This is a genomic window from Agrobacterium sp. GW821-FHT02D03 (assembly GCF_059421725.1).
Window position 1 is genome coordinate 685,001 of the sequence record NZ_JBWKVN010000002.1, and the last position, 115,343, is coordinate 800,343.

A 115,343-nucleotide genomic window follows, 5' to 3' on the forward strand; every position below is an offset into this window, starting at 1 on the left:
CCGGTTCGCAGTCTTTCGCCATAGGCATGTGCGAGAACGAAACCACTCAGGGCGAAGAACAGATCGACGGCCAGATAGCTGGATGCTTCCGGCCTGCCGAAAAAGAATTCCGCGTGGCGGTGGACAATTGCGACGGCTGCAACGCCCCGAATTCCATCCAGTAAAACGAAGCGTTCGGGCTGAGGCGTCGCAATCATCAAAATTCTCAGAGGTCAATAAAACTCACAAACGCGACAGCCTCTCTGCGGTTCATCCTTTCGAGCAAAAAACTCAGACGATCAGGCCGCGCGCCGCGACAGGCCAGACTTCCGGCTCGGACATGTCTTCGCCAATCACCGTCAAGCTATCGACTAGGTTGGTGACGACGCAGGCGTGATTTGGGACGATGCGAAGCTTGTCGCCTACCTTCAGCCCGATCGGTCCTTCGGTCACAAGACGTCCGTGCTCCTCCGACAGCTGATCGATCGTGATGTCCTCACGGCCGAGAACATGGCCATAGCCCGTGAGACCGAGAAGGTCCGACGTCAGCGCTTTCGAGCCGGCATCGATGATGGCGCGGTTTTCCGCCGGAACCGAAACGACCGTGGCAATCACGTTCAAGGCGCATTCGTCCCAGCCACAGACGCCACGGGTCACAAGCGATCTGTCGTTATAAACGTATGTTCCTGGGCGATATTCCGTCACGACCGGTGCCTTCGCCGCATGCATCATCGACGGCGTGCCGCCGGAGGTGATGACGGTAACAGCAATCCCCTTCTCCTCGATCAGTCGCTTGGCCTGCGTCATGAAGCTCTGAACCGCGGCCTCACCTGAAGGTGCCGGGTAGGTCATCAATCCGCCGAACACCAGTCCCGGCGCCTGATCGATGATGACGGCCAGTCCGGCTGCGGCTTCCGGCGTTGGAACGCCGCAGCGGTTCGCACCCGTATTGCACTCGACCAGAACGTTGAGCGGTTCGGCAGCATCGGCGAAGGCCTGCGAGAGACCCTGCACGACGTCGGCACTATCGGCAACGACCGATAGCCGAACCTTGCCGGCCAGGGCTCGCAGCTGCTTCAACTTCGCAGCACCGAGAATGTTGTAGGTGATCAGTACGTCCTTGATCGCATCGCTTCCGGCGATCATAGCCTCGGCTTCCGATACTTTCTGGCAGGTAATGCCCACTGCCCCTGCAGCGAGCTGTATTTCCGCAACAGCCGGGAGCTTATGCGTCTTGATATGCGGCCTGACCTTCAGCCCGTGGATGTCGGCATAATCCTGAAAGCGGGAGATATTTTTCTTGGCGATATCGAGGTCCACGACAACGGCGGGCGTGTTGAGCTCGGCAATCTGCTGGTCGGATAGGGGCATAACATCCTCAGGGGCAACGCTGGTTTGGCGGCGGGACGCTATATCCCTTTCTCTCCCATTGCTACAGGGAGATGGAGAAATAGCGCCCGCGGTGAGTTCGCGCGGGTTTAGCCCTTGGAGTTGCCCCTCACGCGGCCGCGGCTTCCCGCTCGTCCATCGCAGCGAAGACATCCTTGGCGGCAAACAGGCCGTTCAGCGCTGCTGGAAATCCGGCATAGACGGCCATCTGCGTGATGATTTCGGTAATCTCGTCACGCGAGAGCCCGACATTCAGACCCGCTTCGATGTGCACCTTCAACTGTGGCGCGGCATTGCCCATGGCTGTCAGTGCGGCGATGGTTGCGATTTCCCTTGCTTTGGTATCGAGTCCGGGCCGGCTGTAAATGTCGCCGAAGGGAAACTCGAAGAGATAAGTCGCGAAGTCCGGTGCGATATCGGCGAGCGCCGCAATTACCTTTTCTCCGGCCTCACCATCAATCTCAGCGAGTACGCGCTTGCCGCGCTCCAGCCGGCTTTCGTTTGGATTTTCCTGTGGCTGCGTCATCATCTGTCATCCTCTGATCTTCGCCGGCATATCCGGCGATCTTCTGGTCGAGGACGAGGAGGCACTGCTGAAGTTCGGCAACCCGATCGCGAACTTGGTCGCGATGCGTTTCCAGCATCGCCTGCCGTTCGGGCACGGTCGTGTCGCCCTGCTTTCGCAAGGCGGCATAGCGCAGCATGTCCCGGATCGGCATTCCTGTCGTTTTCAGCCTTCCGAGAAACTCGATCCAGATCAATATCTCGGGATCGTAATCGCGCCTGCTCGAGCGGTCGCGATCGGCATAGGGCAGCAAGCCGATCCGCTCGTAATAGCGGATCGTAAAGGCCGAAAGGCCGGAGCGTTTTGCCAGTTCACCGATCTTCATCAGCACCTCATCGTCATGACGCAGAGGAAGCTACAAGTTAGAGCACACTCTAGGTCAACAGCCATTCAGGCCTTTGAAGAGAAATATTTCAGCGGGTGCCAAAGCTTGGCACCCGGCACCGCGCCGGTCATTGCGGCATGGTGATCTGCAACTTCACATCGGTTTCGCGCGCCTCCACCGCACGATCGAAACCGGCGATGCTGTCTTCGAAGGGGATGGTGGCCGAGATCAGCGGCTTTAAATCGACCTTGCCAGAACCGATAAGCGCGAGCGCGCGGTCATAGACATTGGCGTAACGGAAGACGGTCTCGACTCGCAGTTCCTTGGCCTGCAATCCGACGATATCGACCGGCACCGGATCGACCGGCATGCCGACAAGCACAATTGCCCCGCCTGGACGAGCAAGCTTTGCCATGCCGAGAATAGCAGGAGCCGCCCCTGAGCATTCGAACACGATATCGCAGCCCCAGCCATCGGTTGCTTTGGCGACAGCATCCGGAAGGGATGTTTCTCGGATATTGACCGTCTCGATACCGTCATAGGCACCTATGATATCAAGTTTGGGCTGAGCAAGATCGGCAACAATCACCTTGGCGCAACCGCCCGCAAGGGCTGCAAGCGCCACCATCATACCGATCGGTCCGGCACCCGTGACCACAGCCACATCGCCCGGCTGGATCCGTGCTCTCAGTGCTGCCTGCATACCTATGGCGAAGGGCTCGACCATGGCGCCCTCGCCGAAGGAGACGTTGTCGGGCAGCTTGTAGGTGAAGGCGGCGGGGTGAATGACCTCCGGCGTCAAGCAGCCATGAACCGGCGGCGTCGCCCAGAAGGTCACGGCGGGATCAACATTGTAGATGCCGAGTTTGGCGGCACGCGAGGTCGGGTCGGGAATGCCAGGCTCCATGCACACGCGGTCTCCGACCTTAAGATGCGTGACCTCGGCGCCAACTTCGTCAATCGTTCCCGCTGCCTCGTGGCCGAGCACCATCGGCGCCTTCACGACGAAATGGCCAATCTTGCCGTGCGTGTAATAATGCACATCCGAGCCGCAGATGCCGACGGTATGGGTGCGGATCTTCACATCTTTCGGGCCGAGCGTGCCGGGAATATCGAAGTCGCGAAGCGACAGCTTTCCCTTTTCCTCCAGAACCAGAGCCTTCATCGTTTCCTCCTTCAATCTTGATGCGACACGCGTCTACAGCATCGTGCTTTCCGAAAATCGGAATCGATTTTCGGAAAGCACGATGCGTAGATCCAAAAAGTTAGAGCGTCCTTTGTGCGTCCTAAAGGACGCACGGCGCTCTATAAGAAGGTGATGAAACGTCAGGCGGCGGAAAGCAACCCCTTCCTTTGTGCCATTTCTGTTTCTTGGAAGGGGTGATGTTGCTGTGCCTGAACAAGTAACGAAAAAGTATCAGAAGGCTTGCAAAAAGCGCAGTATAGCAGCGTTGAACGTATCCGGAGCCGTGACGTTGACAGCGTGAGCACCAAAGTCGACGAGCTGCAACTGGCTGTTTGACAAGCCCTCCGCCAGACGGATCGACCGCGTGTAAGGCACGAGAAGATCATCGCGGGTGGCGATGACCAGCGTTTCCGTTTTGATATCCCGTAACCGGTTATCGACATCGAAGGCACGCAGGGCAGCGATGCGGCGAAGGATATTGGTGCGCCCCTGAAAATGATCGATGGCGTGACGCTCCTCCGCCTCCAGCCTTTCCGCATTCTCCGACATCCAGACTGCCGGATAGAGGAACAAAGGCTGCGCCTTGACGAAAGCCGGAACGCCTGACTTTTCCAGAAGCTCGATGCGCACATCAAAACACCGTCCGGAATGCGGATCGGCCTTGCTCCAGGCATTGATGAGGACGAGCTTTCCGATCATTCCGGGCTTGCGAAGGGCAAGATCAAGACCGATCAGGCCGCCCAAGGCATGCCCCATGAAGTCGAAGCGTGTGAGACCCAGTTGCTCGGCAATTTCCAGCACATCATCCGCCATGGCCGCGATGCCGCCATCGGCTGGCACCTCGCCACCGGTGCTTCCACAACCGCGATGATCATAGGTGACGATCCGATAGTCATCCGACAGCGCCGCAAGCTGCGGCGCCCAGTAGCTTGCCGATCCGCCGAGGCCCGATGACAGGATAATTGTCGGCGCATCGGCGTCTTGTCTTCCGTGCAGATCGAAATGCATAGCGCTTACGGCTTGCCGATATGAGCGACGGTTGCGATTTCCACCAGGGCATCCGGCTTCACCAGACCGCATTGAATGCAGTAGCGCGCCGGCTTGTCGCCTGGAAAGTACTCGGCATAAACGGCATTGACGGCCTGATAATTGGCCCAGTCGGTGATGAAGATATGGTTCATCGTCACGTCTTCCATCGTGCCACCGGCAGTTTCGATCACCGACTTGATGGTCTCCAGCACGTGGCGGGTCTGGGCGCTGGCGTCACCCACATGAACGACGTCGTTGTTCTTGTCGAATGGCAGCGTTCCGGAGACATAGACGATCCCATCTGCCAGCGTGCCGGGCGAAAATGGTGCAATCGGCTTCGATGTGCCTTCTGGAACGATGATCTTCTTCGGCATAAGTTTGTCCTTCTACAATCAGGAATTGGCAGGCGCAGCCTGGCTGATGACACCACAGAAATCATTGACGGTCGCTACCCATCCGAAAAACTTTTCGACGTTGTAGACAGTCGCCTGCTGAATGAAATCGGGGCCGAGATGATGGGTCGCGTCTTCCAACATGATACCGAAATATTCCAGATGGAAGGCATCGCGAAGCGAGCTTTCGACACAGACATTGGTGGCAATGCCAACGAAGACGAGGTTTCGGATGCCGCGGGCGCGCAGGATGCTGTCCATCTGCGTATTGAAGAAGCCACTGTAGCGGGTCTTCGGCACAAGGATGTCGCCGGGTTTCGGCTGAAGCTCATCAACGATGGCGTAATCCCAGGTCCCTTTGGCAAGCAGCTTGCCCTGAGCATCCGGATTGGCGCGCATATATTTCAGCGCATTGGATTTGTGCCAGTTGGGAGAGCCCGGACCGCCAGCCTCGACATAATCCTTGTCCCAGCCATTCTGGAAATAGACCACCTGAACGCCGGCAGCGCGCGCCGCATCCAGGGTTTTACGGATATTATCGATCGTACCCTTGGCACCGGAAATGTCGAAGCCGGCGAGATCGACATAGCCGCCTTCCGTCGAATAGGCATTCTGCATGTCGACGACGACGACGGCGGTTTCTTCCGGCTTTAGCATGATCGGCTCCGGACGGGCCGGCAATGTGACGCTCTTGCTGTGAACGGCGGGTGCCTGGTATCCTGTTGTCATGGTGCTCATTCCGCCGCCTCGAGAAGGGGCTTTACATGTTTGCGGCATGCCATCAGCGGCTGGATCTTGGTTCCGAAATCTTCGACGCCCTTGACGAAATCATCGAACGTCAGAAGCACGCCGCCCGTCCCAGGCACGGTCGGCACCTCATCAAGCAGTCGCGCTACGGTTTCGTAAGAGCCGACAAGCGTTCCCATGTTGATGTTGACGGCGGACACCGGGTCGGCCATCTGCCGGACATTGGTGTCCGAACCGGATTTGGTATCGGCAGCACCCTGGACGCCAAGCCACTTGATTGCTTCTTGGTCGGCACCGGCCTTGTAATGCTCCCATTTCGCCCTGGCGGCCTCGTCCGTCTCGTCGGCGATGATCATGAAGAGCACGAAGGACGATACATCGCGGCCCGTCTTGGCTGTTGCTTCCCTCAACCTCTCGGCGGCGGGCGCAAACGCGGTGGGGGTGTTGACGCCGACACCGAAACAGAAATTGTAGTCTGCATATTTGGCGGAAAACTCCATGCCGGCATTGGAGGAGCCCGCGCAAATCACCTTCATATCGGCCTGAGGCTGCGGCGACAGCCGGCAGTCGTCCATCTGGAAGAACTCGCCCTTGAAGTCGCTCTGCCCCTTTTCCCACAATTCGCGCAGGATCGTGGCGTACTCGGCAAGGTATGCGTAGCGCTTGCCGAAATACTCGTCGCCCGGCCACATGCCCATCTGCGAATATTCCGGCCGCTGCCAGCCAGTCACGAGATTGATGCCGAAGCGGCCGTTGGAAATGCTGTCGATGGTGGAGGCCATTCTTGCGACGATGGCCGGCGGCATGACGAGTGAGGCGGCTGTGGCAAACAGCTTGATGCGGGTGGTGACGGCGGCAAGACCTGCCATCAGCGTGAAGGATTCGAGATTATGATCCCAGAACTCGGTCTTCCCCCCAAAGCCGCGAAGCTTGATCATCGACAAGGCGAAATCGAAACCGTATTTCTCTGCCTTGAGAGTGATCTCTTTGTTCAGCTCGAAGCTTGGCTTGTATTGCGGCGCATTCTCCGACAACAGCCAGCCATTGTTTCCAATCGGGATAAAGACTCCAATTTCCATAAATATGTCCTTCTTCGAACTCTACCGATAATGCTCTGTGACTTGCAGCACCGGGGACGGCATAGATGTGGCATCAGCCTCAAGCCCCGGCGGATCGACTATTTCGACGACAGATTGTTTAAGTCTTCTCGTTCCCCTCGGCTGAAATAGATCAATGAATCGTGGGCCAATGGGCCTATCGCGCAATCGGCAAATCGGCCCGAAAGAGGGATGCTCACCCGACTGGACGCAAAGATCAACCGAAAATATTGCATGCTTGACTATCGGTATTGTCGATTGCAAGCCAAGCAGGTTCGAGGCAGCGGAGGCTGCTGCTTCACGGCCTTTGTAAAGTGGAGAATTGTCAGGCGTTAAAACCGCCTGACCTTCCTATCAAGCTGGCTGTAAGGTCCAGTGGACAGCCCATGGCGATATGGCCTTCGCGCTGATGGTTCCAAGGCTGAAAAGCTCGCCGCCTGTTGTCGCGTCGGTCTCGGTCTCACCGTTCTTTCCGGAAAGATTGGCGATCAGTCGAAGCGTTGCTCCGTCCTCCATTCCCCAGTCGACCGTAACAATGCCATCCCTGACATCGTAGTGCGTTGTATCGGGGACGATCTTCGTCAGCAGCGGCACGATGTGCCGTTTCCGCAGGTCGAGCAGCGTCTTGTAGAAGCTGAGCAGCTCGGTCGCTTTTTCATCTCCAACCTTCGACCAGTCGAGCTTGCTGGCTATAAAGGTTTCCCTTGCGGTCGGATCGGGCACATTCTCGCCGTCGAAGCCCGGCAGGCGAGACAATTCCTCGCGGCGCCCATCCCTCACCTTCTGGTTCAAGTCTTCGTTGAAGTCACAGAAATAGCGGAAGGGATCGCGCGAGCCCCACTCCTCCCCCATGAACAGCATGGGGATTTGCGGCGCGAGCAGATAGATCGCGGTGATCGCCTTGAGTGCCGCTTCAGGAGCATAGGTCTGCATCCTGTCGCCGAGCGCCCGGTTGCCGATCTGATCGTGATTTTGAATGAAGGAGATAAAGGCTGTTGGCGGCAGGTGAGCGCTCGGCTTGCCGCGCTCCTCGTCGCGGTAGGGCATATGCTCGCCTTGAAAGGCGAAGCCTTCGGCTAGGGCGCGACCGATCTTGTCGTCATCGCCCGAATAGGCCTTGTAGTAACCGAAGGTCTCACCCGTCGCTGCGATATGGAGCACATGGTGGATATCGTCATTCCATTGCGCGGTAAAACGCTCCGGCTTTCCCTCCTCATCACGGCTCAAGAGATCGCTGTCATTCTCTTCGTTCTCGACGATCAGATGAATGTGGCGGTCAGTTACGGCGGCACGAACACGGCGGGCAAGTTCGCTCAAAAGGTGTTCGTCGCTGTCGTCAACGATCGCATGAACGGCATCAAGCCTTAAGCCATCGAACCGGAATTGCGTTACCCAATAGACGGCATTCTGAATGATGAATTCGCGCACATGCTCGGATTGCTCATCATCATAGTTGAGGCCCTGTCCCCACGGGTTCTCGTGATGCGGCGAGAAGAGCGGCGCGTAATTGGGCATGTAATTGCCGTCCGGGCCAAAGTGATTGTAAACGACATCGAGGAAGACACAGAGCCCGCGCTCATGGGCGGCATCGACAAGCCCCATCAAATCTTCCGGACGGCCGTAGCTGCTGTCCGGCGCGTAGGGCATGACGCCGTCATAGCCCCAATTATAGCCACCTGGAAAATCCGCGACAGGCATTATCTGGATCGCCGTGACGCCGAGATCACGCAGATGATCGAGATGGGCGATCGCGCCTTGGAACGTCCCTTCTTTGGTGAAGGTGCCGATGTGGAGTTCATAGATAATGATCTCCTCCCAAGGTCGTCCGTGCCAGTTGGCGCTCTTCCATGGGAAGCTCGACAGATCGACGACCTCACTTTGACCATGGACGTCGCGCGGTTGAAAGCGTGAGGCGGGATCTGGAACCTCCAGGCCATCCGGCAGAGTAAAGCTGTATCGTAGTGCGGCTTCAGCTCTCGGCTTGCGCAGCCGATGCCAGCCCTCATCGTCCCGCTTCATCACCTCCGGCGTTGCGCCTTCGATGTTGAGCAGCACCTTATCATGCAAAGGTGCCCAAAGGCGAAACTCGATATCCTGATCGGAAATGGCTGGACCAAAATCGAATGCGTGAACCACCGAAGACCCTCATGCTGGTGTGCACTGCATCAAACCGAACTTCGTGAAAAAAGTTCACGGGCATTTCTTGAATTTCTCACTGCCTGTTCGACATCGCGCAAAGCGACTCGTCTGGTGGAACTACTCGCCCACAAGCGCAGTTTGCGCAGCGCTTCATAGATCTTCCGGACCAGAACGTCGAAGCCATCGACTGTTCTCTCGCCAGCTTTCACCGGCCAAAGCAGCGGCCACTTTTGGGATTGTCGCATGAAATTTCCGACCGCCACCTATCGCCTGCAATTCCGCAACGGCATGACCTTCGATCGGGCGAGCGCGCTCGTTCCCTATCTGAAAACGCTCGGGATCAGCCATCTCTATGCGTCACCGATCTTCACGGCGACATCGGCATCGACACATGGCTACGATGTCACCGACGCGAACGAAATCGATCCTGCGATTGGCGGCCGAGCTGGCTTCGACCGCATGGTCGGGACGTTGAAGGATGCGGGGCTCGGTCTCATTCTCGATATCGTTCCCAATCACATGGCGGCATCGCTCGAGACGCCCTGGTGGAAGGATGTGGTCGAGCATGGTGCGGAAAGCCGATATGCGCGCCATTTCGATATCGACTGGTCGCGGCGCTTGACCTTGCCGGTTCTCGGCGACGATTTTGAGGCTGTGCTGGAGGCGGGCGATCTGACCATCAAGCCCGATCCGAAGACGGGCAAGCCAAGTTTGGCTTACTTCGAATCGTTCTTTCCGCTGAACCCGGCGACATATGACGGGCGTGAAGACGAGATTTTGAAGATTTCGGACAAGGCTTCGATTTCGCAACTGCATGAGCAACAGCCCTACCGGCTGATGTCCTGGCGGGATGCGGCGCGTGACCTGTCCTATCGACGCTTTTTCGAGGTCACGGGACTTGCTGGCGTGCGGGTGGAAGACGAGGCGGTCTTCGAGGATAGTCATCGGCTGATCCTCGAACTGGTGCGCAGCGGTGCCGTCCAGGGCCTGCGTCTCGACCACATCGATGGACTTGCGGATCCGAAGGGATATCTCGACCGGCTGCGGCAGGCCGCAGGGCCGGACTGCTATATCGTCGTCGAGAAGATCCTGGGCGAAGGCGAGCAGCTTCCAGCCGACTGGCCGGTTTCTGGTACGACGGGCTACGAGTTCGTCGCCGCCCTCAGCCATGCCCTGGTGGATGGCGCGAAACTTGAGGTGTTGCAATCCGCCTATGCAGGTCTCGGAGAAAAACGAGTCGATGCGAAGGAGCAGTTGCGCGCCGCAAAGCTCTTGATGGCCAGCAGGAACTTCGAGGGTGAGGTCACTGTCCTGATGAAACTGGCAGCCAAGATTGCCGAGCAGGCAGGACGCCCTACGACGGAAGGCGAGCTGAAAGACGCGCTTAGCGAAATGCTGATCGCCTTCCCGGTCTACCGCACCTACGGAACCCCTGAGGGCATGCGCGCGGACGACAAGGCCCTCCTGGACCAGGTCATCGAAGGCATTGGGGACGCTGGCCATCCCGTGTCGATCGAGGCGCTTGCCTTGATCACCGGCATCCTCAAGGGCGATGTGCCAACCTCTGCGGCACAGGATGCACTGACTTTCCGTACCAAGTTCCAGCAATTGACCGGCCCGATCATGGCGAAGTCCATCGAGGATACGCTGTTTTTCCGTCACAACATGCTGCTTGGCCTGAATGAGGTCGGCGCTGAGCCTATCCAGCCTGACTTTTCTCTCGATCATTTTCATGAGGAAATGCGGATCCGCAAGGAACGGCAGCCCATGGGGATTTCAAGCACCTCCACCCACGACACGAAGCGTGGCGAAGATGCGAGAGCGCGCCTCTATGCGCTGTCGGAAGCACCTGAAGTCTGGATTGCAGCCGTTGAGGGGTGGCGTGCGATGAATGCCAAGGCTGTTCAGCAGCTTCCAGATGGCCCTGCTCCTGAGCCTGAAGTCGAGTGGATGATTTACCAGGCGCTCGCCGGCTTTCTCCCTCCGCGCTTCGACGCCGATGACGAAAACGCGGTCGAGGAGTTGAGAGAGCGCTTCCTTACCTATCTGGAGAAAGCGCTGCGTGAGGCAAAACTCAGGACCGACTGGGGTGACTCCAACGAGGAGTATGAAGAAGCTGTTCTGGCCTATGCCTCGCACCTTTTTTCGAAAGACAACAAAGACTTCCTGACGCGCTTTGCCGAGACCATAAAACCCTTCATCGAGGCCGGGCTTGCAAACGGCCTTACCCAGACGATCATCAAGCTCATGGCGCCTGGCATTCCTGACATCTATCAGGGCAGCGAAGGCTTCGATTTCAGCCTTGTCGACCCCGACAATCGCCGCGAACCGGATTACGACAGCCTGTCAAAACGACTGGCAGAAGGACGCAAGCCGGATGCGGCCGAAATCTCCGCCTGGTATGATGGCTCGCTGAAGCAATATGTCACCGCCGCGCTGCTCCGCCTCCGGCAATCGGAGCCTGACCTGTTCAACGACGGAGACTATGTGCCGCTTGAGGCCACAACCAACATGGGTGGGAAGCCGATCGCCTTTGCAAGAGTGAACGGTGAGAAAGCAGTGCTCGTCGTTCTCCCACGCTTTACGCTTGGCCATGGCGAGGATCGGGCTCTTCCGCCAACGCTTGGCGATACTACCGTAGACCTTCCGGCGGCGCTGAAAAACAAGCGGCTCCGAAACGTGTGGGCGGAAGATCAGGTCGAAACGAGCGATATTCTGAAATTGGTCGCGTCCGATGAAGGTCACCCTTTCCTGGTTTTCAGGACAGTTTGATCATCGAATCAATCGCAGCTTCGGCTTTCAAAACCGAAGCTGCGTTCGCGATCAGTCTGGCCGAAGAAAAAGCTGCCCTAGGCAAATCTTATTTTCCTAAAATACACGAAATCCGGAAATTTGACCTTGAACATGAGGGCCCGAACTCTCAGAAGAGGCAAACGCGTGCAAGCGCGTGTTTGGAGATCCCCTCATGGCCAGAGTGACCAATCCCGGCTTCACCCCCGAAGTAACGACCTTTTCCATCATCGCAGCGGCAAGCTTCTGCCACATGCTGAACGACATCATGCAGTCGCTGCTGACATCGCTTTATCCGCTGCTCAAAGCCAATTATGCGCTCGACTTCGGGCAGATCGGGCTTTTGACCTTCGCCTTCCTGGTGACGGCGTCGCTGTTGCAGCCGGCTGTCGGTGTCGCGACGGACAAGTGGCCCATGCCATTCTCGCTTCCAGCCGCGATGCTCTCCACCTGCACGGGCCTGATCACACTTGCCTATGCCCATAGTTTCCCGGTTCTGGTGCTTGGCGCCTGCCTGATCGGCGTCGGCTCGGCGATCTTTCACCCCGAAGCCTCCCGAGTGGCGCGCGTCGCCTCCGGTGGACGCCACGGTCTGGCACAATCCTTCTTCCAGGTGGGCGGCAATACGGGCACCGCAATCGGACCGCTGCTTGCGGCCTTCATCGTCATTCCGAGAGGCCAGGAGGTTCTCAGCTGGTTTTCGATCATTGCGCTGACCGGCTTTGCCATCCTGTCATGGGTCAGTATCTGGTACAGCCGCCATCGGCGCAGTGCGGCAGGAAAACGACCTGTCAGCCGTGAGTTGCCGCTGCCCCGCAACAAGGTGTTGATGACGCTTGCCGTTCTCGTGGTTCTGACCGCGACGAAAAACGCTTATCTTGCCAGCATTTCCAGCTACTTCACTTTCTTCACCATCGAGAAGTTCGGTGTATCGGTGCAGAATGCGCAAATCCTGCTGTTTCTGTTCCTCGGCGCTTCCGCTGCCGGCGTCTTCTTTGGCGGCCCGATCGGCGACCGTTTTGGCTCTCGCGTCGTTATCTGGTTCTCGATCCTCGGCGTCATACCCTTTGCCCTGATCCTGCCCTATGCCAACCTCCTCTGGACAGCGGTTCTGGTGGTCGTCATCGGCTTCATCTTCTCGTCTGCCTTTTCCGCGATCGTCGTTTTCGCTCAGGAACTGGTACCCGGTCGCGTGGGGTTGATTGCCGGCATGTTTTTCGGCTTTGCCTTCGGCTTCGGCGGGATTGGTGCCGCGGTCCTTGGCGTCTTCGCCGATCGGCAGGGCATAGAATTTGTGTATCAAATCTGCTCGTATCTTCCGCTTCTGGGCCTGCTGACCGTTCTTCTGCCGCAACTGCCCGGCCGCCGTATCTGACTTGAAGAAGCCGCCCGCTGTCTCTACTGCATCGGCCCGAAAATCGGACTCGATTTTCGGGCCGATGCGTCAAATCAAAGAGGTACAGTGCTGCGCGTCCAATCGAACGCGCGGCACCTTAAGCCTGCGGCATTTTTCAAGATCAAACCCTCCAGGTCTTGCCCCGGGTCCTCAGAGCCACATCGTCCGAAGTTAGCCAGATGATCAGGGTGTGAAAGCTGGCGACCAGCCTCTTTATGTTGAGGACTTCCTGGCGGTAGATGCTTGAAAATATTCAGATCGTTACTGCGACAAGCAACAGGAGAAGCTGTATTAGCGTCTACGGTTTATCCGTGACGGGCATGTAGACCGACGTAACTTCATGCTTAATATTGTGTTGACGACCGGCCTTTTGTTTCCCAGCCCTTGCGCCGTTCTCTTGTCAGCGTGAGATTTGCCTGTAATGAAGCTGTGAAAGCCGGACCTGCGGGGAAATATATGACGACGATCACGGAAGCGAATATCAGACTCGGTATGATTCTGGCTGAAGCGGAAGCACGACAGTCGTCCATCAGCGCCGAGAAGCTCGAAAGCCGAGACCTTATCCCGCCGACGATCGATAGCGCCATGGCCGTGCAGGCGTTGGCTGTCGGAACGATCGGCAAGGACGTTGCAGGCTGGAAGCTTGGTCTGAACAATGGTCGTCCGGTCGCAGCCCCTCTGCTCGATCTTTATGACGAGGTGCAGGACAGCACGCTGACAGTCCCGAAGCCCGGTGCCGTCGGCATCGAAATCGAAGTCTGCTTCGTGCTTGCCGAGGATCTACCCGCGCTGCCGCTCGGCGAGACCTATACGCGCGAGACGATCCTGGACGCGGTCGAATCCATTAATCTCGGCGCAGAGTTCGTCAGCTATCGGTTGACGGAAGAAAGCCGTGTGCCGTTTCCGCTGTTCCTCGCCGACAGGCTTGCCAACCATTCCTTCGTCCTCGGACCGGCGATCGACACCTCCGTCATGGAAGCGCTTGCCCTTCAGGATCCGAGCCTGCCGCCACTCATGGTCGAGGCGGAGGACGACGTTCTCTTCGGCGCCATCCCGGTGCATCCGCAAATGGACCCGGTCGCACCTCTCCTCACTTACGCCAATGCGCAGAACGATCACTTAGGCGGGTTGAAGCGTGGTCAGGTGATCACCACCGGAAGCCTGTGCGGGATGATCCGCCTTGGCGAAGCGACGCGGATCACCGCTCGCTGGGAAGGGATCGGCGAGATGGACATCCAGCTACCTGGCTGAGACCCCTACAGCATCCGCCGAAAAGCGGAGGCAGCTCTGGGAAAGCAGAATGCACTAGCCAAAAGCAGACAGAGCGCACCCGTTCTCCATGGGCGCGCTCCTAAGCCTTGATCTCAAACGTCGCCGGCTTTCAGGGCGATGCTGCGACGATTACCACAGCTTCACGTGACGGTTGACGTCCTTGTAGAGAAGATAGCGGAAACGGCCTGGGCCACCGGCGTAGCAGGCCTGCGGGCAGTAGGCACGCAGCCACATGAAGTCGCCCGCTTCGACTTCCACCCAATCATCGTTGAGGCGATAGACCGCCTTGCCTTCGAGCACGAAAAGGCCGTGCTCCATGACATGGGTTTCCATGAAAGGAATAGTCGCGCCGGGTTCGAAGGTGACGATGTTGAGATGCATGTCGTAACGACCATCCGCCGGATCGATGAAGCGGGTGGTTGCCCATTTGCCATCGGTGTCCGGCATGGCGGAGAGTTCGTGCTCGTCTTCATGCGTGAAGATGGCTGGCGGTAATTCGAGACCTTCGACCTTGTCGAACACCTTGCGAACCCAGTGGAATTTCGCAGCCGAGCCGCCCTTGGCCCGCAGCGACCATTGGCTTCCCGCCGGGATGTAGGCGAACGAGCCCGAGCGAAGAGCGTGCACTTGGCCTTCGAAGGTGATCGTCATCTCACCATCGACCATGAAGATCGCCGCCTGGGCGCGCGCATCCGGCTCCGGCTTGTCGCTTCCACCGCCCGGCTGCACTTCCATAATGTACTGCGCGAAAGTCTCGGAGAATCCCGTCATCGGCCGGGCGATGATCCAGGCGCGCGTATCGGTCCAGTGCGGCAACACGCTGGTGACGATGTCTGACATGACCCGCTTTGGAATGACCGCATAGGCGGTGGTGAACACCGCTTTGCTGGAAAGCAGCTCCGTCTGCCCTGGCAACCCGCCAAAATCAGAGTAGTAACGCTTCTTTTCCATCATGCACTCCAACGATTCCATATCGAGCCACAAGCATCGTGTGGCCTGTTCGCAGCTAGGATTACCCCGCAATCATTCCACTCGCCAGCGCGATTTCCAGACTTCTTTGATTTTTTGAAGCACCGAGATTGCGCCGTGCGATGCGATAGCGCGCTCGCTCGCTCGAAGTCAGGAATCTCGTTCCCTCAGACCTTGAAAGGCATGAGCTGCCGCACGCGGCTATCGCGAAAATAGAGCCCAGCCCAGGCGGCAACGCCCACCACCAGACACACGATCTGAGAAGGGCTCAAAATTTCTCCGACGCGAAAGTGGGTGCAGATCGCGCCGCCGAGAAAGGCTGTCGTCAGAACCGCGCCGATCACCGAGGTGGCCGGGATAGCGTAGAGGACGCCGCAAATCAGCGCGATGATCCCGATGGCGGGCACAAGATTGGAAGGAAAGCCCGTGGCATCCATCTCCGCCTTCAGCGTCTGTGCCGCAAACAGCCCTGTGTAAGCATCGACAAGCAAAAAAAGAACAACGAGCGCCGAAATGACGCGTCCCGCCCAAACCATCATGATCGTCCCCTCAGGAGATAATGTGCCCCGAGATGAAATCTTACAGATTATGGTGAGCGCGACAATCACCAATACTGGGCTTGGATAACAAACAAGCCCCGGTATTAACGCTAAAAGGCGCGACCATTTGGAATGTCGTTGAATTGGTCAGGGTCGATGGTTCAGATCGACGAACACCATCGCTCGTCGATCTGAACCTTGACGACTAAAATGACCTCAGCCTCTCTTCTCATCGAAACGGTGAGGTCATTTGGATGTTCAGAGCTTTCTGATCACGCCATAGACAATGTTGTGGTTCTCCCCATGGAAGACCTCGCTCTCAGCAAGGGACGGAGCGATGCTGGCATTGATGATCTTCCACATATCCGCCTTGCTGCGCAGAAGCAGCGTCCAGTTCATGAAGGATTCCATGTAGCCATCGACGGCAATGTCTTCGGCGAAATTGGCGAAGAGGAAGGTGCCGCCGGGTTTGAGCATATCGAGGCATCTCTTCGTCAGCTTGATTGCCACCTTATCCGTCAGATAATCATAAAGACCTGCGGCATAGACGAAGTCGAATTGTCCAAGATCGTGGGAGCGGGCAAGAAGATCTTTGACCGAACCGTCGACAGCTTCGACGCACGTGCCGGCAAAGTCGCGCGCAATGGAGCCGATGCTTAAGGGGTCCTGATCGAGAGCAACCCAGCGCTTGATCCCCTTCGAGGCAAGCGCTTGCGAGCGGTTTGCTTCGCGCAAATGACCGGCTGCGATGGTAAGAATCTCTGTCTCAGACCCTTTCTCCTGCGCAATGTCGTCGACGTAACGCGTCAGAATATCGCGCCGCTCGCGAACTGCGACGGAGGATGACGCCTCGCGGGTATAGTCATAGAGGGCGGTACCCAGAGGAGAAGCCGCTGCAAGTGGGTCGGCGACACTGTCGTGGCCGTAGATGAAGTCCAGAAGCTGCGCATCGCCGGAGTAACCGCGCGGCTTTTCGAAGGACCATCGGGTGAAGGGATCTTCGAGAAAATAATCGGCAACGGGATGATGCTGAATGAGCGGCAGAAGCTCAGTCCACACGCTATAGTCGTATTTTCTACGCATTTGATGCAGCCTGCCAGCAACCGCGTGTATTATGGTTGCAGGCGCACCACCGGCAAGAAACTGTTGGTGTGCTAGGTTGAGAATAAGTGCCACTTCTGCTTCCGCAACAGCAAGATCGCGTTGCGAGTTGCTTTCATTTTGCGTCAGCAGTTCCTTTGAAACTGAATCCGGTGTGACCAAGCTTTGCCCGTCCAGCGCGATACGATCGTTTCGAGCCACTAAGAAATCCCCTTATAAGCCATTGTTAATACTAGATTAATCGGCGGCGCGCCAGCGCGGCACCGACGATTGGAGAACCAGGGAAGAGGAATTCTTTTCTAGGACTTAACTATTAAGGTATGACTAATGACTAAAATTACGCGAGTGGGATTCAAACAAACTTAATCGGCATGCGAGTATGAATATTGCGCAAGCTTCCCCGTTTCCGCAAAGGGAGAGGACGGACGGTTGGGGGTGGAGCAGACCGAGCATTGGAATTTATCAGGTGAGCATGATCGCTCGCTAGAAATTCGTACAACTTTAGGAACGTGCATGAAGCACAGTTTGGCACATAGTGTGGAGCTCGATCTGCAGGCGGATGCATCTCGCACCGGCGCCGAGACGCTCGTGCGACAGCACTTCTTCGAAGAGGCCGACGTCAAACGCCGAGTGGCGATCCGTAAGGGTCTCTGGGTTGCCGTTCTGATCTATCTGCTGTTTTCCGTCACGGATGTGCTTCTCGTTCCTGATGTCTCCGTTCACACCACGTTTGCTCGCTTCGTCGTTGGCATTGCCGCCCTGCTGATCCTGGAAACACAGGTGAGAGTGGAAACGAGAACCGACCTCATGGATGTGACCTGCGCTGCGGCGCTGGTCTGCGGTTACCTCGGCTGGCTGTTGCCAGCGTTGATGACGGCCTACACCATCAACATGTCCTACTACATGGTCTTCGGCGCGATCTTCATGATGGGCGCCAACCTGTTTTTCACCTTCAACTTTGCACTCTCGCTGTTTGCGTCCGGCGTCATCCTCGTGATCTTTTTCGTGGCGCTGAGCTTCCTGCACAAGGACGTCTATTATCAGATCGCGTTCGGCACCTTCTATCTCGCCTGCTTCAGCTTCACCTCCTATGTGAACTGGCGCCTCAATCGGGAGCGCACCCGCGTCTTCGTAAGCACTGTCGAGGCGAAGGTTCGCCAGCGCGAGGCCGACGATCGCGGTGAGGCCTTGTTCAGGCTTTCCAATACCGACCCGATGACCGGCGTTGCCAACAGGCGTGCGGTCGACGCCCATTTGCGCCGCCTATGGAGCGACTGGATCACATCGAAGCGGAGTTTCGCGGTCTTTCTCATCGACGTCGATTTCTTCAAGAAATACAACGATTATTACGGCCATCAGGAGGGCGATCGCTGTCTCGTCCAGGTTGCCCATACACTCCAGGCAGCAATGAGCGACTACGATGCCGTGGTGGGGCGCTATGGTGGAGAAGAGTTCATCACGCTGATGCGCTACAAGACGCATCAGGAGATCGAACAGGTTGCCGAGCTTCTCTGTCGCACGGTCGAAAATCTTTGTCTCGCCCATGAACGCCGACGCGATGGCACCTCCGTCATCACCGTCAGCGTTGGGGCATCCTATGCACGCCCGATCCCGATGCCGAAACTGGAGCGCGTAATCCACGAGGCCGACAGGGCGCTCTATCTTGCCAAGGAAAGCGGGCGCAACCGGATCAAGCTCTTCGACCCCGACGATCCACTGACCAGCGACGATACGGAAAATGTCGCCGCCCTGTTGGATATTGCCATTCAGCAGGATCTCGTCTCATTGGTCTATCAGCCGATCCGCAGCCTCGTGACCGATCGTGTCCAGGCAGCCGAAGCCCTGATGCGCCTCAGACTGCTGGACGGCACGCAGGTTCCCCCCAGCATCTTCATCCCCATAGCGGAGCGGATCGGCAAGATTACCGATCTCGGGCTTTGGGCGATCCGAACCGCCTGCCAGCAGATGCTGCAAACCGGCAAGGTGCAGGTCGTCAGCGTCAACGTCTCCCCCATCCAGCTCAAGCGCCCGGGTTTTGCCACCTCAGTCGCTGCCATTTTGGGAGAACTCGGAATTTCAGGCGGACAACTGGCCCTCGAAATCACCGAAGGCCTCGAGATGGACATGGATTCGGACGTCCTGCGCTGCATCAGCGATCTGAGGATGCTCGGGATCAAGATGTGGCTGGACGATTTCGGCACCGGATTTGCCGGTCTCTCCTGGCTGAGACTGATCGATTTCGACACCGTCAAAGTCGACAAGTCCTTCCTCCACGATGGCGCGACGCCTCGGGGCCGGATCATGCTGAAGGACATCATCGGCCTCATCCGCAACCGCGGACCGAAAATCCTGGTCGAAGGCGTGGAGACCGTCGAGCAGTTGGACCTGATGCACCAGTTCCGGATCGACCACGTACAGGGCTACTTCGTCGGCCGCCCGGTACCTGCCGATGCCTTCGAGGTGTCGGGAGCGAATGGCGTGAAGGGTGCGCGATAGTCCGGATCTGTTTGCTTCAAACCCGTCATGCGGCCTTCATTATTGCAACGCCTATCGCCCTTGGTCCTGCACGAGCGCCTGGCTCCACTAAAGCAAAAGGCCGGTTGCCTGTCACGGCAGCCGGCCTTTTTATATTCTATCCGCTATTCTAGCGACCCACTCTCAGTCGCCAGCGCCGGGCACCTCGTGCGCATCCCGCTCCCCGATGATGATGGCGCGCTTGCCGACATGATTGGCAGGACCGACGATGCCCTCCTGCTCCATCCGCTCCACCAGCGATGCCGCGCGGTTGTAGCCGATCGACAGGCGACGCTGGATGTAGGAGGTCGAGCACTTCTTGTCGCGCAGGACCACCTTCACGGCCTTCTCGTAAAGGTCGGCCGTATCGTCTTCGGCCATCGCGGTCTTGTCGAAGACGGCGCTGTCCTCATCCTCGCCGTCATCGGCCTCGTCGGCATCTTCTGTCACCGTGCCCAGATATTCCGGACGACCTTGCGTCTTCAGATGTGCGACGACCTTTTCGACTTCCTCGTCGGAGACGAAGGGTCCGTGAACACGGGCGATGCGTCCACCACCCATCATGTGCAGCATATCGCCCTGGCCGAGAAGATGTTCGGCGCCCTGTTCGCCCAGAATCGTGCGGCTATCGATCTTCGAGGTGACCTGGAAGGAAATACGCGTCGGGAAGTTGGCCTTGATCGTGCCGGTGATGACATCGACCGAGGGACGCTGCGTTGCCATGATCAGGTGGATACCGGCGGCGCGCGCCATCTGTGCCAGGCGCTGGATCGCGCCTTCGATTTCCTTGCCAGCCACCATCATCAGGTCGGCCATCTCGTCGACGATGACGACGATGTACGGCATGGCCGTAAGGTCCATTTCCTCCTGCTCGTAGACTGCCTCGCCCGTTGCGCGGTCGAAACCGGTCTGGACGTTGCACATCACCGTCTCGCCCTTGGCGCGAGCAGCGGCAGCGCGCGCATTGTAGCCGTCGATGTTGCGAACGCCGAGGCGCGACATCTTGCGATAGCGATCCTCCATCTCGCGCACCGCCCATTTGAGCGCCATGACGGCCTTCTTCGGATCGGTGACGACGGGGGTGAGGAGATGCGGAATACCGTCATAGACGGAAAGCTCGAGCATCTTGGGATCGACCATGATCAGTCGGCATTCTTCCGGCTTCAACCGATAGAGCAGCGACAGGATCATGGTGTTGATGGCAACGGATTTGCCCGAGCCCGTCGTACCTGCCACCAGAAGGTGGGGCATCTTGGCAAGCTCGGCCACCACCGGCTCGCCGCCAATGGTCTTGCCAAGGCAGAGCGCTAGGTTCATCCGCGTATCGGCGTAGTCGTGGGATTCGATCAGTTCGCGGAAATAGACAGTCTCGCGCACCGGGTTTGGCAATTCGATGCCAATAACGTTGCGGCCAGGAATAACCGCCACGCGGGCCGATAGCGCCGACATGGAGCGGGCAATATCATCCGACAGGCCGATGACGCGCGACGACTTGACGCCCGGGGCTGGCTCGAATTCATAAAGTGTCACGACGGGGCCAGGGCGCACATCGATGATCTCGCCCTTGATGCCGAAATCCTCAAGCACGCTTTCCAAAAGCCCTGCGCTCTGCTCCAACGCTTCCGGCGTCATTGTCGTGGTCTGCTGCACCTGCGGTGGCTGCAGAAGGTCGATTGGCGGATACTCATATTCGCCTTCCCCGAAGACAGGTGCATCGAGGAACATTGGCTGATTGTTGCGAGCAACCGTGCGGATTTCGCGGCGCGGCGACGGCGCCTCAATCGCAACCGGCTCAACAACATCGACTACAGGGACGGCCTCATCGACCGGCGTCGCCTCAACGATCTCTGCCGGCTCGGATTGGGCCGGCTGATAGCCACGAACACCGACTTCGCGATAAAGCGAGACGGCCGATCCGTTCAACTCGGCCGCTGCCGGCGTGGCAGGCAGGCTTGTCCGGGGCTGCTGGCGAATGACGACAGGCTCGACCGCGCGTGCCTGGCGCAAGAGCGGAACACGGATGGGGGCCGGCTGCTGCTCAACTGCGGTGAGTTTTGTCGCGGCGAGACGCTGCGCCTTCAGCCTTGCCAGTTCAGACAGGCGCATGGGCTGACGGTCCGGTGCAATCGTGCCCTCGACGTCGAGGTTCATGACTTCCCAGAACATGTCGTCGGAAAGGTGGGCAGCGAAGGATGGCACGTCGAGCGTGGGCTTGTGCTGGTGCTCTGCCGGGAAGCAGGCGACATCGATCTGTTCGGCGGCACCGGTCTCGCGCCTCGCTTCGATCGCGACTGGCTGGACCGGGGCTTCCACCGATGTACCGGCTTCGGCCTGCTGCATTAGTTCCTGCTGCTGGCGCAATGCCAGTTCGCGACGCAGACGATAGCTGAGAGCCCTGGCACCCGTGGCACCTGGCGGCTGCGGCAGCACTGCAGGCTTTGCGATGCGGCGCTCCACCGGTGCCGACTGTTTCTCAGTCGAAGTCGCAGACGCCTGGGCGGCATCTTCAACCACGGGAGACTCTCCCTCGCCCTGTTCTGCTGATTGCTCTGCGACGATGTCTTCACCGGCAGCGTTCTTCCTGGAGAAGATGCTCTGCGGCGTGCGGGAAAAGCGGACATTCGGGCCGAGCGTGAACGCGTTCTGCCAGCCGGGCATATCCGGGCGGCCTTCAATCGCATTGGCAGCGATCTGATCGGCGTTACGACCCACGGCGGCGCGCTCAGCCTTCGTCAAGCTTTGCGCCGGCGCGGCCGGGATTTGGGGATGCTGAACCATGTTGTCTGCCGATTCAGCCTCTCCCCCCTCTATCGCATTGCCTGGATTATTAAAATTGGATCGGGGAAAACGCATGACAGCCTGTACACTCATCATAAACGGACAATTGGCACAGCAACTGAGATAAAAAATAAAGGTTAACCACCTATTGCTAAAGCGGCCGAACTCGCGAATTTCAACAGAGTTAAAGCTGGCTGTGGCGACCGTGCCACGCAATTCCAGCACTTTCCCGCTTACCGCTTTATCTTAAAGCTGAAACGGTTTTTTCTGCCATCCTCAGTAAGGGCGCCCTCCGGCCTCCCTCTCCCCAATTCATTGCGCTTCATAACAACAAACTAAACATTGGTGACTTTACAACTGACATGTTAATGTCTTATCACATCTCCATCAGTTTTGGAGGAGCATGGACGTGACTGGTAAATTCGGCCTCTCGGCAGCGTTGACGACACCCTTTATGCAAGATGGAACGATTGCCATCGATGCAATGATCAAGCAGGCCGAGCGTGCCTTGTCGTCGGGTTGTGACAGCATCACCCTTTTCGGCACCACCGGCGAAGGAAGCTCGATCGGCACCCGCGAGCGGGCCGATATCCTCGCCTCATGCCTGAGTGCCGGTATCTCTCCGAAAAATATCGTCGTCGGCGTTCTGGTCGATTCGGTGCAGGATGCTGCCGACCAGGCCTTTGCCGCCCTCGACGCCGGCGTGCGCAACATCCTCCTTGCACCTCCTTCCTACTTCAAGAATGTCAGCGATGACGGTCTGTTCGACTGGTTCGCTTCGGTGTTCTCGCAGATCGGATCAACCGCGCGCGACATCCTCGTCTACAATATTCCGTCGGTGACAATGGTGACGCTGTCGGTCGAGCTTGTCGGCCGCCTGAAGCAGGCTTTTCCCGGTATCGTCGTTGGCGTCAAAGACTCCTCCGGCAACTGGCCGCATACGGAACGGCTTCTGAAGGAAAATGGCGATCTGATCATCCTCATCGGCGACGAGCGTCATTTGGCCCAGGGCGTTCGTATGGGCGGTCAGGGTGCGATCTCCGGCTGCGCCAACTTCTTACCCGCTGAAATCCGCGCCATGGCAGTCGAGGGCAAGGATGACGAGCGTGTCCAGGACCTCGTCGTCGAACTGCTGAAGTTCCCGGTGACGCCTGCGGTGAAGGTGCTTGTGTCCTACGTGACCGGCGAGACGATCTGGCACACTGTGCGTCCGCCGCTGGTTTCCATTTCTGCAGAAGATCGTAAAAAGATCGAAGCGGCATTCGGGTCGCTCTTCAGTAAACAGGCGGCTTGAAAGGGATCATAAATGGACGATGTGGCCGAACAGACGACGTTGAGAGAGAAGGCGTATGAAAGCTTCACGCACCATCTCCTCGCGCGTGACGTCCGGCCCGGTCAGTTCATTTCCCAGCGTCGGCTCGTCGAGATGACAGGGCTGCCTCTCGGCGCAATCCGTGAGGCAATCCCGCGGCTTGAGGCTGAGGGGCTGATCAAGACCGTGCCACAGCGTGGCCTCCAGGTCGCCCATATCGATATCAACCTCATCCGCGAAGCCTTTCAGTTTCGCATCCTGCTGGAAAAGGAAGCGGTGGCGAATTTCACCCGCACCGCCTCCGACGACGCGATTGCGGCGCTGCTGAAAGACCATCGGGAGATTGCCGAACTTGCCAATAGCGGCAACGGCTCGACCGAACTCGATGCACGCGCCCAGGCCGTGGACTGGGGCATGCATGACGCCTTTATCGACGCGCTCGGCAACTCGATCATCTCGAACGCCTATCGCGTCAATTCGATCAAGATGCGCCTGATCAACCAGGAGCGCTTCCGCATCGCCGGCCATGTCAAATCGGTCATGGCTGAGCACCTTGCCATCATCGAGGCCATTCAACGACGCGATGTCGACGAAGCGGTCGAGAGGCTGGTTGCCCATATTCGTAGCGCGAGGGACAGAGCACTCGCGGTTTGAGAGATCACCATAAAGCCGGGATGAGGAGATCCCGGCGTCAAGAGGAGGAACTTCATGACACATTCATTTATCAGCCCAACGCGCCGCGCCTTCCTGGCCGGCACGGCGGCCCTTGGCGGCGCCGCCATGTTCGGTGTGCGCTCCGCGTCAGCCGCAGTGGACTGGAAGAAGCATGCCGGCACAACGCTCGAGGTCAATCTGGTCAAGAGCCCGCGCAGCGAAACGCTTCTGAAATACATCAAGGAATTCGAAGAGCTGACCGGCATCAAGGTCAATGCCGAGGCAACGCCGGAACAGCAGCAGCGCCAGAAAGTCGTCATCGAACTGTCCTCCGGCAAGCCGAGCTTCGACGTCGTGCACCTGAGCTACCACGTTCAGAAGCGCCAGTTCGAGAAGGGCAAGTGGCTCGCCGATATCAGTGGCTTCATGAAGGACCCATCGCTCACCGATCCGTCGCTGGTCGAAAGCGATTTTGCCACAGCCGGCATGCAGTTTGCCAAGGATAGCGACGGCGTCCTGCGCTCGCTGCCATTCTCGGTGGATTACTGGATTCTCTACTGGAACAAGGATCTCTTCGAAGCCAAGGGCCTCAAATATCCTCAGACCTTCGAGGAACTGGTCGCCGCTGCAGAAGCGATCACCGATCCGTCCACCAACACTTATGGTTTCGTTGCCCGCGGCCTGAAAAACGCCAACACCCCGGTCTGGACCACCCTGATGCTCGGTTACGGCGGCGAGCCGATTACCGATGGCAAGATCAACACCGAGTCCAAGGAAGCGGTGGAAGCGGCCAAGCTCTACCAGCGTCTGATGACCAAGGCCGCGCCTCCCGGCGTTTCCGGCTTCAACTGGGCCGAAGCGCAGTCTGCCTTCCTTCAGGGCAAGATCGGCATGTGGCTGGATGGCGTTGGCTTCGCACCGCCGATCGAAAACCCGGAAAAGTCCCGCGTCGTCGGCAAGACCGGCTATGGCGTGATGCCGAAGGGTCCGGCAGCGCAAGCGGCTGGTACGTTCGGTGATGGCCTTGGCGTCGTCGAAGCCAGCACCAAGAAGGAAGCGGCCTATCTCTTCTGCCAGTGGGCAATCTCTCACGACATGGGTGCGCGTCTTCTGCAGGCCGGTGCCGGCGTTCCGTTCCGCCAGTCCATCCTTGAGGACGCGAAGGTGCGTGAAGGCGTGAAGATGCCAGCCGAATGGCTGGATGCGGTGGTCGGTTCCGGCAAGGTGTCAAAGCTTGCGCTGCCGGTCATCATTCCGGTGACCGAGTTCCGCGACATTTACGGCGTCGGTCTCACCAACATGATCGGTGGCGCAGATCCCGCCGCAGAACTCAAGAAGGCGACCGAACAGTTCGCACCTGTTCTGGCACGCAGCGAGGGATAATGGTGTCTGTCAGCATCGAACATAATGCAGCGGTGACGAAGGTCGCGCAGGGGAGCAAGCCGCCGCGGCTTGCTCCAAATTACTGGCCTTTCGTCATTCCCGCTCTCGTCGTCATTGGCGCGGTGATCGTCTTCCCTTGGGTCTTTACCCTGTGGATGAGCGCGCAACGCTGGACGCTTGGGCAAGAGCAGAGTTTCATCGGTTTCGACAATTACATCCGCTTGGCAAGTGATGCGCGGTTCTGGGAATCGCTCTGGCACACGCTGGTCTATACGGTCCTGTCGGTTGTCGCGCCGCTCTTTCTCGGCACCTTGGCTGCCCTTGTGTTCGATGCGCAGTTCCCGCTGCGCGGTTTCCTGCGCGGCGTATTCGTCATGCCGATGATGGCGACCCCGGTCGCCATCGCGCTGGTCTGGACGATGATGTTCCACCCGCAGCTTGGCGTGCTGAACTATCTTCTGTCCTTCATCGGCATCGGACCGCTCGAATGGATCTACAACCAATCCACGGTCATCCCCTCACTTGTCCTGGTGGAAACCTGGCAGTGGACGCCGCTCGTCATGCTCATCGTTCTCGGTGGTCTGGCAGCCGTGCCGCGCGAGCCCTATGAAAGTGCTGAGATCGACGGCGCCAATGCCTGGCAGAAGTTCCGTTATCTCACCATGCCGATGATCGCACCCTTCCTGATGATTGCCGTCATCATACGCTCCATCGATGCGGTGAAGAGCTTCGACATCATCTATGCGATGACGCAAGGCGGCCCTGGCACGGCATCGGAAACGATCAACATTTACCTCTACAATACGGCCTTTGCCTATTACGACATCGGCTATGCCTCGGCCATGGCCGTCGTCTTCTTCATCGTCATCATCGCGCTCTCCTTCGTTCTTCTGATGGTTCGTGCGCGCACCCAATGGAACGAGATGGAGGATCGCTGATGTCCCGCAGAAACCTAGACCGCATCGGCCTGTTCTTCATTGCGCTGGTGATGATCTCCCCCGTCATCCTGTTTTTCCTCTGGATGATTTCGCTGTCGCTGAAATTCGAAATCGATAACGGCGCCTATCCGCCGATCCTGATCCCTGAGCGCTTCGCCTGGTCGAACTATGTGAAGGTGTTCGAGGAAAACAACTTCTTCCTCTATTTCTGGAACTCCGTGCTGGTCACGGGTGCCGCCACCATTCTCGCGCTGGTGATCGGCGTTCCGGCAGGCTACGGCATTGCGCGGCTGAAGGCGGAAAAAGCAGCGATCGTCATCATGATCGCGCGCATGACGCCTGGCCTTTCCTTCCTCATTCCGCTGTTCCTTCTGTTCCAATGGCTGAACCTGCTTGGCACGCTCTGGCCGCAGATCATCATCCATCTGGTGGTGACGGTTCCGATCGTCGTCTGGATCATGATCGGCTATTTCGAGACGACGCCGAAGGAACTGGAAGAGGCGGCGAGCATCGACGGTGCCTCGTCCTGGCAGGTGTTTCGGCTCGTGGCGCTGCCCATCGCCAAGCCCGGCATCGTGGTATCCTTCATCCTCGCCGTCATCTTCTCTTGGAACAACTTCGTCTTCGGCATTGTGCTGGCCAGTCGCGAAACGCGAACGCTGCCGGTCGCGGTCTACAACATGCTGTCCTTCGAGCAGGTCAGCTGGGGTCCGCTCGCAGCAGCAGCGCTGATCGTGACGTTGCCCGTGCTGTTGCTCACCATGTTTGCTCAAAAGCAGATCGTTGCGGGCCTCACCGCAGGCGCCGTCAAGGGCGGCTGATCCGACCGATCGCTGCAATGGCTTTTATTACAGGATAATCATCATGGCACCCGTCAATATCCAGAATGTCCAGAAGCGCTTCGGCGCGGTCAATGTCATCCACGGTATCGATATCGATATTCGTGACGGAGAATTCGTCGTCCTGGTCGGCCCGTCTGGCTGCGGAAAATCCACCCTGCTTCGCATGATCGCCGGTCTCGAGGAGCTGAGCGACGGCGAAATCCATATCGGCGCACGCGAGGTGAGCCACCTGCCGGCACGTGACCGCGATATCGCCATGGTTTTCCAGAACTACGCGCTTTATCCGCATATGACAGTCGCCGAGAATATGGGCTTTGCCCTGAAGCTCAAGAAGGTCGATGCCGCCGTGACAAAGGCGAAGGTAGACAAGGCCGCTGGCATTCTTGGACTGGAGAAGCTGCTGGATCGCTACCCGCGCCAGCTCTCCGGCGGTCAGCGCCAGCGCGTTGCCATGGGCCGCGCTTTGGTACGCGATCCGCAGGTCTTCCTCTTCGACGAGCCGCTCTCCAACCTGGATGCCAAGCTGCGCGTGCAGATGCGGGGCGAGATCAAGTCCATGCATCAGCGCATCGGCACGACCACGATCTATGTGACGCACGACCAGGTGGAAGCCATGACCATGGCCGACAAGATCGTCGTACTTCACGATGGCATCATCGAGCAGATCGGTGCGCCACTTGAACTTTACGACCGCCCGGCCAATCTCTTCGTCGCCGGCTTCATCGGTTCGCCTGCCATGAACTTCATTCGCGGCCGTGTCGAAGAAGGCGTTTTCCGCACCGCCAAGGGCCTGACGCTGCCTCTGCCGCCAACAGCCAATCCCGCGACGCTTGGCGGGCGCGACCTCGTCTACGGCATCCGCCCCGAGCACATTCGCGCTGCCGAAACCGGCATCGAGGGACGGGTGGAGCTGGTGGAAGGCACCGGCTCGGAAATCTATGCGAAACTGAATTGCAATGGCGAGGAAATTGCCTGCCTCTTCCGCGAGCGGCTGGATATCCGTTTTGGCGATACGGTTCGTGTTGCCATCGATCCCGCTTCGGTGCACCTGTTCGACAAGGAAACCGGCAAGCGAATCTGAGCATCGATGCAAAGCGAGAATAAAGAAGAGGGCCACGGCCGCCACGTACTCTGCGTCGGGGCGGCCGTGCTGGACACGCTGTTTCGCGTACATGACATGCCGACGGGCCAAGGTAAGGTTCTACCTTACGAAATGCTGCAAATCGCCGAGGGCATGGCATCGAGCGCCGCCTACACCGTCCATCGCATGGGTGGACGGGCAAGCCTATGGGGCGCCGTTGGCGATGACGAGACGGGCGCGCGCATTCTGCGCGACCTGTCGGAGAGCGGCATCGATACGTCCGGCATGACGGTCGCCAAGGGTGCGCGCTCTGCGCTCTCCACCATCCTGATCGATGACCAGGGCGAGCGACTGATCGTCCCCTTCTACGATCACAGGCTGCACGAGAATAAACGCTCCTGCACGAAAGCCGATCTAGCGGCCTTCGATGCCGTTTTGGTGGACGTGCGCTGGCCCGAACTCGCGCTCGATGTGCTGACCGTTGCGCGACAACTCGGCAAGCCCGCGATCCTGGACGGGGATGTTGCGCCGGTGGAAACGTTGGAGCGGCTTGCACCCGCTGCAAGCCACATCATCTTTTCCGAGCCCGCAGCGGAACGGCTGACCGGTCTATCCGATGTTTCGGCCATGATGCCGGTTTTACATGGGCGCTACCCGGAGACATTCATTGCTGTCACCGCCGGGCCTTCAGGATGCTATTGGACGGAAGCCGGCGACCCGACCATCCATTTTCAATCGACCATGGCCATCGAAGCGGTGGACACGCTCGCGGCTGGCGACGTGTTTCATGGGACCTTTGCCTTGGCTGTAGTGGAAGGGATCGAGAGCCGTGCCGCCATCCAGCTGTCGTCCGTGGCGGCAGCACTGAAGTGTCAGGTTTTCGGTGGCCGGACGGGCACGCCGACGCGGGCCGAAGCGGAAGCGGCGATGACCGCCTGGTTGTCTGAGGCCGCCCCTCAAAGCTGAGGAGCGGCCCGCTTCTTTCATATCAACCCGCCAGGACCGCCAGCAGCAGCAGCGCCACGATATTGGTGATCTTGATAGCCGGATTGACCGCAGGACCGGCGGTGTCCTTGTAGGGGTCACCCACCGTGTCGCCGGTGACGGATGCCTTGTGTGCGTCCGAGCCCTTGACATGGCGCACGCCATCCTTGTCGACGAAGCCGTCTTCGAAGCTCTTCTTGGCATTGTCCCAGGCACCACCGCCCGAGGTCATGGAGATCGCAACGAAGAGGCCGTTGATGATGACGCCGAGCAGCGAGGCGCCGAGGGCTGCGAAGGCAGACGCCTTGGAGCCGGAAATCAGCAGCACGCCGAAATAGACGACGATTGGTGCCAGCACCGGCAGCAGCGATGGGATGACCATTTCACGGATGGCGGCCTTGGTCAGGAGGTCCACGGCCTTACCGTAATCCGGTTTTTCGGTGCCCTGCATGATGCCCGGCTTTTCGCGGAACTGACGACGAACCTCCTCCACGATGGAGCCGGCAGCCTTGCCAACGGCGGTCATGGCAATACCGCCGAAGAGATAGGGGATCAGACCGCCGAAAATCAGACCCGCCACCACGTAAGGGTTGGCGAGGCTGAAGGAAATCTCGCCGACATCCTGGAAGTAGGGATAGGTTGCGCCGTTCGCCGCGAAGTAGGCAAGGTCGTTGGAATACGCCGCAAACAGAACGAGGGCGCCGAGACCGGCTGAGCCGATGGCATAGCCCTTGGTCACGGCCTTGGTGGTGTTCCCAACTGCGTCGAGCGCGTCGGTGGCCTTGCGCACATCCGGGTCGAGACCCGCCATCTCGGCAATGCCTCCGGCATTGTCCGTCACCGGGCCAAAGGCATCGAGCGCAACTATCATGCCGGCAAGACCGAGCATCGCGGTAACCGCAATGCCCGTACCAAAGAGACCCGCCAACTGGTATGTGGAGATGATGCCCCCAACGATGACGATGGCGGGCAGTGCTGTCGATTCAAGCGAGACCGCAAGCCCCTGGATGACGTTGGTGCCGTGGCCGGTGACCGACGCCTGAGCGATGGAGTTGACCGGGCGCTTATTGGTGCCGGTGTAGTATTCGGTGATGACGACGATCAGTGCCGTTACCAGGAGGCCGAGAAGGCCGCAGAAGAACAGGTTGGTGCCGGTAATGTCCATGCCGGCAACGGTTCCGATAGAACCCCAGCCGATGGTGAGCGAGGTTGCGACCGCAAGCCCGGCGATCGAGAAGATACCGGTGGCAATCAGGCCCTTATAGAGCGCGCCCATGATCGAATTGTTGGTGCCGAGCTTGACGAAGAAGGTTCCGGCAATCGACGTCAGTATGCAAACGCCGCAGATGGCGAGCGGATAGAGCATGGCGTTTTCCAGCACCGGCGCTCCGGCAAAGAAGATCGCCGCCAGAACCATCGTCGCCACGACCGAGACCGCGTAGGTTTCGAAGAGGTCGGCGGCCATGCCTGCGCAGTCGCCAACATTATCGCCGACATTGTCGGCAATGGTGGCCGGGTTGCGCGGATCGTCTTCCGGGATACCAGCCTCGACCTTGCCGACGAGGTCACCGCCAACATCCGCACCCTTGGTGAAAATGCCGCCGCCAAGACGGGCGAAGATCGAGATCAGCGATGCGCCGAAGCCGAGCGAGACCAGCGCATCGATCACGTCGCGCGAGCCGGTTGGGTGGCCGAGCACGGAGGTCAGGATGAAATAATAGATGGAGACGCCGAGTAGCGCCAGGCCAGCAACAAGCATGCCGGTGATGGCGCCGGACTTGAAGGCGATATCGAGACCGGCTGCGAGGCTATGGGATACGGCTTGCGCCGTGCGAAGATTAGCCCGTACCGAAACATGCATGCCGATGAAGCCGGCAGCACCGGAAAGAACGGCGCCAATGACGAAACCGACTGCGGCTTCCGGAGAGAGAAGAATCCACGCAGCGATCGTGACGATGATACCGACGATTGCGATGGTCAGATATTGACGTGCGAGATAGGCCTGAGCCCCCTCGCGAATATAGCCTGCTATTTCACGCATGCGCTCGTTGCCTTGATCGGCATCCAGAACGCTCTTCGTTGCCCAAATCGCATAAGCGATCGATAGGACACCGCATAAAATTACCAATGCAATGACGGTCATTCGCACTTACCTCCCATTGTGCCGGTTCGTCACATTTCCCCGGCGGGCGAAACCACATGCGGGGCGTGAGGCGCAGAACGCCTTACACCAGGATGAGCCATTTCATCCCCTCCCCGGGAAGAATGGCTTGCGGTGGCAAGATTGCGTTGCGATGACGCGTCGCGTCAAGCCCGAAGATCACGTGCTGGTGCGTATGGTTCTGATTCAGACCGCTTTTTGCGTCCGGCTGAAAATCAATGTCAGCACGAGGATGAGGCAAAAACCGGTGACTGGCCAGATGACGAGGTTCATCACCGACCAGCCCCAGGCAGTGAAGACCTGCCCTGATGAGAAGGACGAAAGCGCAACCGTGCCGAAGAGGATGATGTCGTGAAATCCCTGCACCTTATCCGCTTCATGCGGCCGGTAGCTGGAGGATACGATCGAGGTTGCGCCGATGAATCCGAAGTTCCACCCTGCCCCGAGCAGGATGAGTGCCAGCCAAAAGTTCCAGAGTTCGACGCCCATATGGGCGACGATGGCGCAGGCCATGAGTATGACGAGGCCCGCGGCCACCACCTTCTCTGCGCCGAAGCGGGTAATCAGGACACCAGTAAAAAAGCTTGGCCCGAACATGGCAAGCACGTGCCATTGTATTCCAAGCGTTGCCAGTTCGCTCGGAAAGCCGCAGCCGATGACCATGGCAAGCGGCGCGCCTGTCATCATGAAGGTCATCAGAGCGTAGGAGCCGATGCCGCAGATCATGCCGGTGATGAAACGGCGGGTGGCGACGATCTCGAAGAGCGGCCGTGCCGGAGCACTGGACACTGTCTGCTTCACCTCCGGCAGCTTCAGAAAACACAAGATCCCAGCCGCCAGAAGTCCAAGCGGCACAAGCGCAATGAATGTGCCTGCAAAGGTAACCGGCGAAAGAACATCCTTACCGAAAATGGCAAGTTGGGGGCCGACAATAGCAGAGACAACCCCGCCCGCAAGAATCCAGGAAATGGCCTTCGGCTTATAGAAGGAGGGCGAGGCATCGGCCGCTGCAAAACGGATTTTCTGAGTGAAGCCGCCAGCAAGACCGATCAGCATCAAGCCGAGCGTGAAGAGCCAGAAATCCATCCGAAAGAGTGCGACGGCAGCCAGCGCGCCGCCGGTCGAGCACAGAAGCGCTCCCAGAATGAAGCCTGCTTTGCGCCCGAGAAAACGAGCGGCAAGCGCAACTGCCACCGCGCCAAGGGCAACACCGATGTTGAAGCCGGTGAGCGGCGCTGTCGCCAGGGATTTGTCAGCTCCGAGGAGTTGGTAACCCGCAAGCGCACCCACCGAAAAACTCAACGGTCCGGCGGAACCGAGAATAGCCTGTGCGACGGTGAGGAGGAGAACGTTGCGCTTGGCCTCAGACAATTGGCCTTCCAGGCCCGCAACCGATACCGCGCTCATCTCGTCCCCACCTTCCCAATCGGAGTATGTCCCGCAAAGACTATAGCGTGACTTGCTGTCCAGCCTTGCGGGAAATCAAAAAGTGAGGGCGTGAAACTTAACGCTTGGTCTCGCCGCGAACCTGCTTTGCAATACGATCGAGAACCGCGTTGACGAGCTTCGGCTCGTCATTTTCGAAGAACGCGCGGGCGATCTCGACATATTCGGTGACGATCACTGCAACCGGAACGTCCTTACGCTCAAGGATTTCGAAGGCGCCGGCACGCAGGATGGCGCGAACGGTGGTATCGAGACGCGACAGCGGCCAGTCTTCCTGAAGTGCGGAACGCACCAGCGGGTCGATCTTCGTCTGGTCGCGCACGACGCCTGACACGATCGAGCGGAACCAGGACGGGTCGGCCTTCAGATAGGTCTCGCCATCCACTTCCTTGCCAAGGCGGTGCGCCTCATATTCGGCAACCACTTCCATGACGCCGGTACCGCCGACATCCATCTGGTAGAGCGCCTGTACTGCCGCAAGGCGCGCAGCGCCGCGCTGGTTGACGGGTTTGATGGAAGGCTGACGCGGCTCTGCGCCGTTTTCGACACTCGTCATCCGATCAACCACCCAGCTTCTTTTTCAACTCGATCATGGTCAGCGCGGCACGTGCGGCAAAACCGCCCTTGTCCTTGTCGGAACGACGAACGCGCGCCCAGGCCTGCTCGTCGTTTTCGACGGTCAGGATGCCATTGCCGATGGCGAGCGACTCGCTGACGGTAAGGTCCATGATAGCGCGGGAGGATTCATTGGCGACGATATCGAAGTGATAGGTTTCACCGCGGATGACCATGCCGAGCGCAACGAAGCCATCATATTCCGTGCCACCATTGTCTGCGCCATCGAGCGCCATGGCAATCGCGGAGGGAATCTCCAGCGCGCCTGGAACAGTGATGATGTCATAGGTGGCGCCAGCCTCTTCGAGCGCGAACTTTGCGCCATCGAGCAGGGCATCGGCCATATCGTCATAAAAGCGTGCTTCCACGATGAGAAGATGGGGCTGGGACATGGGGGTTTCCTGAAAATTTGCGCCGGATCATACCGGCTTTTGGGGCGGTCAAACCATGGCTGGCCCCGCTTGGCAAGCATTTTTAATGCAATGCTGCCGCGTGCGCGATGCCGCGAGCCGGTTTCGTGGCTACGATCAGCTTCTCTGCCACGCCAGATGGAGACCGAGGCCCATCAAAATCGCACCGGCTCCACGCCGGGCAACCGTTTGCGCCAAAGCCGACCGCTTCAACCGTCCAGCGGCAAGCCCCGCCACCAGCACGACGACAAAATCCGCCGAGGTGAAGATGATGTTGACGGCAACGCCGAGGATCAGGAACTGTAGCCAGATCGGAAACGCCGCGGCCGGATCGACGAATTGCGGAAGGAACGCCAGGAAGAACAACGCCGTCTTCGGGTTCAACACCTCAACGACAATGCTATCGATGAAGGCCCGCTTTGCAGACTTCTGAGAGATCGTGACGCTGCCCGTTGCTTCGTCGTTGAGCCGGGCTCTGAGCATGGAGAAGCCAAGCCAGATGAGATAGCAAGCACCGCCGAACTTCACCGCAAGATAGAGCCACGGCACCGCCTGAAACAGCACGGACAATCCTGCGACCGCCGCAATGATATGGACATAACAGCCAAGGTGAATGCCGAGCACGGCCATCAAGCCGGCAGCGCGGCCCCGCGCCATGGTCTGGGCTATTGTGTAAAGCATCGCAGGTCCCGGCACATAGGCAAACAGAGCCGTCGTAACCAGGAATGCCGCAAGTAGTTCATAAGACGCCATTGTGAGCTCCGTCGAATTTGGCGCTCACTCAGCGCCTTCATCACTGTGACGGAGCATCCTACTTCGACGGAAATTCCGCAAGCCGTGCTGCGTAACGGGCCATGGTATCGACTTCGAAATTGACGAAATCGCCAGGCTTGCGATCACCCCAAGTGGTGACGGAGAGCGTGTGGCGGATCAACAGCACATCGAAATCCGGACCGTCCACCGCATTCACTGTCAGCGAGGTACCGTCGAGCGCCACCGAGCCTTTGGGCGCAACGAACTTTGCCAGATGCTCCGGAGCGCGCAAACGGATACGGACGGCCTCCCCTTCCGGCTCGACGGCAAGAATTTCGGCCTTGCCATCAACGTGACCTGAAACGATGTGTCCGCCGAGTTCGTCGCCGATTTTCAGGGCGCGCTCGAGGTTTACGCGCGTTCCCTTCTCCCAAGCGGATATGGTGGTGAGGCGAAGCGCCTCTTCCCAGGCTTCGACCTCATACCAGCGCTCGTTGCTGCCCTCGTCCGGCAGTTTCGTCACTGTCAGGCAAACCCCGCCATGGGAAATGGACGCGCCCATATCGATGGTCTTCGGATCGTAATTGGTGGCGACGCGCAGACGTACGCCTTCGGCCAGCGGGTGAAGCTCGGAAACGGTTCCAACATCGGTGACGATACCCGTAAACATCAAAGCGGCCTTTCATAATCGAAACAGCGGTCGGGACCGTAGACGGTCTCACCGACGAGGGAATAGGTGTCAGGGATATCGGCGCGCTTCATCGGCGTTTCAATACCGCCGGTACCAATGACGGTCGGGCTTTCGAACAACAGGATGCGATCCACCAAGCCCGCCTCGAGGAAGGCCTTGGCGGCAACCGCACCGCCTTCGACGAGAAGCTCCGAAAGCCCGCGTGCGCCGAGTATGAGGAGCAGATCCTCAATGTTCTTGGCGCTCAGCACTTCAGCGCCTGCCGATGCCAGCACAGCGCGTCTCTCCGCAAGATCGCGTGCCTCTGCAGAACTTGGCATTTCCACGACGACAAGCGGAACGTCGCGCGCGGTCTTCACCAGCTTGGAATGGGTCGGCAATTCCAGTCGTCTGTCCAGCACGAAGCGAATGGGCGAATACTGTTCCATTCCCGATATGCGGACGTTGAGCTCGGGATCATCGGCGACAGCGGTCCCGATACCCACGAGAATGCCGTCGCAGCGGGCGCGCAATTCATGCACGGCGCGGCGCGCTTCCGCGCCTGTAATAGCAACCTGGCCAGCGCCCTTTCGGCCAATCATGCCATCGGCGGAGACAGCGAGTTTCAGGATCACGTGGGGGCGCTTCTTGATCTTGCGCGTGAGATAGGCGGAAAGCGCTCGCTCGCCTTCCCTTCGTAGCACACCTGTCTGGACTTCGATCCCCGCGTCGCGCAAGACCTGGTAGCCGCGGCCCGAGACACGTTCGTCCGGATCGTCCACGGCCACGACGACACGGGCGACGCCATGATGCGCTAGTGCGTTGGCGCAGGGCGGCGTCTTTCCCCAATGGGCGCAGGGCTCGAGCGTGACGTAGGCGGTTGCGCCACGCGCCGCTTCACCGGCAAGGTCCAGCGCATTGCGCTCGGCATGCGGCCTGCCGCCGACCGATGTGACGGCTTCGGCGACGATCACGCCATCCTTGACGAGAACGCATCCAACGGAAGGGTTGGTATCGGTAAAGCCAGTATTCTGGCGCGAAACCTCGATGGCCCGCGCCATGAATCTTTCGTCTTCGGCCTGGGAAGCCACAGTCTCAGGTTCCGGAGTCTGTATCGCGGGCGATCTTGGCGTTGATTTCCGCGATGACGTTTTCGAAGTCTTCCGCATGGGAAAAATCGCGATAGACCGAGGCATAGCGAACGAATGCCACGTCATCGAGACTCTTCAGCGCTTCCAGCACCTGCAGGCCGATTTCTTCCGATGCAATTTCCGTTTCGCCCGAGCTTTCCAGCCGGCGCACGATGCCAGACACTGCGCGCTCAATACGATCGCGATCGACAGGGCGCTTGCGTAGCGCGATCTCGAAGGATCGCACCAGCTTCTCCCGATCGAATGCCAGCTTGCGGCCGCTCTTCTTGATCACCATGAGTTCGCGCAGTTGCACACGCTCATAGGTGGTGAAGCGGCCGCCGCAATCCGGGCAGATGCGCCGCCGGCGGATGGAGGTGTTATCCTCCGCCGGACGTGAGTCCTTGACCTGAGTGTCTTCAGAACCGCAGAAAGGGCAGCGCATCCTATCGCCTTCTTACATGTAGGGATACATCGGGAAGCGATCGGTCAGAGCGACGACCTTCTCGCGTACCGCTGCTTCCACGGAGGCATTCCCTTCATCGGAATTGGCAACCTTCAGACCATCGAGAACTTCCACGATCAGCTTGCCGATTTCGCGGAACTCGGCTTCCTTGAAGCCGCGGGTCGTGCCGGCCGGCGTGCCGAGGCGGATACCGGAGGTGACGAAAGGCTTTTCCGGATCGAAAGGAATGCCGTTCTTGTTGCAGGTGATGTAGGCGCGACCGAGTGCTGCTTCCGCGCGCTTGCCGGTGGCGTTCTTCTTGCGAAGATCGACCAGCATCAGGTGGTTGTCCGTGCCGCCGGACACGACGTCGACGCCGCCTTCGATCAGCGTTTCGGACAGAACCTTGGCGTTCTTGACGACCTGGGCTGCGTAATCCTTGAACTCCGGCTTCAGCGCTTCGCCGAAGGCGACAGCCTTGGCAGCGATAACGTGCATCAGCGGACCGCCCTGGAGACCAGGGAAGACGGCGGAGTTGAACTTCTTCGCCAGATCTTCGTCGTTCGTCAGGATCATGCCACCGCGCGGGCCGCGCAGAGACTTGTGGGTGGTGGTGGTTGCCACATGCGCATGCGGGAATGGCGAAGGATGCTGGCCACCGGCAACGAGGCCTGCAATGTGTGCCATGTCGACCATCAGGTAGGCACCGACTTCGTCGGCGATCTCGCGGAAGCGCTTCCAGTCCCAGACGCGGGAATAGGCCGTGCCGCCAGCCAGAATGAGCTTCGGCTTGGTTTCCTTGGCCTTGCGTTCCACCTCGTCCATGTCGAGCAGGTTGTCGCCTTCACGAACGCCATAGGAGACGACGTTGAACCACTTGCCGGACATGTTGACCGGCGAACCGTGGGTCAAGTGACCTCCCGAATTCAGGTCGAGACCCATAAACGTATCGCCCGGCTGCAGCAGCGCGAGGAAAACGGCCTGGTTCATCTGCGAACCGGAGTTTGGCTGAACGTTGGCAAAGTTGACGCCGAACAGCTTCTTGGCGCGGTCGATGGCAAGCTCTTCGGCAATATCGACGAACTGGCAGCCGCCATAATAGCGCTTGCCCGGATAGCCTTCAGCATACTTGTTGGTCATGATCGAGCCCTGGGCTTCGAGCACGGCGCGGGACACGATGTTTTCCGAGGCAATCAGCTCGATCTCGTGACGCTGGCGACCCAGCTCCTTCTCGATCGCGCCAAAGATATCCGGATCGATTTCGGCAAGCGGCTTGGAGAAGAAGGCATCTGTGTTCGACATGATGAAGGCTCCTGAAACAGTAATGCGATGGCGTCTTAGCGCCCCACCCGTATAAGAGCAATAAGCGCAGCGAGATTTGACCGTCAAACTGCGACGTCGCGCGTAAAAAATGCAAAATGCGCGACACGCACAAAGAAAAAAAGCCGCGTCCGGTGGGGCGCGGCTTTTCTTGTCTGTCTGAACAGCGATCAGTTGCGCGGCAACAGATCCTCGCCGATGGAGCCGGATGGCTGCTCCTGCGTGTTCGTCGTATTGAGCGCCAATTCGGCATTGCCGTCATTGCCGTATATATCGTCACGGAACTGCACGACGCCATCCTTTGCCGACCATGCGGTGATGTAGACGAAGTAGACCGGGATTTCGGTTGAGAGTTTGATCGGCGTGTTCACGCGGCTTGCAATGACGCGCTCGATTTCCTGACGCGACCAGCCTGGCGTGTCGCGCAGCATCCAGGTCGTCAGGTCGCGCACGTTCTGCACGCGCACGCAGCCGGAGGATTCAAAGCGCATCAGCTTGTTGAACAGGCCCTGCTGAGGCGTGTCATGCATGTATTCGTTGTTCGGGTTGTGGAAGTTGATCTTGGTCGAAGACATGGCGTTGTTCTTGCCGGGGTCCTGACGGAACATGAGGTTCGGCGCCTTGGGCGCGAACCAGTCCACCGTCTGCGGAGACACTTCCTGGCCACGGCCATCCAGCAGGCGGATGTTGTTGCGCTCCAGATAGGTCGGGTCCTTCTGCATCAGCGGAACGATGTCCTTTTCGACGATCGAGCGCGGAGCCGTCCAGTATGGGTTGAGAATGATTTCGTAGATCTTCGAGTTGATGATGTGCGTCGGGCGGCTGGCGCGGCCGACAACAGCCGTGTTGCGCAGAACCACGCGGTTGTTTTCCACCGCCTCGATGGAGGCTGCCGGAATATTCACCATCACGTGGCGCTGGCCGAGATCTCCCGCCATCGTCTGGATGCGGATGAGGTTGGTCTGCAGCTGTGCCATGCGCAGCTGCGCCGAAACGTTCAGCGCCTTCAGCGTATATTCGCCGATCACACCATCTGCCGGAAGGCCATGGCGTGCCTGGAAGCGCTTCAACGCACCATCGACGTAGGAATCGAAAGCGCTGGAGATACCGGCTTCACGGGGAAGATCGCCCGAAATCATCAGACGCTGACGAAGTGCCTGAACGGACGGATCGCTGACGCCGATCTGCAGACGCTGCTGGCTTGGCGGCACTTCCGGCCATCCACCATTGGAGACGATCTGCTGATACTGCATGATCGCCTGCTGCATGTAGGTGGGGGCTTCAGGACCAAGAACCGGGTTGTTGGAAACGACGCCAACGGCCGAGCGCGAGGAGTTCGCATCGAACTGATCGTCCCAATTGCCGCGGCGCGAGGATCCGATCAGATCGTTGAACGCATCCTGCGCCAGCGCAGGTGCTGCCAGCGCGACAGCACCGAGCGAAACGGCGGAGCGCAGCATGGCGCGGCGAGAGAGCAATTCGGGCACGGATTTCTGAGTCATTCTACCTACCAGCCATTTCGTCAGGGCAACCTTATGGATGCCTAGAACAACATGATTAACAAACGTTTTCGGACGCCTGCCGGCAGGAAATACTTCATGCGAAAACAAAACTGACGCATCATGCGATGATGGAAGAGACCGCCGGCTCCCTCGCTCTGGCGGTCCCATACCAATATGGCCAATTCGTGTCACCTTGACACTGCTCACGAAGCTGTGTCGTCGGGCCTTTTCGGCGTGACCCGCACAAAAATGCAACAAGCCGGACGCGTTTTGGCATCCGGCTTTGCAAAAATGGATGGCGCTGCCCTTAGAGGCGATAAGCGATCGAGTCGTTCCAGAAGCGATCCAGGCGCTGCAGCAGCTTGTTCATTTCGGCGAATTCACCGGTGCCGATGCCGCCGACCTTTTCGATCGAGCCGATGTGACGCTCATAGAGGCGAGCGACCGTTTCGGCGATGTCCTGACCCTTATCGGTCAGAGAAATGCGGACCGAGCGGCGGTCGATGCGCGAGCGCTGGTGGTTGATGAAGCCGAGGTCGACCAGCTTCTTGACATTGTAGGAAACGTTTGAGCCGAGATAGTAACCACGCGAGCGAAGTTCGCCAGCGGTCAGTTCCGAGGTGCCGATGTTGAAGAGCAGGAGTGCCTGGACGGCGTTGACGTCGTCGCGACCCTGACGGTCGAACTCGTCCTTGATGACATCGAGAAGGCGGCGGTGCAGGCGTTCGACGAGATGGAGGGACTCCATGTAGAGCGAACGGATGGCTTCTTCCTGTACGTCGGTTACAACTGCCTGTGGCTTTGCTTTGCTATTGATCATGACTGCCTCACTGTTTTGTTTGGCGGTGTTGATTTTGTTTCCCGCCTTGAGAGCAACCCTAAGCAATGCGCATAAAATTCTACTTAAAATGCATCATTAACGAGTGGTTACCGGATGTTGGCGCCCAGGGGCTGAGGAGCGGCGGGCAGCGGCACGGAATTATCAGCGCCAATTAAATCAATAGTTTAGCCAATAAATTTCCGGAAAAACAGGCCGCAAGAGCTTTATTATTATGGTGAATCAATCCTTGCGCGCTCGTCATTTTGGCGCGCATCCAGCCAGAAAGCGACCTGGAATAGTATATAAACAGTTGCCACGATGCAGTGCATGACCGGGACCAGCGTGTTGCTGCCGAAGATATTGGGCCACACCTTGTACATGGCGATCTGCGCACCCGCGCCGATAACCCAGATGACGGCGCCCCACGACACGCCAAGCCACAGTCCAAGGGCAGCGACTGGAAAGACGACCGCCAGCCCGGTACCCGCAACCCGCCAGGGAAGATTGAGCATATCGAAACGCGCATGGCCGCTCAGCGTATAACCCGTCAGCATGGCCCAGTACTGCAGTCCGAACCAGAAACAGGAAGCCGCCACCAGTCTGAGAAAGACAAAGTAGAGGATTTCCGTCAGAGGCAGCTTCGGGTGCGGTGGAGAATCAGGTTCCATGGCGCGAAGATACGTTTCCGGCGTGGCTCCTGCCAATGGATAATTGCGGGAGGTCACAGCGCTCTTGAGCGGTACTGCCCGCAGTACTCCTTTTACGGCGCCCAAATGTCAGGGCATGGCGGATTGCCCGTATCGAAAAGCGCTCAGGATTTTCGAGCTGGCCGTGGGTCAGACCGTCGCATTCGCATACCACTTCTCTTATGTTATGCCATCATCGCACTCTGGCGTTCTATCGAAGCCACGTTCACGCGCAGCTTCCAATATACAGACGGAAACATCATAAGAGAGCATGGCCGAGGGACCCGATCCACCGGACAGGCTTTTAAGGAAAAGACATGACCGACAAGACCCATCTGGTAGATCACATTACTGGCCACCGCCGCATGCGGCGCATCCGCAAGGCCGACTGGACTCGCCGGCTCGTGCGCGAGAACCAGCTGACGGTTGATGATCTGATCTGGCCGGTCTTCGTCGTTCCCGGTACGAACATCGTTGATCCCATCCCCTCGATGCCCGGCGTCAATCGCATGAGCGTCGACAAGCTGGTCGAAGCAGCCAAAGAAGCGGCCGATCTCGGCATCCCTGCCCTTGCGACATTCCCCAATATTGAAATGGAACTGCGAGACGAGACAGGATCGCAGGTGCTGGAAGCCAACAACCTGATCAACCAGGCCACCGCGGCGATCAAGACGGCGGTTCCCAATATCGGCGTGATCACCGATGTAGCGCTCGATCCCTTCACCAGCCACGGGCATGACGGGATCCTGCGCGGCGACGATATCGTCAATGACGAAACAGTCGATCAGGTGGTGAGAGCCGCTGTCATGCAGGCGGATGCGGGCGCGGACATCATCGCCCCTTCCGAAATGATGGACGGCCGGATCGGCGCGATCCGCCGTGGGCTTGATGCGGCGGGCCATCAGGGCGTCGGCATTATGGCCTATGCGACAAAGTTCTCCTCCGGTTTCTACGGGCCCTATCGCGAGGCAATTTCCACCAGTGGCCTGCTGAAGGGCGACAAGAACAGCTATTACATCAGCCCGGCAAACGGCACGGAAGCGATGCGGGATGCCGCTCTCGACGTGGAAGAAGGCGCCGACATGCTGATGGTGAAGCCCGGCCTTCCCTATCTCGATATCTGTTGGCGGCTGAAGGAGGCTTTCGGTCTTCCGACCTTCGCCTATCAGGTCTCGGGCGAATACGCGCAGATCAAGGCGGCGGCGATGAATGGCTGGATCGATGGCGACCGGGTGATGATGGAAACCCTGCTCTGCTTCAAGCGGGCCGGTTGCGATGGGATCCTCACCTACTTCGCCGTCGACGTGGCGAAAAAGCTCGCAAAGGGCTGAGGAGCGGACTCATTGCATTTGCGGCGGTCCACACCATATCTTTGCTGAAAAGGAGAAACCGCCGATGAGCTACAACCCGAACCCGACCTACGTTCCGACAGAGGACTGGCGCGCCTATGAGGGCGTGCTGAGCCGTCGCGTCGTGGCGTTCATCATCGACTATGTGATGGTGCTTCTGCTGTGCATTCCGGCAGCCGTGATCGTGTTCTTTCTCGGCATCCTGACGCTCGGCTTTGGCTTCATGCTCTTTCCTGCGCTGTTCTTCATCGTCGCCATTCTCTATTTCGGCATGACGCTTGGCAGCGCCGCGCAGGCCACCCCTGGCATGCGTGTTGCCGGCATTCAGATGGCGCGCCTTGACGGCCGTCGAATCGACTTTCTGATCTCGACCGCTCATATCGCGCTCTTCTGGATTATCAACTCGATCCTGACGCCGCTTATCCTGCTGGCAGGCCTGTTTACCGAGCGCTCCAGACTGGTCCACGACTTCCTTCTGGGAACAGTGACGATCAGAACCCGCTAGGAATTCAGAGCGAAACGTATTGAAGCCGCTCCAGCGGCTTCAATTTTATTGACAGGTCTCTTCGAGAGTTGACGTTTTCCACCTTTTTGTCATTCTGACATAGAAGGTTGGCTTGCGAAGGGAGCGATTGGGTTCGATGAACACGCAGACGACGCCTTCCCCGCAATTTTATCTCACCGCACCGGCCACTTGCCCCTACCTTCCGAACCAGTTGGAGCGCAAGGTTTTTACGCATCTGGTAGGCCCTCGCGCGCCGGAGATGAACGACCTGCTGACGCAGGGCGGGTTTCGTCGCTCTCAAAACATCGCCTATCGTCCTGCCTGCGAAAATTGCCGTGCCTGCGTCTCCGTCAGAATTCTGGCCGATGGCTTCACGCCAACGAAATCGATGCGGCGAATAATGGCCACGAATAACGATCTTGTGGCGACGGTTCACCGGGCCGAGCCATCCACCGAACAATTCTCGCTCTTTCGTCGCTATCTCGACCGGCGTCATACATCAGGCGGCATGTCGGATATGTCGGCGCTTGATTACGCGGTGATGGTGGAAGACACCCATGTCAACACGCGCATCATCGAGTATCGAAAGCGAGAACCGGGTGCGAGTATCGATGACAGCAAGCGCGGAGAGCTGATCGCTGTTGCGCTTACAGACATGATGAGCGACGGCCTCTCCATGGTCTATTCCTTTTTCAATCCCGATCTTGAGAAGCGCTCGCTTGGAACATTCATGATCCTTGATCACATTGCCCGCACTCGCACGCTTGGTCTGCCCCATGTCTATTTAGGCTACTGGGTCGATGGCTCAGACAAGATGGGGTACAAGACGCGGTATCATCCCCAAGAGCATCTGACGCCGCGCGGCTGGGAATTATACACGCCAGAAACCGTTTGACCCTGTAATTGCCGCATCTCTCAAATTATGTTATAACAGCGTTATAACGGAGTGTTTGAGATGAATGTGACGGTTCGCAAGATTGGCAATTCGGAAGGGATCATCATTCCCAAAGAGGTTCTGGATCGCCTTGGAGTCAAGGCTGGCGATGTCCTGACATTGAGTGAAGACGGGCAGAAATTGGAGCTCGTCCCAGAGCAATCTGATCTTCAAGAGCAACTGGCAGCCGCTCGTCGCGGCATGGAAAAGTACAAGGTTGCCCTTCGGGAGCTTGCTAAGTGACAATCAAGTGGCTCACCAAAGCAGCCATAACTATCATTCATCAGGAGCAGATCGAAGCACATGGTGGTCTGCCTGGATTGAAGGATGACAACGCACTTGAAGCGGCGCTGGCGCGCCCTGTCAACAAAGCTGTGTATGGCGAAGAGAATTTAATGGCTCTCGCTGCGGCATATCTCTTCGGTATCGCTCGCAACCACCCTTTTTCTGATGGAAATAAGCGCACCGGCTTTCTGGCTGCCTATACGTTCTTACTGATCAATGGCTACGAAATTGTCGCCGATCAAAGCACCGTCATAGAATTCGTTCTGGCCGTTGCGGCGGGTGAAATAGATGAGGACGGTATCACCGCGTTCTTCAACGATCACACCGTAGCATTCCGCTAATCGATGACAGCTTCCGTCCCCGGAAGCTGTCATTTATCAACTTTTAGGCATGTCGCGCAAAAGTGGACACCGGTTTTGCGATAACGACATGCGGCAAAACAAAGAACGAAAGCGTAAGGCGCGAATCTGAAGGATCGCGACACGCTTTAGCCGCCGAATTTCCCACTGCGCGGAAAGCCCTTCGGAACGCTGCGGCCGACACCGGCGCGATCGCCCATCCATTCAAGCAGTTCGTCTCCGACCTTGGAGAAGGAGCGCCCGGCGCTGTCTTCCCACGAAAGACCGGTGGCGATCGCGAAGCACTTCACATCCGACACGCCGCCATCCTTGTAACGCTGCAGGCGGACACCCTTGCCGCGTGACATTTCCGGCACTTGCGACAATGGGAAGGTCAGCATCTTGCGGTTCTCGCCGACGACAGCGACGTGATCGCCGATGACGGGTACCACGAGCTTTGTCTCATCCGGCATGGAGACGTTCATGATCTGCTTGCCCTTGCGGGTGTTGGCGACCATTTCCGTTTCCGGGATGACAAAGCCATTTCCGCCGGTCGAGACGATCAGCAGCTTGCGGGATGCATCGTGGACAAAGGCGGTCAGGATGTCCTGATCATTCTCCATATCCACCATGATGCGTACCGGCTCGCCGTGGCCGCGGCCGCCAGGCAGCTTGTCGGCGCCGAGCGTATAGACCTTACCGCCGGTAGTCACGAGAAGCAGCTTGTCAGTCGTCTGCGCCGGGAAGGCCAGCTTCGGCCCGTCGCCTTCCTTGAAGGTCAGGCTCGACGTATCGGACATATGGCCCTTCAACGCTCTGATCCAGCCCTTCTGCGAGATGACGATCGTGACCGGCTCTTTCTCGATCATCGCCTGCTGGATGGCCTCGACATCGGCATTTGGCGCATCGGCAAACTGCGTGCGGCGCCGGCCAAGCTCGGTTGCCTTCGCGTATTTCTTCTTGACCTCGCCGATCTCCCAGGAGACCGCCTGCCACTGCTTCTCGTCCGATGCCAGGAGGGATTCGATCTCGCCCTTTTCCTTGCTGAGTTCGTCGAACTCCGTGCGGATTTCGAATTCTTCCAGCTTGCGCAACGAGCGAAGGCGCATGTTAAGAATGGCTTCGGCTTGGTTATCCGTCAGGCCAAATCGCGCCATCATCACCGGCTTGGGTTCGTCCTCTTCGCGGATGATGCGGATGATCTCATCGATGTTGAGATAGGCAATCAGCAGGCCGCCGAGGATTTCCAGGCGGCGATCGATTGCCGCCAAGCGGAATTTAGAGCGGCGAACCAGAACTTCCTTGCGGTGCGCCAGCCACTCGGTCAACACCTCGTTCAGCGCCATCACCTTCGGCACGCGGCCAAGCGACAGCACGTTCATGTTCAGCGGAATACGACTTTCCAGATCCGACAGACGGAAAAGCGATTCCATCAGCAGCGTCGCATCTACCGTGCGGTTTTTCGGCACCAGAACGATACGAACGTCTTCAGCAGATTCGTCGCGCACGTCTTCCAGAAGCGGCAGCCTGCGGGCCAGAAGCAGTTCGGCGATCTTTTCGATCAGCCGCGACTTCTGCACCTGGAACGGAATTTCGGTAATGACGATCTGGTAACCGCCCCGGCCGAGATCTTCCGTTTCCCATTTGGCACGGACGCGGAAACCGCCACGACCGGTCTTGTAGGCCTCGAGAATATTCTCGCGGCTTTCGATGATGATGCCGCCTGTCGGCAGATCGGGACCGGGAATGAATTCCAACAGCTTCTCGACGCTCGCATCCGGATGCTTGATCAGATGAAGGGCCGCGTCGCAGATTTCATGGGCATTGTGCGGCGGGATGGATGTGGCCATGCCGACTGCGATGCCAGAGGAGCCATTGGCAAGCAGATTCGGAAACGCGCCGGGCATAACCACCGGCTCTTCGTCTTCTTCGTTATAGGTCGGACGAAAATCGACTGCGTCCTGCTCGATGCCTTCCAGAAGCAGAGCCGCGACATCGGTCATACGCGCTTCGGTGTAACGCATGGCAGCTGCGCCGTCGCCGTCGATGTTGCCAAAGTTACCCTGGCCATCGACCAGCGGGTAGCGAATGGCAAAATCCTGCGAAAGTCGCACGAGCGCATCGTAGATCGACGCATCGCCATGCGGGTGGAATTTACCCATGACATCGCCGACGATGCGGGCGCATTTCTTGAACGCGGAATTAGGGCGAATACCCATCTCGCTCATGGCATGCACGATGCGTCGATGAACGGGCTTCAATCCGTCACGAACATCCGGAAGCGCGCGGTGCATAATGGTCGATAGCGCATAGGCGAGGTAACGCTCTTCGAGCGCCGCCTTCAAATCGACCGGCACAATATGATCGTCGTCTCCGCCCGATGGCGGATTAAGATTTTTTCCCATGGCGACTGCCTATCGGAAATAGGCGGTTACGGCAAGAAATCCAGGCTTTCTGCGCTGTGGATGACAAGCGTTAAGCCTATATTTTTATGCAACCTTGTTTTTGTGCCGCAATTCAGCCATTCGTTGCACAGTACCACTTCGGTCAATCGCGCTCGTGCTGCATATGTGGACGCGTGATGTGCCTATTCTTGTTGCGGATGTTCGCGCCTTAAGGGAAGAGACAGAATGAGACTTGAAACCACACGGAATTTCCTGTTTGCCAGCGCAGCCGTACTGGCATTTGCGTCTCCGGCTTTCGCCCTGGATGGCGCCGATGTGCTGAAGAAAATGAATGCTGCCTACCACGTGCAGGGCGCAGAAATCACAGCCAAGTCCGTCGCCACCAACGGCGACAATGTCACGCTGTCCGGCGTCGTCATTGGCAGCGGCATGGACCCAGCACAGCAGTTTCCGATTGGCAACGTCACGCTCGAAGGCGTTGAAGAAGACAATGGCGGCTATACCATTGAGAAGATGAGCTTCGAGAACGTCAACTACGCCAAGGAAAAGGTGGCGATCACCATCGACGACCTTTACATGACCGGCGTCGTGGTTCCGGCTGATGCAACGGCAAATACAGTCGATGCCATGCTGTTTTACGATGAAGCCCATACCGGTCCGGCCTCGGTCAAGATCGATGGCAAGGAAGCGTTCTCCATCGCCGAGAGCAATGCCACGATGACCAAGAGCGAAGATGGCGGCACGCTTAGCTTCGATCTCACCGCAGAGGGCTTCAAGGGCGATCTGAGCGGCGTTACCGATCCGAAGTCGAAAGAGGCGATCGACGCGCTTCAGCTGAAATCTCTGAGCGGCGACCTCACCGTCAACGGTTCGTGGGAAGTTGCACCCGGCACGATCAATGTCGACGAATACTCGATCGACGTCGAGAATGTCGGCCGCCTGGATATGAGCTTCAGCATCTCCGGCTATACGATGGCTTTCATCAAGTCGATGCAGGATGCCGTCAAGGCGCAGGAAGCCAACCCCAACAAGGAACAGGCAGATCAGGCCTTCGGCCTTGCCATGCTTGGTCTCATGCAGCAGCTGACCTTCAACAATGCCAAGATCAGCTTTGATGATGCCGGCATTACCAAGCGCGGTATCGATTACGCCGCCAAGGAGCAGGGCACGACGAGCGAGCAGCTCTCGCAGATGATCAAGGGCATGGCGCCGATGATGATTGCACAGCTCAACATTCCGGAACTGCAGAACGCCGTATCTGCGGCTGTGAACACCTATGTCGACGATCCGAAAAACTTCACGATCTCGGCAGCGCCGGCGAAACCCGTTCCCTTCCCGATGATCATGGGCGCGGCAATGGGGGCACCGAACACAGTTCCGAGCGTTCTGGGCGTGACCGTCACCGCCAACCAATAGTCTCTTCCACAAGCCCCGGATCAATCGTTCGGGGCTTTTTCCTGCTACGCAGGTTAGCAAGCGGGACCGCGTGAGCTCTAAACCAGCAAAGCTTGGGGTCATCCGTTCCTTCGAAACCATCCCAAACGTCCTGACCTTGCGCCCCTATGTAGCTCCCTCTAAAACCTAAAAAACTTCGATACCTCTGCTTAGGGTGAGAGAGTGTGTGCCTCTCCAATCCTTCAATGAAGGAATGACATTCGTGCAAGACAATATCAGCGGCTCCGTCATCGTCATTTCCAGCCATGTCATGCGCGGCTCGGTGGGCAATCGGGCTGCCGTCTTTGGCCTGGAGACGCTCGGTTTTCCTGTCTGGGCTGTGCCGACGATCGTGATGCCATGGCATCCCGGCCAAGGACCCTCCACGCGTCTTCGTTTCGATGGCGAGGCCTTCGATGCGGCCATGGGCGATCTGGCGGCATCGAAATGGCGTGGAGAAGTCAAAGCGGTCCTCACCGGCTATTTCGGCAGCGCCGACCAGGTGCGTTCGGTCGCGCGTTTGATCCGGGCACTGAGAGAGAACAACCCCGATCTGATCTATGTCTGCGACCCGGTCATGGGAGACAAGGGCGGGCTTTATGTCCCGATCGAAACCGCCGAAGCGATCCGCGACGAGCTTGTACCACTTGCGACGGTTTCCACGCCCAATCGCTATGAACTGGCCTGGATGAGCGGTGCTGAGCTCGACACCAATGCCGAGATCATGGATGCGGCCCTTGCGCTCGGTCCGCCGAAGATGCTCGTTACCTCCGCCGTTCCGATGATGGCAAACGGTATTGGCAATCTGTTCCTCAGCGGCCGTCACGCGCTGCTTGCCGAACACCGCGCCATCGACAACGTGCCGAACGGACTCGGCGACCTTCTTGCCGCAGTCTTTCTCGCGCGCATGCTTCAGGGCGTGGATGACGAAAAGGCGCTGCAACTGGCAACCGCCAGCGTCTTTGAAATTCTGGCCCGCACCATGAAGCGCGGCGCCAACGAGCTGACGCTCGAAACAGATGCGTCGAGCCTTTCCACACCCATGGCGATGGTTCAGATGCGCCATCTCTTGCATCCTTCCCGAAGCAAGGGCAAATAGCGGTCAAGTTTCATGCGCTTCATGACGAGGCGTTCCCGGTAGCGACCAACGGCACTGCGAGATCGAATGAAGGATTTTCCAGATTATCTTCTGAACGGCTACAAGAACTTCATGAGCGGCCGTTACGCCGGTGAACGCGACCGATACCGCACTCTGGCCGATAGCGGCCAGAAACCGCAGACCTTGTTCATTGCCTGTTGCGATTCCCGCTCGGCGCCCGAAACGATTTTCGATTGCGGCCCGGGTGAGTTGTTCGTCATGCGCAATGTGGCAAACATGGTGCCGCCTTTCGAGCCGGACGGCCAGTATCACGCAACCTCGGCTGCCATCGAATATGCTGTCCAGGTTCTGAAGGTGAAGGACATCGTGGTCATGGGCCACGGCCGCTGTGGCGGCATCCAGGCGGCACTCGACCCGAATTTCGAGTCGCTCTCGCCTGGCGATTTCATCGGCAAATGGATGAACCTCGTCAAATCCGCCGCCGAGCAAATCCAGAGCAATGATGTGATGACCTCGGGCGAACGGCAGACAGCGCTTGAGCGCGTCTCGATCCGCAATTCCATCCACAATCTGCGTGGCTTCCCCTTCGTCAAGGCGCAGGAGACCGCAGGCAAAGTGAAACTGCACGGCGCCTGGTTCGATATCTCGACTGGCGAATTGTGGGTGATGGACAGCAAGACTGGCGATTTCCGTCGTCCGGAAGTGTGATCCCCCGGCTACAGTATCGTGCGTCGATTCAAAAAGGCAAAGTGCCGTGCGTCCAATAGGACACACGGCACTTTAACTAGAGGATCATGTCACGTCAGCCGCTAAACGGCCTTGACCGCGACTATTGACCGTCGATCGCCTTGCCGATGTAGGCAATCGCCTGCTGATAGACAGTCGCTGCATTCCAGCCCTGGATCGCGGCAAAGCTTGGCTGACCCGGCTGATAGCCAGCGCCGCGCTGCCAGCCATGTCCAGCAAGGAAGTTTGCAGTCGAAGCCAGCGCATCGGCGCGCGAGCCGACGAGATCGATGCGACCATCGCGATCGAAGTCGACGCCGTAGCGCACGACGTTAAGCGGCAGGAACTGGGTCTGGCCGATTTCGCCATGGGCTGCGCCCTTGGCGTTGATGTTGAGCGAACCATTGCCCACCAGCTTCAAGGCTGCGTAAAGCTGCTCGGTGAAATAGTCGGAACGGCGACAATCATAAGAGAGCGTCGCGACGGCAGACAGTGTGTGCTGGTTGCCCATGAACCCGCCGAAACCGGTTTCCATGCCCCAGATCGCCAGAAGCGGGCCGGCTGGAACTCCGTAGGCGCGCTCGATATTGGCAAACAGTGCTGCATTGTTCTTCTTCATCGCCTTGCCGCGCGAAATGATGGCCTGGCCACCGCGCTTTTGCATGAACTGATCGAAGGAAAGCTTGAAGCTGTGCTGACCGCGGTCCGCGCGGATCGTCGCCTGGTTGTAGGTGACGTTGGAGAAAGCGCGATCAAGCACTGCCGGGCTGACGCCGCGGCCCGCCGCTTCCTGCTTGAAGGATTGCACCCAGTTGCCGAAACCTGCCGAGGTATTGCCGCATTGCGCCGCCTGCAGCGGCGTTGCCGCCAGCATCGCAACTGCCGTCGCACCAAGGGAAAAAGCCTTTATTGCCCGCATCCGTATCTGCCTTTGATAGAGTGAGGGACAGCCCCTCGCCATGTTCGCCTGTCTAATGGTCCGACTTCGACATTTGATCCTCAAGATCACCGCAGATGGGTATCAAACGTCAAATTCATTCCACTAGCGAGAATTGAAAGGCACAAATTGCCGTTCGTCTTCATAACCAGCAAATGAACTGGCTGTGATAGGCACGAAGATTGAAAACCCGCCCATTCTCGAAAGTAACGGACGGGTTATAGTTAATAGTTGTTAAAAAACCGTATCACGCAGCGGCTTTGCGTGGCTTGATGAGACCACGGTTGATCAGAAGTTCGGCGATCTGAACGGCGTTCAGGGCCGCACCCTTGCGCAGGTTGTCGGAAACGACCCAGATGTTGAGGCCGTTTTCAACGGTTGCGTCCTCGCGGATGCGCGAAATATAGGTCGCATCTTCGCCAGCGCACTCGACCGGCGTGATGTAGCCGCCATTTTCGTGCTTGTCGATGACGAGGCAACCGGGGGCTTCGCGCAGAATGTCGCGCGCCTGATCGGCGGTAATTTCGTTCTCGAACTCGATATTGACCGATTCCGAGTGGCCGATGAAGACGGGAACGCGTACGGCCGTGCAAGTGACCTTGATCTTCGGGTCCAGCATCTTCTTGGTTTCTGCGAGAACCTTCCACTCTTCCTTGGTATAACCGTCTTCCATGAAGACATCGATATGCGGAATGACGTTGAAGGCGATGCGCTTGGTGAACTTCTTGGTTTCGACCGGATCGGCCACGAAGACGGCGCGGGTCTGCTGGAACAACTCGTCCATGCCTTCCTTGCCTGCACCGGAGACGGACTGGTAGGTGGAGACGACAACGCGCTTGATCTTGGCGGCATCGTGAAGCGGCTTCAGAGCGACGACGAGCTGCGCCGTGGAGCAATTCGGGTTGGCAATGATGTTCTTCTTTCTGAAGCCTTCCACCGCATCGGCGTTGACTTCCGGCACGATCAGCGGAACGTCCTGATCGTAGCGCCAGGCAGACGAGTTATCGATAACGACGCAACCCTGCGCACCGATCTTCGGAGACCACTTCTTCGATACATCGCCACCGGCCGACATCAGGCAGATATCGGTATCGGAGAAATCGTAATTCTCGAGATTGGAAACCTTCAGCGTGCGGTCGCCATAGGACACTTCCGTGCCCTGGCTGCGTGCGGAAGCCAGAGGAACAACTTCATCCGCCGGGAAACCACGTTCCGCCAGGATGTTCAGCATTTCGCGCCCGACATTGCCGGTGGCGCCTGCGATTGCAACTTTGAAACCCATGATCAAGCTCTCTTTCTGCCTCTCCTCTTTTTGGTGAGGGGGAGCCGCGAAACTGCGGCTTCCTTTCCCCGGCCAAACCGGGGAGAGAGCGGCGGGCCAGAGACGTCAGACGGTTTTAATCGTCGTTTTGGCCGTAATTCGGATGGAATAAGAAAGGCGCGCAGGATCGCCGGCTGAACCCGCCGGGCTTTGCATGACAATCATGTGCTGGACATGCCGCATGAACAGTGCGCTCCTTTTCGTGCGAAAGCTATTAGGAGGTTTGTCTTTTCTGTCAAGCGCAAACATAACGCCTTGCAGACAGGTCTCGCGTCTTTTCGATGCCGGTGCGCCGAGCGCCGCGTGCGCCAGCTGGTTGTCGCACAGGCTGCCGCATTCACGACTTTGACCGCCACTGTTATACCGGCGCACTGAATCTCACCCGCATGTTCTTGTTTTATTCTCATCCCTGTGCCAAGTTGTGGGCGTGATCTGGTAGAGCCGTGCGGACGGCGATTACGGCTGTGGGGGCCATTTCATGGTAGCGCGCGTCAATACAATTGCGTTTCAGGGCATCGAGGGTGTGCCTGTCGAAGTTCAGGTCATGGTGGCACCTGGCAAGGTCGGCATGCAGATCGTCGGCTTGCCGGATAAGGCAGTGGCCGAAAGCCGTGAGCGGGTACAGGCGGCCCTTCACGCATCAGGTCTCGCCATGCCTGCCAAGAAGGTCACGGTCAATCTTGCGCCCGCTGATCTTCCAAAGGAAGGCTCGCACTTCGATCTCCCCATCGCGCTCGGCCTGATGGCGGCACTCGGCGCCATTCCAGCAGAGGCGCTGAACCGCTTCGTTGTGTTGGGCGAACTCAATCTCGATGGCACGATCGGCGCTGTTGCCGGTGCTCTTCCGGCAGCCATTGCCGCAAACGCTCAGGACAAAGGTCTGATCTGCCCAGCCGATAGCGGTCCAGAGGCGGCGTGGGCAGGTGCTGAGATCGATATCCTCGCCCCGCGCAGCCTGATTGCTATCGCCAACCATTTCCGCAGCACGCAACTTCTGTCGAGGCCGGTTCCGGCCATTCGCGCCAATCCTGACAACCTTCCGGATCTCGCCGACATCAAGGGACAGGAGAGCGCGAAGCGGGCGCTGGAAGTCGCCGCGGCTGGTGGGCATAACCTTCTGATGGTCGGCCCGCCTGGCTCCGGCAAGTCCATGCTGGCCTCCCGCCTGCCCTCCATCCTGCCGCCACTGTCTGCCTCGGAACTGCTTGAAGTGTCGATGGTACATTCGATCGCGGGACAGCTTTCCGGCGGCAAGCTCTCCGATCGACGCCCATTTAGAACCCCGCACCACTCCGCAACCATGGTTGCCCTTGTCGGCGGCGGCTTGCGAGCCAAGCCGGGCGAAGCCTCACTTGCTCACCATGGCGTGTTGTTTCTCGACGAGTTCCCCGAATTCTCCCCGCAGGTGCTGGATGCGCTCCGCCAGCCGCTCGAGACCGGCGAATGCATCATCGCGCGCGCCAATCATCGCGTAAGCTATCCCGCCGAAATCCAGCTGGTGGCCGCCATGAACCCCTGCAAATGCGGCATGGCCGGTGAACCGGGCTTCACCTGTGCACGCGGTCCAAGATGCGTTTCCGATTACCAGGCGCGTATTTCCGGCCCGCTGATGGATCGCATCGATATCCGGATCGAAGTCCCCGCCGTTTCGGCCGCAGACCTCATCCGCCCCATGGCAGCCGAAGCCAGCGCCGACGTCGCACGCCGCGTTGCGCGTGCCCGCAAGATGCAGGAAGAACGCTTCGCAGCCGCCGGCTTCCAGGGCATCCGCACCAATGCACGCTGCACCACGGCACTCATCGAAAAATGCGCCGAACCGGACGCCGCCGGCCTCCAGCTTTTGCGCGACGCCGCAGAGAAGCTGAAATTCTCCGCCAGAGGCTATCACCGCATCCTGAAGGTCGCGCGAACACTTGCCGATCTCGACGATAAGCCCGTTGTAGGGCGGCTGCATCTGGCAGAAGCGATCTCGTACCGCATTGCAGGCGAGCGGCTTTCGGCAGCGGCTTAAAGCTTTTCAGATGACGTTTCAAAAGTATTTGCTGATTAATCAGCACAAGGCATGAGAGATTATATAAGTATATATGCATATTGTAGACGAGGTCTTGCATGTATGCAGCAAGTATAAGCACTAGATTTAAGCATCTCGTCTTGTTCCGTCACTTAAGGGATGGAGATATTTCCAATTCAACATAATTTGTGAAGCTTTTGCTCATCCACCATTGCTACGATGTTAGCGATCAAGGTGGGGACCGAAGATGGTTGTTAAGATGATGATTGCGACCGCTATTGCGATGGCGTCGCGGACAGTGCCGCTCATGCCGATTGCTATGGGGCGGAGACGGACCCGGCCGGTGGTTTCGGCTGCTTCCGATCGGATGGAGATGAAGGCGGCACCCATCAATCCGGAGTGGATTATCGAGGGTGATCCGCAGGCGCGCATGGCGGATCATTCCCGCAGCGGCGACCGTGCTGCTTATACCGCGCTGTGGGATTGTACCGCAGGCACATTCCGTTGGTTTTTCATGTGGGATGAGACCGTTCATATCATCGAGGGCGACGTGCATGTGACGGCAGCCGATGGCTCCGTGCATCATCTTTACGCCGGCGATGTCGCATACTTCAAGGCTGGCACCTGGGCAACGTGGCGGGTGGACAATTATGTTCGCAAGGTCGCTTTCCTGCGCAGGCCCTTCCCGACCGCGCTGGCACTTGCCTATAGCGTCAAGAACCGAATTCTTCCGGCAAAAACGCCTTCGCTCTGAAAAACCCCGGGCGAGAATGCGCAAAGCACAATGCTGTAGATTTGAAGAGTGGGAAGCGTCCTTAGTGCGTCCAAAAGGATGCACGGAGGTCTATTGCACGAAGATGCGTACGCTTGACGCCCGTCCATCGGCGTCGATGACGGTAAGCGTGGAGAAGCCCTGGCCCTCCGGCGTCCACTCATTGCTGCGGCGGCGCGTCAGGTCCGGCAGCGGCTTGCCGTTGGCGAGCCAGCGGAAGGGCGCCCGACCGCCCTGAAGTTTGAGAACCAGCGGGGAGAGAGCGCCAAGGCTATCTGAAAGTTCAACGCGTGCGCCTTCCGGCGGGTACACGATCACAGGCGAAGATTCGCGTCGCGACGCTGAGAGAAGTCCGCTCGCGGTCGTGGTGAAGCGTCGCTGGTTGGCTGGCAGATCGCTGTAGCTCAAGCGCGTCACTCCGCTTGGTGTGGCTGCGAAGGGCGTGATCGCCACGCCGGATTTGGCAAAGGCATCGAAGAGAATGGGGGCGGCGGTGGCGTAGCCGGCAATGCCCGGGACCGAACCATTATCGGCCCGGCCGACCCAGACGCCGATCACATAGCGGCCATCGAAACCCACCGACCAGGCATCGCGGTAGCCATAGCTGGTACCGGTCTTATAGGCGATGCCGCGCTGCTTCATGCCAAGTGGTGGCAGAACGCCGGAAAGCGTATCCGTGATGTTCCAGATGGCGCTGCGCGAAAAGATCGGTTCGACATCGAGAATCTCCGGCTTGTTTCTCACGCCATCGCCGAGCTTCACCGGCTGCCCCTGGTTGGCGAGGCTGGCATAGAGCTGCACGAGATCGACAAGCGACACGCCAGCACCACCAAGAGCAATGGCAAGACCGGGTGGCTCAGACTTCGGCAGTGCGAGATTGACCGAAGCGCGTCTGAAACGCACCATCAGAGCGGCAGGACTGACGGCATTCAAAAGCTTCACCGCAGGGACATTGAGAGACAGTTGCAAGGCTTGCCGAATGCTGACGTCACCCTGATACTGCATATCGAAGTTGCGCGGCCGATAGCCGGAGAAATCTGCCGGTCGATCCTCGATGATGGTTTCCTGCGAAACCAGGCCATTCTCGAAAGCCAGCCCGTAGATGAATGGTTTGAGCGTCGAGCCGGGTGAGCGGATCGCGCGGCTCATCTCCACCCAGCCCCTGCGGGAGCTATCAAGAAAATCGGCCGAGCCGACTTCGGCGAGAATGTCGCCGGTCGTACTATCCGCCATGACAATGGCGACTGAAACCTTATCGCCGATCTTGTCTGCGGCATGCCGCGCCAGCGCCTCAAGCTCGCTCTGGATGCCACGCCGCAAGGTCGAGCCGATGACATGCTGGCGCGGAAACTTCGTCCGCGCGGCTTGCGCCAGGTGCGGTGCGAGGGCCGGGAGCGCCAAACGATCCCGGGGAACGGCGGCGGAAGATGCGCGCTCGGCCTCTCCCTCTCCGACGACGCGTGCCACGGCCAGTCTCTGCAACACGCGCTCGCGGGCCTCTTTTGCGGCATCGGGAAAACGATCTGGTCGGCGCTTTTCGGGGAGTTGCGGCAGGGAGACCAGAAGCGCGGCTTCCGCCGTATCCAGCCGCCGTGGCTCCTTGCCGAACCATGCGAGGCTCGCTGCACGCACGCCCTCGATATTGCCGCCATAGGGAGCGATGTTAAGGTAGAGTTCGAGGATTTGGTCCTTGCTGAGCCGGCGTTCGATCTGCACCGCGCGAAGCATCTGGCGAAACTTGGCGCTGAAGGAGCGATCCGCACGAGGCTCGATCAGGCGCGCGACCTGCATCGACAAGGTCGAGGCGCCGGAAACGATGCGACCATTGGTCAGCAACTGCCACGCGGAACGACCGAGAGCTTGAATGTCCACGCCATGATGGTCGTAAAATCGCTGATCTTCATAGGCGATCAGCATCTTGATGAATTGTGGATCGACCTCGGCCGCGGTCGTCTGCAAGCGCCAGCGCCCATCGGGCGTGGCGAAGGCGCGCAGAAGATTGCCATCGGCATCCACCAGTTCCTGAGACACGATACGCGCATTGTCTAGCGGCGGCGGATAGGCGCGATCCAGACGGTCAAGCCCGTAGATGGCGGCACCGGTGACCGACGCCGCCAGAGCAAAGCCGAAGAAGAAGCTGCGCCAACCCCTCATTACTGCGCTGCGCGAACCTCCATCTTACTGGTTGCCGTGCGAGCGGAGAACTGCGGACGGTACATGTCCTCCACGCTCGCCGCCGGGTTGTCATAGGTGCCAGGTGTCACGGCCCGAACCACATAGGCCAGCGTGATTTCAGAGGTGTCGCCCGCGGTTCTGTCGAATGCGGCCACGAAGCGGTCGTAGCGGAATTCCGTATGCGCCGCTTCGGTTTCCGGCAGCCAATCGAAGTTTGTGAGCGCCGCACTGTTGACGAGGCTCGGATTGTCGATTTCGAAACCGGCCGGCAGAAGATCGGTCACCAGAATGCGCGCCTGCCAGTCGTTCTGCGGAATGACCTTCAGCACCACGACATAGCGCTGGTTCTGCTCTACCTCGCTGACATTCACCTCTTCGCCATCCATCGAATAATAGGTCTTCTCGATGGTGAAGCCCTCACCGCCTGCCGGAAGCGGCTTGGACGGTGGCGCAACGGTGGTGACGACCGCCGTGACCGGGTCTGCCGAAGCGTTGGTGACATTCAGCGGCGCTTGAAGTAGCTCATCGCCGCTCATGCGTTGGCTGAAGCCGCCCTGCTGCAGGGTGCCGTTCACATCCAGACGAATATCCTTGTCCTCACCTTTCAAGGCGCGCGCCGCGAGAACCATCCAGGCCTGCTCCTGCGTGCTGGTATAGCTCTTGGACTCGAAGTCCTTGGACACGACACCCGCAAGCTGGGACACAACCGCCGGGACCGGACGGCTTTCCGCCGCCAGTGCCAGGGACGCAGCGCCGTCACGAAGAGCCGAACCGTAATCGGCACGCGCCAGCGTTACGTTCGTGCTCGAGGATGCCATGCTCAAGGATGCCCCGAACGCGGACTTGGCGCGCGCAGCATCGCCATAAAGCGAGAGGGCTGCCGCGACCTGTGCCTTGGCGAGCGGTGTCGGGAACTCGTTCAAGGCCGTATCGGAATAGTAGCGCAGATCGTTGATCGCAGCCTTTCGATTGCGCGCCAGCACATAGAGCGAATAGGCAATCTCGTTGCCTCGGTCCTTGACGTTGCTGTCATAGGCAAGGCCGTTTTGCAGATTGGTGAGTGCCTGGACCATCGCTGCTTCCGGCACATCGTAGGACTGCTCACGTGCCCGCGTCAGGAAATCGGAGATGTAGGCATCAAGCCACAAATCCCCTTCGCCGGGAGACCATAGGCCGAAGCCACCGGCGCTCGACTGGAAGGAGAGCACCCGGTAGATCGCGTCCTGGACCTGCTTGCGCAATTCCGGATCGTCCTTGCCGCCGCTGTCCTTCATCAGTTCGGATGCATAGAGCAGAGGTAGAGCCCGGCTCGTTGTCTGCTCGGCGCAGCCATAGGGATATTTGTCCAGCATCATCATCAAGGCGGGGACGTCGAACGCCGGAGAGCGGGTGACGTTGACAGAGACCGATGAGCCAACCAGCATGCTGTCGGCCAGCAGGTTGCCGTCCACCGTGAGACTGCTGTTGGGCGCAATCTTGATGTTGCGGCGTGTCGTGACCGGAAGCACCGATGGACGCACCGGGATGGTCAGCGCCTGCTCCAGCGAAACGCCGCTGCTATTGCTGACCTTGATCGCAATCTGCCCTTCGCCGGGAAACTCGCCCGTCAAAGGCACGGTCAGGGACGTCTTGCCACCCTTTTCCAGCCTCGTCGTTTGAGAAAACTCGCCCTGATCCACAGTCACAGCCATGTTGCTGGTGACATCGATATTGTAATCGCCAGCCTCACCATCGGTATTGGCGATATCGAGGCGCAGTTGCGACACATCGCTGGGGCTCAGGAACTTCGGCGCGCTTGCCGTCACAACCACCGGATCGCGAATGACGACATCCGAGACCGCGTGGCCAACGCCGGTCTTTGTCCAGGCAACGGCCATAACCCGTGCCGTGCCATTGAACTGCGGGATATCGAAACTGACCGTCGCCTTGCCATCGGCATCGAGTTCTACGGAGCCCGCAAAAAACGCGACGAGTTTCTCCTTCGGCGGGCTGCCCTGAAGCGCAACCTGCCCGCCATCGCCGCCGGTTCTCAGACGCCCTGTGGCGCCAAGCGAACCATCGATGAGGCGGCCATAGAGATCGCGAATTTCGAGGCCGAGCCTGCGCTGGCCGAAATACCATTCGTCCGGCTTCGGCGGCTCGTAGCGGGTGAGGTTCAGAATACCGACATCAACCGCGGCAATCGTCACATAGGCCTTGTCGCCCGCACCCGCACCGGAGACATGCACCGGAATCTGCAGTGCCTGCCTCGGCAATGTCTGCTTGGGAAGATCGAGCGCGATGCCAAGCTTGCGCTCGCCCGGATCGACCGCCAGCCACTTCACGCCGATGGCGCGCATTGGCATACGGCTTTCCTGCGCGTCGCCGGGGCGGAACAGGGTTGCCGTTACATAGGAGCCGGCGCCCCAATCTTCCGTCACTGGGATTTCGACTTCGCCGCCCTTGTCGCCGATCTCGACATTCTGCACCGAGATCAGCTTTTCGGAACCGGAGACAACCATCAACTGGCCGGCATAACGGGATGTGACCTGAAGCTTGGCCGTCTCGCCCACCTTGTAGCTCTGCTTGTCGAGTGCAATTTCGAGCGCATCCGGCGTTTCGGTCGAGCTTGCGGCTACGAACCAGCCGGCATCGAATTCCACGCTGGAGACGGCACCGTCATTCTGCGGCGCTTCCACCTCCAGCCGGTAACGGCCCCAGTTCACCGGCACGGAGATGTCTGCTCCATCCGGCGTGACCGAAAGCGTGCCGGTCTCCACCTGCTTGGTATGGACCACCGGCTCATAGCGCCAGGAATTACCCTGCCTGTACCACTGATAATTACGCTCCACCTTGATGAGCTTCCAGGTAAGCCCATTCATCGCCTGCCTGCTGCCGTCTGGCGCAAGCCCAATCACATGGAAACGCCCGATGGAGTTTTCCGCCAGATCGCCGGAGAATTGCGGCTTGATGCCGATCATGTTGCTGTCGGACTTGACCGGCAATGTCAGCGAGCGCTCCACCGCACGGCCACCTGCCTCACGCATGCGCACGGTGATGCTGGCCGAAAGAAACTGCGTGGTGGAGGGAAGATCGCCGAGTTCCACCGGGAAGCTTGCCTTGCCGTTTTCATCCAGGACGGGAAGATTATCGAGCGTGGTACGGCTCTCTTCTTCGGTCTCCTCATCCGCTAGGCCGAAGAGATATCCTTCGAAGGCCGGGTTGGTGCGCGACGGCTTCAGAGCAACTTCGCCCTCAAGCTCAAGCCCCGCTGCCGGCGCGCCGTAGAGATAGCGACCATCGACATCAATTGTCGTCTCGCCTGCCGGATCGATCTCTTTTGCCGCGCTGGAGAGGTCGAACACCGTGCGATCCGGCACGAAATCATCCACCAGGAAGGATTGTTCGCTGATCGCGCTTGCCTTCGGATCGGTATAGATGCGCATCGTCCAGGTGCCGCGCATGGCGGTTTCCTGCAGCGGCAGATCGACCGCGTGGCCTCCCAGCGCCTTGCCGTCGCTGACGAAGCGGCGGTCCTCGACGCCGTCAGGCCTCGAGAAGATGAAGGTCAGCGGCAGGTTCTCGATCGCATTGCCTTCGATGTCGCGCGAAAGTGCTGCGGCATGTACCGTCTCCCCCGCGCGGTAAATGCCGCGTTCGGTCCAGCTGAACACGTCGATGGCGCCGGGTGCGGCGCGACCGGTCACACCGCGATCGGAAAGATCGAAGCCCGCCCGTGTCATGTCGAGGAAGACGTAATCCTTCTCGCCATTGCGCGCCGTGATGATGGCAGGAGCCTGGCCGGCGGAGCCGCGCATCAGGCCGGCGGAAAACGTCGCACGTCCCTCCGCATCGGTGGTGGCGGAACCTAGCACCTCGTTGTTCTTGGCGAGAAGCTGGAGCGAAACGCCCTTCAGCGGTTCGGCATTGCTCAGCGCCCGTACGAACACATTCAGCCCGTCGGTGCCGGCATAGGTGGTGATGCCGGTATCGGAGACGAGAAACCATTGAGTGGCGCGCGCGTCCCAGTTTTCTGGCGCTGTGCCTGGCGGCACGGCGGTCATGACATAGATGCCAGGCTTGCGGTCCGGCAGTGCTTCGTCCACTGGGAAGCTGGTGACGACGTCCTTGTTCAGTTCCGTCTGAATGTCGATGCCGCCCTGCCAGACGAGTTCGCCCAGCTCGTTCTCGATCTTCTCCGCACCATAACCGTCCATCTGGGTCAGGAACTGAGAATTGGCCAAGAGCGCGGTGATATTGCGATCCCCCACGCGGTAGAGCTTCAGATCGGCATGATCGATATTGACCGACACGAGCGGGATGCCGCGGCGTGCGGTTCCGGGAAGCACAAAGTTGTCGCCGGTAAAGCGGACCGAGCCGGAGCGATCGCGCACGTAAATGTCGAGATCGACCTGCTTTTCCAGCGGCTCTTCCACGGAGGATGGCAGCCCGGCGCGAAGGGCGATCTTGTATTTCTGCCCATGCGTCAGACCTTCGACGCAGATTTCGCTACCCTTGGCTTCGAGCGCTTTCGGAGCAGCGCCGTCCAGCGTCACGAAGGACGAGTAGTCGGCATTCTTCACCAGCGGTTCGGAAAACTGGATGCAGGCGCGCGGTGTCACGCTGTCGGTGTCGACCGTGTTGTTGATGACGCGGAAGCCTTGGCGGGTGCGAAGGTCGTTATAAGCCGCCCGCGTCTTGGCAACATCCGAAAGGGCAAGGCTTGCCTTGTAGGCGTTCAGCGCCGCGCGATAATTCTGGCCCTTCTCGAAGGCTTGAGCCAACCGGTTGAGCGCAGCCAGGCGGGCGCCCTGTGTCCGGCTAAGCTGGTAGGCGTTGAGCGCTGCGGCCGGTGCCTCGCCCAGAATCTGGTAGTTGTTCTCGACCTTCGCCTCGACGGATGAGAGCTCCGCCCACAAGGCGCCATTCTCAGGATTGAGCGATAGTGCCGACTTGTAGATTTCCACCGCCTGGGGGATATCGAGCACCGCCTGTTGGCGTGCTTGCGATAGCAAGGCTTCGAGACCTTGCGTGTCATCCGCCTCAGGCAAATCCGCCTTTAGCTTGCGGGCCTGCTGGTAGAGGCTATCCTCGACGAAGGAGAGACGCTGTGGCGCGCCGAGATCAGGCTCGCTTGCCGCCTCCACAATCTTACCGGCAACGGCGCCGGGAAACGCATTGAGCTGATTATAGTCAGATTTGAGGAAGCACCACTTCACCTTGGGATTGTAGGTGAAGGCCTTGCAGCCCTTGTCATCGATGCAGATGGTCTTGCACTGGTCCAGGGACACATCCTGTTCCGTGCGCAGATCGAAACCGAAATAGTCGCCATTTGCGGTTGTTACCACCTTGCGCGTCGCATCCTCAGCCAGAAGAGGCGAGACGGAAAATGCTGCAAGAACAAGGGCAAAAGCGTGCGAAATGACGCGAAAGGACATCGGTCTCTCCCCGAAAACACAATGATCGGCGCGACTTTGGTCCTATTCAAGCTTCTTTGTCAACGGAGCCTTGCATCTGGTGCTGCCACTCCCGGCGCAAAAGTGCATATTGCATCGTATTCTCGTAAAGCGGGTGCCCGGCCTCATCCTTGGTGAAAGAGATGAACTCGAGAAAAAGCCCTTCGCGGCGCATTCCAAGCTTCTCGCACAGCCGCTGAGAGGCCAGGTTGTTGTCCTCAACATAGGCGTAGAGGCGGCGTATCTGCCTTTCATCGAAGAGCCAGCGGAACAGGGCGCGCGCCGCTTCATAAGCATAGCCACGGCCTGCATACTCACCGTTGAAATTCCAACCGACGGACAGCGTATCGCCCTCTTCATCGGCGGTGGCGAAAAGCTCGCCAATCATTCTGCCGTGCTCGCTTGAGTAAACGGCAATATAGTCATCTGAGCCGCCACGCTTCATCGCCTCTGCCTCGGCTTCGTCCAGATTTTGAAGTCGCTGGGAGAAAAAGCAACTCGGTCGCGGATCGTGCAGATAGGACAAAAGGTCCTGCGCGTCTGCGGCCTGAAAGTTTCTAAGCACCAGGCGCTCGGTTCTGATCTCTTCCATCTGCGTCTCCCAAGGATGTCCTGATTGTTACAGCGCAATCGTCGGAAGGGGCCATCTAATGAAAAAACAACCACATTATGTCGCCCGCAGTTGGTCAATGTCCTTCCCTTACGTCACCTCATCCATTCGTTGCCATGTTGCAACGGGATGACGGTTTCAGCTCGCGATCAAGTGCTAAATCAAAGCTGCGGCGTGGACATTGGAGGAGGTTGCAAGCAGTCTCTGGACAACGGCGGGGGCCGATTCAGAAAGGTTTTCTAATGCGAAACGTCTTCAAGCTTGCTGCACTCATGACAGCGCTTGCTTCCACCACCGCCTACGCGGCTGACCTTGCCGTTCAGACCGAACCGGCAGTTGTTGCCGATCCAGGCGGCTTCTACATCGGTAGCCTGAACAGCCTGACATTTCTTGACGACACGAACTTCTCGACTATCGGCGCTGGCGTCAACACCGATTACGATGTCGGATACTACAGCGGATTCCGCGTCGGTTACAGCTTCGGTTCCTACGACTTCGTTTCCCCACGCCTCGAGCTCGAAGTCGGTTACGGCCGCTCGGATGTCGACACGCATACGGTAAACGGCGTGGACGCTGCTGGTTCCTTCGGCTCGGCTCGCAACTTCCAGGGCTATGTCAACGGTTACATCGACGTTCCGACGGGAACGGCCTTCACGCCATACTTCGGTGGCGGTATCGGCGCGATGAACCTCAAGCTTCGTCGCCAGGGCACGGCTGCAGCCGGCGTGATCATGAACGACAGCGACACCGCATTCGCGTACCATCTGGATGCAGGCGTCGGCATCGAGCTGAACACCATTTCCTTCCTGCGTGACAACGCGCTGTTTGCCAACACCACCTTCGATATCGGCTATCGTTACACAGGTGCCGACAACTTCGACTTCACTGCTACGGACGGCACCGTCTCCAGCACGGATTTCAAGAGCCACGCCATCACCGCAGGCTTCCGTCGCCAGTTCTGATCGACGATTGAATATGACAAAAAAGGGGATCGCGTGCTGCGCGGTCCCCTTTTTGTTTCTACGGACGGCTTTAAAGCTTGGATAAACGGAAGAGCAGAAGCCAACTCCCGGAAGGCCGTATGCTTTACCGCGCCTTGCCTGAGAGTTTTCCGAACGCTTTCAGAAGACCGTTCTCGGAGATCAGCAGATAGTCTTCCATCTTCTCGCTTGCCTCTGCGAACCTGTCCTCTTCACACAAAGAGACAATCTCGTCATTCATATCGACGAAGGGTGAATGAAGCAGACGAGGATCCTCGATGAGGGCAAAACCCAGGCGAAGCTCGGCCGAGACCCTTTCGTAAAGCTCGCTCAACCGCTCGCTATCGGCAAGTGCGACGACAGCCGAGTGGAAGGCCATATTGGCGCTGCCGACATCGACCCAAAGCTCCTGCTCCCGCTTCTTCTTGGCTTCCTCTACGGCCTGACGCATGACCTTGACCGATTCATGCAGGCGCCACGCTTTACGCAACGCTCCGCATTCGAGCATGCGGCGTACCCGGTAAATATCCATGATCGACGCCATGGTCGGGGTCTGGACGAAGACGCCACGATTGGTTTCGTGGCGAAGCAGCCCTTCCTTCGTCATGATGCGGAAGGCCTCGCGCAGAGAGTTGCGGGACACTTCCAGATGCTCGCTGAAGGCTGCTTCGGATATGCGCTGGCCGGGTCTGAGTTCGCCCGAAATTAGCATGAGGCGGATGCGCTTGGCGATCCAGTCGGACAGCGGCATGCTTTCACGTGTGTCTGTCACAGGCTTCCTCGCTTCTTCTTGCGGCGTCTTCAGATAACAAAAGACTGGCGGAATCAAGCAATAGTTTCAACGGCTTTAACCACGCCTCTGCCGGGACGGCAAAGTCCTCTCCGAAGGCTGTTTTCGACGCCAAGAATATAAGCATGAATGAACAAAATAAAAAAATTGTTGAACAATATTGACATCACAAACAAACCATCCATGATGACCTCATAAGCATCCGCGAGGGGCGGGTGACGATAAGAACAGGAAAACTCTCATGCAGCAGACCGAGCAAACGCCCGGCCGCACGAACGCGGCTGCGTTTAACCCGAAGAGCCAGCGCTACGCGCTCCTATCGGCGATGTTCCTGATGTCCATGGCCGCCGTCGGCCCTGGCTTCATCACCCAAACCGCCAATTTCACGGTGAAGCTGGGTGCAGCCTTTGCCTTCGCCATCATCGTCTCCATCATCATCGACTTCGTTGTCCAGGCCAATATCTGGCGTATCGTCACCGTCACACAGATGCGGGCTCCGGCGATTGCGAACGCCGCCATTCCAGGCTCCGGATATCTTCTGGCAGTCCTCGTCATCATCGGCGGCCTGTTCTTCAACATCGGCAATATCGGCGGTGCCGGTCTTGGCTTCAACGCCATGATTGACCTCGACCCCAAGATTGGCGGTGCCATCGGTGCACTCGTCGCCATCGGCATCTTCCTGTCGCGACGCGCTGGTGTTGCCATGGACCGTGTCGTCTACGTCGCAGCCTTCGTCAAGCTCGCCCTCATCCTCTACGCGGCGATCGTATCCGGCCCTCCTGTGGCTGAAGCCTTCCACCAGACCTTCCTCCCCGACACGATCGATTTCGCCACCATCACCACCATTGTTGGCGGCACTGTCGGCGGCTACATCACCTATGCGGGCGCACACCGCCTTCTCGACAAGGGCACGGTAGGCGTTGAGAATATTGGTGCCGTCAATCGTGCGGCACTGAGCGGCATCGCGATCACGGGCGTTCTTCGCTACATTCTCTTCCTCGCCATTCTCGGCGTTGTTGCAAGCGGTGTCGTCATCGACCTCTCTGGCAAGGCGGCAAACCCTGCAGGCCAGGCCTTCCATGCGGCTGCCGGCGATATCGGCTTCAGGCTCTTCGGTGCGGTGTTCCTCGCCTCGGCACTCACTAGCATCATCGGCGCGGCCTACACCTCTGTGTCCTTCCTCACCGCGTTCAAGCCAGAAATGACCGAGCGCCAGCGCAATCTTTCGACCGTCGCTTTCATCTGCGTTTCGCTGGTGTCCTATATCCTGATCACCACGCCCCCGGCCGCCATGCTCGTCTTCGTCGGCGGATTGAATGGTCTGGTCCTGCCCATCGGCCTCTCCATGCTGCTGTTTGCCGCCTGGAAGCGTCCGGACCTGATGCGCGGCTACCACTATCCGCGCTGGCTGCTCATCCTCGGCGCGCTCACCTGCTGCCTGACATGGTACATGGCCTACAAGTCTGTCGGCCCGATCTTCGCTCTGCTTGGACTGTAAGAAGCACAAGCAAGCATTTATCGTGGCCACCTGAGCGTGGCCACGGAGATCAACCGCATTTGGAGAAAGACGACATGGCGCATATAGACCTCAACAGCGATCTCGGCGAAAGTTACGGTGCATGGAGCATGGGCGACGACGAGGCCATGCTTTCCATCGTCTCCAGCGCCAACATTGCCTGTGGTTTTCACGCCGGAGACCCGACAGGCATCTACAAGACGGTGAAGGCAGCCGCCGCAAACGGCGTTACGATCGGCGCTCATGTCTCCTATCCGGACCGCGTCGGCTTCGGACGCCGGGACATGGATGTGACGCCGGAGGATCTGATCGCCGACGTCATCTACCAGATCGGCGCACTAAAGGGCATTGCCGCAGCAGCCGGCACCACGGTGCGCTACGTCAAGCCACATGGCGCGCTCTATAACCGCATCGCCCATGACGCCAAACAAGGTCAGGCAGTCATTGATGGCATAAAAGCCATCGATCCGTCGCTGGTGCTGATGGGACTGGCCAACGCGCCGATCCTCGAACTGGCACGCAAGGCGGGACTTTCGATAGTGGCTGAAGCTTTTGCCGACCGGGCCTATACGCCGGATGGGCAACTCGTGTCCCGCCGAGAAAAGGGCGCCGTTTTGCATGATGCCGGTCAAATTGCCGACCGCATGGTGCAACTGGCCCGCCATGGAACGCTGGAAGCCATCGACGGCAGCATGATCAAGATCGAGGCGCAGTCCATCTGCGTTCATGGCGACAGCCCAGGCGCGGTCGATATTGCACGCGAAATTCGCCGCCGGTTTGAAACGGACGGTATCGCCGTTCGCTCTTTCACCTCTTGAACGATAGGAGCGGCTAATGACCATCCCTACATCGCACACCGCCAAGAATGTCGAGCTTGCCCAAAAAGCACGCGCCAGCTACCGCGCTGGTCTCGTGCAGCCGACCTCCGGTATCGCGCCGGGCTTCACGCAAGCCAACATGATCGTGCTGCCGCGCGACTGGGCCTTCGACTTTCTGCTTTATGCGCAGCGCAATCCAAAGCCTTGCCCTGTACTGGACGTCTCCGATCCCGGCTCACCCACCACGCTTCTTGCGCCGGGTGCCGATCTACGAACCGATCTGCCGCTCTACCGGATCTGGCGTGATGGCAAGCTCGCTGAGGAAACACATGATGCCACGTCGGCCTGGGCCGAGCGCGACGATATGGTCGCTTTCCTCATCGGCTGCAGCTTCACCTTTGAAACGCCGATGGTGGAAGCGGGCATCGAGATCCGTCACATGACGGACAAGAGCAATGTCCCCATGTATCTGACCAACCGTCCCTGCCGCCCGGCGGGGCGCTTGAAGGGCAACATGGTCGTGTCCATGCGTCCGATCCCGGCATCGCGGGTTGCGGATGCGGCGACGATTTCCGGAAGGTTTCCGGCCGTTCACGGCGCACCGGTGCATATCGGCATGCCGGAAGAGCTTGGTATTGCTGATCTCGCAAAACCCGACTTTGGCGATGCCGTGCGCATCGAGCCCGGCGAAGTCCCAGTCTTCTGGGCGTGCGGCGTGACCCCGCAGGCGGCGGTCATGGCGTCTGGCGTGCCATTTGCCATTACCCATGCACCGGGCCATATGTTCATCACCGACATTCCCGATTCTGCCTATCACGCGTGAGGACATGATGCGCTTTCTCCCCGTCAGTCTCACGACGATCCTTGTCGAACTTGCCGATCTGGACCAAACGCTCGCGCTTTTCGCCTCGCTCGAAAACGATCCCGTCGCGGGCATCGAGGAAACCGTACCGGCCGCACGCACCCTGATGATCCGCTTTCGACCAGAAAAGATCGACGGGCAGGCGCTTGCCGCAGAGCTTTCCCGTCGCGACCTGACGGCGAAGATTCCGCCATCCGACAAGCTGGTCGAAATCCCGGTCCATTATAATGGCGAAGACCTTGCCGATGTTGCGACGCTGACAGGGCTTAGCGTCGACGAGGTGATCCGTCGTCATACCGAGAGCGAATTTACCGTTGCGTTTTGCGGCTTTGCGCCTGGCTTCGGATATCTGGTGGGTGGCGATCCCGCACTCCATGTTCCCCGGCGACAGAGCCCCCGCACCCGCATCCCGGCCGGCTCTGTGGCGCTCGCGGGCGCCTTCAGCGGCGTCTATCCGCAAAACAGCCCGGGCGGCTGGCAGATCATTGGGACGACACCCCTGAAGATGTGGGACATCGACCGCGAGCCTGGCGCGCTCTTCCAGCCGGGCTACCGCGTTCGCTTCCTCGACATGGACAAGGCGTCAGGAAAGACCGGCCTGCCAGTCTCGAAGGCAAAGCCGCGTAAGGAGCCGTCGCGCGAAGGGTCGCATTTCGAAGTGCTGGCGGCGCCCATGCCGGCTCTCTTCCAAGATCTCGGTCGCTTCGGACAGACCGGACAGGGCGTTTCTGCGTCCGGCGCGCTTGATCGTGGCGCATTCAATGCGGCAAACCGCATCGTCGGGAATCCGCATAACACGCCCTGCCTGGAGCTGACGCTCGGCGGCTTTTCCTTCCGCGCTGCCAGCCGCACCGTTATCGGTCTCACCGGCGCGCCCTGTCCCGTCACCATCGAAACGGCAGAGGGGCGTTTCACTGCAAAGACTTACGCGCCCATCCCGCTTGAGGCGGGCGATACCGTCACGCTCGGCCAGCCGCCAAAAGGCATGCGCTGTTATCTCGCCGTGCGAGATGGCTTCGATGTCGAGCCCGTACTTGGCAGCTTCGCCACCGATACGTTGGCCGTCGTCGGTCCAGAACCGGTCACGGCAGGTACGATCCTGCCGCTCAAGGCCGAAACGAACGAGTTTTCGAGCGTCGCCATCGATGAGGTCCCCGCCTTCGAGCCACCGGCCATGGATGAGGTCGTCACGCTCGACGTTGTTCTTGGACCGCGCACCGACTGGTTCACCCAAAAGGGCATTGAGACGCTGACGAACCAACTCTGGCAGGTCACGCCGCAGTCCAACCGCGTGGGCATTCGCCTTGCGGGCGAGGTGCCCGTGGAACGGCGCGACAGCGCAGAACTGCCGAGTGAGGGAACTGCAACGGGCGCGATCCAGATCCCCCATAGCGGCCAGCCAGTTCTCTTCCTTGCCGACCATCCGCTGACGGGCGGTTACCCCGTCATCGGGGCAGTGGCGGAATATCATCTCGATCTCGCGGGTCAGATCCCCGTCAATGCCAAAATCCAGTTTCGCCCGATCGGGCCTTTCGCCGACATTACGGCCAAAAACACTTAAATCCGAGGAGAAAAGCGATGAAGAAAGTCCTGATTGCCAATCGCGGCGAAATCGCTGTCCGGATTATCCGCGCCTGCCGGGATTACGGGCTCCAATCAGTCGCCGTCTATGCCGACCCGGATCAGGATGCGGTCTTCGTTCGCATGGCAGACGAAGCCTATGCGCTGGAGGGCGTGCGTCCTGCAGAAACCTATCTCGATATTCCCAAGCTGATTGCCATCGCCAAGCGTTCGGGTGCGGATGCTATTCACCCCGGCTACGGCTTTCTGTCCGAACGCGCCGAATTCGCGCAAGCCGTGCTCGATGCCGGCCTGATCTGGATCGGTCCCGATCCGCAGGTCATCGAAGCGCTGGGCGACAAGGTGGAGGCACGCCGTATTGCGACCGGCGTCGGCGCGCCGCTCGTTGCGGGCAGCGACGGTCCGGTAGAAACCGCGGCCGAAGTCATCGCCTTTGCCGAAGAACACGGCCTGCCTGTTGCCATCAAGGCTGCCCATGGCGGTGGCGGACGCGGCTTGAAGGTTGCCTGGAAAATGGAAGAGATCGCCGATCTCTACGAGTCCGCCGTCAGAGAAGCGACCGCCGCTTTCGGTCGCGGCGAATGTTTCCTCGAACGCTTTCTCGACCGGCCGCGCCATATCGAGGCGCAGGTTCTGGCAGACAAGCATGGCAACGTGCTGGTGCTCGGCACCCGCGACTGCTCGCTGCAGCGCCGAAACCAGAAGCTGATCGAAGAAGCCCCTGCCCCTTTCCTCTCGGACGAGCAACGTCAAAAAATCCACGCTTCCGCCAAGGCAATCTGTGCCGCCGCGGGCTATAGCGGTGCCGGCACGGTGGAGTTTCTGCTGGGCGTCGATGGCACGATTTCGTTCCTGGAGGTCAATACCCGCCTGCAGGTCGAACACCCCGTCACCGAGGAAACGACTGGCATCGATCTGGTGATCGAACAGTTCCGCATTGCCGAAGGCAAGACGCTTCGCGTTTTGGAAACGCCGGAGCCTCGTGGCCATTCGATGGAATTCCGTATCAATGCCGAAGATCCAGGCCGCGGCTTTCTGCCAACGCCAGGAACGATCACAGTTTTCGATCCGCCGTCGGGTCCCGGCGTTCGTCTCGATAGCGGTGTCGTCAGTGGTTCGAGCGTGCCCGGCGTGTTCGACTCTCTCATGGCAAAGCTGATTGTCACGGGCGAGGATCGCCGGCAGGTACTGCAACGGGCCCGCCGCGCGCTGAAGGAATTCCGTATCGAAGGCGTGGCAACCGTCCTGCCCTTCCATCGCGCAGCCCTTGAGGCGGAAGACTTCACCGGCGAAGACGGTTTCAAGGTTCACACCCGCTGGATCGAGACCGATTTCGCCGCAATGCCTGACGCGATGGAGCGCCCTGCCCAGGCAGATGACCCTTCCATCCACCGCACCTATCTGGAAATCGATGGCAAGCGCGTTTCGGTCGGCCTGCCCACGCTTCTGCTCTCTGCCCTCGGCAGCGTCGGTGGCGGAGCACCGGCTTCGGCAAGTGGCACAGCCACCAAAAATGACGGCGAGATTGCCGCACCAGTTTCGGGCACCCTCCAATCCTTCAAGGTCGAAGACGGCCAGATTGTTTCCGAAGGCGATCTGGTTGCCGTCATGGAAGCCATGAAGATGGAAACCCAGATCCTCGCCACCAAGGGCGGTACGATCCGTCTTCTCGTCAAGGAAGGCGACTACCTTCAGGCTGGCCACGCGCTGATGACGATTGACTGATCGCCCTTTGAGAGCAGGCGAGAACTGCGCCTGCTCCGGTCATCCCGTTGGTGTCGCGATCACGTAGAGACGCTATCAGGTGCTCCAGAATGTCTGCTGACGGAACACACCTCCTGCTTCGAGGTTAGCTCATGAACCAATGGAGGTTCCCATGAGCTCTGAGAAAGACATCGACAAGATCCATGCCGACGCAAAGCCGCAATTTGCGCCGGGCAAAAAGACGTCCGACAATAATGGCGTCGCAAGCGCCAAACCCACCGTCATCACCGGTTCCGAAGACGCGACTGTCAACAAACTGCCGCCGGGCAAGAAAAAGCCCGAAAAGGATTGGGACGTGAATTACGACGAGCGCGACACGAATGAAGGCGACTTTAGAGGGTAACCTTCAAGACGCGACAGCGCTGAGGACAGCTGACAACCATTGAGGCGTCGATTAGAGAGTCGTTTAAATTTTCCGCATAGATTATAGCGCTCTATAACCGCTACCCCGTGGCAAGGGCTGATCGATGCGAATAAGAGAACCGGACGACCTTTATAAGGCACTTGTTGCCCAACTGGCCTACACGGTTGCACCGATGACCGTCATGGGTTTTACCATCGTCGCCATTGGCTACTTCGCCGCGACAACCTTGCATGACACCTGGATTTTTGTCGCCATGGTGTGCGGTGGCTTGGCGTCCTTCAGCAAGATCTGCGTGATGCTGCGCCACCGACGCTGGACAAAGACCGGGCACCCCACCTCTTTGACGCCGAAAGACTGGGAGCTTGCGCATGCTCTTCTCACATTTCTCGTCGCCGCCTCGGTCGGCGCGATCTCCGCACTGATCTTCCGGTCCTCCGATTTCTCCCTGCATGTGCTGGCAACAGCGCTGCTGTTCGGTTATGCGGCCGGCGTTGCCAGCCGCATGTCGGTTCGACCTCTCATATCAGTGACCGCACTCACTATCGCGGCCGTGCCAACCACGATTTCGGCCGCCTTCGCGGGCGACGCGGCGCACTGGTTGCTGGCCACGATGTTCGCTGTCTTCCTGCTCGCGGCGATGCAGAGCGTGTCGCATGTGTATCGAACGGCGTCACAGCAGATCCTGCTGCGACTTGAGATGGAGCGCCTTGCGCGCGCCGACCCTTTGACCGGCCTTGCCAATCGCATTGCACTTCGCGAAGGCTTTAGCGGTATTTTGCGCACGACGGGCACGATGATTGCCGTTCATTGCCTTGATTTGGATGGCTTCAAGGCTATCAACGATCGCCTCGGGCATGCCGCGGGCGATGACCTGCTGATCGGCGTCGGCGCCCGGCTTCGGGACCCCCTTGAGCCCCAAGACATCGCCGCACGTGTTGGCGGCGATGAGTTCGTCGTCGTTCAGACGGAGGTCCGCAACGCAGCAGATGTCGAGCGCATGGCCCATGACATCGTGCGGTCGTTGACAACACCATTCAACCTCTCAAATGAACCGGTCCGCGTGGGCGTCAGCCTCGGATATACGGCTGAAGCGGCCAAGGATGCGGAGTTCAGCACCATGATACGCCTGGCGGACGCTGCCTCCTACCGGGCAAAGCGCAATGGCGGTGGCGTGGAGAAAGAACTGCCCTCCTTCGAGGAGGAATTTCCCGTGGCAGCTGCCTGAGGCGAGAGCCCCTTATCTTTGCGACTTCCGGCCATCCAGTGCGACCAGAATCCCATCATGCTGCCCATGCTGGAACTTTCGTGCCTGTCTCGAATTTAAGGACGATGGCACATACTGCAAAAACCACACCTCGACAGGATCAACAGCCCGACATTCGCGACAGGCTAATCGTGGCGCTTTATGCGCAATTGAAAGCGGAACGGGAGACGCGTGAGGCCATGGAGTGGGTCGCGCGGCACGGTGGGCTTTCGCCGGATGTGATGGAGGCCATGGCGTCCGACCCTGTTCCGGTGTTTTCGCAGGAAGATGTCGTGGCCGTCGAGCGGATAATCGACCGCGAGCGTTCCAGTAAAAGTTAGAGCGTAAAAGGAGGCTGGCGATGGCGCCAAGAGCCGTGTGGAGAGGCACTATCAAATTCGCTGATTTTCAGTGCGATGTCGGACTCTACACAGCGATCTCATCGTCGGAAAAAATCTCCTTCAACATCATCAATCGAAAAACCGGCAACCGCGTCGAGAGACAGTATCTCGACAGCGAGACCGGTGACAAGGTCGAGCGCGATCAGCAGGTCAAGGGCTATGAGCTTGAGAATGGCGACCACATCGTCATCGAAGGCGACGAGCTTTCTGAGTTGATGCCGGACGGCAACAAGGTCATCCGGGTGAAAAGCTTTCTCGAATGCGATGAAATCGACAAACTCTATTTCGACAAGCCCTATTATCTATCACCTTCGACCGACGAGGACCGCGAAGCGCTTTCACTCCTGGCGCAGACACTGCGGGAGCGTCAGGTCGCGGCTCTTGCAGAAGCAATCCTCTTTCGCCGCAACCGAATGCTGTTGATCCGTCTCGACGGGGACGCCGTGATCGCCACGACCTTGAACTATGATTACGAGGTGCGCTCGCAGACCGCCGCCTTCAAATCAATTCCCGACATCGAGTTCGATGACGAGATGCTGGAACTCGCAGGCCACATCATCAAGAAGCGAGCCGGCAAATTCGATCCGTCGCATTACAGCGACCGTTATAATGATGCTCTGACAGAACTGGTGCAGGCGAAGATCGAAGGAAAGACGATCAAGAAGCGTGAGCCAGAGAAGCGCGACAACGTCATCGACCTGAAGGAAGCCCTGCGCCAGAGCGCCGGTGCCTCCGACAAGAAGGCGGCCAAGCCCAAGTCGTCCGGCACCGCCAAACGCAAGAAGGCAAGTTGATCCATGGGCCTTCAAACCTATAACCAGAAGCGCAAGTTCGATAAGACGCCGGAGCCGAAGGGCGAAGCGGCGGCGACTGCTGGCAACAGTTTCGTGGTGCAGAAACATGATGCAAGGCGGCTGCACTATGATTTCCGCCTGGAAATGGACGGCGTGATGAAAAGCTGGGCCGTGACCAAAGGCCCGAGCCTCGATCCGAATGAAAAGCGGCTTGCCGTCCACGTCGAGGATCACCCGCTGAGCTATGCCGACTTCGAAGGCATCATTCCCCAGGGCCAATATGGTGGTGGCACGGTTATCGTCTGGGACCGTGGCACATGGTCCCCCATCGGCGACCCGAAGAAGGCCTACCGCAAGGGCCATATGGAATTCGAACTCGACGGCGAAAAGCTGAAAGGCCGCTGGCATCTGGTGCGGATGAAAGGCAAGCCTGAGGAGAAGCGCGAAAACTGGCTGCTGATCAAGGCCCATGACAAGGAAGCCAGCGAAACCATCGACCTGATCGAAGAGGCGACCAACTCCGTCAAGACGGGGCGAAGCATCGAGCAGGTGGCAGAGCACCCGAAGGACACCTGGAACTCGAAAGACGTCTCGTCCAAAGCCAAAAGTGCGAAGACGACCGGCAAGCAGGTGCATGATTTTCCCAAGGGAAGCCATAAGGCGGCAATGCCGTCTTTCATCAAACCCGCTTTGGCGACATTGAAGAACAATGCGCCGGAGGGATCGCGCTGGCTGCATGAAATCAAGTTTGACGGCTATCGCCTCCAGGCGAGGATCGAGAAGGGAGAGGTCGTTCTGCTGACCCGCAGCGGTCTGGACTGGACGGAGAAATTCGGAGAGGCCATCCGCCAATCGCTCGCGGCACTGCCGGTGGAAACCGCCATCATCGACGGCGAACTGGTCGTCGAAAAGGAAAGCGGCGTTTCCGACTTCTCCGCACTTCAGGCCGATCTCAGCGAGGGCCGGCAGGATCGTTTCCACTACTACGTCTTCGACCTGCTCTATCTGGACGGCCGGGACCTGCAAGGCGCTGCACTTGTGGATCGCAAAGCGTTGCTGGAAAAACTGCTGCCCTCGAACGACTCTGTGCTGCGCTACAGCGCGCATTTTCAGGAGGACGGAGAAAAGGTCCTCCAGCATGCCTGCTCGCTTGGACTGGAAGGCGTCATCTCCAAGGTCGCCGAGTCTCCCTACGTCTCCGGGCGTAAGGGGCAGTGGATCAAGTCCAAGTGCAGCAGCGGCCAGGAATTCGTTATCGGTGGCTATACCCTCTCTTCCTCATCGGACCAGGCTATCGGCTCTCTGGCGCTCGGTGTCTACGAGAATGGCAAGCTTCGGCATGTCGGCCGGGTGGGAACAGGCTTCACCGGCGCGACTGCGGAGATGATCTTCGACAGGCTGAAACCGCAGACGCAGACAGAAAGTCCCTTCTCGCAGAAGCTGACAGCACTGGCCCGGCGCGATCTTCACTACGTGAAGCCAGAGCTTGTCGCGGAAGTCGAGTTTCGTGGCTGGTCCGGCGATGGCAACCTTCGCCATGCCTCCTTCAAAGAGTTGCGGGAAGACAAGGCACCCAAGGAGATCAGCCGGGAGGTGGAAGACGTGACAGAGCCCGAGACAGGTGACGCAGTGAAGACGCCGCAAACGAAGATCAAGTTCACCCACCCTGAGCGCGTCTATTGGCCGGATCAGAACATCACCAAGGCGGATCTTGCCGATTATTATGCACAGGTTTGGGAGCATATTGCACCCTACGTCACCAATCGCGCGCTTTCACTGCTCCGCTGCCCGGAAGGGATCGACGGCCAAACCTTCTTCCAGAAGCACCCGTGGCGCGGAATGAACAAAGCCATTGGTGCTATCAAGGATCCGAAGGATCGGTCGGGCGAACCGTTGGTGGTGATCAGCGATTTCGATGGCATGATGGCGCTCGTTCAATCCGCCGTGCTGGAAATTCACCCATGGGGTTCGACCACCAAGTCCTGGGAGAAGCCGGACCTGATCACCATGGACCTTGATCCGGGTGAGGACGTGCAGTGGGGCGCTGTCGTCGAAGCCGCGCTCGACCTCAAATCCCGGCTGGAAGCAGCGGGACTTGCCGCCTTCGTCAAGACGTCGGGCGGCAAGGGCCTGCACGTCGTCACGCCACTGGAGCCGAAAGCCGGCTGGGCGAAGGTGAAAAATTTTGCGAAGAAACTCGCGACCGACATGGGCAAAGATGAGCCGGATAAATATCTCGCTGTGGCAACCAAGGCCAAGCGCAGTGGTCGCATCTTCGTCGACTACCTGCGCAATGGGCGCGGAAGCACGGCGGTGGCCCCCTACTCCACCCGCGCCAGAGCGGGCGCTACGGTTTCCATGCCGCTCGAATGGTCGGAGTTGTCGAAGATTAAAGGCCCGGCGGAGTTCACAGTGAAGAACACACCCGCGCATATAAAGGCGAGGATGTCTGACCCATGGGCGGATTTCCGGGCTTCCGCCAAGCCGCTTCCTGGCTGAGGTGTTGAGAGCATCGCCCTCATCTTAGGGACGCGTTAGGACTGCAGGCTCTTCTTCAGCGCATCCATGATGTTGATGACATTGCCGCCCTGCTTTGCCGCGGCGGGCTGCTTCTTGGCTTTGGACTTCGGCGCGTCCTTGGCCTTCGTCTTCAAGAGCTTCTGAACCTTCTTCTGCACCGTGTCCTGGACGAGCGACGGCTTCCAATTCGTCAACTGCTTGTCGATCTGCTTGTCCAGCGCCGCTTGCAATTCCTTATCGGCCTTTGCCTTTTTATCGATCGTATCGACGGCATCGCGCACTTCGTCGCCATAATGCAGCGTCCAGAGGATGATGCCCTTGCCGGATGGTTCCAGCAACACGGCATGCTCGCGGCGATAAAGGACCAGCCGGGCGATGCCAACGACCTTGCTGGCCCTCATCGCTTCGCGAATGACGCTGAAGGCTTCGGCACCGATCTTGTCCTCGGGTTTGAGAAAATGCGGACGATCGTACCAGATCCAGTCGATGGAGCCCGCGGGAACGAAGGTCTGAATATCGATGGTTCTGGTGCTCTCCAAAGCCACAGCATCAATCTCGTCTTCCTCCAGCAGCACGAAATCGCCGTCTTCCTTGGGAAAGCCCTTCACCTGATTTCTATCCGCAACCGGACGATGGGTGACGCTGTCCACATAGCGGCTTTCGACGCGATTGCCCGTCTCGCGATTGATGACGTGGAAGCGGATCTTGCCGCTCTGGGAAATGGCTGGCGTGAGCGAAACCTTTGCCGTGACAAGCGACAGCCTCAGATGACCTTTCCAGAATGTCTGTCTCGGCATGGAAACTCCTTGAGGTGCGAGGCTGAGTGGCAGCAACCTCTTCTAATCCCCAGAGGAGACAGGAAGTTCCCGAGCGTCAGATCCAGCCATCTCCATTTTTTCGCAGCAAGGGTGTGGAGAAGGCCGCGCGCACGCGCGTCGGCCATTTGGAGTCCAGCCTTGCCAACGCGTCGCGCCAGCGTTCCGATTGCAACATCGCCGCACCGATAACAACCGGCTCGATGCCGGAGGCTTGCAGCAGGGAGAGCCCGGCGAGGATAGATGTTCCGCTGGAAATCACATCATCGATGAGCGCCACGCGCTGCCCTTCCAGAAGCGGCAACATGCGCGGATCGATATAGAGCCGCTTTTCCTGCTTCGTGGTGATGGACGACATCGGCACGGACAGCTCCTCCAGATACCAGAATTTTCGAGACGTCCCGAGCGGCACATAGCGCGAATGACCGAGGCGGCGGGCCACCTCGCTTGCCAGCGTCAGGCCAAGTGTCGGCAGTCCCACCACCACATCCGGCTCGAAGGACTTCAGCTTGGCCGCAAGATCGTCCGCCAGAGCGCCCAGCACCGTGAAGGAAGCCTGATTGATGATCAGCGAGGCGAGCGCATGTTCTCCATCGCTGAGCGGTCGGATCGGCAGCCGAAGCTGGCGGCCATCATCCAGCGTGACCGGGTAGAAGCCGACCTTGGTCCCCTCCTCGGGAAAGCTGCCTGGCTCATGCAGATCTTGCCAGAACTCGTGGGGCTTCATCGCGCGTCCTTCCTCATCACTCTTTTCCGAACCATCGTCCGATTCCTGATAAATGCCCTATTAAATCCAAAGCGCTTTTGCACTAGAAATGAGATCGACAGACGAGCCGTGTCCCTCGGCTTTAATGCACAGATCCCAAGGATTTCCCTTATGACCGCCTCGACCAAGACCGCCGACGAGCTCTCCCTTTTGACGGCGCTGCGTCGCGATCTGCATGCGCATCCGGAGCTCGGGTTCGAGGAAGAACGCACCAGCCAGATCGTCGCCTCTCTTCTCGAGGAGGCGGGCATCGCTGTCCATCGCGGCCTTGGAGTCACAGGCGTTGTCGGCACACTTCAGGTGGGAAACGGCACGCGCCGCATCGGACTGCGCGCCGACATGGATGCGCTTGCCATGCCGGAACTGGCGGAGAGACCTTACAAGTCGACGGTTCCGGGAAAGATGCATGCCTGCGGCCATGACGGCCACACCGTCATGCTGCTCGGTGCTGCCCGCGCGCTTGCTGCCGATCGCAATTTCTCCGGCACGGTGCATTTCATTTTCCAGCCTGCGGAAGAAGGTCGTGGCGGAGCGAAGAAGATGGTCGAAGACGGGCTCTTCGAGCTTTTCCCCTGTGATGCGGTCTACGGTCTCCACAATATGCCGGGTCTCGATGCAGACGAAATGGCGGTGGTCGAAGGACCGCAGCTTGCCTCGTCCGATAGCTGGCGCGTAGTCTTCAAGGGCGTCGGTACCCATGGGGCGAAACCGCATCTTGGCCGCGACCCGATCACTGCCGCGGCAAGCTTTCTCTCCTCGTTACAGAGCATCGTCGGACGTGTCATCGATCCGCTGCAGCCCGCCGTCGTCAGTGCCTGTTCGCTTCAGGCAGGAGACCCGAATGCCCTGAATGTCATTCCCGATCTCGTGCATATTGGCGGCACGGCGCGGGCCTATGCCGCCCATGTGCGCGATCAGCTGGAGGAAGAAATCGGCCGTCTGGCGCAAGGTACGGCGTCCATGTTCGGCATCGAAGCAAGCTACGAGTTCATCCGTCGTATTCCGCCTGTCGTCAACGATGCCCATGCGACAGAGCGGGCGCTAAACGCGGCGCGCAGCGTCTTTGGGGCGAAAGTCCGGACGGCCTTTCCGCCTTCCACCGCTGGCGACGACTTCGCCTTCTTTGCTGGCGAAGCACCCGGCTGCTATGTCTGGCTGGGCAATGGTCCTGCGGTGGACGGCGCGCTGCACCACAACACCTCCTATGACTTCAACGATGACGCGATCGCCTCCGGAGTTGCTTTCTGGAAGACCCTGGTGAAGCAGGAACTGGCAGCGGAATAGCCGGTCTTGCGCGAGAGCCTCGGGGACGAGCGTTGAAGAAAGAAATCCTCAAGCTTCTGCAAACGCAGCAAGACGGCGAGGTGCATTTGGAAGAAGACGTGGCAGCTTCGGCGCCCGCTGACGCCGAACCGATAGCAGCATATTGGTGGCGGAGCCTGAAGGGATGTAAGCTCTACAGGGTCGCACCGCATCTGTCATCGTGCAAAGCGCCGTTGCCGATCACCCTTCTGAGCAGACTATTTTTTGTAACGCGGCAGTTATCGTCTTGAACTCCAGGTCAGGAACGTCTCTGGTCTGACACCATCCGTCCGCGCTTTCTCGATCAGCGGTTTAAGCGTGTCCTTGACGAACTCTTCCATTGTCGTGGGCAGCACCGGGCGATCATCGCGAAACTTGATCCTCCCATCGTTAAGAGCCGCCGCGGTATTCTTGTCATAGACCCACCGATCGAGCGTGCCGAACCTCTCCCGGAAGACCGTTTCGACCTCGTGACTGGTGGGATCGACGAAGCGATAATCCACCTCTCGACCGAGCGCCCGACCGATCATCGCGGCGATCTCGGGCATGGTGTAATCGATGCCCAGTTGCTTTATGGACCGGTGCTGGTCAGTCGGCGTGTCGAACTCCCTGGCCGCAAAATCAGCGAGATCCGGAATGGAAACCCAAGGCGCTTTGACGTGGGGCGCAAGCGTAAAGCCGATCCTATCATGGTGGGCAATCGCCTCCGCCCATCTGGACAGGTCCTCCATGAACCAGCCACCTTGGAGGTGCACCAGCTTAATGTCCCGTAACCGGTTGAGGATCTGGTCGAGAATATGGAAGCCCTGGAAATGGCCGGTGTTTCCGGTGAGTTCGGATCCCATTCCGGTCAGGCTCACGGCAAATCTCACCGGGGAATCCCGAAGTGCGTCGAAGAACCTGAGCGCTACAGCGGGATAGTGCCCATGAAAATCCTCCGCCGTCCAAAGGGTTTTGACCATGAGAAACGCAGCGTCAGCATCTTCGAAGAACTTGGAAAGTTCACCATCACCCGTGTCGAAGCTGCCGATGAACGGTTCTGCGCCCTTTGCGACAAGCGCATCGAGGGTGGGCCCTCCTCTCGACAGGGCTTTGACGGAATGGCCTTTGGCCAAGAGGTTTTCGGTCAGTTTGGCGCCGATCCTGCCGGTCGCACCAACCACGGCAATACTCATGGCTTATCTCCTGAAGTTGTTTGACCACACTAGAGGATTGCGTGACGTGGCAGAATTGGAGATAATGCCATATGATATCGAAATCAGGCCAATCTCTGAATAAGCGACCTTCTTGTAGTACCGCTTGCGATCTCAACCTCGCGCATGGGCCGGCGATGGCAATGAGGATGGACTTCGCTGACTATGAGGCCGAGGCAGACCCGCATCAGCATCCGCAGGGTCAACTGATCCTGGCGCTCCATGGCGCGGTCACGTGCACCGCGGAAAGCGGGGTCTGGATCGTTCCGCCAGACTGCGGACTCTGGGTCCCCGGCGGCGTTCCTCACAGCTATCAGGTCACACCCAATGCTCGTCTGACATATCTATTCGTCGAGCCCGGCGCGGCCACGCTTCCGGACGAGTGCTGCACGCTGTCGGTATCGCCGATGCTTCGGGAGATGATCCATCGCTTAGCGGACCTACCAGAGCAGGATGGGCGCGACGCGCATGTCGAACGCTTGATGCGAGTGATGCTCGACGAGCTCGCGCTGATGCCGCGTCAGAGGCTGGAGCTCCCTGTTTCTAATCATCCAAAGATCGCCCTGATCGCTAGGGCGCTCCTGGCAAATCCGAGCGACCGCCGAACCCTCGGCCAATGGGCTGAGCATGTGGCCGTCAGTGAACGAACGTTAAAACGGCTTATGATCGAAAAGACCGGATTGAGCTTCGGCCGTTGGCGACGCCAGCTGCATCTGGTGATCGCACTACGGGAACTGGCCGGTGGCGCAACCGTCCAGAAGGTGGCGGGCGACTTGGGATACGAGTCCACGACAGCCTTCATCGTCATGTTCAGGAAGGCGCTCGGTACCACGCCATCGCGGTACCTTGGCGGCGCGCAGCAGCTCTGAGAATGTGGGCCGAAAAACTGTCGCCTAACCGACATTAAGTTGACAGTGGCTCCCGCACCGTTCCCATCAGCACATCGGCGATACCCATGTCGGTCTGGTGGGGACCTGTGTTGCAGGCGAGCGTTGCGCCGAAGCAAGCCTTGAAGACGAGGTAGGGCGGCTGCCATTCCACGACCTTGCCGACGGCTTCGCGCAACGCCTCAAAGCCCGCAGCCACTTCCGTAAGAGGTGCATCGGATACGAGGCCGGAAAGCGGCAGAGGCAATAGGGCTGTCACCTTTCCGCCCGAGGAGACGGCCATTCCGCCGCCTGCCTTGATCACGGCATTCGCGGCGAGCGCCATATCCGCTTCATTGTTTCCGAAGACGGTCAGGTTGTGGCTGTCGTGGGAGACGGTCGTGGCGAAGGCGCCATTCCACTTTCCCCAACCGGTCAAAAAACCAGTCCGCGTGACAGGCTCCGCCTTACCGTGCCGGTGTGTGACAGAAATCATCGTCGTACCATCAGGAGGCACGACAAAGCCGTCAGCCACGTCAGCCTCGATCTCGCCCCACTGCGTGAAGCGCGGCCTGTCGATGGTGGCGAGCCGAACGCGTTTGCCATTGCTCTTCACCCGAAAATCCTCAGGCGAGCGAAGTGGCAGCTTCATGGAGCCTTTCAAAGGCGCCGCGTCGATCTCCGGCATATCCACGATCATTCGGCCTTTCTCGGCAACGGGGGTTCCACTGACCAGCACATGGCGGGCGGAGAACTGCGTCAGATCGTCGAAAACCACGATATCGGCCCTTCGACCGGCGGCGATCAGGCCGAGATCATTGCGCTGAAGGCGTGCTGCCGCATTGAGGGTCGCCGCCTGCAATGCCCATTGCGGCCGAAGGCCGTAGCGCACCAGCCGGCGCACCACATCGTCCAGCCCGCCGCCCTTCAACAGATCGTCGGGGAAGACGTCGTCGGTGCAAAGCGTCAGCGTCGGTGGCAGATGGCCGAGCCTGTTCAAGGCCTCGACGAATTCCGGCAGCAGATGGTCGTGGGAGCCGCGCAGTTCGATGGTCAACCCGGCGCGCAGCTTCGCCATCAGGTCGTCCGCTGATGTGAGTTCGTGGTCGGAGGTGACACCGGCTGCCATAAACGCGTTGAGATCGGCACCTTCCAGCCCACGCGCATGGCCGCAGATCAGTTTGTCTGCATGCAGCCCTTCCTGGAGAATGGCGCTCATGCGCGGGTCGCGCTCGATCACGCCGCGCATATTCATGACTTCGGCAACGCCGCCGACTTCCGGCCAGAAGAGAATTTCCGCAAGCACCGTCGCATCGAAATCAGCACCCGCCCGTTCAAGCCCCGGCGCCGACGGCACGCAGGAAGGCGCGAGCAAGATTGTTCGCAGCGGCAGGTTTCGGCTTGCCCGCGATGCCCAGGACATGCCGTCCAGTCCATGGACATTGGCAAATTCATGCGGGTCCCAGACAATCGTTGTGACACCCTTGGCGACGACCGCCGCGGCATAGGACGCCGGCGTGACCATGGAGCTTTCGATATGCATATGCGTATCGATCAATCCCGGGGCGACATAGCCGCCTGTGGCGTCCAGGACCTGCGCGGCGTCCTGTCTTGAGCCGGTGGGGTGGACGCTTGCAATCAGCGGACCCACGAGGCCGATGTCGGCGGGACGCGATTCGCCCGTCACCACATCCACCAAAGTCCCGCCGGAAATCAGAACATCGAAAGGCGCATCGCCACTCGCGGCAGCAACCGCGCGGGTGCGGAGTGCGGCATCATTCATGCCGTCGCGATCGGCAATGATCGGCGTTTCCCTCATCGGCTTGCCTCTGCTTCAAGTGCGCCAAGGATGATCTTGCGCGCATATTCGGCATCGACGCTCTCGGCATAGTGGGCATTGCAGCGCTCAGCATGGGCAAGCCGCGCTTCCACGACCGTTCGTCCACGCGTGAGGCTGCCCTGCAGTTCGATATCGATGCGCGCCGGTCTCCACACGACCCTGTCAGGATCAACGACGGCCACCGCCGCGCAAGGATCGTAAAGCGCCATGGCGTCGCGCCCCCGGCTGACGGCGATGTTGATGAAGCCTTCCAGCATATCGGCCAGCAGCGTCGCGTTCTTTCCACCCGCCTGCCGGATAGGCGCCACATCCGCAAGGGAGGCGGTGACCTTGCGGCAGAAGTCGAGATCGACCATGCGCAGCGGAAGCCCATGGGCAATGACGATGGCCGCGGCTTCAGGATCGGCAAAGGCGTTAAATTCGGCAGAGGCCGTGTGATTTCCAAGCGTCACCCCGCCGCCCATCCAGGTCAGTTCGGTGATGCGGCCGGCAAGATCCGGTCTAGCGAGGCAGACTGCAGCAATGTTGGTCAGAGGACCAAGGGCCAGAATCTTCTTTTCCCCTGCCCCCTCCGCCAACCACTGGCAGAGGGCGTCGAAGGCATGCGATGTCGGCAGATCGTCGGATGCTGGAAGCGCTGCACCCACCGTCGGGATACCGGTTTCACCCAGAATGCGTTGCGCTGTTTCGATCTCTCCAAGCACGGGGTTTGCCCGCCCGGCGTGAATCGGGAAGCACCACGAGAAAGCCAAGGCCGCACCCGCGGCATTCTTTTGCACCTGATCAAGCGGCGCGTTACCGAAGACCAGAGAGAGCCCGTCGATGACGTGACCGGACGCTACCACCACCAGAACGGCAGCGATATCGTCGAAACCCATATCGGTGTCGATCCACAGCCCCATCTCAGTTGAACACCTTGAGAGATGCCGCCTTTTCGACGGGCAGATCGAAGGGCAGCGTCGCGCCGATCTCATAGGACGGCAGGCTCGCATCCACCTCGGCCTTGATGGCGCCAAGCGCGCTGTCGAGCAGATATTCCCGCGTGTTGCCTGCAAAAGACGTGCCGCGCACGGTGCCCTCGAAAGGACCTGAACCGAGGGTTACCATGCGCGGCCTCCATGCCAGTCCCGCCGTACTCGGAACCTGGCCAGAAAGCGTAACTCGTCCTGCATCCGTCTTCAGCTCTGCGCCTTCCAGACGGAAGATGTTTTCAAAGCCGACAAAGTCGGCGACGAAGGAAGAGACAGGTGCATTATAGATCTCTTCCGGCGTGCCGAGCTGCTCAATTGCGCCGTTCTTCATCACAACTATGCGATCAGCCAGCGCCAAGGCCTCGACCTGATCATGGGTGACGAAGATCATCGTCACACCGGTCGCCTTCTGCACCCGCTGCAACTCGGTGCGCATTTCCAGCCGGAGCCGGGCATCGAGGTTGGAGAGAGGCTCATCGAGCAGAAGAACCTTGGGGTCCATGACCATGGAGCGCGCAAGCGCCACGCGCTGCTGCTGGCCACCGGATAGTTCCGCCGGCTTGCGCGAGGCGAAGGTGGAGAGACCGACGGATTTAAGGCCTGACGCCACTTTTGCATCCAGCTCTGCACCCGTCAGGCCCTTAAGCCGCAGACCGAAGGCAACGTTTTCATAGACCGTCAGATGCGGAAAGAGCGCATAGGACTGGAAGACGAGACCAACGGCACGCTTGTTGGCGGAGACGCGGGTGATATCGGCGCCATCCAGATCGATCCGGCCGCCTGCAATCGGCATCAACCCCGCAATCGCACGCATCGTAGTAGTCTTGCCGCAGCCGGACGGTCCGAGCAGCGCCAGAAGCTCGCCCTTGCGGATATCGAGATTGAGCTTGTCGACGGCCATGATGGGGCCATAGGCGAGCGAAAGATTTTGAAGAGAGAGATACTGTGCGTCAGACATAGCGGGAGAACCCCAGGAAACGTTCGGCCATGAAAACAATGCCGATGGAAAGGAAGGCGAGGAGCGAGGAGAGCGCCGCAACGGACGGATCGAAGACGATTTCCATATAGCCCAGCATATCGATCGGCAGCGTGCGAACACCAGGGCCCGACAGGAAGAGCGATACCGGCACCTGGTTGAAGCTGGTGACGAAACCAAGAATGAAGGCCGACAGAATGCCGCCGCGGATGTTCGGCAGAACGACGCGGAAGAAGGCGCCAAGCCGGGATGAACCGAGCAGAACCGCCGCCTCTTCGATATCCGAGCGCAGATTGGTGAGGCTGGCAGAGACCACGCGCACCGCATAGGGCAGGATCAAGGCGGTGTGCGCGAGAAAGAGAGCGAGCGTGATGCCGATACCGAAGGGCACGACGAAGTATCGCAAAAGCGCCAGACCGACGATGATGCCCGGTACGATGATCGGTGCCGAAACGATGGTGCGGATCGTTTCGGAAAACGGCAGCTTGTAGCGCGACATGGCGTAGGCCGCCGGTATGCCGAGGAGGAGGGCCGCAAACGTGCCGCCGATGGCAAGAAACATCGACATGGCAAAGCTGTCGCGGAAGCTTTCCACGGTGAAGACCTTGGCGATCCATTTCAGCGAAAAGCCCTGCGGTGGGAAGGCCAGCGTGTCGCCGGCCGAAAAGGAGGCGGCAACAATGATCAGGAACGGCCCGATCAGAAAGCCGATGACCAGCATCAGCGTCAGGGGAATAAAGAGATGGCGGGTCATTTCCTGTTCCTTGCCGTTGCAATGCGCTTGAGCAGGATATTGGCCGCAAAGCTCATGACGATCAGAATGAAGGCAATGACGCTTGCAGCGACGAAATTGTTGGAGACCGTGACCTGCTGATAGAGCAGCGTTTCCAGCATCAGCACCTTGGAACCGCCGAGAATGGCGGGCGTGATATAGGCGGTGAGCGAACCGGTGAAGACCAGCGTGCCGCCGACGACGAGGCCTTCCTTCGTCAGGGGAATGATGACCTTCCAGAAGACCTGAAACCAGTTTGCACCGAGAACCCGCGAGGCGGCCACCACATCGCGCGGCATGTTTTCCAGCGCGCTGATCAGCGAAATGATCATCAGGGGCAGAAAGAGCTGCAACAGGCCGATGAACACAGCCGTCTCGCTGAAGAGAATGCGGATCGGGCTATCGGTTAGCCCAAGAAACTTCAGCGCTTCGTTGACAATGCCCGTGCGCCCCAGAATGACGATCCAGGCATAGGTGCGCGCCACCGGGGAGATCATCAGCGGCAGGATGACCAGATTGATCATATGCCCCTTCGAACCGGGCGGCAGGCTGACGATGGCGAAGGCGGCAGCATAACCGATGACGGCGGACACAACCGTGACCAGCGCACCGAGTTTCAGCGTCCGCAGGAATACCGCCTGGTTCAGCGGGTCGGAGAAGAAGGTGGTGTAGGCCTGCAGCGTCCACCCATCGGCGGTGCGAAAGCCCTCCGAGAGGAGAATGAAGACCGGCACAAGAAAGACCGCCGCCGCAAAGATTGCGGCGGGCAAGGCCAGCGCCAGGGCCTCGGTCCGATTTTGAAACATGGCGGTCTATCCTTCGACAGGCTGGTCGATCACAGATGAGCTGTCATCCTCGATCTTTGGGTCCGAGGATGACGCGCGACGCAAGATTACTGACCGACCTTGGCGTTCCATTCCGACAGCCACTTGTCGCGGTTGTCGAGCGAGACGGCGGACGGGATGAGCTGCAGGCTTTTCACGGTTTCTTCGCCATAGGTGATGTTGTTCGCCACCTCTTCGGAGACCTTGACCTCCTTGTTGGTGGGGCTATCTACCAACTTGTCGGCCAAGGCCTTCTGAACATCGGTCGAGAGCCAGAAATCCATGAATTGCAGCGCAAGATCCTCGTTCTTCGTCCCCTTCGGCACGACAAGCACGTTCATGCCGCCGGTCTGACCTTCCTTCGGTGTTGCCCATGCAAGTGGAAGATCGAGCTTGGTGAAAGGCGCCCAGGAGAAGCGACCGATGGGTGCGGCCCAGATTTCTTCCTGCTGCATCAACTGCACGAGCTGCGAAGACTTCACGTAGAAGGTGACGATATCGTCCTTCTTGGCACCGACAGCCGCGATCGGCGCCGCGAGATCAGGCGTGTCCTTGTCCATCGCCTTGCCCAGCATATAGAGCGCGGGGGGACCCTGATTGGTGGTGACGTTCGGGAAGGCGATGTGATCGACGATACCGTCCTTCAGGAGATCACCCCAGCTGTCGATCTTCATCTTGTCGGTTCGATAGACGATCGACGTCGCATAGAGATTGACGCCAACGCTCATACCATCGCCATTCGGATCCTTGGCAATGTCGTAAAGCTTCTCGATATTTGGCACCTTGGCGGTATCGATCTTCTGGATCAGGTCCTTGCGGGCGGCGGAAAGCGCATCCGCCATGGAGACGATGGCGAGATCGATGACCGGGTTGGTCTTGTTGGCCTCCATCTTCGCCAGGCGCTCAACGCTGTTGCCGGTTTCCACGACCAGCTTGCAGCCGCATTTCTGCTCGAAGGGGGTGTAGACGAGTTCCTTGAATTCATCCTGCGCGAAGGCATAGACGGAGATCGTCAAGGTCTTGTCCTGCGCCTGCGCGGCCCCGAGCGACAGCATCAGCGCCGTACCGGATGCGAAAAGGATCTTTTTCATGATGTATGTTCTCCAGCTGTGGGTTTTTTATCTTCAGTTTGCTTCTTGTTATTGGCGGCGGAGGAGCGACGAATGATGAGCTCCATCGCCACTTTGGAAATATCCGCGACAACGCCGCCCGCAGCGGGCCGGTTCGCAGGATCCTCGCCGTCGATTGCGCGAACAAGAGCGGTAACGGCGACTTCCGCAATGCGTGCCATATCCATGCGAATGGTGGTGAGGGACGGCGTGACCACGGATGCCCAGATGAGGTCGTCAAAGCCGGTGACACTTGCCTCATCCGGCACGGCAATACCCTCATCCTGAAGTTCGGTGAGAACACGCAAGGCATGCAGATCCGATGCAGCGGCAAAAGCGGTAAACCCCTGGCGCACCTTGTCCGCCACGCCGAGCCGGCAGCCTTCACCCTGACGCTCCTCAAGCGACGCGATCCAGAGCGTGTCTGTCCGGGCGGAAGCGGTCAGTCCGGCGCGAATGCCACCGATGCGATCGTTCTGCACATTGGAATCCGGATTTCTGGCGATCATCACGACATTGCTGTGTCCGAGCCCGGCAAGATGCCGACCGATCTGCACGCCGCCACCCCAATGGTCGGCAGCCACCGTGTTGCCGGGCGTGGAAGGAGAGTCGATCACCGCGACCGGGCAATCCACGTCGGCAATCCGGGTACCACGACGGGGGACGACGACCATGCCTTCGACCCCACGTTCGATCAGCCGGTTGATTGCATCCGTCTGCTTGGCAATCTCCCCATGGGAGTCGGCGATCAGAACGCCGTAGCCGGCATCAGCCGCGGCCTTCTCGATGGCTTGAGCGATTTGGGGAAAGAGCGGATTGCCGATATCGGGAAGCACGAGGCCAAGAACGCCACTGCGCCCCGTGCGAAGCGCGCGGGCGGCAGGACTGGGCACATAACCCATCTCCGCTGCCATCTTGCGAATGCGCTCACCAAGCTCCGCCGAAACACGCCCCTTGCCGGAAAGGGCGTTCGATACCGTCGCACTCGAGACACCGAGTGCCGCGGCAATTCCGTGCAGATTTGCGGCGGGCTTTTGCAAAGCCATGATCTTGCGCCCTTGCTTAATCGTTTAAGCAAGCTAGTGGAAACCGTCTCCAATGTCGAGTCCGGCTTGCGATTTTTCACGGTGTGGCGCGTGTCGACGATCCGCGACGATCCAAGCGCGCTATGACCCTTGCTCAGTAGTCGCGGCACGCAGGCGCTGTTTGAGCAACGACAACGCCAGGATCATTCTACAAAATTGATCAACAATAAAATCTTTTGGCTGTGGCGTGAGCAAAGGCATTGCTACGTTTGAGCTGCTTGGGGAACACGCGCTGAAAGGTGGAAACGATGACAGCGACAGTGACTTACATTCACGAGGAGCGGGAGAAACTCGCCCTGGAAGCTGCGGAATTGAAAACGGCCATGCGCCATGTCGCAGGCAGTGTCAGCATCATCACGGCTGGTCATGGCGTCCATCGCACGGGAGCGACCGTCACGTCAGCCACGGCGCTGTCGATGGAGCCGCCAACGATGATCGTCAACATCAACCGGTCGTCTTCGACATGGCCGGTCATCGCGCGCTTCAACCACTTCTGCGTCAACATCCTGTCCGGTGAACAGGAAGATGTCGCATCCCGCTTTGCAGGCATTGGCGGACTGAAGGGCGCAGAGCGCTATGAAGGCGCCGATTGGTTCGATCTGGAAAGCGGCGCTTCTGGCTTACACGGCGCGCTCGCGGTGCTCGACTGTGCCGTCGAGGATGTCGTGGAGCGTCACACCCACGCCATCGTCATCGGCCGGGTGCTCTCCGTTATCCGTGGAGAAGGACGCCCGCTTCTCTATCACGCCGGACAATATCTTCAGATCTGACAAGAGTGACGCTTACGCAGCGCGATTGCGTCACGCTGTCTTGTTCACCGGCTCTTCACCGGTGTTGGCCGCAAACTGCTCAAGCGTCATCGTGTCGAGAACGGCTGCCATGGCATCCCGGACATCCGTCATCGACCGGCGGACCTGACAGGCCGCCGGATCGGAACAGTCCTCGCAGGCTTCGAAGGCCGTACGGCTGGCGCAGCGAATAGGGGCGAGCGGCCCATCTAGCGCGCGAATGACCTGGCCGATATAGATATCGGATGCCGGCTTTGAGAGCGCGTAGCCGCCGCCCGGTCCCTTCTTGGACCGCAGCATGCCCTCATTGCGAAGCTCCAGCAAAATCGCGTCGAGAAACTTCTTCGGAATATTGTTGCGCGCGGCAATGTCGCTGACGAACGCGGTCTGCCCCTTATCGAGGCTCGCGAGGTCGATCATGGCTTTGAGACCGTATTTACCCTTTTTCGTCAGCATCGGCGTCTTTCACATCCAGCAGGTCGCGTTTCATCAAGCAGTAGCTTGACCCGACATACTGCTCGGCACCTGAACTTTCAATGAATTCCATGAAAATTATCGAATAGATCGGCCCCGGTAACTCGGAAATGGTCTATTCGAGCCAAACGGCTAGCCGCCCTGCGGGCCGCGGCTCGGCCGGGCATTTTGCGCCGTGGCGAGGCCCCGGATCGCATCCGCATTGCCGGTTGCGGCAGAAGCCTCGAAGACCTGTACGGCTTCGCCGTAACGCTTCATGTTGAGATAAGCGTAGCCGCGGATGACCATGAGATCGATACGCTCGGTGGCATATCTCGCCCGCTGATCAAGAAGGATCAGCGCCTCTTCGTAGTGCTTGCTCTCATAGGCCGCCAGCGCGCGGTCGGTGAGGATTGCCACTTGAAGCTCGGTTGCCTTCTGGCGATCCATCGAAGATTTTGTTGCGGAAACGGCCGCATTGTCCGTCAGACCCATGCGAAGATAAGCAAGGCTCTGGCCATAGGCCGCATCGCTGCGAACTGTCGAATCGCCGTTCTTGAGCGCTGCGGAGAAGGCTTTCACCGCCTCGGCAGGCCGGTTAGCCTCCATCAGACACCAGCCTTGCTGGAGTGCACTCTGCGCAGAAAGCGCTTCCGGATTAAGGCTCACAGAGCAACGGCCGGACTGGCGCGCACCCCGAACGGCGCCCGCTTGGCGCGGCGGTGAAGGCTCGTAAGCGACGGCGGTCGCTTGCGGCGAGACCATGCGCGGTGCGGTGGTCATTGCGCGAGATTGAGGCTGTACGGGCGCAGGTGTCGTGACTGCGGGCGCGGCAGCGATCACGCCCGCCTGAGCGGTCGGTCGGCCGATCTCCAAGATACGCTGCGACTGGTTACCCCATTGGCTCTGGAGCCGACGAACCTCCGCCAGATTGTTGAGCTCCTGGTAGGTGAGAGCCAGACCATAGGCGGATGGCTCATCCTCCGGCTTCCACTGCAATGCGGTGGAGAACCATTGCTGCGCCATCTGCGGCTGCTGGAAGGCGCGAGAATACCAGCCAAATTCCTGTGCTGTCGCGGCATCCTTCTGCGCTACGGTCTCTGTTGCAATGCGCTGAAGAATATCGGGCTCCAGCGCGACAGGCGGATCAAGTGCCAGGAGGTTGGCGGCTGCAGCGAGATAAGTTGCGCGCGCACCATCGGAGGAACTACGCCATTTGAACATGATGTCTTCGGCTTCGCGGGGTTCTCCACGCGCAACCAGCGCAAGCGCTAAGCCTTCCGAGGCGGAGGCAGAATCCTCCACATCCCTTGCGCGGCGGAACCACTTTTCCGCGTCGTCCATCTTCTCACGCCCGACATTGTACCACCCAAGCAGGAGCGCATCGCTTGCGAGCTTGTTGGTTTCCGCCAGCCGTTCCATGCGGGAGAGATAGGCAGGCGGTACTGTGACCTTGGGGTCTTCACCCGCCTTTGCAACGAATTGACGCGCGAGATCGTCCTTGACGGGCTCGAACTCTAGTTGGCCATCCGGTCCGGGTTTTTCCCGCGAGAGGAGGTCTTCCATGATCTCGATCGGCAGAAGCGTCGAGGCCTTTTGCACGGTTGCCAGACGTTCCGCCGGATTCTGGCAATTGGTCAGCACGTAGCCATAGGCATCGCGTGCACGCGCCGGCTTCTCCGTCCGCGCGAAGGCTTCCGCCACGCGCCAGAGAACATCGACTTCGCTGCAGGTCAGCAGGCCCGGGTTTTCGGCCGCGACGCCGAGCACAGCATTATACTGTTTCAGATCAGAGGCGTTCACCAGACGCTGGCGCGCTTCGGCAAGATCCAGCATCTCGGTCAGATTCGCGGGCGGCTGCCATCCGGCTTCCGCAGCCTGACGATCGGCAATGGCCTTGCGCGCCTCCGAATAGCGACCGGTGGCATAAAGTTGCCAGATCCCGTCCAACTGTGGATCACCGGTGGGTGCGGCAGCGGTAGGATCAGCAGGCGGTGTCCAATTTGGATAAAGCGCTTTCAGCCGTGCGATCTCAGCCTGAAGACGCACCGTGTCGCCGCGTGTGGCGAAGTAACGAAGAGCGCTTTCATCGACGACCGGTGCGGCATCGCCCGTGCCAGCCGGAGGGGCCGGAGTTGTGTTTTGAGGCGTCTGCTGCGGTGTTCTCGGTGCCTGCGAAAGATTGGTCGAGGGGGCAGCGCGCGATTGCGGCTCTCTGGTGCCGAGAGAAAGCGGGCTGTCACCCTTCTGGACGTCGGCATTGTTCATGCCCGCAGCGAACGCATGCGTTCCGACTGCCTGCATCGGGGCGGAATGAACGGCGCTGACGTGGCCGAGAAGCGCATCGCGCGACTGGAAGATGCCAGCGGCGCACAGTGCCAGGACGGCAGCGGACAGCAACAGTGGCTTCTTGTTCATAGGCACTCCTGATTCGCCTGCGCTACGAAAGACAAAGCCAAGAGATGCAACGTAGATGGATAATAAAGTGTTGACGCGTAGGTTCTCAGTTCCTGTGGAATGGGTTTTTTGCTGGCTTTGCAGGCCAGAAGTGCGGCCATGATGCGATAACCCGCATCCGAAAGCACATCCTTGGCTGCACCGGACTTCAGATCGAAGGTCGCGATATTGCCGTCCTCGAGCGACATGCCAGCTGCCATCCTGGTGTAGAGATCGGGAGAGCCTGCCGCCCCTCTGACCAGATAGAGCGGAATGCGAACGGAGTTGTAGCCGAACTCCTGCGCAAAGCCATCGGCCGGACGCGGCTTGGTGCGCACGGATACCCAGTCCGCCGGTAGCTTTCGCGGGCCGAAGGCAAAGCCGTTGATCGCGACGAGACCATCGGCCACAAGCTTGCCCCATAGAGGTGACGGCGAAAGCTCGTTGAGAAGCGGAAAGGCTTCAAAAATATAGTAGGATGGATTGACGACAGGCCCATCCGGCCGGTCGTTATCGGCAAAGCCGGAGGCGGCTGGGAGAAGCAGGGTTCGACCGCCGCGTTCCACCACCGCCTTGTCGAGCACCGCCTTGGCGATCGCGCGACCGGCGTCTGCAAGGTCCTGGCGTCCCCATTGTCGGGCAGCGAGCGCCAGCGCCTGCGCGATCAGAATATCGCCATCCGTGGCATTGTTGATGTCCGAGACATGGGGCGTCGATTGCGGATCCCATTTCCAGGCAGCAAGACCATCGTCTCGCACCAGAAGTTCGGTCTTGGTGAAGGACCAGATCAGCTCGAAATTCGCCTGGTCGTCGGCAAGAACGGCGAGCCACATGCCGTAACCCTGGCCTTCGCTGTGGCTGATCCCGTTATTGCCTGTATCGATGATACGCCCGGACGCGTCGAGAAAGGCGGCTCGATAGCTCTGCCAGTCCGCCGCGTTGATGGAGGCTGCCTTGACGCTCAGCGGGATCATCAGCACCCCCAGCAACAACACCATTCTTGTCAGTGATCTGGCAAATGTCATCACGGCTTGCGTCCCAACAGCCTCAGCAGGATGAAGGTAACCCATCCGAGCACTGACAAAAAGCCGATGAACACCAGCGCGTAGGAAAGCGTGTTGCTGGACAGCCAGTTGGCTGCAATCAGCCGCCAGTTGGAGAACGTCGCCGGCCCGGTGTCGAAGAAAGTCTGCTGTTGGGCAACGATCGTCTCAACCTTGTCGGCGGCAGGATCAAAGGTGGCGATACGTCCAGAGAGCCCGCTCCATCGCTTCAATTCCGTCATCGATTTGACGCCGGATCTCAAAGTGTCGATGGCCGGTGCCGTGGCAAGCGTCCACACACCCTCGCCACCGGGGCTCAACCCCTGCGCCAGCATGAAGCTGACATTTCCTGGCGGTGTGTAGACTTGTTCCGCGCCTGGAAGAAACCTGAGGGTCTCCCTGCTGATATCGAAGTTGCGCCTGATCCACTCCTCGAAGGAGGATATCTGCCCTTGCCAGACACCGCCATCCACGCGCTCGCGCCAGTTTTCAAACAACTGATCGGTCTGCTCGACGGGTGGCGTTGCGCGTCCTCCCTCACCCCAGCTCGTCTGGCTGGCAAGAGCAATGTTGAATTGGGCAGCCAGTGCTGGCGGTATCTGGGCCAGCGTGCCGATGAAGACGGCGTCTCTGTCTCCCACGGCGGCAATGGAACTGACGAGATCGATTGCAAGTGGCTGACCGGCGGCAAGTGACATACGGCCGAGAAGCGTCGCCGCTGACGACATGACGTCCGGATCGATCCGCTCCATATAGACCGCAACGGGCTGCTGCGAGGCGTGATAGGGCTGTATCACACCACGATTGGCGGCCAAATCCGGGGCGCGACCAATTCTTGCGAAATTGGGCATGTGGAATTCGGACGTGTCGAATAGCGCAAAACGCGGTGCCCCGCTTGCCGTCGTTCCCGGCAAGCAATCCGAATCCGCCTGCGTCTGTATGACGGCCTCAATGGCAACCGTGTTGGCGCCCGGCACGAAATGTCGCAACGTGACCTTGATCGGCAGGTGTCGGAAGATGCCACCGCCGCGGTTCGAAATCGGCACGGTGGAGGCAATATTGCCGTTCACATAGACATCGATATGGCTGCCAGGAAGCACGTCGCTGGCATAGGCCGCGTCCAGAAGCAGCGTCGCTTCACCATAGGCGGCAGCGTAGAAATCAGCCGGAATGCCGATGGTGAAATCGGTGCGGAAGCGCCGTCCTGAAAATTCCGCACTTTTGACGCCAAGCGACGAGAGCACCAGGCGGCGGTTTCCGACAACCAGTGGCGCATCGGGTGTGTGCCAGTTGCGTGTAGACAGAAACGAACGCACCGATCCGGCCGGACGCTCGGCCGAGGCAACGAGACTGTCGATCGCCGTTTGTAGCGCTTGAGGTGTCGGGCCTCCGACGATCAACGCTGAAAGATTGCTGACGATGTTGCTCTCAAAACCGGCATAAGGGCCAGCCAGGACTTCCGGCGGAACCGAACTTGCAACGGCGGCGATCTCGCGCGATGTGCCGGCCAGCACGACCAGCGAGCCCGCCTTACGCTCCTTCGGCACCGTCGTGTGGAAGGCGATTTGCTGATTGGGCATCTGCGTGCGCAGCGCCAGCGCCTGCGACAGCTTCAGCAACGACTCCGCCATCACCGGGTTCGCCAGGCCGGGAGCCACGATATCGATGGAGGTGAGGCCTTCGCTGCCAGCGCCGATCGCCTGGATGTCCTCGATCGTCTCGAAACGGTTGGCAACATCGGCGTTGAGCGTGATGAAGGTGCCGGCAGGATTGATATCGGTCCACAGATCATAGGTGGATTCGACCGTGCAGTCGGTTCTGTGACGCTGCTTGACGCCAAGTGTCACGACATTGGCGCCCGCCTGAAGCGTGCCTGGCGGGATGGGAATCGAGACACTCCCCTCCGCATCGGGAGATGCGATGCTCTTTTTCTCCAGCGGCACATTGTTGATCGCGATCTCCAGGCTCGAGCTTTCCGGCGCAACCACCACGGCGTTTTGATACGCGATCGTGACGGCCTGCGCTGCCTGCGCCTGCTGCTCTGTCAGGTAGATCGTCCATTGCCGCTGATCGATCTCACCCGACAGGCTGAGTTCGCTGAACGGCAATATGTAACGGCGGCGCGGATCGACGGATGTCTGGACGGGTAGCGGCGGTGCCTGCGTCGGCTGAGCCTGGGTCTGCGGTTGTGATGGCGCGCCTTGGGGATAAGATGGTGGAGATGGCGCAGGAGCGACGGGAACGGGCGAAGGCCGTGCCGGTGCCGGCTGCTGTGCAGGAGGCACCATTGCAGGCGGCGATACACTGGGCGGCGCAGCCGGGATTTGCGGCATGGACGGCGCCTGTGGCACTGGCTTTGGCGCGGGCTGCACCGGAACCGGCCTTGCCGCAGGCGGGTTTGCCGGGCGCTCTGGAGACATGTCAAACGGTGCGCTTTGCCCAAATGCGCTTGCCGACAACATGGCGTAAAAGCTTATGAGGAGGAGCGGCTTTTTCATCACTTGGCCACTCCTGCCGCAGCCTTCTGTCGCGCTCTCGTTCGGAAAGAACGCATGAAATAAAACAGGCCGCGTTGTGTCTGAAAAAGCGCGATGCCCATGAAGGTGATCGTGCCCCGGATCAGGCCGGGATTACCCCTGCGTGCGCGCTGAAATTCGGTCCATTGCTCTGAATTGGCGAAGATCAGATCCGCTATCAGGCGGTGTTCGATATTTTCCTTTGGCGCAAAGGTACAGCCGACCGAGGTAAAGCCCTGCTGCTTGACGGTCCGGACGATATCGATCGTCATCGACGAGGGCGCCCCAGGGCTATACGGGTCTACGCGAATAATCGCGGGGCGGCCCTTCTCGACGACATCCAGATCCTTTTCGAAAATGTTGATCAGCATGCCGTGGACGGACACGTTCTGAACCGTTGCCGGCAACCAGGGGCCGTCTTCCTGCAACTGCAATTCGCATCGGCGCTTGACGGTGATGCGCCGCGACGCGGATTTCTCTCCGCGTTCGGACACGACGCCGAGAGCACAGCCGGCAAAGATGATGTTGAGCAGGTTCCAGCCACCAACGACAAGTGTGACGTCCGCTTTATAGGGCTCGGCATAGATGCGATAGATCGCAAAGATCATGGCGATGACCAGCACGAAGAAGATGACGAAGAACGGTCGGCTGATTTCCGACAGGCGGGCTTCGCTGATGGACTCGTCCTTCGCCGTCACCTTGAAGGTCGGCTTGCTGGGGTTGAACAGCACCGAGACCACGGCAGGCAAGAGATGCACCGTCTGCACATATTCATAAAGCTCGGAAATCCACGGCCAGCGGAAACTTCCATAGAGGAAGTTCTGTATCATCAGGTTTACCAGCATGTAGGCGGCCGTATAGGCAAGGAACTCACCGCCGGATGCAACGAAGATCTGCAGGTCGAAGAAGAGATAGAAGAGCGGCGCAAAGAGGAAGATGGTGCGCGGGAACGGGAAGAGCCAGAACAATGTCGAAGACATGTAGCAGAGCCGCTGGGGGAAGGAGAGCCCTCGGCGGAAAAGCGGCTGGCGGAAGATCAGGATCTGCATCATGCCTTGCGCCCAGCGGCTTCGCTGGCCGATGAAGCTGGTGAAGGTCGCCGGCTGCAGACCGGCAATCAGGGGCTTATCGACATAAAGGCTGTTCCAGCCGCGCGAATGAAGCGCAAGTGCCGTCTCGCAATCCTCGGTAATGCTGACGCCGCTGAAGCCATCGGTTTCTTTGAGCGCCTCGCGCCGCAGAACCGCTGCCGATCCGCAGAAGAAGGCACCGTTCCATTTATCCAAGCCGCGCTGGATGATGCCGTAGAACATTTCATTCTCGCTCGGCATGGTTTCGAAGGTGCGCAGATTGCGCTCGATTGGGTCCGGATTGACGAAGAAATGCGGCGTCTGGACGAGAAAGAGCCTTGGATCTTCCTCGAAATAGCCAACCGTTTCGAGAAGAAAATCGCGCGCGGGCGCATGGTCGGCATCGAAAACGGTGACCAGTTCGCCCGTCGAATGATCCAGACCATTGTTCAGATTGCCAGCCTTGGCATGGACGTTTCGCTCACGCGTCAGATAGTTGACGCCGAGATCGGCGCAGAGCTTTTGCAATTCCGCGTGCCGCCGGGTCGCGGCTTGCGCTTCCAGCCCGTTTGGAGCATTGCGTTTCTGCACCGTGCCGCCATCATCCAGCAGCCAGACGGTGAATTTGTCCGCCGGATAATCCATGTTCTTCGCAGCCGCCAGAGTGTTGGCGAGAAGTTCCGCATCCTCATTGTAGGTCGGCACGAACACATCGACAGTCGGGACATAGCCGGGCGAACCAGGACGGCCCTTTCGCGACGGCAACGGCATAGAGACGATGACAAGGCTGAGTGCCAGCATCACCACGCTGTACATTTCGGCGAGATAGAGCAGGAAGCCCGGGATGAAGTTTTCGAGCTGGTTGACGGGCGGCAAGGTGCTGGTCGTGCGCCAATACACGTAGCGCAGAACAATGGCCGTACCGAAGCCAAGACCGATGAGCCGCCAGGCGCCTTTGCCGTTCAGAGACTTGATGGTGGCAAGCAAAGCCAGCGAAATCGCCGTGGCGATGAGATGCGTCTGTAAGCTGACGGGCAATGTGATGATCAGCAAGACACAGGCTGACACGAACAGCCAGAGGGTGAAAGCGATGACCTTGCTCATCAGCAAACCTTTACATCAAGTCGATAAGAAGCTGACCGCTCCCTGGCCTCATGCCACTGGCCCCTGACTGCGACGAAGAGACCAAGTGGATCAGTTACACCTGAAACAGTTAATTGCAGGTTTGTCCGTTCGCCTGACCGGCAACGCAAGTAGGCGAAGGAATGGCGACCTGTTTCGTTTCGATACGCCGCGCTGGCGGGGGCACGTCTGCCGGTCTGCTGCCAGCCGCCCTTGGCGCTGCCGGGGACGGGATGAGGACAGGCGGCCTGGAGGATGCGGTGGGCTGCGGCTGCAAAACGACGGGCGCCGCGGTGGGCGAGGCTGTCACCGCAGGTCGTGGCTGCGAACGAACGGGAGCCGAGATGGGCGTTTGCGTTCCAGGCTGCATCGGCACGGCACCCGTTACGGGATAGATAGGATTGCCGGCACGTCCAAGGCCCTTGTCTGGGTCCTGTGCGGTTCCGTAAGGGTTCCAGTTGGTGGACAGATAGTTGCCGGTAATCGTGTAGTTATACATCACCGCCAGGAGATCGCGCGTCGTGACACCCGACTGGCAGAGCCGCAGCGTCACATTGATGCGACCGAGATTCTTGAAGCTCTGGCGGGCGCTTTCCGGCGACCTGATTTGCTGCCATCCGTAAATGCAGGCGTCGTTGCCATAACCTCTGCCTGAGGCATAGGAAAACGTGCCGTAATTGTTCTGCAAATATTCGGCAGACGTCGCCATCGCCACACCGGGAAATGCGCTCCTGATCTCCCGCGAGATCGAAGAAACACGCAGACTGCTCTCCGACAGCCCACCCCGTCCGGTATCCTCTGCCTTTTGCGGCCCGAAAAGCTGCACCTTCAAATAGTTCTGACCAGGGGTCGCCGCATCCGAGCGCAGGATCACGTCCTGCTGAACGGCATTGGCATAATTGCGGTTGATAACGGTGAGGACTTCCGGGCCGCCGGGCGGCGGAAAGATCAGTGCTTCTTCCGGCGCCAACATCTTCGGCCCACCGGATTGCTGCACGCCGGCCGGCGTATTGCAACCTGAAAGCGTCAGCGCCATGCCACATGCCAATGCTGTCGCAGTGGCGGTGTTCATCACCCCACCACGCCCCTTTGACGGGGATCGAACATCGCGAATCACATGTGGCACACTCATAGTTACGAAATACGTGAGCGCCATGAATTAGCAATCCGAATTGTCGATGGCATAGAGTGATGCCGCAAGTCGCGGCGCGATCCTCGATCCGCTCACGGGAACTTTATCGTCTGACCAAGATTGGGCGGATGGTTCTCTACTTGGGCGACGACCGCTATGACGACTTGACGGACGGCGCGAGGGAATCAAAATACGGAAAGAGAAACAGTATGGAAGAGCAGACCTTGAGCGCCACAACACAACTGACGGACGAAATCACCGCATTGCGTCGATGGCTGGAGGAGGCTGCTTTGCCGCTGTGGTGGGAGGCCGGAGCGGCAAAACCCGACGGCGGCTTTCATGAAAGGGTCGATCAGGACGGAAAGCCGGTTCTTGGGGATAATCGTCGCGCCCGCGTGCAGCCCCGCCAGGCCTATTGCTACGCCGCAGCCGGCGAAAACGGATGGACCGGCGACTGGCAGCGCGCCATCAATCACGGTCTCGACTGGTTCGACAAAGTCTATCTTCTGGAGAGCGGACTCTACGGCAATCTTGCCGATGCATCCGGAAAGCTGATCGATCCGTCCTTCGATCTTTACAATCAGGCTTTCGCCCTCTTTGCTGCGGCCCAGACGGCGATGGCGTTGCCGCAGAGGAAGCACGAGATGCGCGAGCGAGCGCTCGGCATCCTCTCGCTTCTCAAAGAGCGTTATGCCCATTCCGAACAGGGCTTCGAGGAAGACAACCCGTCTCGCTATCCGCTCTGCTCCAACCCGCATATGCATCTTTTCGAGGCCATGCTGGCCTGGGAGACGGTCGATCCAACCGGCCCCTGGACGGCTGTCGCCGATGAGATTGCAAATCTCGCGATGACGCGTTTCATCGATCAGGAGAATGGCGGTCTGCGGGAATTCTTCGACAAGGATTGGACCCCAGCACCCGGCGGAAAAGGCCGCATCATGGAGCCTGGCCATCAATTCGAATGGGCCTGGCTTCTGGTCAGATGGGGACTTTTGCGCAACAGCTTCGACGCCATTCAAAAGGCAAAGCGAATGTTCGACATCGGGGAGAACCATGGCATCTGCCCACGCCGCAAAGTCGCGGTGATGAGCCTTCTCGACGATTTCAGCATGCATGATGGCCTGGCTCGTTTCTGGCCGCAAACCGAATGGCTGAAGGCCGCCGTTCGCCTGGCCAGTGCCACCGAAGGCGAAGAGCGGCATCGCTATATCACCTCCGCCTCGCGGGCCGTGATGGCGATACAGCCCTTCCTCGACACGCCGGTCAAAGGCCTCTGGTTCGACAAGTGGCCCGCCGATGCACCGATGATCGACGAACCGGCACCGGCCAGCACCTTCTATCATATCGTCTGCGCGATTTACGAAGCCGACAGCGTGCTTAAAGCACTGACAACCAAGACAGCGGGACCGCGATAAGGCGTCGGCTCCTTCGGCCATCAACCAACCCATGCCTCTTTGATGCCGCGAACGATTTTCGCGGGCTCTTGGATGGCGTTGAAAAGATTTGCCTCGCGCATTCCAGGCGGCGTGAAAACATTGCTGTCAATGCAATGACTTCCCATGGACACTGAAGCCGTCATGGTCCTAAATGGCACCATGACGCCGCCCACAATCCGAACCCGGAGTCCTTCATGCCGTCCCCCCTTTCGCGCCGCTCTCTTTTAAAAACCGCAGCCTTGCTCGCAGCCTCCACCACGCTGATGCGGACCGATCTGGCCTGGGCGGCGGGCAGCGGCGAACGACTGGTCGTGGCGGCAGATTCGGAGCCTAAGAACCTCAATCCGGCGATCGTTGCCTCCAACGGCGTGTTCTACATCTCCAGCAAGATCGTGGAGCCCTTGGCAGAAGCATCGTTCAGCGGCAGGAACGGTCTGGAACCGCGTCTTGCAACGTCCTGGGAAGGATCGCAGGACGGTTTGAGCGCGACCTTCAGACTGCGCGAGGGCGTGACCTGGCATGACGGCAAGCCCTTCACCTCGGCCGATGTGGCCTTCTCGGCCCTCTCCGTCTGGAAGCCGCTTCAGAACCTCGGGCGTCTGGTCTTTGCCAATCTGGAGAGTGTCGATACACCGGATGAGCACACGGCCATCTTCCACTTCTCCAAGCCGACGCCGTTCCAGTTGATCCGCAACGCGCTTCCGGTGGTGACGAGTGTGCTGCCGAAACACCTGTATGACGGCACCGATATTGCCACCAACCCATTGAACACCAAGCCGGTCGGTACCGGGCCTTTTGTTTTTGCCGAGTACAAACCCGGCGAATATTACCGGCTGACGCGCAACGAAAAATACTGGGGCAAGGGTCAGCCGAAACTGGACGAGATCATCTATCGCGTGCTTCCGGACCGAGCAGGCGCCGCAACCGCGCTGGAAGCCGGCGAGATCCAGCTCGCGGCCTTCTCCGCCGTGCCGCTGACGGATCTTGCCCGCATTTCCAAGGAACCCGGTATCAAGGTCATCGCCGATGGCTATGAGGCGCTGACCTACCAGCTCGTGGTGGAGATCAACCACCGTCGCAAGGAGCTTGCCGATCTCAAGGTTCGGCAGGCCATTGCGCACGCGATCGACAAGAAGCTCGTCGTTGATACAGTCTTCCTGGGCTATGCCACCAATTCCACCGGTCCCGTGCCGAAGAACGCGCCGCAATTCTATACGCCTGACGTAAAACTCTACGACTTCAATGTCGACAAAGCCAATGCCCTTCTCGACGAGGCAGGCTATCCGCGTGGTGCCGATGGCAACCGCTTCTCGCTCAAACTTTTGCCCGCGCCGTATTTCAACGAAACCAAACAGTTCGGCGCCTATCTGCGCCAAGCACTGTCTGCCATCGGCATCGATGCGCAGCTGGTGAACAACGATGCGGCCGCGCATCAGAAGGCGGTCTATACGGATCACGCCTTCGATCTCGCGGTAGCACCCACCGTCTTCCGCGGCGATCCCGCCATCTCCACCACCATCCTGGTGAAATCGGGAACACCCGCCGGCGTGCCCTTCTCCAACCAGGGAGGTTACGAGAACAAGGAACTGGACGCCATCATCGACAAGGCGGCGCAAACGGTGGACGAAAAGCAGCGTACCGAACTCTACAAGACCTTCCAGCAGAAGGTCAAAGAGGACCTGCCGATCATCAGCGTGGCCGAGTGGGGCTTCATCACCGTGGCCCGCGATACGGTGAAGAACGTCGCCAGCAATCCAAGATGGGCGGTTTCAAACTGGGCGGACACCGCCATCGAGGAGTGAGGTGGGAGGCGCAGGCCGCATTCTCCGTCGTAGGCTGATCAGCGCCATTCCGGTGCTGATCATCGTGCTTCTCTTCACCTTCCTGCTGCTGGAAAATGCGTCGGGCGACGCAGTCGACGCCTATCTGGTGTCGATCGGTGGCGGAGATGCCAGCCTGCGAGACAGCCTGCGGGCGCAATATGGGCTGGATCACTCGGCGCTATGGCGGCTGTGGCTTTACGCCACCTCCGTCCTGAAACTCGATCTCGGCTGGTCAGTCGCCTTCGACCGCCCTGTGCTGTCGCTGATTATGGAGCGTTTGCCCAACACGCTGCTTTTAATGGGGAGCGCGACGCTCCTGTCCTTCATTCTCGGCACTGCTCTGGGGATTGTCGCTGGAGCAAAGCCTGGAAGCCTGCTGGACCGGGCGCTGTCGTCACTGTCGCTGGCACTGTATGCCGTTCCGGGGTTCTGGCTCGGCCTCGTCCTCGTGCTCGTCTTCGCGGTAAAGCTTCGCTGGCTCCCCACGTCCGGTCTGGAAACGATAGCTTCCGGTAAGCAAGGTTTCGCACGCGCCCTCGATATTGCGCGCCATCTCGTTCTTCCCGTCGCGAGCCTTGGCCTGATCTATCTCGCTCTTTTCCTGCGCGTGATGCGCAGCGCCATGGGTGAGATCTGGCGGATGGAGTTCGTCACCTTTGCCCAATCGAAAGGACTGTCGCGCGCGCGGGTGGTGCTGCGTCATGTTGCGCGCAATGCCGCCCTTCCCCTTCTCACCGTGCTTGGCCTCCAATCCGCTATGATGCTGGGCGGCTCCGTTGTGATCGAGAGCGTTTTCGCCATTCCGGGCTTCGGGAGGCTGGCGCAAGAAGCAGTTGCCGGGCGGGATACACCCTTGCTGATGGGCATCATCCTCGTCAGCGCCGTCTTCGTCATCCTTGTCAACCTGATCGTCGATTTGCTCTACGCGCTTCTCGATCCGCGTATCGGCGCCGGGGAGGAAACGACGTGACGGTTCTTGGCCAAGTGTTCCGCAGCCGCGAAGGCCTGGTCGGTCTCGCAATCCTTTTCGTCGTGGCAGCCGCTGGCCTTTCGGCACCTTTTGTCTTTCCCAACGATCCGCTTTCCATCGTCGCCGCGCCACTCATTCCGCCATTCACCGAGCGCGCCCTGCCACTCGGAACCGATACGCTTGGACGCGATGTGATGGCCTGCCTGTTCCACGCTGCGCGCAGTTCGCTGCTCGTCGGTCTCTGCGCTGCCGCCGCAGCCCTTCTGATCGGCACCGTCATGGGAACGCTTGCGGGCTTTGCTGGCGGTATCATCGATGAGGCGCTGATGCGGATCACCGATGCCTTTCAGATCGTGCCGAGCTTTCTTCTGGCACTTGCCTTTGTCAGCACCATCGGTCCATCGCTGCCCATCGTGATTCTTGCCATCGCGCTCGGCGCCTGGGCCGACCCGGCGCGATTGACGCGCGCGCAGGTGTTGTCGATCCGTGAGCGCGACTATGTGGCCTCCGCCCGCACCATCGGCATGCACCCGATGGAAATTGCCTTCCGCCAAATTCTCCCCAACGCCTTGCCGCCGGTCATGGCGCTCGCCGCCATCATCGTCGCTGCGGCGATCCTGACCGAAGCCGCCCTCTCCTTTCTCGGACTTGGAGACCCGAACATCGTGACCTGGGGCGGGATGATTGCCGAGGGGAGAAACGTGCTTCGCTCTGCGGCCTACCTCTCCATTATCCCCGGCATGGCTCTGCTCGCTACTGTCCTTGGGGTCTATCTGCTGGGTGAGGGCATCAACAAGGCGTTCGCCGGTCAAGGGGCTGCGCGATGAGCCTTGCCCCGCTTCTGAAGATCGAAGGGCTCAGCGTCACCTACCACGGCGCCGCGCAACCTTCTTTGCGCAACGTATCGCTTCAGCTTCAGGAAAAGCAGCGCCTGGCGATCATCGGCGAAAGCGGATCGGGCAAAAGCACGCTGGCACGCTGCATCGCTGGCTTGTTGCCGTATGGAGCGAAGACCGACGGTCAGCTCATCTGGAATGGACATCCGGACAAGAGCCACCAAACACGATTTTCAACGCCAGGCCGCGATATCGCCTATGTGTTTCAAGACCCGAGCGCCAGCCTCAACCCGGTACTGAGGATTGGCGAACAGGTGGCGGAGGCTGCCATTCGTCATCTTCGCCTCACGCGAAAACAGGCGCGGGCTCACGCCCGGGATTTGCTGACAGAGGTACAACTGCCGAACCCCGATGCCTTGCTCTCGGCCTATCCGCATCAAATCTCCGGCGGGCAGCGGCAACGTGTGGCGATTGCGGCCGCCATCTCCGCAGCGCCCAAAATCCTGATTGCCGATGAGGCCACCAGCGCGCTCGACACAATCACGCAAGCGACGATCGCCCGGCTCCTCGACCGCCTTATCAGCGCCAATGGCATGACGCTGATTTTCATTACCCACGATATCGCGCTGGCCTCCAGCCTTGCGGACGAGATCGCGGTGTTCCAATCGGGCCGACTGGTGGAGTCGGGCAAGGCGCAGGACGTGCTCTTGAATCCGGCAAGCGACGACATCAAACGTCTCCTTTCTTCGCACCTTGATCTCACCACCCCACCGCTGATCCGGAGGGCCAGTTGATGGAGCCCTTCTTCTCCGTCAACCGCCTTTCCAAGCGATACCAATCGCAGGGACGGACAGTGCAGGCGCTCGACGATGTTTCCTTTACGCTGGCGCGCGGCGAAACACTTGGGCTGGCAGGCCCGTCGGGGTGCGGGAAATCGACGCTGGCGCGCATTATCATGCGGCTTTCGCCCGCAGATGGCGGCGAGGTGCGTTTTCAAGGCCAGAACTGGCTGACCCTTTCGGGTCGTGACCTGAGAGCAGCCCGTCGTCATATGCAGATGGTGTTTCAAGATACGCATGGCGCGTTCAATCCGCGTGCCACAGTGGCAGATGCGATCGGTGAACCGTTGCGAATCCACAGGATCGTCGCGCCCCGCGATCGGCAAGCCGAGATCGTCCGCCTGCTGGAGCGCGTAGGGCTTGGCGCGGACCACGCTGCACGTCCTGTTCTCCAACTGTCGGGCGGCCAGCGACAGCGCGTCGCAATCGCCCGGGCCATCGCCTGCCGCCCGTCCCTGTTGGTGATGGATGAGGCCGTTTCCGCGCTCGACCTCTCCGTCCGTGCCCAGATTCTCGAATTGCTGGTATCCCTTCAAAGCGAGACCGGCCTCTCTTGTCTGTTCGTCTCGCATGATCTTGCGGTCATTCGTGCCGTCTGCCATCGCGTTGCCATCATGGAGATGGGGCGCATCGTCGAGTGTGGAGAGACGGACAGCGTAATCTCGAACCCACAGTCGGATACAGCAAGACGGTTGATTGCCGCCGTTCCCACACTTCGTAAGGACCAAAGCCATGCCTGATCGCAACTGGAGCCATCTGCTCGACGTGCCCGCCTTTCCGCCGGAGCGTTACGCAAAGCTTGCAGACCGATTGGCGGCCCTGATGAGGACGCGTAACGATGTGCTTCTCATTCAGGCCGAGGCGGTATTGGCGCTGGAGGCCGTCGCCACCAGCCTCGCGCGACCTGGCATGAAAACGCTGAACGTCGTGACCAGCCCCTATGGTGCATGGTTCGGCGACTGGCTGAAGCGCGGAGGCAGCGATGTCATCAATCTCGCGGCTGAGCCCGGACGACCGGTGGCGATAGAGGCTGTGCGTCAGCAACTGGACGACCATCCCGATATCTCTGTGCTGTCACTGGTCCATGCCGAATCCGCCACCGGCATTCTCAATCCATTGGAAGACATCGTTCGGCTTGCAAGAGAACGGGGTGTGCTCACGGTGGTCGATGCGGTCGCATCGATTGGCGGCCATGCTCTGAATGTGAATGCAGACGGCATCGATATCGTCGTGATCGGTCCGCAAAAATCGCTTGCAGGGCCGGCGGGCGTCTCTGCAATCTCGGTCAGCGACCGCGCCTGGGCGATGCTGCAGCATGAGAGCGCCCCGCGCAACTCGATGCTGTCCCTTCTCGATCAGAAAGAGCAATGGCTCGAGACCGGCAGAGGTGCTTTGCCCGGTACGCCTGCGCCGCTCGAATTCTTTGCGCTAGACGCCGCACTCGAGCGTCTGGAAGCCGAAGGCATCGACGCGGTTGAAGCGCGGCATCGTCTGGCGGCGAAGGCGACGCGAGACGCTTTGCGCGCGCTGGGTGCGGAGCTTTGGGTCGACGATCATCTGGCTTCGGCACTGGTGACAGCCGTCAAGCTTCCCGCTGATATCGACCGCAGCAATTTTCTCCAGGCCGCGAGGCTCGATGGGGCAGATATTGGCGCAGCGGTCGGACCCGGCTCAGATCGACTGATCCGCCTCAACCATACCGGCCAGCGTGCCAGCAAGGAGGCGGTGCGTGCCAACATCAAAGCCTTCGCCCATGCCCTGCAATTCCAGGGCCATTCAGGACCGGTCGAAAAAGCCTTTGAGGCGCTGGATGCCGCCTATTCTTCGTGAGGGCGCATTGAACCGCCTTCCGGGCTCGTGAAAAAATGCTCTCACTGAAACGCTGCCATTGGAAGGATCTTCCCCTCCCGTCCACAGCAGTGACACAGGAATCCCTCCCGCAATCTTGACGAAATCGTGGCAACGCGCGAAACTTTACACATTGTTAAGTTTGGTGACAGGAGGAATGAAAATGGTTGCTGGTTTCAACATGCTTTCCTTCGATCTCTTCGGCCTTGGCCGTCGGGCACAGGAAGAAAAGCTCAAGCGTGAGAGCGGATCGAAAAAGGACCAGGTCACGCGCGACGAGTCCGAGCAGCGCGATCGCGATCAGGAACATGATCTGTTCTTCTGGTCGCTCTATCCGGTGATCTGAGGGACGCGTCCAAAACCGCGCGGTCTCACGTCCCTCAAAGGCGGTCCAGTTCCTCGCGATGACGATGCATTGCGAGGAATTTTTTGTAATCGCGCTCATAGATGGATGCGCGTGACCCGTCCGGCTGGCGCTCCTCACAGCCGGGATACATGGCAGCACCAGCTTCCGCCAAGCTATCATAGACGCCGCCCGCCGCTGCAGCGGTCATGGCCGTCCCAAGAAGAACGGCATCGCTGGTCTGTGGCACCACGACCCGTTTGCCCGTCGCGTCGGCATAGAGTTCCATCAGCAGCGGATTGTGGATGTGCCCACCCGCAACGTGAAGCGTGGTGGTGCGATATCCGAACCCTTCCATCGCATCCAGAACGTGGCGCGTACTGAGCGCGATCGACACCGCCGTGCGCCAGTACAGTGCACAGAGGCTGTCGAACGAGGTATCGAGTGTCAGGCCACTGATCACACCTCTGGCATGCGGATCGGCAAGCGGCGATCTGTTGCCATGAAAATCCGGCAGGACATGCAGACGGCTGGCAAATCCCTCGCCCTCCTCTGCCCGCAACGCCATGACGCGGTCGACGATGCGACGGTGAAGTGCCGCATCCGGCTCTCCCCCTGCGGCATGCATGCGCACGATATGGTCGAGCAGTGCACCCGTTGCCGATTGTCCGCCCTCGACCAGCCAGTGATCCGGCAAAACAGCTTGCCAGTAGGGCCCCCACAGGCTGCGACCATGCATGCGATTGGGCGTGAGCGCCACAAGGCAACTGGATGTGCCAGCGATGAGCGCGACGTTGTTTTCGACATGGTTGTCGAGGCTTCCGCCAAGCGCACCAAGCGCGCCCGCATAAGCATCGATCATGCCGGTCGCGACCCGGCACTGCGTATCAAGCCCCAATTCATCGGCAGCCTTGGCCGAGAGGGTACCAACGGCTTGACCCGGTGCTACGGTGCTTGCAGGAAGCGCGGCGCGTTCTTTCAGATCGCCTATCCCGGCAAGTTCAAGATAGTCGTTGCGCCAGCCTTGCTGTTCATGCGCCAGGAAATTCCATTTTGCCGTCAATGTGCAGTTGGAGCGCGCAGCACTGCCGCTCGCCTTCCATGTGAGAAAGTCGGCAAGGTCGAAGAAGTAAGCGGCTCTGGACCAGCTTTGAGGCAGGTGTTTCTTCAACCACATAAGCTTCGGTATCTGCATTTCGGGAGATATCGACCCGCCGGCGAAATCCAGAACCGGATGATGCGACGCGGTGAGAAAATCCGCCTCGTTGATGGCGCGATGATCGAGCCAGACCACCGTGTCGAACCGGTCTTCGCCTGTGGTCGAGACCGACACCTGCTCGCCAGACTTGCCGCGCGCAACCAGCGAACATGTGGCATCAAACCCGATGGCAGCCACACGCACCGGATCGATCGCCGCGTCCGCCATGGCAGACCGCACCGAAAGGCAGACAGCCTTCCATATGTTCTCGGAATCGTGCTCGGCGTGGTTTTCCCTCGGCCTTTGCATCAGGATAGGATGAGTGGCGCGGGACAGCATTGCACCATGACGATCGAACACCCCGGCGCGCGCGCTGCCTGTTCCGACATCGACCGCAACGAGATATTGGCGCATGAAGCTAGTTTCCCATCCCTGTTTTGCCGAAAACCGGGAGAGAACCGTTCCGTGTCTTCACCTGCACGTCAACCAGCCTCTGCTCTTGAGCCTTGGCGGCCCTTTCGGTCGCGCACAAGGTGGACCAAATCCGGCATCGCGTCAAACACGAGATCGGGCTCAAGCGCTGCGATCTGTCGGCGAAATGCGGGGAAGCGTGCGTGAGAGCCTCCTGTAAAAGCAAAAACGCACATGCCAGCAGCCTTAGCTGCCACAATACCGGCCGGACTGTCTTCAATGACGATGCAATTGGCGGGCTCCGCGCCCATTTCATGCGCGGCGTGCAGGAAGAGATCAGGTGCCGGCTTGCCGTTCTTCACCATGGTCGCGCTGAAAATATGCGGCTCGAATTTTTCGATGAGCCCCGTCAGGCCCAACGAATAGCGGATGCGTTCCGGCTGACTGGACGAGGCCACGCAGCGCGGTACGTCGAGCCGGTCCAACGTTTCGGCAATGCCTTCAATGGCCTTCAATTCGAGGCGAAAGCGTTCGAAAAGCGCGCTTCGCATGTGTTCAAGAAAGTCGATATCGGTCTCGATACCGTATTCTTCCCAAAGCGTTGCGGTCATATTGGCGAGGCTGCGGCCGAGAAACCGTTGATAGGCCTCTTCCTCGGTCATCTGAACACCCAGATGCGCCAGCATGTCGATCAGCACGGCGACTGAAACCGGCTCACTATCGACGAGAACGCCATCGCAGTCGAAGATCACCAAGGGGCCTGTTCCGGTTGGCATGATGTCAGCTTTCGATGAGTTTATCGTCCAGATAGAGCTGCAGCGTTTTTGCCGTTCCCTGCTGCCACAATGTCTTTAGAGCATGGGCAAAGCGCTTGCGGAAGAGGTCGGAGTCGGCAACGTCGCCGAAAATGTCGCTCAGCGCAAGGAACGCCATCGGGTCGTCCTTTGCCTTGATCGCTGCCGCCTGCAGGCGCTCGGCACTCGCATCGTTGAAGACGATCGCCTTGCCGCTGTCCGAGGTGCCGTAGAAGTAGCGGCACCACAATGCCGAGACCAGCGACAGGCCGACAATGTCGAGACCCTGTGCCAGACGGTCCGAAGTCGAGGGCAGGATGAATTTCGGTTGGCGGTTGGAGCCGTCTTGCGCCAGGCGCGGAATGGTGTCGCCAATCTTCGGGTTGAGGAAACGGCGCTCGATCAGCTCGAAATATTCGTTGAGATTGGTGTCCGGCACCGGCGGAATGATCGGGATGATCTCTTCCTTTTCCAGCTTCGCGAGGAAGGCGCGGATCAACGGATGCTCCATCGCCTCATGGACGAAGTGAACATCGAGAAGTGCTGCGGGATAGGCAATCGCAGCATGGCCGCCGTTCAGGATGCGGATCTTCATGTGTTCATAAGGTGCGACATCGGACACGAACTGAACGCCGACTTTCTCCAGCGCCGGGCGACCGGCGGGGAAATTGTCCTCCATAACCCATTGCTTGAACTCTTCGCAGAAGACCGGCCAGTTGTCCTCGATGCCAAAGTCGTCGCGGGCAATGGAGCGCTCGCGATCGCCGGTGGCTGGCGTGATGCGATCCACCATGGAATTGGGGAAGGACACATTCTCACCGATCCAGGTAGCGAAGGCTGGATCGGACAGGGCTGCGAGGCCGACGACGGCGTTCTTCGTGACCTTGCCGTTGTGCGGGATGTTGTCGCAGGACATGACCGTGAAGGCCGGGATGCCTCTGTCGCGGCGTGCTCGAAGCCCCGCAACGATGAGGCCAAACACCGTCTTCGGCGCTCCCGGGCTCTTGCCATCCTCGGCAATGGCTGGATGCTGCGGATTGAACGCGCCGGACGCATCGATGAAGTAGCCGCCCTCGGTGATGGTCATCGAGACAATGCGGATCTTCGGGTCGGCAAGTGCCTCGATAATCGCTTTGGCGTCGCCGACCGGCAGGATGTCGATCATCGGCCCGGTAACGCGGGCACCTGTTCGGTTATTGTCCTGCTCGACGACCGTCGTCAAGAAATCCTGATCGGCGAGTTTCTCGCGCATGACGGCATCCGACGGCAGCACGCCAGCACCGATGATCGCAAAATCATGATCGGCACCGGTGTTGAAAAGATCGTCGAGATAGATCGCCTGATGCGCACGGTGAAAATTGCCGACGCCGAAGTGAACGATGCCTGCCGAAAGGTCGCTCCGCACATAGGAGGGAACCTGGGCGGTGGCGTTTGCCTGATCAAGCGTTGCAAGCGAGAGTTTGCAGGTCATGAGACAATCCTCGAATAATTCGCAATCGAACCGGCGCGCGAAACGCGCTCAAGGTCCATGTCGTGATGGCTTTCGCCGAATGGCGACATCCAGGCACTATGGCCGGATTGCCAGACCCTTGGTGTCGAACCTGTGGACCTTGGTCTCATCCGGCGTGATGAAGACGATATCGCCATGCTGGCAGGCGAACTCGCCACCGGCGCGCGCGGTGATCATGCCGATATCTTCGACGTCGATGTGGAGGAAGGTATCCGAACCAAGATGCTCGGCCACGTTGACCTTGCCCTTCCACAAACCGCTTTCCTTCGACAGCAGCAGGTGTTCAGGCCGGATCCCGACCGTCTCCGCCGACTTTCCAAAGGCATAGGCACCCTTAACCAGATTCATGCGTGGAGAGCCGATAAAGCCCGCGACGAAGAGATTGGCCGGGCTGCGGTAGAGATCCAGCGGCGAACCGACCTGCTCGATATTGCCGCGGTTCAGAACCACGATCTTGTCGGCCATGGTCATGGCTTCCACCTGGTCGTGGGTCACATAGATCATCGTCGTCTTCAACGTGTTGTGCAGCTCGGAGATTTCCAGCCGCATCGTGCCACGCAGTGCCGCATCGAGGTTCGACAGCGGTTCGTCGAAGAGGAACGCGGAGGGCTCGCGCACAATGGCGCGACCAATGGCGACACGCTGGCGCTGACCGCCGGAGAGCTGCGAGGGACGGCGATCGAGATAATCGGTCAGATTGAGGATGGCTGCGGCGTCATTCACCTTCTTGTCGATGGCGGACTTTTCCATCTTCGCCATCTTCAGTGGAAAGCCGATATTGTTGCGCACGCTCATATGCGGATAAAGCGCGTAGGATTGAAAAACCATGGCAAGGCCGCGTTCTGCCGGTGCCTTTTCGGTCACGTCCTTGCCATCGATGATGATCTGACCGCCGCTGACATCCTCAAGCCCGGCAATCAGACGCAACAGCGTGGACTTTCCGCAGCCGGAGGGACCGACAAAGACGACGAACTCACCGTTCTGAATATCGAGATTGATGGATGGGATGACCTTGGCTTCGCCAAAGACCTTCGAAACATTTTTAAGCGAAATGCTGCCCATTGTTATGATCCTTATTTCACAGCGCCGAAGGTCAGGCCGCGCACGAGTTGTTTCTGGCTGAACCAGCCGAGCACCAGGATTGGCGCGATCGCCATCATCGAGGCAGCCGATAGCTTTGCCCAGAACAGGCCCTGCGGCGACGAGAAGGAGGCGATGAACGCCGTTAGCGGTGCCGCGTTTGTGGTCGTCAGGCGAATGGTCCAGAACGACTCGTTCCAGGCCAGAATGATGTTGAGGAGCAGTGTCGAGGCAATGCCGGGGACCGCCATCGGTGTCAGCACATAGACGATCTCGTTCCACAGCGACGCGCCATCCATCCGGGCAGCTTCCAGGATTTCGCCCGGAATTTCACGGAAGTAGGTATAGAGCATCCACACCACGATCGGCAGATTGATCATGGTCAGCATCAGCGTCAGGCCGAAGCGGGTGTCGAGAAGGCCGGCATTGCGGAACATCAGATAGAACGGCACCAGCACGGCAACGGCCGGCATCATCTTGGTCGAGAGCATCCACATCAGGATGTCTTTCGTGCGCTTTGTCGGCGAAAATGCCATGGCCCAAGCCGCCGGAATGGCGATGAGCAGTGCCAGGATCGTGGAGCCGACCGATAGGACGACCGAGTTCATGAAGGGCTTGAAGTAGTCGCGCTGCGTGTTCACCGTGACGTAGTTTTCCAGCGTCCCCGACGGCCAGAGGCTGAAGCCTGCAATGGCTTCCGGCTCCGTCTTGATGGAGGTGAGGAAGGCATAGAGAATCGGGAAAAACAGGATGAGTGCAACCACCCATGCCGCGATGGTAAAGCCGATCTTCGAACGGGTAGAGACTTTACGAGCCATGGGACGTCTCCTTAACGATCGAGGTTCTTGCCGACCGCGCGCATCAGGAAGATGGCGACGACGTTGGCGAGTACGATGGCGATGATACCGCCGGCTGAAGCACCACCCACGTCATAACCAAGCAGCGCGGTCCGGTAGATCAGGAACGGCAGGTTGGTAGAGGCATAGCCGGGTCCGCCATTGGTGGTGACGAGAATTTCCGCATAGACGCCCAGAAGAAAGATGGTCTGAATGAGGATGACCACCGTCATGGCGCGCGCCAGATGCGGCAGCGTCAGATAGATGAAGCGGTTAAAGAAGTTTGCGCCATCCATTTCGGCGGCTTCTCTTTGTTCGCCATCGAGAGACTGGAGCGCAGTCAGCAGGATCAGCGTCGCAAAGGGAAGCCACTGCCAAGCCACGATGATGACGATGGATAAAAGCGGGAAGCGCGAGAACCAGTCGATGGGTTGAAAGCCGAAGAACCTGTTCAGGTCCGCAAGCACACCATAACCGGGGTGCATGATCATGTTCTTCCAGATCAGTGCCGCGACGGGTGGCATGACGAAAAAGGGCGAGATCACCAGAATGCGAACGATGCCCTGGCCGAAGATCGGCTGATCGAGCAGAAGCGCAATCGCAACGCCGCCGATAATGGTGATCAGCAACACACCGCCGACGATGATCAGCGTGTTCCAGATGGACTGGAAGAAGGCCGGATCGGTGTAGAAGAATTTGTAATTGAACAGGCCGGCAAAGCTGACATTGGCCGGGTTCAGCAGATTGTAGTTCTGGAAGGAAAACCACAGCGTCATCGCCAGCGGCACGATCATCCAGATGAGAAGCAGGAAAACGGATGGCGCCATCATCACGCGCGCCAGGTTCCTGGTGTTCTGCGTTGCCATTCGCTGTCCTCCCAGTATCGCGCGCGGAAGTAATACCGCAGGCGGTGCATTCTTTTGATTATGAGACGATCGAGAAGATCCGCCGCCCGGCAATGGCCGGGCGGCAGGCTTCGGGAGGATTACTTGATGTAACCGGCGCGGGTCAT

The 115,343-nt window shown here is 59.2% G+C and carries 101 protein-coding genes (2 of these 101 running past the window's edge); 44 read left to right on the plus strand and 57 right to left on the minus strand.

Annotated features, from left to right (window positions below; all coding sequences use genetic code 11):
* The 10 genes from AC07U5_RS16575 to treZ form a co-directional block, all read right to left on the minus strand.
* A protein-coding gene (locus AC07U5_RS16575) for an acyltransferase family protein (protein WP_494724266.1) crosses the window boundary here: on the minus strand, window positions 1-194 show its 5' end (the start). It extends 898 nt beyond the left edge of the window; only the first 194 of its 1,092 coding nucleotides appear in the window; it begins with the start codon at window positions 192-194; its stop codon lies beyond the left edge, outside the window.
* A 76-nt stretch (window positions 195-270) separates the two neighbouring features.
* A complete protein-coding gene (locus tag AC07U5_RS16580; RefSeq protein ID WP_494723674.1) occupies window positions 271-1,350 on the minus strand; it encodes a D-TA family PLP-dependent enzyme in 1,080 nt (359 codons plus the stop codon).
* 127 nt (window positions 1,351-1,477) lie between these two features.
* Complete coding sequence (locus AC07U5_RS16585; RefSeq protein WP_494723675.1) at window positions 1,478-1,894, minus strand: carboxymuconolactone decarboxylase family protein; 417 nt, start codon at window positions 1,892-1,894, stop codon at window positions 1,478-1,480.
* Window positions 1,830-2,258: a MerR family transcriptional regulator gene (locus tag AC07U5_RS16590; RefSeq protein WP_062423496.1), complete on the minus strand. Its 429-nt coding sequence runs from the start codon at window positions 2,256-2,258 to the stop codon at window positions 1,830-1,832. The genes AC07U5_RS16585 and AC07U5_RS16590 overlap by 65 nt, the downstream gene beginning before the upstream one ends.
* 127 nt (window positions 2,259-2,385) lie before the next feature.
* Window positions 2,386-3,423, minus strand: coding sequence for an NAD(P)-dependent alcohol dehydrogenase (locus AC07U5_RS16595; protein WP_494723676.1), 1,038 nt, complete (start codon window positions 3,421-3,423; stop codon window positions 2,386-2,388).
* Window positions 3,424-3,675: 252 nt separating this feature from the next.
* Complete coding sequence (gene rutD, locus AC07U5_RS16600) at window positions 3,676-4,452, minus strand: pyrimidine utilization protein D (protein ID WP_494723677.1); 777 nt, start codon at window positions 4,450-4,452, stop codon at window positions 3,676-3,678.
* A 5-nt stretch (window positions 4,453-4,457) separates the two neighbouring features.
* The gene (rutC, locus tag AC07U5_RS16605; protein WP_062423499.1) at window positions 4,458-4,847 is read right to left on the minus strand and encodes a pyrimidine utilization protein C; all 390 of its coding nucleotides are present in this window, start codon (window positions 4,845-4,847) and stop codon (window positions 4,458-4,460) included.
* Between the two features lie 18 nt (window positions 4,848-4,865).
* On the minus strand, window positions 4,866-5,603 hold the full coding sequence (gene rutB / locus AC07U5_RS16610) for a pyrimidine utilization protein B (RefSeq protein ID WP_062423500.1): 738 nt from the start codon (window positions 5,601-5,603) through the stop codon (window positions 4,866-4,868).
* Window positions 5,600-6,691, minus strand: a complete 1,092-nt coding sequence (rutA, locus tag AC07U5_RS16615; protein ID WP_494723678.1) for a pyrimidine utilization protein A — start codon at window positions 6,689-6,691, stop codon at window positions 5,600-5,602. The genes rutB and rutA overlap by 4 nt, the downstream gene beginning before the upstream one ends.
* Before the next feature lie 372 nt (window positions 6,692-7,063).
* Window positions 7,064-8,845, minus strand: coding sequence for a malto-oligosyltrehalose trehalohydrolase (gene treZ / locus AC07U5_RS16620; protein ID WP_494723679.1), 1,782 nt, complete (start codon window positions 8,843-8,845; stop codon window positions 7,064-7,066).
* A 246-nt stretch (window positions 8,846-9,091) separates the two neighbouring features.
* Between treZ and treY the strand changes: the two genes are divergently transcribed.
* From treY to AC07U5_RS16635, 3 genes are all read left to right on the plus strand, one after another.
* Window positions 9,092-11,620, plus strand: a complete 2,529-nt coding sequence (treY, locus tag AC07U5_RS16625; RefSeq protein WP_494723680.1) for a malto-oligosyltrehalose synthase — start codon at window positions 9,092-9,094, stop codon at window positions 11,618-11,620.
* A 193-nt stretch (window positions 11,621-11,813) separates the two neighbouring features.
* Window positions 11,814-13,013 carry an MFS transporter gene (locus AC07U5_RS16630; protein WP_494723681.1) on the plus strand — a complete coding sequence of 400 codons (1,200 nt, stop codon included), beginning with the start codon at window positions 11,814-11,816 and terminating at the stop codon, window positions 13,011-13,013.
* Window positions 13,014-13,490: 477 nt separating this feature from the next.
* A complete protein-coding gene (locus tag AC07U5_RS16635; RefSeq protein ID WP_494723682.1) occupies window positions 13,491-14,285 on the plus strand; it encodes a 2-keto-4-pentenoate hydratase in 795 nt (264 codons plus the stop codon).
* A gap of 150 nt (window positions 14,286-14,435) precedes the next feature.
* Here the strand turns inward: AC07U5_RS16635 and AC07U5_RS16640 are convergent, their stop codons facing one another.
* The 3 genes from AC07U5_RS16640 to AC07U5_RS16650 form a co-directional block, all read right to left on the minus strand.
* Window positions 14,436-15,257 carry a bifunctional allantoicase/(S)-ureidoglycine aminohydrolase gene (locus tag AC07U5_RS16640; protein ID WP_443266970.1) on the minus strand — a complete coding sequence of 274 codons (822 nt, stop codon included), beginning with the start codon at window positions 15,255-15,257 and terminating at the stop codon, window positions 14,436-14,438.
* Window positions 15,258-15,442: 185 nt separating this feature from the next.
* Window positions 15,443-15,814 (minus strand): DoxX family protein, encoded by a 372-nt coding sequence (locus AC07U5_RS16645; RefSeq protein ID WP_494723683.1) that lies wholly within the window; start codon window positions 15,812-15,814, stop codon window positions 15,443-15,445.
* A 258-nt stretch (window positions 15,815-16,072) separates the two neighbouring features.
* On the minus strand, window positions 16,073-17,116 hold the full coding sequence (locus AC07U5_RS16650) for a class I SAM-dependent methyltransferase (protein WP_494723684.1): 1,044 nt from the start codon (window positions 17,114-17,116) through the stop codon (window positions 16,073-16,075).
* Between the two features lie 312 nt (window positions 17,117-17,428).
* Here AC07U5_RS16650 and AC07U5_RS16655 point away from each other — a divergent pair, with 312 nt between their 5' ends.
* On the plus strand, window positions 17,429-19,411 hold the full coding sequence (locus tag AC07U5_RS16655; protein WP_494723685.1) for a putative bifunctional diguanylate cyclase/phosphodiesterase: 1,983 nt from the start codon (window positions 17,429-17,431) through the stop codon (window positions 19,409-19,411).
* A 162-nt stretch (window positions 19,412-19,573) separates the two neighbouring features.
* On the opposite strand, the gene AC07U5_RS16660 is transcribed toward AC07U5_RS16655, so the two are convergent.
* Entirely contained in the window at window positions 19,574-22,303 is a 2,730-nt protein-coding gene (locus tag AC07U5_RS16660; protein ID WP_494723686.1) for a DNA translocase FtsK, read from the minus strand.
* Window positions 22,304-22,616: 313 nt separating this feature from the next.
* On the opposite strand from AC07U5_RS16660, the gene AC07U5_RS16665 reads away from it, so the two are divergent.
* Genes AC07U5_RS16665 through AC07U5_RS16695 form a run of 7 tightly spaced genes read left to right on the plus strand, consistent with a single transcriptional unit; the run spans window position 22,617 to window position 29,383 of the window.
* On the plus strand, window positions 22,617-23,501 hold the full coding sequence (locus AC07U5_RS16665; protein ID WP_440598729.1) for a dihydrodipicolinate synthase family protein: 885 nt from the start codon (window positions 22,617-22,619) through the stop codon (window positions 23,499-23,501).
* A gap of 12 nt (window positions 23,502-23,513) precedes the next feature.
* Window positions 23,514-24,173, plus strand: a complete 660-nt coding sequence (locus AC07U5_RS16670) for a GntR family transcriptional regulator (protein ID WP_062423510.1) — start codon at window positions 23,514-23,516, stop codon at window positions 24,171-24,173.
* 54 nt (window positions 24,174-24,227) lie between these two features.
* Complete coding sequence (locus AC07U5_RS16675; protein ID WP_440598730.1) at window positions 24,228-25,556, plus strand: ABC transporter substrate-binding protein; 1,329 nt, start codon at window positions 24,228-24,230, stop codon at window positions 25,554-25,556.
* Entirely contained in the window at window positions 25,556-26,494 is a 939-nt protein-coding gene (locus tag AC07U5_RS16680) for a carbohydrate ABC transporter permease (protein ID WP_113179230.1), read from the plus strand. Before AC07U5_RS16675 ends, AC07U5_RS16680 begins: the two co-directional genes overlap by 1 nt.
* Window positions 26,494-27,315 carry a carbohydrate ABC transporter permease gene (locus AC07U5_RS16685; RefSeq protein ID WP_062423513.1) on the plus strand — a complete coding sequence of 274 codons (822 nt, stop codon included), beginning with the start codon at window positions 26,494-26,496 and terminating at the stop codon, window positions 27,313-27,315. Before AC07U5_RS16680 ends, AC07U5_RS16685 begins: the two co-directional genes overlap by 1 nt.
* 43 nt (window positions 27,316-27,358) lie before the next feature.
* Complete coding sequence (locus AC07U5_RS16690; RefSeq protein WP_335323326.1) at window positions 27,359-28,417, plus strand: ABC transporter ATP-binding protein; 1,059 nt, start codon at window positions 27,359-27,361, stop codon at window positions 28,415-28,417.
* Window positions 28,418-28,423: 6 nt separating this feature from the next.
* Window positions 28,424-29,383 (plus strand): sugar kinase, encoded by a 960-nt coding sequence (locus AC07U5_RS16695; RefSeq protein ID WP_494723687.1) that lies wholly within the window; start codon window positions 28,424-28,426, stop codon window positions 29,381-29,383.
* Between the two features lie 22 nt (window positions 29,384-29,405).
* Here AC07U5_RS16695 and AC07U5_RS16700 read toward each other — a convergent pair whose 3' ends face one another.
* The 12 genes from AC07U5_RS16700 to AC07U5_RS16755 form a co-directional block, all read right to left on the minus strand.
* A complete protein-coding gene (locus tag AC07U5_RS16700) occupies window positions 29,406-31,544 on the minus strand; it encodes a sodium-translocating pyrophosphatase (RefSeq protein ID WP_494723688.1) in 2,139 nt (712 codons plus the stop codon).
* A gap of 204 nt (window positions 31,545-31,748) precedes the next feature.
* Window positions 31,749-32,969, minus strand: a complete 1,221-nt coding sequence (locus AC07U5_RS16705) for an MFS transporter (RefSeq protein ID WP_494723689.1) — start codon at window positions 32,967-32,969, stop codon at window positions 31,749-31,751.
* 97 nt (window positions 32,970-33,066) lie between these two features.
* Window positions 33,067-33,564 (minus strand): transcription antitermination factor NusB, encoded by a 498-nt coding sequence (nusB, locus tag AC07U5_RS16710; RefSeq protein WP_062423518.1) that lies wholly within the window; start codon window positions 33,562-33,564, stop codon window positions 33,067-33,069.
* 4 nt (window positions 33,565-33,568) lie between these two features.
* Window positions 33,569-34,015: a 6,7-dimethyl-8-ribityllumazine synthase gene (gene ribH, locus AC07U5_RS16715; protein ID WP_062443485.1), complete on the minus strand. Its 447-nt coding sequence runs from the start codon at window positions 34,013-34,015 to the stop codon at window positions 33,569-33,571.
* A 135-nt stretch (window positions 34,016-34,150) separates the two neighbouring features.
* Window positions 34,151-34,786 carry a LysE family translocator gene (locus AC07U5_RS16720; RefSeq protein WP_494723690.1) on the minus strand — a complete coding sequence of 212 codons (636 nt, stop codon included), beginning with the start codon at window positions 34,784-34,786 and terminating at the stop codon, window positions 34,151-34,153.
* Between the two features lie 58 nt (window positions 34,787-34,844).
* Window positions 34,845-35,456: a riboflavin synthase gene (locus tag AC07U5_RS16725; RefSeq protein WP_494723691.1), complete on the minus strand. Its 612-nt coding sequence runs from the start codon at window positions 35,454-35,456 to the stop codon at window positions 34,845-34,847.
* Complete coding sequence (ribD, locus tag AC07U5_RS16730) at window positions 35,456-36,547, minus strand: bifunctional diaminohydroxyphosphoribosylaminopyrimidine deaminase/5-amino-6-(5-phosphoribosylamino)uracil reductase RibD (RefSeq protein WP_494723692.1); 1,092 nt, start codon at window positions 36,545-36,547, stop codon at window positions 35,456-35,458. Before ribD ends, AC07U5_RS16725 begins: the two co-directional genes overlap by 1 nt.
* A gap of 4 nt (window positions 36,548-36,551) precedes the next feature.
* Window positions 36,552-37,031, minus strand: coding sequence for a transcriptional regulator NrdR (gene nrdR, locus AC07U5_RS16735; RefSeq protein ID WP_062423522.1), 480 nt, complete (start codon window positions 37,029-37,031; stop codon window positions 36,552-36,554).
* Window positions 37,032-37,043: 12 nt separating this feature from the next.
* Window positions 37,044-38,333: a serine hydroxymethyltransferase gene (glyA, locus tag AC07U5_RS16740; RefSeq protein WP_111849861.1), complete on the minus strand. Its 1,290-nt coding sequence runs from the start codon at window positions 38,331-38,333 to the stop codon at window positions 37,044-37,046.
* A 188-nt stretch (window positions 38,334-38,521) separates the two neighbouring features.
* Window positions 38,522-39,853, minus strand: coding sequence for a L,D-transpeptidase family protein (locus AC07U5_RS16745; RefSeq protein ID WP_494723693.1), 1,332 nt, complete (start codon window positions 39,851-39,853; stop codon window positions 38,522-38,524).
* A gap of 307 nt (window positions 39,854-40,160) precedes the next feature.
* On the minus strand, window positions 40,161-40,670 hold the full coding sequence (gene ldtR / locus AC07U5_RS16750; RefSeq protein ID WP_186330162.1) for a transcriptional regulator LdtR: 510 nt from the start codon (window positions 40,668-40,670) through the stop codon (window positions 40,161-40,163).
* Between the two features lie 233 nt (window positions 40,671-40,903).
* Window positions 40,904-41,341, minus strand: a complete 438-nt coding sequence (locus AC07U5_RS16755) for a DUF6163 family protein (protein WP_062444167.1) — start codon at window positions 41,339-41,341, stop codon at window positions 40,904-40,906.
* A gap of 335 nt (window positions 41,342-41,676) precedes the next feature.
* Between AC07U5_RS16755 and hemB the strand changes: the two genes are divergently transcribed.
* The 5 genes from hemB to AC07U5_RS16780 all read left to right on the plus strand — a co-directional run bounded on the left by hemB (window position 41,677) and on the right by AC07U5_RS16780 (window position 44,773).
* Entirely contained in the window at window positions 41,677-42,690 is a 1,014-nt protein-coding gene (gene hemB, locus AC07U5_RS16760; protein WP_112952769.1) for a porphobilinogen synthase, read from the plus strand.
* Window positions 42,691-42,754: 64 nt separating this feature from the next.
* The gene (locus AC07U5_RS16765; RefSeq protein WP_112952771.1) at window positions 42,755-43,213 is read left to right on the plus strand and encodes an RDD family protein; all 459 of its coding nucleotides are present in this window, start codon (window positions 42,755-42,757) and stop codon (window positions 43,211-43,213) included.
* A gap of 136 nt (window positions 43,214-43,349) precedes the next feature.
* Entirely contained in the window at window positions 43,350-44,108 is a 759-nt protein-coding gene (locus AC07U5_RS16770; protein ID WP_062600516.1) for an arginyltransferase, read from the plus strand.
* Between the two features lie 60 nt (window positions 44,109-44,168).
* The gene (locus AC07U5_RS16775; RefSeq protein WP_062423530.1) at window positions 44,169-44,390 is read left to right on the plus strand and encodes an AbrB/MazE/SpoVT family DNA-binding domain-containing protein; all 222 of its coding nucleotides are present in this window, start codon (window positions 44,169-44,171) and stop codon (window positions 44,388-44,390) included.
* The gene (locus tag AC07U5_RS16780; RefSeq protein ID WP_494723694.1) at window positions 44,387-44,773 is read left to right on the plus strand and encodes a type II toxin-antitoxin system death-on-curing family toxin; all 387 of its coding nucleotides are present in this window, start codon (window positions 44,387-44,389) and stop codon (window positions 44,771-44,773) included. Before AC07U5_RS16775 ends, AC07U5_RS16780 begins: the two co-directional genes overlap by 4 nt.
* A gap of 146 nt (window positions 44,774-44,919) precedes the next feature.
* Here the strand turns inward: AC07U5_RS16780 and parC are convergent, their stop codons facing one another.
* Window positions 44,920-47,175: a DNA topoisomerase IV subunit A gene (gene parC / locus AC07U5_RS16785; RefSeq protein WP_062423532.1), complete on the minus strand. Its 2,256-nt coding sequence runs from the start codon at window positions 47,173-47,175 to the stop codon at window positions 44,920-44,922.
* 225 nt (window positions 47,176-47,400) lie between these two features.
* Here parC and AC07U5_RS16790 point away from each other — a divergent pair, with 225 nt between their 5' ends.
* The 3 genes from AC07U5_RS16790 (at window position 47,401) to AC07U5_RS16800 (ending at window position 50,416) form a co-directional block, all read left to right on the plus strand.
* Window positions 47,401-48,591, plus strand: coding sequence for an aq_1923 C-terminal domain (locus AC07U5_RS16790; RefSeq protein ID WP_494723695.1), 1,191 nt, complete (start codon window positions 47,401-47,403; stop codon window positions 48,589-48,591).
* A 232-nt stretch (window positions 48,592-48,823) separates the two neighbouring features.
* Window positions 48,824-49,708: a pyridoxal kinase PdxY gene (gene pdxY, locus AC07U5_RS16795; RefSeq protein ID WP_494723696.1), complete on the plus strand. Its 885-nt coding sequence runs from the start codon at window positions 48,824-48,826 to the stop codon at window positions 49,706-49,708.
* Between the two features lie 66 nt (window positions 49,709-49,774).
* Window positions 49,775-50,416: a carbonic anhydrase gene (locus tag AC07U5_RS16800; protein WP_062443513.1), complete on the plus strand. Its 642-nt coding sequence runs from the start codon at window positions 49,775-49,777 to the stop codon at window positions 50,414-50,416.
* Between the two features lie 121 nt (window positions 50,417-50,537).
* Here AC07U5_RS16800 and AC07U5_RS16805 read toward each other — a convergent pair whose 3' ends face one another.
* From AC07U5_RS16805 to AC07U5_RS16815, 3 genes are all read right to left on the minus strand, one after another.
* Window positions 50,538-51,353, minus strand: a complete 816-nt coding sequence (locus AC07U5_RS16805) for a lytic murein transglycosylase (RefSeq protein WP_062443516.1) — start codon at window positions 51,351-51,353, stop codon at window positions 50,538-50,540.
* Window positions 51,354-51,618: 265 nt separating this feature from the next.
* A complete protein-coding gene (locus AC07U5_RS16810; protein ID WP_062423536.1) occupies window positions 51,619-52,653 on the minus strand; it encodes an aspartate-semialdehyde dehydrogenase in 1,035 nt (344 codons plus the stop codon).
* Window positions 52,654-52,758: 105 nt separating this feature from the next.
* A complete protein-coding gene (locus AC07U5_RS16815; RefSeq protein ID WP_494723697.1) occupies window positions 52,759-53,064 on the minus strand; it encodes a hypothetical protein in 306 nt (101 codons plus the stop codon).
* A gap of 106 nt (window positions 53,065-53,170) precedes the next feature.
* Between AC07U5_RS16815 and AC07U5_RS16820 the strand changes: the two genes are divergently transcribed.
* Both AC07U5_RS16820 and AC07U5_RS16825 read left to right on the plus strand, forming a co-directional pair.
* A complete protein-coding gene (locus AC07U5_RS16820; RefSeq protein WP_494723698.1) occupies window positions 53,171-54,703 on the plus strand; it encodes a YifB family Mg chelatase-like AAA ATPase in 1,533 nt (510 codons plus the stop codon).
* Between the two features lie 247 nt (window positions 54,704-54,950).
* The gene (locus AC07U5_RS16825) at window positions 54,951-55,457 is read left to right on the plus strand and encodes a cupin domain-containing protein (RefSeq protein WP_113260442.1); all 507 of its coding nucleotides are present in this window, start codon (window positions 54,951-54,953) and stop codon (window positions 55,455-55,457) included.
* Window positions 55,458-55,547: 90 nt separating this feature from the next.
* Here the strand turns inward: AC07U5_RS16825 and pbpC are convergent, their stop codons facing one another.
* From pbpC to AC07U5_RS16840, 3 genes are read right to left on the minus strand one after another with little or no spacing between them, the layout of a single operon-like run.
* Window positions 55,548-57,629 carry a penicillin-binding protein 1C gene (pbpC, locus tag AC07U5_RS16830; RefSeq protein WP_494723699.1) on the minus strand — a complete coding sequence of 694 codons (2,082 nt, stop codon included), beginning with the start codon at window positions 57,627-57,629 and terminating at the stop codon, window positions 55,548-55,550.
* Window positions 57,629-63,067 carry an alpha-2-macroglobulin family protein gene (locus AC07U5_RS16835; protein ID WP_494723700.1) on the minus strand — a complete coding sequence of 1,813 codons (5,439 nt, stop codon included), beginning with the start codon at window positions 63,065-63,067 and terminating at the stop codon, window positions 57,629-57,631. The genes pbpC and AC07U5_RS16835 overlap by 1 nt, the downstream gene beginning before the upstream one ends.
* A gap of 46 nt (window positions 63,068-63,113) precedes the next feature.
* On the minus strand, window positions 63,114-63,677 hold the full coding sequence (locus AC07U5_RS16840; RefSeq protein ID WP_494723701.1) for a GNAT family N-acetyltransferase: 564 nt from the start codon (window positions 63,675-63,677) through the stop codon (window positions 63,114-63,116).
* A gap of 260 nt (window positions 63,678-63,937) precedes the next feature.
* Between AC07U5_RS16840 and AC07U5_RS16845 the strand changes: the two genes are divergently transcribed.
* A complete protein-coding gene (locus AC07U5_RS16845; protein WP_245495166.1) occupies window positions 63,938-64,657 on the plus strand; it encodes an outer membrane protein in 720 nt (239 codons plus the stop codon).
* Between the two features lie 124 nt (window positions 64,658-64,781).
* Here AC07U5_RS16845 and AC07U5_RS16850 read toward each other — a convergent pair whose 3' ends face one another.
* Complete coding sequence (locus tag AC07U5_RS16850) at window positions 64,782-65,447, minus strand: GntR family transcriptional regulator (RefSeq protein ID WP_062424513.1); 666 nt, start codon at window positions 65,445-65,447, stop codon at window positions 64,782-64,784.
* A gap of 259 nt (window positions 65,448-65,706) precedes the next feature.
* On the opposite strand from AC07U5_RS16850, the gene AC07U5_RS16855 reads away from it, so the two are divergent.
* From AC07U5_RS16855 to ligD, 10 genes are all read left to right on the plus strand, one after another.
* Window positions 65,707-66,963 (plus strand): NRAMP family divalent metal transporter, encoded by a 1,257-nt coding sequence (locus AC07U5_RS16855; protein WP_494723702.1) that lies wholly within the window; start codon window positions 65,707-65,709, stop codon window positions 66,961-66,963.
* Between the two features lie 74 nt (window positions 66,964-67,037).
* Complete coding sequence (locus AC07U5_RS16860; protein ID WP_494723703.1) at window positions 67,038-67,799, plus strand: LamB/YcsF family protein; 762 nt, start codon at window positions 67,038-67,040, stop codon at window positions 67,797-67,799.
* Window positions 67,800-67,815: 16 nt separating this feature from the next.
* Window positions 67,816-68,622 (plus strand): putative hydro-lyase, encoded by an 807-nt coding sequence (locus tag AC07U5_RS16865; RefSeq protein WP_112520549.1) that lies wholly within the window; start codon window positions 67,816-67,818, stop codon window positions 68,620-68,622.
* Window positions 68,623-68,629: 7 nt separating this feature from the next.
* Window positions 68,630-70,222, plus strand: a complete 1,593-nt coding sequence (locus AC07U5_RS16870) for a 5-oxoprolinase subunit B/C family protein (protein ID WP_494723704.1) — start codon at window positions 68,630-68,632, stop codon at window positions 70,220-70,222.
* 17 nt (window positions 70,223-70,239) lie between these two features.
* Window positions 70,240-71,967: an acetyl/propionyl/methylcrotonyl-CoA carboxylase subunit alpha gene (locus tag AC07U5_RS16875; RefSeq protein WP_494723705.1), complete on the plus strand. Its 1,728-nt coding sequence runs from the start codon at window positions 70,240-70,242 to the stop codon at window positions 71,965-71,967.
* 151 nt (window positions 71,968-72,118) lie between these two features.
* The gene (locus AC07U5_RS16880; RefSeq protein ID WP_062424514.1) at window positions 72,119-72,349 is read left to right on the plus strand and encodes a hypothetical protein; all 231 of its coding nucleotides are present in this window, start codon (window positions 72,119-72,121) and stop codon (window positions 72,347-72,349) included.
* Window positions 72,350-72,473: 124 nt separating this feature from the next.
* Window positions 72,474-73,595 carry a diguanylate cyclase domain-containing protein gene (locus AC07U5_RS16885; RefSeq protein ID WP_494723706.1) on the plus strand — a complete coding sequence of 374 codons (1,122 nt, stop codon included), beginning with the start codon at window positions 72,474-72,476 and terminating at the stop codon, window positions 73,593-73,595.
* A 104-nt stretch (window positions 73,596-73,699) separates the two neighbouring features.
* On the plus strand, window positions 73,700-73,954 hold the full coding sequence (locus tag AC07U5_RS16890; protein ID WP_062444176.1) for a hypothetical protein: 255 nt from the start codon (window positions 73,700-73,702) through the stop codon (window positions 73,952-73,954).
* Between the two features lie 20 nt (window positions 73,955-73,974).
* Window positions 73,975-74,808 (plus strand): non-homologous end joining protein Ku, encoded by an 834-nt coding sequence (ku, locus tag AC07U5_RS16895; protein ID WP_494723707.1) that lies wholly within the window; start codon window positions 73,975-73,977, stop codon window positions 74,806-74,808.
* Between the two features lie 3 nt (window positions 74,809-74,811).
* A complete protein-coding gene (ligD, locus tag AC07U5_RS16900; protein ID WP_494723708.1) occupies window positions 74,812-77,307 on the plus strand; it encodes a DNA ligase D in 2,496 nt (831 codons plus the stop codon).
* A gap of 35 nt (window positions 77,308-77,342) precedes the next feature.
* Here ligD and ku (AC07U5_RS16905) read toward each other — a convergent pair whose 3' ends face one another.
* Window positions 77,343-78,125, minus strand: a complete 783-nt coding sequence (gene ku, locus AC07U5_RS16905; protein WP_112952802.1) for a non-homologous end joining protein Ku — start codon at window positions 78,123-78,125, stop codon at window positions 77,343-77,345.
* Between the two features lie 76 nt (window positions 78,126-78,201).
* Window positions 78,202-78,870 carry a phosphoribosyltransferase gene (locus tag AC07U5_RS16910; RefSeq protein WP_494723709.1) on the minus strand — a complete coding sequence of 223 codons (669 nt, stop codon included), beginning with the start codon at window positions 78,868-78,870 and terminating at the stop codon, window positions 78,202-78,204.
* 150 nt (window positions 78,871-79,020) lie between these two features.
* On the opposite strand from AC07U5_RS16910, the gene AC07U5_RS16915 reads away from it, so the two are divergent.
* Window positions 79,021-80,193 (plus strand): M20 aminoacylase family protein, encoded by a 1,173-nt coding sequence (locus tag AC07U5_RS16915; RefSeq protein WP_494723710.1) that lies wholly within the window; start codon window positions 79,021-79,023, stop codon window positions 80,191-80,193.
* 257 nt (window positions 80,194-80,450) lie between these two features.
* Here AC07U5_RS16915 and AC07U5_RS16920 read toward each other — a convergent pair whose 3' ends face one another.
* Complete coding sequence (locus AC07U5_RS16920) at window positions 80,451-81,386, minus strand: NmrA family NAD(P)-binding protein (RefSeq protein WP_494723711.1); 936 nt, start codon at window positions 81,384-81,386, stop codon at window positions 80,451-80,453.
* Window positions 81,387-81,457: 71 nt separating this feature from the next.
* On the opposite strand from AC07U5_RS16920, the gene AC07U5_RS16925 reads away from it, so the two are divergent.
* Window positions 81,458-82,273, plus strand: coding sequence for an AraC family transcriptional regulator (locus tag AC07U5_RS16925; RefSeq protein WP_494723712.1), 816 nt, complete (start codon window positions 81,458-81,460; stop codon window positions 82,271-82,273).
* 34 nt (window positions 82,274-82,307) lie between these two features.
* Here the strand turns inward: AC07U5_RS16925 and AC07U5_RS16930 are convergent, their stop codons facing one another.
* From AC07U5_RS16930 to AC07U5_RS16960, 7 genes are all read right to left on the minus strand, one after another.
* Window positions 82,308-84,089 (minus strand): adenine deaminase, encoded by a 1,782-nt coding sequence (locus AC07U5_RS16930; RefSeq protein ID WP_494723713.1) that lies wholly within the window; start codon window positions 84,087-84,089, stop codon window positions 82,308-82,310.
* Window positions 84,086-85,012 (minus strand): nucleoside hydrolase, encoded by a 927-nt coding sequence (locus AC07U5_RS16935; protein ID WP_494723714.1) that lies wholly within the window; start codon window positions 85,010-85,012, stop codon window positions 84,086-84,088. Before AC07U5_RS16935 ends, AC07U5_RS16930 begins: the two co-directional genes overlap by 4 nt.
* A gap of 1 nt (window position 85,013) precedes the next feature.
* Window positions 85,014-86,039, minus strand: a complete 1,026-nt coding sequence (locus AC07U5_RS16940; RefSeq protein ID WP_494723715.1) for an ABC transporter ATP-binding protein — start codon at window positions 86,037-86,039, stop codon at window positions 85,014-85,016.
* Window positions 86,032-86,811 carry an ABC transporter permease gene (locus AC07U5_RS16945; RefSeq protein ID WP_113273684.1) on the minus strand — a complete coding sequence of 260 codons (780 nt, stop codon included), beginning with the start codon at window positions 86,809-86,811 and terminating at the stop codon, window positions 86,032-86,034. The genes AC07U5_RS16940 and AC07U5_RS16945 overlap by 8 nt, the downstream gene beginning before the upstream one ends.
* On the minus strand, window positions 86,808-87,635 hold the full coding sequence (locus tag AC07U5_RS16950; RefSeq protein WP_062423563.1) for an ABC transporter permease: 828 nt from the start codon (window positions 87,633-87,635) through the stop codon (window positions 86,808-86,810). Before AC07U5_RS16950 ends, AC07U5_RS16945 begins: the two co-directional genes overlap by 4 nt.
* A gap of 86 nt (window positions 87,636-87,721) precedes the next feature.
* Entirely contained in the window at window positions 87,722-88,744 is a 1,023-nt protein-coding gene (locus tag AC07U5_RS16955) for an ABC transporter substrate-binding protein (RefSeq protein WP_144619894.1), read from the minus strand.
* A complete protein-coding gene (locus AC07U5_RS16960; protein WP_494723716.1) occupies window positions 88,741-89,808 on the minus strand; it encodes a LacI family DNA-binding transcriptional regulator in 1,068 nt (355 codons plus the stop codon). Before AC07U5_RS16960 ends, AC07U5_RS16955 begins: the two co-directional genes overlap by 4 nt.
* A gap of 287 nt (window positions 89,809-90,095) precedes the next feature.
* Here AC07U5_RS16960 and AC07U5_RS16965 point away from each other — a divergent pair, with 287 nt between their 5' ends.
* On the plus strand, window positions 90,096-90,617 hold the full coding sequence (locus AC07U5_RS16965; RefSeq protein WP_494723717.1) for a flavin reductase family protein: 522 nt from the start codon (window positions 90,096-90,098) through the stop codon (window positions 90,615-90,617).
* Between the two features lie 30 nt (window positions 90,618-90,647).
* Here the strand turns inward: AC07U5_RS16965 and AC07U5_RS16970 are convergent, their stop codons facing one another.
* From AC07U5_RS16970 to AC07U5_RS16985, 4 genes are all read right to left on the minus strand, one after another.
* Window positions 90,648-91,091: an RrF2 family transcriptional regulator gene (locus AC07U5_RS16970; RefSeq protein WP_062423567.1), complete on the minus strand. Its 444-nt coding sequence runs from the start codon at window positions 91,089-91,091 to the stop codon at window positions 90,648-90,650.
* A gap of 150 nt (window positions 91,092-91,241) precedes the next feature.
* Entirely contained in the window at window positions 91,242-93,506 is a 2,265-nt protein-coding gene (locus AC07U5_RS16975) for a tetratricopeptide repeat protein (RefSeq protein WP_494723718.1), read from the minus strand.
* Complete coding sequence (locus AC07U5_RS16980) at window positions 93,503-94,549, minus strand: family 8 glycosyl hydrolase (protein ID WP_130978300.1); 1,047 nt, start codon at window positions 94,547-94,549, stop codon at window positions 93,503-93,505. Before AC07U5_RS16980 ends, AC07U5_RS16975 begins: the two co-directional genes overlap by 4 nt.
* Window positions 94,549-96,900 carry a cellulose biosynthesis cyclic di-GMP-binding regulatory protein BcsB gene (locus AC07U5_RS16985; RefSeq protein ID WP_245495279.1) on the minus strand — a complete coding sequence of 784 codons (2,352 nt, stop codon included), beginning with the start codon at window positions 96,898-96,900 and terminating at the stop codon, window positions 94,549-94,551. The genes AC07U5_RS16980 and AC07U5_RS16985 overlap by 1 nt, the downstream gene beginning before the upstream one ends.
* On the opposite strand from AC07U5_RS16985, the gene AC07U5_RS16990 reads away from it, so the two are divergent.
* The gene (locus tag AC07U5_RS16990; protein ID WP_236769495.1) at window positions 96,899-97,036 is read left to right on the plus strand and encodes a hypothetical protein; all 138 of its coding nucleotides are present in this window, start codon (window positions 96,899-96,901) and stop codon (window positions 97,034-97,036) included. The genes AC07U5_RS16985 and AC07U5_RS16990 overlap by 2 nt on opposite strands.
* Window positions 97,037-97,064: 28 nt before the next feature.
* Here AC07U5_RS16990 and bcsA read toward each other — a convergent pair whose 3' ends face one another.
* Window positions 97,065-99,257: a UDP-forming cellulose synthase catalytic subunit gene (gene bcsA / locus AC07U5_RS16995; protein WP_494723719.1), complete on the minus strand. Its 2,193-nt coding sequence runs from the start codon at window positions 99,255-99,257 to the stop codon at window positions 97,065-97,067.
* Between the two features lie 109 nt (window positions 99,258-99,366).
* A complete protein-coding gene (gene bcsN / locus AC07U5_RS17000; RefSeq protein ID WP_082546290.1) occupies window positions 99,367-100,347 on the minus strand; it encodes a cellulose biosynthesis protein BcsN in 981 nt (326 codons plus the stop codon).
* Window positions 100,348-100,616: 269 nt separating this feature from the next.
* Here bcsN and AC07U5_RS17005 point away from each other — a divergent pair, with 269 nt between their 5' ends.
* The 8 genes from AC07U5_RS17005 (at window position 100,617) to AC07U5_RS17040 (ending at window position 108,505) form a co-directional block, all read left to right on the plus strand.
* Window positions 100,617-101,822, plus strand: coding sequence for an AGE family epimerase/isomerase (locus AC07U5_RS17005; protein WP_112520699.1), 1,206 nt, complete (start codon window positions 100,617-100,619; stop codon window positions 101,820-101,822).
* Between the two features lie 215 nt (window positions 101,823-102,037).
* On the plus strand, window positions 102,038-103,645 hold the full coding sequence (locus AC07U5_RS17010; protein ID WP_494723720.1) for an ABC transporter substrate-binding protein: 1,608 nt from the start codon (window positions 102,038-102,040) through the stop codon (window positions 103,643-103,645).
* 1 nt (window position 103,646) lies between these two features.
* Window positions 103,647-104,636 carry an ABC transporter permease gene (locus AC07U5_RS17015; protein WP_494723721.1) on the plus strand — a complete coding sequence of 330 codons (990 nt, stop codon included), beginning with the start codon at window positions 103,647-103,649 and terminating at the stop codon, window positions 104,634-104,636.
* Complete coding sequence (locus AC07U5_RS17020; RefSeq protein ID WP_494723722.1) at window positions 104,633-105,463, plus strand: ABC transporter permease; 831 nt, start codon at window positions 104,633-104,635, stop codon at window positions 105,461-105,463. Before AC07U5_RS17015 ends, AC07U5_RS17020 begins: the two co-directional genes overlap by 4 nt.
* Window positions 105,460-106,266, plus strand: a complete 807-nt coding sequence (locus tag AC07U5_RS17025; protein ID WP_494723723.1) for an ABC transporter ATP-binding protein — start codon at window positions 105,460-105,462, stop codon at window positions 106,264-106,266. Before AC07U5_RS17020 ends, AC07U5_RS17025 begins: the two co-directional genes overlap by 4 nt.
* Entirely contained in the window at window positions 106,266-107,051 is a 786-nt protein-coding gene (locus AC07U5_RS17030; RefSeq protein WP_494724267.1) for an ABC transporter ATP-binding protein, read from the plus strand. Before AC07U5_RS17025 ends, AC07U5_RS17030 begins: the two co-directional genes overlap by 1 nt.
* Window positions 107,044-108,141 (plus strand): pyridoxal-phosphate-dependent aminotransferase family protein, encoded by a 1,098-nt coding sequence (locus AC07U5_RS17035; RefSeq protein WP_494723724.1) that lies wholly within the window; start codon window positions 107,044-107,046, stop codon window positions 108,139-108,141. Before AC07U5_RS17030 ends, AC07U5_RS17035 begins: the two co-directional genes overlap by 8 nt.
* 181 nt (window positions 108,142-108,322) lie before the next feature.
* Window positions 108,323-108,505: a hypothetical protein gene (locus tag AC07U5_RS17040; RefSeq protein WP_207773752.1), complete on the plus strand. Its 183-nt coding sequence runs from the start codon at window positions 108,323-108,325 to the stop codon at window positions 108,503-108,505.
* A gap of 34 nt (window positions 108,506-108,539) precedes the next feature.
* Here AC07U5_RS17040 and AC07U5_RS17045 read toward each other — a convergent pair whose 3' ends face one another.
* The 7 genes from AC07U5_RS17045 to AC07U5_RS17075 all read right to left on the minus strand — a co-directional run.
* Window positions 108,540-110,114: an FGGY-family carbohydrate kinase gene (locus AC07U5_RS17045; RefSeq protein ID WP_113179181.1), complete on the minus strand. Its 1,575-nt coding sequence runs from the start codon at window positions 110,112-110,114 to the stop codon at window positions 108,540-108,542.
* Window positions 110,115-110,182: 68 nt separating this feature from the next.
* A complete protein-coding gene (locus tag AC07U5_RS17050) occupies window positions 110,183-110,887 on the minus strand; it encodes an HAD family hydrolase (protein ID WP_112359364.1) in 705 nt (234 codons plus the stop codon).
* Window positions 110,888-110,891: 4 nt separating this feature from the next.
* Window positions 110,892-112,376: a mannitol dehydrogenase family protein gene (locus AC07U5_RS17055; protein WP_113179180.1), complete on the minus strand. Its 1,485-nt coding sequence runs from the start codon at window positions 112,374-112,376 to the stop codon at window positions 110,892-110,894.
* Window positions 112,377-112,472: 96 nt separating this feature from the next.
* On the minus strand, window positions 112,473-113,477 hold the full coding sequence (locus AC07U5_RS17060) for an ABC transporter ATP-binding protein (RefSeq protein WP_494723725.1): 1,005 nt from the start codon (window positions 113,475-113,477) through the stop codon (window positions 112,473-112,475).
* An 11-nt stretch (window positions 113,478-113,488) separates the two neighbouring features.
* The gene (locus AC07U5_RS17065; RefSeq protein WP_062423581.1) at window positions 113,489-114,313 is read right to left on the minus strand and encodes a carbohydrate ABC transporter permease; all 825 of its coding nucleotides are present in this window, start codon (window positions 114,311-114,313) and stop codon (window positions 113,489-113,491) included.
* A gap of 11 nt (window positions 114,314-114,324) precedes the next feature.
* Window positions 114,325-115,197, minus strand: coding sequence for a carbohydrate ABC transporter permease (locus AC07U5_RS17070; RefSeq protein ID WP_494723726.1), 873 nt, complete (start codon window positions 115,195-115,197; stop codon window positions 114,325-114,327).
* Between the two features lie 119 nt (window positions 115,198-115,316).
* Window positions 115,317-115,343: the 3' portion of an ABC transporter substrate-binding protein gene (locus AC07U5_RS17075; protein WP_062443612.1), read on the minus strand. The gene runs 1,287 nt beyond the window's last position; only the last 27 of its 1,314 coding nucleotides appear in the window; its start codon lies beyond the right edge, outside the window; its stop codon occupies window positions 115,317-115,319.

What these genes read in the sequence shown, in the direction of transcription:
- AC07U5_RS16670 (WP_062423510.1), top strand. Translation starts at nt 23,514, where the DNA reads ATGGACGATGTGGCCGAACAGACGACGTTGAGAGAGAAGGCGTATGAA.
- AC07U5_RS17055 (WP_113179180.1), bottom strand. Translation starts at nt 112,376, where the DNA reads ATGACCTGCAAACTCTCGCTTGCAACGCTTGATCAGGCAAACGCCACC.
- AC07U5_RS16685 (WP_062423513.1), top strand. Translation starts at nt 26,494, where the DNA reads ATGTCCCGCAGAAACCTAGACCGCATCGGCCTGTTCTTCATTGCGCTG.
- AC07U5_RS16990 (WP_236769495.1), top strand. Translation starts at nt 96,899, where the DNA reads ATGGACGGCGCCTGTGGCACTGGCTTTGGCGCGGGCTGCACCGGAACC.
- ku (WP_494723707.1), top strand. Translation starts at nt 73,975, where the DNA reads ATGGCGCCAAGAGCCGTGTGGAGAGGCACTATCAAATTCGCTGATTTT.
- hemB (WP_112952769.1), top strand. Translation starts at nt 41,677, where the DNA reads ATGACCGACAAGACCCATCTGGTAGATCACATTACTGGCCACCGCCGC.
- treY (WP_494723680.1), top strand. Translation starts at nt 9,092, where the DNA reads ATGAAATTTCCGACCGCCACCTATCGCCTGCAATTCCGCAACGGCATG.
- glyA (WP_111849861.1), bottom strand. Translation starts at nt 38,333, where the DNA reads ATGTCGAACACAGATGCCTTCTTCTCCAAGCCGCTTGCCGAAATCGAT.
- AC07U5_RS16655 (WP_494723685.1), top strand. Translation starts at nt 17,429, where the DNA reads ATGAAGCACAGTTTGGCACATAGTGTGGAGCTCGATCTGCAGGCGGAT.
- nrdR (WP_062423522.1), bottom strand. Translation starts at nt 37,031, where the DNA reads ATGCGCTGCCCTTTCTGCGGTTCTGAAGACACTCAGGTCAAGGACTCA.
- AC07U5_RS16925 (WP_494723712.1), top strand. Translation starts at nt 81,458, where the DNA reads ATGATATCGAAATCAGGCCAATCTCTGAATAAGCGACCTTCTTGTAGT.
- AC07U5_RS16880 (WP_062424514.1), top strand. Translation starts at nt 72,119, where the DNA reads ATGAGCTCTGAGAAAGACATCGACAAGATCCATGCCGACGCAAAGCCG.
- AC07U5_RS16945 (WP_113273684.1), bottom strand. Translation starts at nt 86,811, where the DNA reads ATGACCCGCCATCTCTTTATTCCCCTGACGCTGATGCTGGTCATCGGC.
- AC07U5_RS16845 (WP_245495166.1), top strand. Translation starts at nt 63,938, where the DNA reads ATGCGAAACGTCTTCAAGCTTGCTGCACTCATGACAGCGCTTGCTTCC.
- AC07U5_RS16725 (WP_494723691.1), bottom strand. Translation starts at nt 35,456, where the DNA reads ATGTTTACGGGTATCGTCACCGATGTTGGAACCGTTTCCGAGCTTCAC.
- AC07U5_RS16930 (WP_494723713.1), bottom strand. Translation starts at nt 84,089, where the DNA reads ATGAGGGAAACGCCGATCATTGCCGATCGCGACGGCATGAATGATGCC.
- AC07U5_RS17065 (WP_062423581.1), bottom strand. Translation starts at nt 114,313, where the DNA reads ATGGCTCGTAAAGTCTCTACCCGTTCGAAGATCGGCTTTACCATCGCG.
- AC07U5_RS16775 (WP_062423530.1), top strand. Translation starts at nt 44,169, where the DNA reads ATGAATGTGACGGTTCGCAAGATTGGCAATTCGGAAGGGATCATCATT.
- AC07U5_RS16690 (WP_335323326.1), top strand. Translation starts at nt 27,359, where the DNA reads ATGGCACCCGTCAATATCCAGAATGTCCAGAAGCGCTTCGGCGCGGTC.
- pbpC (WP_494723699.1), bottom strand. Translation starts at nt 57,629, where the DNA reads ATGAGGGGTTGGCGCAGCTTCTTCTTCGGCTTTGCTCTGGCGGCGTCG.
- AC07U5_RS16590 (WP_062423496.1), bottom strand. Translation starts at nt 2,258, where the DNA reads ATGAAGATCGGTGAACTGGCAAAACGCTCCGGCCTTTCGGCCTTTACG.
- AC07U5_RS17060 (WP_494723725.1), bottom strand. Translation starts at nt 113,477, where the DNA reads ATGGGCAGCATTTCGCTTAAAAATGTTTCGAAGGTCTTTGGCGAAGCC.
- rutC (WP_062423499.1), bottom strand. Translation starts at nt 4,847, where the DNA reads ATGCCGAAGAAGATCATCGTTCCAGAAGGCACATCGAAGCCGATTGCA.
- AC07U5_RS16680 (WP_113179230.1), top strand. Translation starts at nt 25,556, where the DNA reads ATGGTGTCTGTCAGCATCGAACATAATGCAGCGGTGACGAAGGTCGCG.
- AC07U5_RS16765 (WP_112952771.1), top strand. Translation starts at nt 42,755, where the DNA reads ATGAGCTACAACCCGAACCCGACCTACGTTCCGACAGAGGACTGGCGC.
- AC07U5_RS16595 (WP_494723676.1), bottom strand. Translation starts at nt 3,423, where the DNA reads ATGAAGGCTCTGGTTCTGGAGGAAAAGGGAAAGCTGTCGCTTCGCGAC.
- AC07U5_RS16910 (WP_494723709.1), bottom strand. Translation starts at nt 78,870, where the DNA reads ATGAAGCCCCACGAGTTCTGGCAAGATCTGCATGAGCCAGGCAGCTTT.
- AC07U5_RS17045 (WP_113179181.1), bottom strand. Translation starts at nt 110,114, where the DNA reads ATGCGCCAATATCTCGTTGCGGTCGATGTCGGAACAGGCAGCGCGCGC.
- AC07U5_RS16640 (WP_443266970.1), bottom strand. Translation starts at nt 15,257, where the DNA reads ATGGAAAAGAAGCGTTACTACTCTGATTTTGGCGGGTTGCCAGGGCAG.
- AC07U5_RS16960 (WP_494723716.1), bottom strand. Translation starts at nt 89,808, where the DNA reads ATGGCTTTGCAAAAGCCCGCCGCAAATCTGCACGGAATTGCCGCGGCA.
- AC07U5_RS17010 (WP_494723720.1), top strand. Translation starts at nt 102,038, where the DNA reads ATGCCGTCCCCCCTTTCGCGCCGCTCTCTTTTAAAAACCGCAGCCTTG.
- AC07U5_RS16950 (WP_062423563.1), bottom strand. Translation starts at nt 87,635, where the DNA reads ATGTTTCAAAATCGGACCGAGGCCCTGGCGCTGGCCTTGCCCGCCGCA.
- AC07U5_RS16980 (WP_130978300.1), bottom strand. Translation starts at nt 94,549, where the DNA reads ATGACATTTGCCAGATCACTGACAAGAATGGTGTTGTTGCTGGGGGTG.
- AC07U5_RS16875 (WP_494723705.1), top strand. Translation starts at nt 70,240, where the DNA reads ATGAAGAAAGTCCTGATTGCCAATCGCGGCGAAATCGCTGTCCGGATT.
- AC07U5_RS17025 (WP_494723723.1), top strand. Translation starts at nt 105,460, where the DNA reads ATGAGCCTTGCCCCGCTTCTGAAGATCGAAGGGCTCAGCGTCACCTAC.
- rutA (WP_494723678.1), bottom strand. Translation starts at nt 6,691, where the DNA reads ATGGAAATTGGAGTCTTTATCCCGATTGGAAACAATGGCTGGCTGTTG.
- AC07U5_RS16705 (WP_494723689.1), bottom strand. Translation starts at nt 32,969, where the DNA reads ATGAGCGCGGTATCGGTTGCGGGCCTGGAAGGCCAATTGTCTGAGGCC.
- AC07U5_RS16675 (WP_440598730.1), top strand. Translation starts at nt 24,228, where the DNA reads ATGACACATTCATTTATCAGCCCAACGCGCCGCGCCTTCCTGGCCGGC.
- AC07U5_RS16805 (WP_062443516.1), bottom strand. Translation starts at nt 51,353, where the DNA reads ATGCGGGCAATAAAGGCTTTTTCCCTTGGTGCGACGGCAGTTGCGATG.
- AC07U5_RS16860 (WP_494723703.1), top strand. Translation starts at nt 67,038, where the DNA reads ATGGCGCATATAGACCTCAACAGCGATCTCGGCGAAAGTTACGGTGCA.
- AC07U5_RS16660 (WP_494723686.1), bottom strand. Translation starts at nt 22,303, where the DNA reads ATGATGAGTGTACAGGCTGTCATGCGTTTTCCCCGATCCAATTTTAAT.
- AC07U5_RS16645 (WP_494723683.1), bottom strand. Translation starts at nt 15,814, where the DNA reads ATGATGGTTTGGGCGGGACGCGTCATTTCGGCGCTCGTTGTTCTTTTT.
- AC07U5_RS16825 (WP_113260442.1), top strand. Translation starts at nt 54,951, where the DNA reads ATGGTTGTTAAGATGATGATTGCGACCGCTATTGCGATGGCGTCGCGG.
- AC07U5_RS16770 (WP_062600516.1), top strand. Translation starts at nt 43,350, where the DNA reads ATGAACACGCAGACGACGCCTTCCCCGCAATTTTATCTCACCGCACCG.
- AC07U5_RS16700 (WP_494723688.1), bottom strand. Translation starts at nt 31,544, where the DNA reads ATGACCGTCATTGCATTGGTAATTTTATGCGGTGTCCTATCGATCGCT.
- AC07U5_RS16635 (WP_494723682.1), top strand. Translation starts at nt 13,491, where the DNA reads ATGACGACGATCACGGAAGCGAATATCAGACTCGGTATGATTCTGGCT.
- AC07U5_RS16940 (WP_494723715.1), bottom strand. Translation starts at nt 86,039, where the DNA reads ATGTCTGACGCACAGTATCTCTCTCTTCAAAATCTTTCGCTCGCCTAT.
- bcsA (WP_494723719.1), bottom strand. Translation starts at nt 99,257, where the DNA reads ATGAGCAAGGTCATCGCTTTCACCCTCTGGCTGTTCGTGTCAGCCTGT.
- parC (WP_062423532.1), bottom strand. Translation starts at nt 47,175, where the DNA reads ATGGGAAAAAATCTTAATCCGCCATCGGGCGGAGACGACGATCATATT.
- AC07U5_RS17070 (WP_494723726.1), bottom strand. Translation starts at nt 115,197, where the DNA reads ATGGCAACGCAGAACACCAGGAACCTGGCGCGCGTGATGATGGCGCCA.
- AC07U5_RS16585 (WP_494723675.1), bottom strand. Translation starts at nt 1,894, where the DNA reads ATGACGCAGCCACAGGAAAATCCAAACGAAAGCCGGCTGGAGCGCGGC.
- rutB (WP_062423500.1), bottom strand. Translation starts at nt 5,603, where the DNA reads ATGAGCACCATGACAACAGGATACCAGGCACCCGCCGTTCACAGCAAG.
- AC07U5_RS16920 (WP_494723711.1), bottom strand. Translation starts at nt 81,386, where the DNA reads ATGAGTATTGCCGTGGTTGGTGCGACCGGCAGGATCGGCGCCAAACTG.
- AC07U5_RS17035 (WP_494723724.1), top strand. Translation starts at nt 107,044, where the DNA reads ATGCCTGATCGCAACTGGAGCCATCTGCTCGACGTGCCCGCCTTTCCG.
- AC07U5_RS17040 (WP_207773752.1), top strand. Translation starts at nt 108,323, where the DNA reads ATGGTTGCTGGTTTCAACATGCTTTCCTTCGATCTCTTCGGCCTTGGC.
- AC07U5_RS17005 (WP_112520699.1), top strand. Translation starts at nt 100,617, where the DNA reads ATGGAAGAGCAGACCTTGAGCGCCACAACACAACTGACGGACGAAATC.
- AC07U5_RS16975 (WP_494723718.1), bottom strand. Translation starts at nt 93,506, where the DNA reads ATGAACAAGAAGCCACTGTTGCTGTCCGCTGCCGTCCTGGCACTGTGC.
- AC07U5_RS16810 (WP_062423536.1), bottom strand. Translation starts at nt 52,653, where the DNA reads ATGGGTTTCAAAGTTGCAATCGCAGGCGCCACCGGCAATGTCGGGCGC.
- bcsN (WP_082546290.1), bottom strand. Translation starts at nt 100,347, where the DNA reads ATGAACACCGCCACTGCGACAGCATTGGCATGTGGCATGGCGCTGACG.
- AC07U5_RS17050 (WP_112359364.1), bottom strand. Translation starts at nt 110,887, where the DNA reads ATGCCAACCGGAACAGGCCCCTTGGTGATCTTCGACTGCGATGGCGTT.
- AC07U5_RS16955 (WP_144619894.1), bottom strand. Translation starts at nt 88,744, where the DNA reads ATGAAAAAGATCCTTTTCGCATCCGGTACGGCGCTGATGCTGTCGCTC.
- AC07U5_RS16800 (WP_062443513.1), top strand. Translation starts at nt 49,775, where the DNA reads ATGAAGGATTTTCCAGATTATCTTCTGAACGGCTACAAGAACTTCATG.
- ribH (WP_062443485.1), bottom strand. Translation starts at nt 34,015, where the DNA reads ATGTCCCAGCCCCATCTTCTCATCGTGGAAGCACGCTTTTATGACGAT.
- AC07U5_RS16720 (WP_494723690.1), bottom strand. Translation starts at nt 34,786, where the DNA reads ATGGCGTCTTATGAACTACTTGCGGCATTCCTGGTTACGACGGCTCTG.
- AC07U5_RS16985 (WP_245495279.1), bottom strand. Translation starts at nt 96,900, where the DNA reads ATGCCGCAAATCCCGGCTGCGCCGCCCAGTGTATCGCCGCCTGCAATG.
- AC07U5_RS16935 (WP_494723714.1), bottom strand. Translation starts at nt 85,012, where the DNA reads ATGGGGCTGTGGATCGACACCGATATGGGTTTCGACGATATCGCTGCC.
- AC07U5_RS16835 (WP_494723700.1), bottom strand. Translation starts at nt 63,067, where the DNA reads ATGTCCTTTCGCGTCATTTCGCACGCTTTTGCCCTTGTTCTTGCAGCA.
- rutD (WP_494723677.1), bottom strand. Translation starts at nt 4,452, where the DNA reads ATGCATTTCGATCTGCACGGAAGACAAGACGCCGATGCGCCGACAATT.
- AC07U5_RS16820 (WP_494723698.1), top strand. Translation starts at nt 53,171, where the DNA reads ATGGTAGCGCGCGTCAATACAATTGCGTTTCAGGGCATCGAGGGTGTG.
- AC07U5_RS17030 (WP_494724267.1), top strand. Translation starts at nt 106,266, where the DNA reads ATGGAGCCCTTCTTCTCCGTCAACCGCCTTTCCAAGCGATACCAATCG.
- AC07U5_RS16580 (WP_494723674.1), bottom strand. Translation starts at nt 1,350, where the DNA reads ATGCCCCTATCCGACCAGCAGATTGCCGAGCTCAACACGCCCGCCGTT.
- ku (WP_112952802.1), bottom strand. Translation starts at nt 78,125, where the DNA reads ATGCCGAGACAGACATTCTGGAAAGGTCATCTGAGGCTGTCGCTTGTC.
- AC07U5_RS16970 (WP_062423567.1), bottom strand. Translation starts at nt 91,091, where the DNA reads ATGCTGACGAAAAAGGGTAAATACGGTCTCAAAGCCATGATCGACCTC.
- nusB (WP_062423518.1), bottom strand. Translation starts at nt 33,564, where the DNA reads ATGACGAGTGTCGAAAACGGCGCAGAGCCGCGTCAGCCTTCCATCAAA.
- AC07U5_RS16755 (WP_062444167.1), bottom strand. Translation starts at nt 41,341, where the DNA reads ATGGAACCTGATTCTCCACCGCACCCGAAGCTGCCTCTGACGGAAATC.
- AC07U5_RS16885 (WP_494723706.1), top strand. Translation starts at nt 72,474, where the DNA reads ATGCGAATAAGAGAACCGGACGACCTTTATAAGGCACTTGTTGCCCAA.
- ligD (WP_494723708.1), top strand. Translation starts at nt 74,812, where the DNA reads ATGGGCCTTCAAACCTATAACCAGAAGCGCAAGTTCGATAAGACGCCG.
- AC07U5_RS16865 (WP_112520549.1), top strand. Translation starts at nt 67,816, where the DNA reads ATGACCATCCCTACATCGCACACCGCCAAGAATGTCGAGCTTGCCCAA.
- AC07U5_RS16965 (WP_494723717.1), top strand. Translation starts at nt 90,096, where the DNA reads ATGACAGCGACAGTGACTTACATTCACGAGGAGCGGGAGAAACTCGCC.
- AC07U5_RS16630 (WP_494723681.1), top strand. Translation starts at nt 11,814, where the DNA reads ATGGCCAGAGTGACCAATCCCGGCTTCACCCCCGAAGTAACGACCTTT.
- AC07U5_RS16855 (WP_494723702.1), top strand. Translation starts at nt 65,707, where the DNA reads ATGCAGCAGACCGAGCAAACGCCCGGCCGCACGAACGCGGCTGCGTTT.
- AC07U5_RS16870 (WP_494723704.1), top strand. Translation starts at nt 68,630, where the DNA reads ATGCGCTTTCTCCCCGTCAGTCTCACGACGATCCTTGTCGAACTTGCC.
- AC07U5_RS16840 (WP_494723701.1), bottom strand. Translation starts at nt 63,677, where the DNA reads ATGGAAGAGATCAGAACCGAGCGCCTGGTGCTTAGAAACTTTCAGGCC.
- AC07U5_RS16790 (WP_494723695.1), top strand. Translation starts at nt 47,401, where the DNA reads ATGAGACTTGAAACCACACGGAATTTCCTGTTTGCCAGCGCAGCCGTA.
- pdxY (WP_494723696.1), top strand. Translation starts at nt 48,824, where the DNA reads ATGACATTCGTGCAAGACAATATCAGCGGCTCCGTCATCGTCATTTCC.
- AC07U5_RS16915 (WP_494723710.1), top strand. Translation starts at nt 79,021, where the DNA reads ATGACCGCCTCGACCAAGACCGCCGACGAGCTCTCCCTTTTGACGGCG.
- AC07U5_RS16695 (WP_494723687.1), top strand. Translation starts at nt 28,424, where the DNA reads ATGCAAAGCGAGAATAAAGAAGAGGGCCACGGCCGCCACGTACTCTGC.
- AC07U5_RS16890 (WP_062444176.1), top strand. Translation starts at nt 73,700, where the DNA reads ATGGCACATACTGCAAAAACCACACCTCGACAGGATCAACAGCCCGAC.
- AC07U5_RS16745 (WP_494723693.1), bottom strand. Translation starts at nt 39,853, where the DNA reads ATGACTCAGAAATCCGTGCCCGAATTGCTCTCTCGCCGCGCCATGCTG.